Source organism: Streptomyces albus subsp. albus (assembly GCF_000719865.1).
Lineage (GTDB): Bacteria > Actinomycetota > Actinomycetes > Streptomycetales > Streptomycetaceae > Streptomyces > Streptomyces albus_E.
This window is the reverse complement of the sequence record NZ_JOID01000001.1, coordinates 1-115,343: the sequence shown is the minus strand read 5'-3', so window position 1 is coordinate 115,343 and position 115,343 is coordinate 1. Positions and strand designations below refer to the sequence as shown.

Below are 115,343 nucleotides of genomic sequence, written 5' to 3'. Positions count from 1 at the left end.
TCCAGGCGGTCATCAGCTCGCGGTAACGGGCGGCCGTCGGGCCCCAGTCGGTCGAGCCGGAGAGCGCCTCGGCCTCGGCGACCAGCTTCTCCTTGGCCCGGCGGGCCTCCTCGCGCTGGGCGTCCAGGGAGGCGAAGTGCGCCTTCCGCCGCTTGGAGAACGCCGAACGGGCGTGGGAGAAGCGGTGCCACAGCTCGTCGTCCGTCTTGCGGTCGAGCCGGGGCAGCCCCTTCCACGTGTCCACCAGCGCCCGCAGCCGCTCGCCGGCCGACCGCCACTGGTCGCTGCCCGCCAGTTCCTCGGCCTCGGCGACCAGCTTCTCCTTGGCCTCCCGCGCCTCGTCGGACTGCCGGGCCTTGGCCGCCCGGCGCTCCTCGCGGCGCGCCTCGACGGTCTCGGCGAGCTTGTCGAGCCGCTTCCGCAGGGCGTCGAGATCGCCCACCGCGTGGTGCTGGTCGACCTGCTCCCGGATGTGGCCGATGGCCGTCATCGCGTCCTTGGCCGACAGGTCGGTGGTCCGCACCCGGCGTTCGAGGAGGCCGATCTCCACGACCAGCCCTTCGTACTTGCGCTCGAAGTAGGCAAGGGCCTCGTCGGGAGAGCCGGCCTGCCACGATCCGACGACCTTCTCGCCCTCGGCCGTACGCACGTACACGGTCCCCGCCTCGTCGACGCGGCCCCACGGGTCGCTGCTCACAGCGCCTCCTCCACATGATGCCGTCACGAGCGCACGGCTCGCGGGCATCGTCCACAGTTCCGCCCTCCTCACCCCCTGCGGGGAGGAGGGGCCCCGGCCGGCTCAACGCCCTGACCGGTTTACACGCCAAACATAGGCGAACCCCGGCCCGGCTGTCCGCATCCGGACGGCCGGGATTTGGCAATCCGAGCGGCTCAGGACCTGCGCACCGTCGCCTTGTTGATCACGACGGTGGCGTTGGGCGCGGTGTTCTGCGTCGCGTCGGGGGCGGCGGCGCCCGCGTCGGCGATCTTCTTCAGGACCTTCATGCCGTCCTCGTCGACGGTCCCGAACGGCGTGTAGTCGGGCGGCAGCTGACTGTCCTGGTAGACGAGGAAGAACTGGCTGCCGCCGCTGTCCCGGCCCTTCTTCTCCGCGGCGTTGTACTTGTTGGCCATCGCGACGGTGCCCGCCGGATAGACGTTCCCCTTGAGCTTCGGGTCCTTGAGGTTCTCATCGGGGATGGTGTAGCCGGGGCCGCCCTGGCCCGTCCCCTTCGGGTCGCCGCACTGCAGGACGTAGATGCCCGACTCGGTCAGCCGGTGGCACTTGGTGTGGTCGAAGAACCCCTCGCCCGCGAGGAAGTTGAAGGAGTTGACGGTGCGCGGTGCCTTCGCGGCGTCCATCGTGATGCCGATGTCGCCACAGGTGGTCTCCAGCTCCATCACGTAGGAGGCCGAGGTGTCGATCGTCATCTTCGGCTCCTTCTTCCACTGCTCGGTGCCGGGCTTGCCCTCGGCCGGCTCGTCGCAGGGGTCGGGAGCCTTGCTCGTCGCGGACGCCTCCGGGGAAGCCGCGGCGTCGTCCTTCTTCTTGTCGTCACCGCCCAGGCCGGCCGTGGCGGCCGCCGCCGCGCCGGCCACCAGGACGGCGGCCACGGCGGCCGCGATCACCGCGTTGCGGCGGCGGGCCCTGCGCCGCTGGGCGCGGCGCTCCTGCTGCCGTTCGAACTTCTTCCGGGCGAGTTCTCTCCGCCGCTGGTCGCTCGTGGCCACCGGTCCGTCTCCTCGTGACGTGGGGGGTCTGCGGGTTGGGTCTGTCGGGTTTGCGCCGGTAAAAGGGGTTTCGGTACGTCTCGATCCGCCCTGCCGTCGTGGAACCTGGCCGTACCGTATACGGGTTCGCGGCCACGGGACCGCCGCCGGTAGGCTCTGACCTGATCGGAATCCAGTACCGGACCACATGTTGGGGACGATTGTGCTCATTGCCGGGTTCCCCGCCGGGGCCTGGGGGACCAACTGCTACCTGGTCGCCCCCGCCGCGGGCGAGGAGTGCGTGATCATCGACCCGGGCCACGAGGCGGCCCCCGGCGTCGAGGAGACGCTCGCCAAGCACCGTCTCAAGCCCGTCGCCGTCATCCTCACCCACGGGCACCTCGACCATGTCGCCTCGGTCGTGCCCGTCTGCGGCGCCCACGACGTACCGGCCTGGATCCACCCCGAGGACCGCTACATGATGAGCGACCCGGAGAAGGCCCTCGGCCTCTCCATCGGGCAGCAGCTCATGGGCGAGCTGACGATCGGAGAGCCCGATGACGTCAAGGAACTGGCCGACGGGGCGAAGCTGGAGCTGGCCGGCCTGGAGTTCGGCGTCGCGCACGCGCCCGGGCATACCAAGGGGTCGGTGACCTTCCGGATGCCCGAGCAGGCCGACGTGCCGCAGGTCTTCTTCTCGGGCGACCTGTTGTTCGCCGGCTCCGTCGGACGCACCGACCTGCCCGGCGGCGACCACGCCGAGCTGCTCCGGTCGCTGGCCCGGGTGTGCCTGCCGCTGGACGACTCGACCGTGGTGCTGTCCGGCCACGGCCCCCAGACCACCATCGGCCGCGAGCGCGCCGCCAACCCCTTCCTGCGGGAGCTGGCCGCCGGCCCCGGAACGGCCGCACAGGCCTTTCCACGACGAGGAATGTGAAGCTTCCCCCAGTGAGCACCTTCAAGGCCCCCAAGGGCACGTACGACCTGCTCCCGCCCGACTCCGCCGTGTACCTCGCGGTGCGGGAGGCGATCTCCGCCCCGCTGCGGCGGGCCGGCTACGGCTACGCCGAGACCCCGGGCTTCGAGAACGTCGAGCTGTTCTCCCGCGGTGTCGGCGAATCCACCGACATCGTCACCAAGGAGATGTACACCCTCACCACCAAGGGCGGCGACGAACTGGCGCTGCGCCCCGAGGGCACCGCCTCCGTGCTGCGCGCCGCGCTGGAGGCCAACCTGCACAAGGCCGGGAACCTCCCGGTGAAGCTCTGGTACTCCGGCTCGTACTACCGCTACGAGCGCCCGCAGGCCGGCCGCTACCGGCACTTCTCGCAGGTCGGCGCCGAGGCCATCGGGGCCGAGGACCCGGCGCTGGACGCCGAGTTGATCATCCTCGCCGTGGACGCGTACCGCTCGCTGGGGCTGCGGAACTTCCGGCTGCTGCTGAACTCGCTCGGCGACAAGGAATGCCGCCCGGTCTACCGCGCCGCGCTCCAGGACTTCCTGCGCGGACTCGACCTCGACGAGGACACCCGGCGCCGGATCGAGATCAACCCGCTGCGGGTCCTCGACGACAAGCGGGAAGCGGTGCAGAAGCAGCTCACCGGGGCGCCGATGATGCGCGACCACCTGTGCGCGTCCTGCACGGCCTACCACGAACAGGTGCGCGAGCTGCTGACCGCGGCGGGCGTGGTCTTCGAGGACGACGCCAAGCTGGTCCGCGGGCTGGACTACTACACCCGCACCACCTTCGAGTTCGTCCACGACGGCCTGGGCTCGCAGTCCGCGGTCGGCGGCGGCGGGCGGTACGACGGCCTCTCCGAGATGATCGGCGGGCCGGCCCTGCCGTCCGTCGGCTGGGCGCTCGGCGTGGACCGCACGGTGCTCGCCCTGCGCGCCGAGGGCGTCGAGCTCGATCTGCCCGCGGCGACCCAGGTGTACGCGGTGCCGCTCGGCGAGGAGGCGCGGCGCGCGCTCTTCGGCGTCGTCACCGAGCTGCGCCGGGCCGGGGTCGCGGCGGACTTCAGCTACGGCGGCCGCGGCCTCAAGGGCGCCATGAAGTCGGCGAACCGCAGCGGGGCGAGGATCGCCCTGGTCGCCGGGGAACGGGATCTGGCCGAGGGTGTGATCCAGCTCAAGGACCTGGAGAGCGGTGAGCAGCGGGCCGTACCGGCCGGCGAGGTCACCGCGGCGGTCCGGGCCGCGCTGGGCTGAGCCCGGCCGGCCGGCGGGCGCCTGGGGTCCGCCCCGGGGCCGCGCGGACCGTGTGATGCACCGAGCCCGGCCGGCCTTCGCCGACCGGGCTCCCCCCGTTCATGTCACATGGTCCGCGCCCCGCGCGCCGGCCGGCAGCACCTCGTACAGGCCCCGCCGGAACCCGGCACCGGCGTCATCAACCGCAGTTGCCGTCCACCCACCGGTGGGACTTCAGCATGTAGGTGCCCGCGAGGTTGCCGCGCCCGCCCTGCGGAGTGCAGCCCTTGCGCGTGGTGTAGTCCTTCCACTGGTAGTAGGCGACACCGGTGTAGCCGGAGCTCGTTCCGCGGTTCCACACGGACTTCACGTTCTTGGTCTGCGACCAGGAGCACTTACTGGTGCCCTGGGTCCAGTCCGGGTCGGCCCCGCTCCACGCACACACGGAGCCGGTGCCGTTGGAGCCGGTGTAGAAGCAGACACTTCCCTGGACGCATGAGCCCCACGCGGTCGTCGCGGCGGTCGCGCTCGTCCCGGGCAGGGTCACGATGGCTGCTGCCGTCCCGACGGCGACTGCCAGGGCGGTACGGATCTTGCGCATGGGATCTCCCCCTCTTCCTCGCACACTGGTCATGTGCTGGTGTTCCTGGTGGTGAAAGGTCCTTCGGCCCGGCTTGCCGGGGCCCCCACAGCCTGGCGTGTTGTCCGTGTCATGTCATTGGCCAACGGTGCACTACCCTTGCCGCACAGTGCACAGATGTCCCGGGCGGTCTGAGGAAGACTCGCCCATGGACGTCACCGCGGACCGGGGGCCGGGAATCCTGTGGAGATCGTCTTCGACAGCACCGTGCTGCCCGCCGGGGAACGCCTCGAGGCCTGGACGGAGGTCACGGCCCAGGCTCTGATGAGGACCCGCATCAAGGTCACCGAGCCGTCCTCGTTCGAGGCGCGGCTGTGGGCCACGGTGCTGGGAGCCGCCCGGCTGACCGTGACGTCGTACGGGCCGCTGGTCGCCCGGCGCACGCCCGCCCTGATCCGGCAGCTGGACCCCGAGTGGTACCAGGTGGCCGTGGTCCGCAGCGGGCGCCAGGGCATCGAACAGGCGCGGAACCGCTCACGCCTGGAGGCCGGCAGCCTCGTCGTCTACGACAGTTCCCGCCCCTTCGAGGCCGTGGTCGACGGCATCGGCCCGACCGAGACGCTGCTGCTGCAGTTCCCCAAGAGGCTGGTGCCCCTGCCGAGCTCCAAGATCGACCGGCTGCTGGCCGTGCCGCTGCCGGGGACGCAGGGCATCGGCCGCGTCTTCACCCGGTTCGTGAACACGCTGGCCGAGGAGCCGTCCGCGCCGTATCCCGCGCTCGACCGCGTCCGGCTGGGGCAGACCGCGCTGGACCTGGCGGCGGCCGTCCTGGCGCATCATCTGGACGAGGAGGCGGCCGCGCCGTCGCGGTCGCCCGGACACGTCCTCTTCCTGCGCTTCACGTCGTTCATCGAAGAGCATCTGCGCGACCCCGATCTGGGCCCGGCCGCGGTCGCGGCGGCGCACCAGGTCTCGCTGCGCTACCTGCACCGGATCTTCCAGGAGCACGGGACGTCGGTGAGCGCCCACGTCAAGCAGCGGCGCCTGGACCGGTGCCGGCGGGATCTGGCCGACCCGGCCCTGCGCCATCTCACCGTCCACGCCATCGCCACCCGGTGGGGGTTCACCCGGGCCTCCGACTTCAGCCGTTCCTTCCGTGCCGCCGTGGGCATGCCTCCGGGCCGGTACCGCGCCGCGGCCCTCGCACCGGCCGCCGAGGACGACGGCGAGAGCGCCCCGGCCGGCCGAGTCCCCGGGCGCGGCCGCTCCGGCGGTGAGCCGGAGCCCGGCCCGTCTCCGTGACCCGGTCCGGTCCGCCCGGAGCCGTCCGCCGGCCCGCGTGCTTCCGTCCGGCCGGTCACCTCGGCGGACCGGCCGGCGCCGGTTCCGCTCCCCGGTTCGTCCCGGGCCCCTTCCGGCCCGCCCGCGAGGGCCGCTCCGGGCTTATGGCCGCCGTACGGCGGGTGCGGAAGAATGTGCGGCCGCCGTCCCTCATCCGGTTGACCGGCCGGGGAAGGGCGGCGACCGGTGCCACAATGGCGTGAGGCCCGTCCGGACACCGGCCGGGACCGACGGAAGCGACGGGAAACGGCGATATGACGATGACAGAGCGGGACGACGTGACCGCCACCGACGGGGACGGCGGCGGGCACGGGGAGCACGGGGCGGCCGGCGTCCGCGGCGCCCTCGGCAGCGGCCGCGCCTTCGCCCTCATGCTCGTGATCACCGGCGCGGCGGGCCTCCTCGCCGCCTGGGTCATCACCCTCGACAAGTACAAGCTGCTGGAGGCCAAGGCGGAGGGCACCACCTTCACCCCCGGCTGCAGCCTCAACCCCGTCGTCTCCTGCGGCAACATCATGGAGAGCGACCAAGCGTCCGTCTTCGGCTTCCCCAACCCCATGCTGGGCCTGGTGACCTACGGCATGGTGATCGCCATCGGCGTGGCCCTGCTGGGCGGCGCCCGCTTCCCCCGCTGGTACTGGCTCGGCCTGAACGCCGGCACCCTGTTCGGCGCGGGCTTCTGCATGTGGCTCATGTACCAGTCGTTGTACGTGATCGGCTCGCTCTGCCTGTGGTGCAACCTCGCCTGGGTCGCCACCATCGTGATGTTCAGCTACGTCACCGCGCACAACATCCGGCACCGCCTCCTCCCCGCGCCGGACGGCCTGCGCCGCGCGGTGGCGGAGTTCCACTGGGTGCTGCCGGTGGTCTGGATCGGCACCATCGGCATGCTGATCCTGACCCGCTGGTGGGACTTCTGGACGAGCTGAGCCCCGGACCGCCGGCTCCGCAGGCGCCGGCCGCCGCCCCCGCGCCCCGTCACCCCGCCCCGGCGGTGACGGGGCGCCGGTGCGCCGCCGCCCCCCGAACCCGGCCGGGACGGTGTTGTCGGCGCGGTGCCTTAGGGTTTCCGTCGTGGAGCCCGACCTGTTCACCGCCGCCGCCGAGGACCGTCAGAGCAAGGACCCGGCGAGCAGCCCCCTGGCCGTACGGATGCGCCCGCGCACCCTGGACGAGGTGGTGGGCCAGCAGCATCTGCTGCGGCCCGGGGCTCCGCTGCGCCGGCTCGTCGGCGAGGGGGAGGGCGGCCCCGCGGGCCCGTCCTCGGTGATCCTCTGGGGCCCGCCCGGCACCGGCAAGACCACCCTCGCGTACGTCGTCAGCCAGGCCACCAACAAGCGCTTCGTCGAGCTCTCCGCGATCACGGCCGGGGTGAAGGAGGTGCGGGCCGTCATCGACGGCGCCCGCCGCGCCTCCGGCGGCTACGGCAAGGAGACCGTGCTCTTCCTCGACGAGATCCACCGCTTCAGCAAGGCACAGCAGGACTCCCTGCTCCCGGCCGTGGAGAACCGCTGGGTCACGCTCATAGCCGCCACCACCGAGAACCCGTACTTCTCGGTCATCTCCCCGCTGCTCTCGCGCTCGCTGCTGCTCACCCTGGAGCCGCTGACCGACGACGGCCTGCGCGATCTGCTGCACCGCGCCGTCGCGGACGAACGCGGGCTCGGCGGAGCGGTCTCCCTGACGGCGGACGCGGAGAACCATCTGCTGCGGATCGCCGGCGGCGACGCCCGCCGCGCGCTCACCGCCCTGGAGGCCGGTGCCGGATCGGCCATCTCGCAGGGCGAGAAGGAGATCACCCTCCGGGCCCTGGAGGAGGCCGTCGACCGGGCGGCGGTGAAGTACGACCGCGACGGCGACCAGCACTACGACGTCGCCAGCGCCCTCATCAAGTCCATCCGCGGTTCGGACGTGGACGCCGCGCTGCACTACCTGGCCCGGATGGTCGAGGCGGGCGAGGACCCCCGGTTCATCGCCCGGCGGCTGATGATCTCCGCGAGCGAGGACATCGGCATGGCCGACCCGACGGCCCTCCAGACCGCCGTCGCGGCGGCCCAGGCGGTGGCGCTGATCGGCTTCCCGGAGGCGCGGATCGCGCTGGGCCAGGCGGTGATCGCCCTCGCCCTCGCGCCCAAGTCCAACGCCGCCTACCTCGCGATCGACGCGGCCCTCGCGGACGTCCGGGCCGGGCTGGCCGGCCCCGTTCCGCCGTATCTGCGGGACGGCCACTACAAGGGCGCGCAGAAGCTCGGCCACGCGCAGGGCTACGTCTATCCGCACGACGTCCCCGGCGGCATCGCCGCGCAGCAGTACGCCCCGGACGCCGTCCACGGCAAGCGGTACTACGAGCCGACGCGCTACGGAACGGAGGCCCGCTACGCGGACGTCGCCGAGCGGGTCCGGGCCCGCCTCCGCGGCGAGGCCCCGCCGCGCCCGCCGGAGCGTGCTCCGGCCCGGCCCCCGGCGGAGGGGCGCCCGGCGAAGACCGGGGGAGATCCGAAGCGGGCCGGGGAGCCGGAGAAGACCGGGGGAGCACCCGAGAAGCCCGGGGGAGAACCCGAGAAGCGCGGGCAGGAAGCCGAGAAGCGCGGGCAGGAGCCGGAGAGGGCGGCGGATCCGGAGAAGGGGAGCGCCGGATAACCGGCGCATCCCCTCGCGGCGGGCTGCCGGGAAGCGCCCTCGACCGAGGGCCGCCGACCGGGGCAGGATGCTCCCATGACCGCCCCCGCCCCGGCCTCCTTCGGCCCTTCCCGCCCCGCCGACCAGGGCGTCGACGCGTCCGGTGTCCTCGCCTTCCTCGACGCCCTCGAAGCCGCCCCCGGGATCGAGCCGCACAGCCTGATGATCGTGCGGCACGGGCACCCGGTCGCCTCCGGCTGGTGGGCGCCGTACACCGCCGAGCGTCCCCATCTGCTGTATTCGCTCAGCAAGAGCTTCACCGGGACCGCCGCCGCCCTGGCCGAGGCCGAGGGCCTGCTCGACTTCGACGCGCCGGTGGTCTCGTACTTCCCGGAGTTCGAGGCCGGCATCACCGATCCGCGCAGTCGTTCCCTGCTCGTACGGCATGTGGCGTCCATGGCGAGCGGCCACCGGCGGGACACCGTCGACGAGGTCTACCGGCGGGACCCCGCGGAGCCCGTCCGGGGATTCCTGCTGCTGCCGCCGGACGAGGACCCGGGCACGGTCTTCGCCTACAACCAGCCCGCCACCTACACGCTCGCCGCGATCGTCCAGCGCGTGACCGGGCAGTCGCTCACCGGCTATCTGCGGCCCCGGCTGCTGGACCCGCTGGGCGTCGGGGAGGTGTTCTGGCGGCGCGACCGCACGGGCCGCGAGCTCGGCTTCAGCGGACTGCACGCCGCCACCGAGGCCGTGGCCCGGCTCGGGCAGCTGTATCTGAGCGACGGGGTCTGGCAGGGCCGGCGGCTGCTGCCCGAGGGGTGGGTGGCCCGGGCCACGCGCCCCCGCACACCGACCGCCGGAGCCATTGGCGACGCGGACTGGCGGGATTGGGGCCACGGCTACGGCTATCAGTTCTGGATGTCCCGGCACGGCTACCGGGGCGACGGCGCGTACGGCCAGTTCTGCCTGGTACTGCCGGAGCAGGACGCGGTGATCGCGACGACCGCGGCGACGGAGCGCATGCCGGAGTTCCTGAACCTGGTCTGGGAGCACCTGCTGCCCGCCTTCGGCCCCGCGCCGCTGACCGGCCGGGAGGCCGTCGACGCGGAGCTGCGGGACCGGCTCGCCCGGCTCGCGCTGCCGCCGGCCCCGGGCCGGCCCACACCTCCGGAACGGGCCCGGGACTGGGCGGCCGCCGAGTTCACGTCCTCCGGAGAGGCCGGACCGGTCCGGGCGGCCCGGCTCGTCGGGGACACCGGCGGCTGGACGCTCACGCTCACCGGGGCACGGGACCGGCCGGAGCGGCCGGACCGGCTCGACCTGCGCCTCGGCGGGGAGGGCTGGACGGTGGCCGGGAAACCCGTCCCGACCGCGGTGAGCGGCGGCTGGACCGATGCCGGCACGCTGGCCGTGGAGACGGTGTTCCTGGAGACCCCGCACCGCCTGGCGCTGACCTGCTCCCTCGCGGACCGGACGGTCACCGCGCACTGGCGCACCCAGCCGCTGCACGGCGGCCCGCTCACCTCGCTGGGCGCCCCGCGCGACCAGGCCTGAGCCCGGCCTGAGGGTGGTGAGAATGGTGCGGGGCGCCTTCCGGTGCGCGGGCGGCTCCGGCCTCCCGGTCGGCGCCCGGGGCCGTCCGGCACAGCGAGAAGCTTCCGCCCCGACCCGACGGGAAACCCCGGGCGACCGCGCGCCCCGCGTACCGCCGGCGTCCGCGGTCGCCCGGGGTCGCCGGGGCAGCGAGAAGCTCCCGCTCCGACCCGGCGCGGAACCTTCGCCCCGGAGCGAACCCCGGCCGGGGATTCACGCCCGCAGGCCCCAGGCGTCCGCGGTCCACTCCCTTCCGCGAGCGCTTTCCGGAAGCCGCCGCGGCCTCAGCGCAGACCGAAGCGCTGAGACCAGGCGAACACGTCGGCCGTCGTCGCGTTGCCCCCGCACACCACCAGGCCGAGCCGGGCCCCGTCGCCGACCCGCTCCAGGACCCGCCGGGCGGCGGGCAGCAGACAGCCGGCGGCCGGTTCGGCCCACACCTTGCCGTGGTCGGCCAGGTCCAGCGAGCCCCGCACGGCCTCCCGGTCCGGGACCACGAGAACCTCGGTGACGAGGGCGGAGACATGGTCGTACGTGAGCTGCGACACGGACGGGGCGCTGAGCGTGGAGACGATCGACGACAGGGCGACCGGCCGCGGGCCGCCCGCCGCCAGCGCCTCGGACATCGCCTGCGCGCCCTCGGTCTCCACACCCCACAGCCGCACCCCGGGCCGGCTCGCCCGCAGCGCGGCGGCGACACCCGAGATGAGAGCGCCGCCCCCGATGCTGACGAGGACATCGGTCAGCTCACCGGCGTCGGCGGCGAACTCCAGCCCGACCGTGCCCTGTCCGGCGATCACCACCGGGTCGTCGAACGGGTGGACCAGGGTCAGCCCCTCCTGCTGGAGCCGCGTCATGAGCGCGAAGGCCCCGTCCATGTCGTCGGTCAGCCGCACCGACGCGCCGGCCGCCTCGGAGATCTCCACGGCACGGGCGGGCGCCGAGCGCGGCATCACCACCGTGGCCTTCACGTCGAGGGCCGCGGCCATGACCGCGAGGGCGATCCCGTGGTTGCCGCCGCTGACCGCCACCACCCCGGCGGCCCGTTCGGCCTCGCCCAGTGACAGCAGCTTCGCCGCCGCCCCGCGCGCCTTGAACGAGCCGGTGCGCTGCAGCAGTTCGAGTTTCGCGGTGACCGGGGCGCCGAGCAGCGCCGACAGCCCCGGGCTGTCCACGGTCGGGGTGCGCACGACGTGCCCGGCGATCCGCTCGGCGGCGGCTTCGATCTCCGAGATGCCGATCACGGCGGTCATCCTTCCGGCGCGGGGTCGCGGAACGCGCCGTGTCGAACCCTGACGCACGTCAGAGGGCCGGGTCAACGCGCCGCCGGGACGGCACGCGACCGGCGGCGGGCCGCCGCGGCCGTGCGGCCGCCAAAAGGCCTGATGCGAGGTCGTCCCGCCGCACGGCCGCACGGCCACGTGGCCCACGCGGCCGCACGCCCCGGAGCCGCCCGCTCGCCGGGGCCACCGCCGGCGTGCGGCCGTCGCCCCCGGCGCCGAGGGCGCCCGGCCCGTCCGACGGTCCCGGTCGCGCGGGCCGCGTGACCATGAGGGGTGGCGCTCCGGCCGTGTGGAGCGCCCCCGGCCCGTGCGGAGGACCGGGGGCGCTCCACCGGCTCAGACGTCGCGCCGCACCAGATGGCCGAGCAGCGACCGCAGTTCGCCGGCGGCTTCCGGGGCCAGCGGCACTCCGGCGAGCGCCGTCTCCGCGGCGGTGATGTGCCTCCGGGCCTCCGCCAGGGCCCCTGAACGGCCGCCCGCCTCCTCGATCAGCGCCGCCGCCGTGCCGGGTGCGTCGCCGGACTCCAGGAGTGCGGCGATCCGGCCGCCGCCCGGGGAGCCGAGCGCCAGCAGCACCGGGAGGGTCTTCTTCCGCTCGCGCAGATCACCGTGGACCGGCTTGCCGGTGACCTGCGGATCGCCCCAGATGCCCAGTACGTCGTCGATGATCTGGAACGCGACGCCCAGGTGGCGGCCCGCCCGGTCGAGGGTGGCGGCCGTCTCGGGGCCGGCCCCGCCGAGCACGGCGCCCAGCGCGGCCGAGCAGCCCAGCAGGGCGCCCGTCTTGTGCTCCGCCATCGCCCGGTACTCGCCGGGCCGCACCCGGTCCGGTCCCGTCCACGGACGGCGGGCGAACAGCAGGTCGTCCGCCTGCCCGCGCAGCAGGTCGCCCAGCGTCGCGGACAGCGTCCGCACGGCCCCGGCCCCAGCCGGCTGCGTGGCGAGCGTCTCGACGGCCAGTGCGAACAGGGCGTCGCCCGCGAGCACCGCCGGCCCGGTGCCGTAGGCCTTCCACACGGTCGGGCGGCCGCGCCGCTCCGCGTCGCCGTCCATGATGTCGTCGTGCAGCAGGGAGAAGGTGTGCACCAGTTCCACCGCGACGGCCGCGGCCACCCCGGCCCGCCCGGGCGCACCGGCCGCCTCGGCCCCGAGTACCGCGAGCGCCTGCCGTACGCCCTTGCCGCCGGAGGCGGAGGCCGGCGCGCCGCCGGCCTCGCACCAGCCGAAGGAGTAGGCGGCCATCTCACCGACCCAGGGGTGCAGCCGCCCCACGGCTTCGGCGAGGACGGGCCGGACCAGGGAACGGCAGCGCTCAAGGGTCCGGCGGACGTCGCCGGAACGGCCGCCGGCGTCGCAGTGCGGCTCGCCCTCCGCCACCGTGCCCGGACGGTTCGGGTGTGCGGTGGGCCGTGGAGCGGCCGCCGCGCCCCTCGTCACCGCTGGGAGCGCTGGGAGCGCTGGGAGCGCTGGGAGCGCTGTCATCGTGTCGGCTCCGTCGTCCTCGTGTCGGTCGGTATGCCCAGTTCCTCGTGGGCCCGGGCCACCATCCCGCGCACGTGCCGCAGACCGATCCGCTCCAGCAGACCGGCGAGCTCGGCCAGTTCGGCCGCCGTCTCGTCGGGGTCGCGGCCGAGCCGTGCCAGGGCCTTGGCGAGACCCAGCCGCGACAGGGCCTCCCCGCGCGGCTCGCTCATGTCGCGGAACTCCCCGAGCGCCTGTTCGTACAGCGCCCTTGCCTGCGTGTAACGCCCCGCCCGGTACAGAACGTTGCCGCGCATCTTGTGGTTGTAGGCCAGGGCGCTGGACAGCCGCATCGCCCGGCACGTCGTCTCCGCCTCGCTCAGCAGTTCCAGGGCCCGCTCGGTGTCCCCGTCGCGCACCGACACCACATCGGCGAGACCGCGCAGCGCCCAGGCGTGACCGCGCCGGTCGTCGGCGCGGGCGGCGATCTCGGCGGCTTCCTCGAACAGGGAGTAGGCCGAGTCGTAGCGCCCGGTGTTGCGGTGCATCTGCGCGATGCCCTCCAGCGCCCACACCGTGTGCCGCGCCTCCCCGCGGCGCCGGGCCTCGGCGAGCAACTGCTCGTGCAGCCGGCCGACGGCCTCGTAGTCACCCTGGATACGGCCGGTCTCGGCCAGGCCGGCCAGCGAGTAACCGCGGACGACGACGTCCCCGCCGTGTTCGCCCAGGTCGGCTGCGAGCTGGAGCAGCCGCCGGGCCAGTGGGAGCGCGCCGCGCTGCCGGGCCAGCGTGCCGCCGCTCCACAGTGCCCAGGCCATCGCCGCGACGTCCCCGGCCTGCCGCGCCGCGCGGTAACTGGCCTTCCAGGCCCGGTCCGCGTCCTCGACCCGGCCCAGCCGGCGGTGCGCCTCGGCCACCGCGAGTCCCGAACGCGCCGCCTCCCCGTCCCGTCCGGCGCGCTCGGCCGCGTGCAACTGCTCGGTGCCGACGGCCAGGACGTCGGTCAGTGAGGAGTTGACGGACAGGGCGCTGAGCGCGCCCTGGTACTCCGGGGCGAATGCCTTGCCGTACATCGATGCCTCTCGGTTCGTATGCACCTGATGTGCACACGGCATGTATACATGCCATGTATACACACGGTGTATAGAAGGATGGAAAGCGGCCCCGGCCGCAAGGGCCAGGGCGTCACCTGCTGATGTGACTCCGGGCGCGGAAGCCGGCCGCGCAGGAGAGCATGAATCGGTGTGACCGACTGAGCCAACAAGCTCGGTCCGTTCACGGCCGAGAAGTTGACTGCCGGCCGGCCTTGCGCGGTGCCGCTCCGCCCGGCCGGACACCGCTTCTCCCGCCCCCCTCTCCCGCACGGCCGGGATCCACGTCACCGCCGTGTACGGAGGGCCGGGGAGCCCGGGCCGGGTCAGCCCCGGCCGGCGGTGGACGCCACGGTGCGGCGGGAGCCGGTCCGGCCGCGCTGCCGGCCACCGCCGGCTGCCGCGACCGCCGGGGCCCGCGGCCGGACCGCAGCGCCGTGGGCGACGGACCCGCCGGTCGCCGGGCATGCCCTTGGCTTCCCTGCTAGTCCCCGTCCGCGGCGGCGAAGAGGGTCCCCAGCGCGCGGCGGAGTTCTGTGACGTCCCTCACCGGTTCCGGGAAGTCGAAGCGGGCGTCGAAGACGGGTTCGGCGCCCTCCGTGAAGCGGACGCGCAGCCCGAAACGGTCCAGCGAGAGCGGTACGCCCCGGCCGCGCGCGCCGCAGACGCGGTCGGCCCGCTCCCCGAGCAGCCGGCACAGCCCGCGCAGCGCGTCACCGTGCGCGGCCGCCAAGTGCTGCAGGATCTCCGCCTCTTGGGCTGCGAGGGGATCCGCCCGGGCGGCGGCGAACGCGTCCGGTTCGACGGCTTCCGCACCCCAGAGGTCGTCCACCGCGGCCTCTCCGACCTCCAGCCGCAGCACCGTCCGGGTGGCCGGATCACCGCCGGCGGGCCGGATCTCGGGGTGCGGTGCGGCGAGCAGGGCCAGCGCCTCGGCCCGCTCCCGGCCCCGGAGCCGCGTCAGCCAGCCGCCGAGCCACGCCCGGCCCCGGATACGATGGGGTACGGCGACGGGCGCGACGTCCGCGATCTCGATCAGGGCGGTGAGCTCGTCGTCCTGCGCGTGGGCCGCGGCGCGAGCCGCGGGGGAGTCCCCAGGCATCAGCAGCAGCACGTCCCCGTCCGCCGTGACGGCGCGTGCCGTGGGCGCACCGGCGCCCCAACCGCCCGAGTCCGTGCCCGGAATGACCAGCGCGGCGGAGGCGTTCGACTCCGCGAGGGTACGTACGCGTTCGGCGGCCACCGGCTGCCGGGCGTCTTCCCAGGGGCGCGGCTGACCCGTCGTCCCGGCAGGGGCCGGCACGGATTCCGTGGAGCGGCCGGAGCCGGGCATGGGGCTCCCAGGTCGAAACATGCGTTCTCCTCCGATAAGGTAAGCCTCACCTAACTTACATGGAGGGTGTTTCCCCGTGAACCAGTCGCGTCCCAAGGTCAAGAAGTCGCGTGCCCTGGGCATCGCCCTGACGCCGAAGGCCGTCAAGTACTTCGAGGCCCGCCCGTATCCGCCGGGCGAGCACGGCCGTGGCCGCAAGCAGAACAGCGACTACAAGGTCCGGCTGCTGGAGAAGCAGCGTCTGCGCGCCCAGTACGACATCAGCGAGCGCCAGATGGCCCGTGCCTACGACCGCGCTCGGAAGGTCGAAGGCAAGACGGGCGAAGCCCTCATCGTCGAGCTGGAGCGCCGTCTGGACGCGCTCGTCCTGCGGTCGGGTATCGCCCGCACGATCTACCAGGCCCGCCAGATGGTGGTCCACGGCCACATCGAGGTCAACGGCCGCAAGGTCGACAAGCCGTCCTTCCGGGTCCGCCCGGACGACGTCGTGCGGGTGCGCGAGCGCAGCCGCGCCAAGCACCCCTTCCTCGTCGCCCGCGAGGGCGGCTACGACACCGACGGCGAGACCCCGCGCTACCTGGAGGTCAACCTCCAGGCGCTCGCCTTCCGCCTGGACCGGGACCCCAACCGCAAGGAGATCCCGGTCATCTGCGACGAGCAGCTGGTCGTCGAGTACTACGCGCGCTGACGCCCGCTCACGTCGGCCCGCGCCCGCGGAAACGTATCGCCTCACGCGGCCGCGGCCGCCGGGCGGGAACCGCCGCCTCCCCGTGCACACCGGGGGAGGCGGCGGTCCGCGTTGCGGCCCGGACGGGCCTTCCGGCGCCACGGCAAATCGGGTGCGGGGCCGTCGGCGCGAGACGCTAGGCTTCTGCCAGGTCCCGCGCCGCCGAACAGGCCGGACCACCCGGCGGACCGGCCCGCCGCCCCGCGCGCGGGGCCCCGGCCGGGGCCGGTGACCTCCCGGGGCGCAGCCGGGTCGCAGTCGTCTGAGGGAGCGGTGCCAAGGTGTCCGGTGGAGAAGTGGCCGGGATTCTCGTAGCCGTCTTCTGGGCGATTCTGGTGTCCTTCCTCGCCGTGGTGCTGGTGAGGCTGGCCCAGGTGCTCAGAGCGGCGACCCGGCTGGTGGCGGACGTCACCGAGCACGCCGTCCCGCTGCTGAGCGAGGCCTCCGAGACCGTCCGCTCCGCGCAGAGCCAGCTGAGCCGGGTCGACGCCATCGCGTCCGACGTCCAGGAGGTCACCTCCAACGCCTCCGCGCTCTCCTCGACCGTCGCCTCCACCTTCGGCGGCCCGCTGGTGAAGGTCGCCGCGTTCGGCTACGGCGTCCGCCGGGCAATCGGACGCAAGGGCGCGCCGCGGGAGCGGCGCCGCACCGTGATCAGGAGTCGAGCGGTGCCCCCGGCACGCGAGGGCGGCCGGGGCGACCGGCGAGGGAGAGGCTGACCGATGTTCCGCCGTATGTTCTGGTTCACCGCGGGCGCCGCCACGGGCGTGTGGGCCACCACCAAGGTCAACCGCACGCTGAAGCGGCTCACCCCGGAGAGCCTGGTGGCCCAGGCCGCCGACAAGGCCGTCGAGGCGGGCCACCGCCTCAAGGACTTCGCCCTCGACGTCAAGGCCGGCATGGCGCAGCGCGAACTCGAACTCAACGACGCCCTGGGCATCGCCGCCCAGGACGACCCCCGGCAACTGCCCCCGCCGCGCCGCCCGGCCGCGCTGGGCCCGACCAACCCGAACAACCGGAATGAGGACCACTGATGGAGTCGGCTGAAATCCGCCGCCGCTGGCTGAGCTTCTTCGAGGAGCGGGGGCACACCGTCGTCCCGTCGGCGTCGCTGATCGCGGACGACCCGACGCTGCTGCTGGTTCCCGCGGGCATGGTGCCCTTCAAGCCGTACTTCCTCGGTGAGGTCAAGCCGCCGTTCCCGCGCGCCGCCAGCGTCCAGAAGTGCGTCCGCACCCCGGACATCGAAGAGGTCGGCAAGACCACCCGGCACGGCACCTTCTTCCAGATGTGCGGCAACTTCTCCTTCGGCGACTACTTCAAGGAAGGCGCCATCGAGCTCGCCTGGGAGCTGCTCACCGGCTCCGTCGAGCACGGCGGTTACGGCCTCGACCCGGAGAAGCTCTGGATCACGGTCTACGAGGAGGACGACGAGGCCGAGCGCATCTGGCGCGAGGTGGTCGGCGTGCCCGCCGAGCGCATCCAGCGCCTGGGCAAGGAGCACAACTACTGGTCCATGGGCGTCCCCGGCCCCTGCGGCCCCTGCTCGGAGATCAACTACGACCGCGGCCCGGAGTTCGGCGAGGAGGGCGGCCCGGCCGTCAACGACGAGCGCTACGTGGAGATCTGGAACCTGGTCTTCATGCAGTACGAGCGCGGCGCGGGCACGGGCAAGACGGACTTCCCGGTCCTCGGCGAACTGCCCAGCAAGAACATCGACACCGGCCTCGGCATGGAGCGGCTGGCGATGATCCTCCAGGGCGTCCGCAACATGTACGAGACGGACACCCTCCGCGTCGTCATGGACAAGGCCACCGAGCTCACCGGCGTCCGCTACGGCGCCGCCCACGACTCGGACGTCTCGCTGCGCGTGGTCGCCGACCACCTCCGCACCTCCGTGATGCTCATCGGCGACGGCGTCACCCCCGGCAACGAGGGCCGCGGCTACGTGCTGCGCCGCATCATGCGCCGCGCCATCCGCAACATGCGGCTGCTCGGCGCCACGGGGCCGGTCGTCGGCGAACTCGTGGACACCGTCATCGAGACCATGGGCGAGCAGTACCCGGAGCTGGTCACCGACCGCAAGCGCATCGAGACCGTCGCGCTCGCCGAGGAGGCCGCCTTCCTGAAGACCCTCAAGGCCGGCACCAACATCCTCGACACCGCCGTCTCCGAGACCAAGAACGCCGGAAAGGCCGTCCTCCCCGGCGACAAGGCCTTCCTGCTCCACGACACCTGGGGCTTCCCGATCGACCTCACCCTGGAGATGGCCGCCGAGCAGGGCCTCTCCGTGGACGAGGAGGGCTTCCGCCGGCTGATGAAGGAGCAGCGGGAGCGCGCCAAGGCCGACGCCCGCGCCAAGAAGACCGGCCACGCCGACGTCTCCTCCTACCGCGAGGTCGCCGACCGCGCCGGCGCCACCGTCTTCACCGGCTACACCGACACCGAGGGCGAGTCGACCGTCGTCGGTCTGCTCGTGGACGGCGTGCCCGCGCCGGCCGCGCAGGAGGGCGACGAGGTCGAGGTCGTCCTCGACCGCACCCCCTTCTACGCCGAGGGCGGCGGCCAGCAGGCCGACACCGGCCGGATCCGGCTCGACACCGGGGCCGTCGTCGAGGTGCGTGACGTGCAGCAGCCCGTGCCGGGCGTCAGCGTGCACAAGGGCGTCGTCCAGGTCGGTGAGGTCACGCTCGGCGCCGGCGCGCACGCCGTGATCGACGTGGTCCGCCGCCGCTCCATCGCCCGCGCCCACAGCGCCACCCACCTCACCCACCAGGCGCTGCGCGACGCCCTGGGCCCGACCGCCGCCCAGGCCGGATCGGAGAACGCCCCCGGCCGTTTCCGCTTCGACTTCGGCTCGCCGACCGCCGTTCCCGGCACGGTCCTCACCGACGTCGAGCAGAAGATCAACGAGGTGCTGGCGCGCGAACTCGACGTCACCGCCGAGGTGATGTCGATGGAGGACGCCAAACGGCAGGGCGCCATCGCCGAGTTCGGCGAGAAGTACGGCGACCGGGTGCGCGTGGTCACCATCGGCGACTTCTCCAAGGAGCTGTGCGGCGGCACCCACGTGCGCAACACCGCCCAGCTCGGCCTGGTCAAGCTGCTCGGTGAGTCCTCCATCGGCTCCGGCGTGCGCCGGGTCGAGGCCCTGGTCGGCGTGGACGCCTACCAGTTCCTCGCCCGCGAGCACACGGTCGTCTCCCAGCTGACGCAGCTGGTGAAGGGCCGTCCGGAGGAGCTGCCGGAGAAGATCTCCGGGATGCTCGCCAAGCTCAAGGACGCCGAGAAGGAGATCGAGCGCTTCCGCGCCGAGAAGGTCCTCCAGGCCGCCGCGGGCCTGGCCTCCGGCGCCAAGGACGTCCGGGGCGTCGCTTTGGCCGCCGGGCGGGTCCCGGACGGCACCGGCGCCGACGACCTGCGCAAGCTCGTCCTCGACGTGCGCGGCCGGATCCAGGGCGGACGGCCCGCCGTGGTGGCGCTGTTCACCGTCGTCAAGGACCGCCCGCTGGCCGTGATCGCCACCAACGAGGCCGCCCGAGAGCGCGGCATCAAGGCCGGCGAACTGGTGCGTACCGCCGCCAAGACCCTCGGCGGCGGCGGAGGCGGCAAGGACGACGTGGCCCAGGGCGGCGGGCAGAACCCGGCCGCCATCGACGAGGCCGTGGCCGCCGTCGAGCGGCTCGTCGCCGAGAAGGCGGCCTGACGGCATGACGGAGGAGAGCCGGGCGCTCCGGCGCGGGCGGAGAATCGCCGTCGACGTCGGGGACGCCCGGATCGGGGTCGCCTCGTGCGACCCCGACGGGATCCTCGCCACCCCGGTGGAGACCGTGCCGGGGCGCGACGCCCCGGCGGCCCGCCGGCGGCTGGCGGCGATCGTCGCCGAGTACGAACCGATCGAGGTCGTGGTCGGGCTGCCGCGTTCCCTGAAGGGGACGGAGGGCCCGGCCGCGGCCAAGGTCAGGGCGTTCGCCCGGCAGCTCGCCGAGGCCGTCCGGCCGGTCCCGGTGCGCCTGGTCGACGAGCGGATGAGTACGATCACGGCGGCACAGAGCCTGCGGGCCTCCGGTGTGAACTCCCGCAAGGGACGCTCGGTGGTGGACCAGGCGGCGGCCGTGGTCATCCTGCAGAACGCGCTGGAGGCCGAGCGGCTGTCGGGCGCTCCCCCGGGTGAGACCGTCGAACTGCTCACCTGATCGCGATACGGTAACGTTCGCGCGAAAGTGCGATCAGAACACCGTCGCATACAAGCGGAATGAGGCGGACCGGCCCACTGCGCTCCCCACGCGCGCACCGGGAGCCGCCTTGTGTGGGCCAGGAGATCCATGACTGAGTATGGCCGGGGCCGAGGTTCCGAACCGTGGCATCCCGAGGACCCGCTCTACGGGGACCGGGGCTGGGACGGGCAGCAGACGGCGGACGGCCAGTCGTCTTACGGAGAGCAGCCGCAGCAGTACTCCGGGCAGTACCAGCAGCAGCCCCAGTGGGACGCACAGGGCGCGCCGTACCCGGGGCAGCCGTACCCGGACCAGGGCCCTCCCCAGCAGGGCTACCCGCAGCAGGGCGGGCAGCAGCAGGGTTATCCCCAGCAGGGGGGACAGCAGCACGGCTATCCGCAGCAGCAGGGGTACCCCCACCCCCAGCAGGGCGGACAGCAGTACGGCTGGGACGGCGGCCCGCAGGACACCGGTCAGGGCGGCTACCCCGCGGGCGGGCAGGGGCACGGCGGCCCGTACGGGCAGCAGCCCACCGATCCGTACGGCAACCCGTACCCGCAGCAGCCCCCGCGGCCGGGCCCCGGCGGCCCCCAGCCGTACGGCGGCGGCCACCCGCAGGAGCACCCGGAGCAGGGCCGCCGGCACCCGGACACCGGAACCGGCCCGCAGCCGCGGTACCGGCCCGCCCCGCAGGAGCAGCACGCGGGCGACGGCTGGCAGCAGGAAGACGACGGCCCCGGGCACGCCTTCTTCGAGGACGAGCCGGACAGCGCCCCCGGCCGCCGCCGGGGCCGTGCGGCCGGCCGCGATGACCGCTCCGCCCGGCGCGGCGACGGCTACGACGAGCCCGGCGGCCACGACGACGGCCATGACGACGGATACGACGACGAGGACGGTGGCGACGGCCGCCGCGGCGGACGGCCCAAGAAGCGCCGCAGCGGCGTGGCCTGTCTCTTCGTCGCCGTCGTGCTCGGCGGCGGTGTCGCGGCGGGCGGCTGGTTCGCGTACGACTTCTACCAGACCCACTTCGGCCCGGCCCCGGACTTCGCCGGCGAGGGCTCCGGCTCCGTCCAGGTCGAGATCCCGCAGGGCGCCGGCACCGGTGAGATGGGCCGGCTCCTCAAGAGCGCCGGTGTGGTCAAGAGCGCCCAGGCGTTCGTCGACGCCGCGGAGGGGAACCCCAAGGGCCTCTCCATCCAGCCCGGCGTCTACGCCATGAAGAAGGAGATGTCGGGCGACGCGGCCGTCGAGTGGATGCTCTCCCCGGAGAGCCGCAACGCGCTCATCATCCCCGAGGGCATGCGCAACGAGCAGGTCTACGCGACCATCGACAAGCGGCTCGAACTGAAGGCCGGTACCACGGAGAAGGTGGCGGAGAAGCAGGCCGCGAAGCTGGGGCTGCCGGACTGGGCCGACGACAACGAGAAGATAATGGACCCGCTGGAAGGGTTCCTCTATCCGGCGCGCTACGACGTGGGCGACGACGCCAAGCCCGAGGACGTCCTGAAGAAGATGGTCGCCCGTGCCGCGGCCGAGTACGAGAAGCTCGATGTCGAGGCCAACGCCGAGAAGCTGGAACTCGATTCGCCGCTCCAGCTCGTCACCGTCGCCAGTCTCGTCCAGGCCGAGGGCAAGACCAGCGACGACTTCAGCAAGATGGCCCGGGTCGTCTACAACCGCCTCGACCCCGGCAACACCGAGACCTACGGGAAGATCGAATTCGACTCGGCCTTCAACTATCTGAAGGGCCAGAGCGAGATCAACATCGGGATCAAGGAGATCCGCACCACCGATCACCCGTACAACACCTACTTCTACCGCGGCCTCCCGCCCGGCCCCATCGGCAACCCGGGCGCCGAGGCGCTGCGGGCCGCGATCGACCCCGAGCCCGGCGACTGGTACTACTTCGTCGGCGTCGACGGGGAGAACACCAAGTTCGCGGAGACCCACGAGGAGCACGAGAAACTCGTGGAGGAGTTCAACGCGAACCAGAAGAACAAGGGCTGAGGATGAGCGCAGCGACGACCCCGCCGGCGGACACGGCGGAAGGCGCCGCCCCGGGCGCACGCCGCGCCGCCGTCCTGGGCAAGCCCATCGAGCACTCGCTCTCCCCGGTGCTGCACCGCGCCGCCTACGCCGCCCTCGGCCTGGACGGCTGGCGCTACGACCGCTTCGAGGTGGACGAGGCCGCACTGCCGGACTTCCTCGGCGGCGTGGACGCCTCCTGGGCGGGCCTGTCGCTGACCATGCCGCTCAAGCGCGCGGTGATCCCGCTGCTGGACGGGATCAGCGACACGGCCGCCTCGGTGGAGACCGTCAACACCGTGGTGTTCACCGGCGACGGCCGCCGCACCGGCGAGAACACCGACATCCCCGGCATCGTCGCCGCCCTCCGCGAGCGCGGTGTCGAACGGGTCGGGCGGGCCGCGATCCTCGGCGCCGGAGCCACGGCCTCCTCCGCCCTCGCCGCGCTCTCCCGGATCTGCTCCGGCGAGGTCACGGCGTACGTCCGCAGCGAGAGCCGGGCGGCCGAGATGCGTGGCTGGGGCGAGCGGCTGGGGGTGCCCGTGACCACCGCGGACTGGGACGCCGCCGCCGAGGCGTTCGACGCCCCGCTGGTCGTCGCCACCACCCCGGCCGGCGCCACCGACCATCTCGCCGGGGCCGTGCCGGAACACCCCGGCACCCTGTTCGACGTGCTCTACGAGCCGTGGCCGACCCGGCTCGCCGCGGCCTGGTCCGCGCGCGGCGGCGCCGTCGTCGGCGGTCTCGACCTGCTCGTCCACCAGGCGGTGCTCCAGGTGGAGCTGATGACGGGCCGGGCCCCGGCGCCGCTGGCGGCCATGCGCGCCGCCGGAGAGGCCGTCCTCGCCGCCCGGACCAGCGGCTCCGCGCCCGCCGCGGGCTGACCGCGTCACCCGCTCCCCGTACCACGAGCTGATACGGCTGTCCGTTTGGCGGACCGGCGCCCGGTCACCGGCCCCCGGCATGGCAGGATCGACGGCGGCGGGCCGGGGCCGCGCACCCGGCCGTGCCGCCGCACACACCAGGGCGCGAGCATGAGGAGCACCGTTGAGCAGGTTGCGCTGGCTGACCGCGGGGGAGTCGCACGGCCCCGCACTGGTCGCGACGCTGGAAGGGCTGCCCGCGGGCGTGCCCGTCACCACGGACATGGTGGCGGACGCCCTGGCCCGGCGGCGGCTCGGCTACGGCCGGGGCGCCCGGATGAAGTTCGAGCGGGACGAGGTCACCTTCCTCGGAGGCGTCCGGCACGGCCTGACCCTCGGCTCCCCGGTCGCGATCATGGTGGGCAACACCGAGTGGCCCAAGTGGGAGCAGGTCATGGCCGCCGACCCGGTGGACCCGGCCGTCCTCGCCGAACTGGCCCGCAACGCCCCGCTGACCCGCCCCCGCCCCGGCCACGCCGACCTCGCGGGCATGCAGAAGTACGGCTTCGACGAGGCCCGGCCGATCCTGGAGCGCGCCTCCGCCCGGGAGACCGCCGCCCGCGTGGCGCTCGGCGCCGTCGCCCGCTCCTACCTCAAGGAGACGGCCGGCATCGAGATCGTCTCCCACGTGGTCGAACTGGCCGCCGCCAAGGCCCCGTACGGCGTGCTGCCCAAGCCCTCCGACGTGGAGCGGCTGGACGCCGACCCGGTGCGCTGCCTCGACCCGGAGGCGAGCGAGGCGATGGTCGCCGAGATCGACCAGGCGCACAAGGACGGCGACACCCTCGGCGGCGTGGTCGAGGTACTGGCCTACGGCGTCCCGGTCGGCCTGGGCTCGCACGTCCACTGGGACCGCCGGCTGGACGCCCGCCTCGCCGGAGCCCTGATGGGCATTCAGGCCATCAAGGGCGTGGAGGTCGGCGACGGCTTCGACCTGGCCCGGGTGCCCGGCTCGCAGGCCCATGACGAGATCGTCTCCACCGAGGAGGGCATCCGCCGCACCTCCGGCCGCGCAGGCGGCACCGAGGGCGGGCTCTCCACCGGCGAACTGCTGCGCGTGCGGGCCGCGATGAAGCCCATCGCGACCGTGCCGCGCGCTCTGGCCACCGTGGACGTCGCCACCGGCGAGGCCACCAGGGCCCACCACCAGCGCTCCGACGTCTGCGCCGTGCCCGCGGCGGGCATCGTGGCCGAGGCCATGGTCGCGCTCGTCCTCGCGGACGCGGTGGCGGAGAAGTTCGGCGGCGACAGCGTCCCCGAGACCCGGCGCAACGTCCGCGCCTTCCTCGACGCCCTGGCCATCCGGTGACGGGGGCGGACGCGCACGAGGGCGACGGGCCCGCACCCGGCCACGGCTCCGGCCCCGGCGGCCCCGCCGTCGTGCTGATCGGCCCGCCAGGCGCCGGCAAGTCCACCGTCGGCGCGCTCCTCGCCGAGCGGCTCGGCACCGGCTACCGGGACACCGACAGCGACGTCGAGCGGATCGCGGGCAAGCCGATCCCGGAGATCTTCTTCGAGGACGGCGAACCGCGCTTCCGCGCCCTGGAACGGCAGGCCGTCCGGGACGCGGTCGCGGAGCACCCCGGCGTGCTCTCCCTCGGCGGCGGCGCGATCATGGACGAGGAGACCCGGAAGCTGCTGACGGGGCTGCCGGTCGTCTTCCTCGACGTCGGCCTCGCCGACGCCGTCAAGCGCGTCGGCCTCGACGCCCCGCGCCCGCTGCTGGCCGTCAACCCCCGCCAGCAGTGGCGCGCCCTCATGGAGCAGCGCCGCCCGCTGTACACGGAGACCGCCCGCGCCGTCGTGACCACTGACGGCCGCAGCCCGGAGGACGTCGCCGAGGCGGTCCTCGACGCACTCGAACTGAGGCAGGCATGACGGAAACCCCCATCGCCATCGAGGTCGGCGGCACCGCCGGCACCGACCCCTACACCGTGCTCATCGGCCGGCAGCTCCTCGGCGAGCTGCCCGCGCTGATCGGCCCGCGGTCCCAGCGGGTGGCCGTCATCCACCCCGAGGCCCTGGAGGCCACCGGTGAGGCGCTCCGCGCGGACCTCGCGGGCCAGGGCTACGAGGCCATCGCGATCCAGGTGCCCAACGCCGAGGAGGCCAAGACCGCCGAGGTCGCCGCCTACTGCTGGAAGGCGCTCGGCCAGACGGGCTTCACCCGCTCCGACGTGATCGTCGGCGTCGGCGGCGGCGCCACCACCGACCTCGCGGGCTTCGTCGCCGCGAGCTGGCTGCGCGGCGTCCGCTGGGTCGCGGTGCCCACCACCGTCCTCGGCATGGTCGACGCGGCCGTCGGCGGCAAGACCGGCATCAACACCGCCGAGGGCAAGAACCTCGTCGGCGCCTTCCACCCGCCCGCCGGCGTCCTCTGCGACCTCGCCAGCCTGGACTCGCTCCCCGTCCACGACTACGTCAGCGGACTCGCCGAGGTGGTCAAGGCCGGCTTCATCGCCGACCCCGCCATCCTCGACCTCGTCGAGCGCGATCCGGAGGAGGCCCGCCGGCCCGGCGGCCGGCACACCGCCGAGCTCATCGAGCGGTCCATCCGGGTCAAGGCCGAGGTGGTCTCCTCCGACCTCAAGGAGTCGGGCCTGCGCGAGATCCTCAACTACGGCCACACCCTCGGCCACGCCATCGAGAAGAACGAGCGCTACAAGTGGCGCCACGGCGCGGCGGTCTCCATCGGCATGGTCTTCGCCGCCGAACTCGGCCGCCTCGCCGGACGGCTGGACGACGCCACCGCCGACCGGCACCGCTCCGTCCTGGAGTCCCTCGGCCTGCCGGTCTCCTACCGCGGCGACCAGTGGCCGCGGCTGCTGGAGACCATGAAGGTCGACAAGAAGTCCCGCGGCGACCTGCTGCGCTTCATCGTCCTGGACGGCCTCGCCAAGCCGACCGTCCTGGAGGGCCCGGACCCGTCCCTGCTGCTGGCCGCCTACGGGGAGGTCTCCGCATGACCGCCGGACCGCGGCACGTCCTGGTGCTCAACGGCCCCAACCTCGGCCGGCTCGGCTCCCGGGAGCCGGACGTCTACGGCTCGACCAGCTACGCCGGGCTCGTCGAGGAGTGCACCCGTCTCGGCGCCGAACTCGGCTTCACGGTCGACGTGCGGGAAACCAACGACGAGGGCGAGATGATCCGCTGGCTGCACGAGGCGGCCGACGGACGCGTCCCCGTCGTGATCAACCCGGGCGCCTTCACGCACTACTCGTACGGCATGCGGGACGCCGCCGCGCAGCGCACCGCGCCCCTGATCGAGGTGCACATCTCCAACCCGTACGCGCGGGAGGAGTTCCGGCACACCTCGGTCATCGCGGCGGTCGCCTCCGGGACCGTCGCCGGCTTCGGCCTCGGCTCCTACCGGCTCGCGCTGCGCGCCCTGGCCGACGCCGCGACCGGCTGACCGGGCACGTTCCGCCGTCCCCGGCCGTTCTGCGGATACGGCCGGGGACGGTACCGTTCGGTGGCGTTCGTTCGCACGGACGCTTCGAACACCGGCCAGTCCGCCCGCACGAGACGGAGACTCAGCGGATGCAGCACGCGACGGGGGCTCCGCTGCCGCCACCCCACGGCCCCGCCCACCCCTCCTGGGCACAGGGGGGCCCGCAGGGCCATCCGGGGCACCAGCGCGGCCCGGCGCCGCACGGCGGGCCCCCGGTGCCGCCGGGCCCGCCCGGACCGGTGCCGCCGGGCCACCGGCCGCCGCACGCCCCGCCGGGCCCGCACCAGCCGCAGCCGCACCAGCCGCCTCAGCAACCGCACCCGGGCCCGCCGCACCGGCAGCCCGCCCCGCCCGCCCCGCCGTATCCGCGGCCGGCCGGCCCGCCGCCGCACCCGGCCCCGCCCACCGGCCCGCACGGCGCTCCGGGGCAGCAGGGGCACCACGCCCCGCCGCCGTCCGGCGACGCCACCGGGCATCTGCGGCTGCCCGCCGGGGCGCCCGTCCCCGCGCCCGGCGGCGGGCCGGGCACGGCCGCACCCGACGCGGCCCACGCCGCCGTGGCGGTGCTGCTGATAGGACCGGCCGGCGCGGGCAAGACGACGGTCGCGCGGCACTGGGCGGACAACCGGCGGGTGCCGACCGCCCACATCAGCCTGGACGACGTCCGCGAGTGGGTCCGCTCCGGCTTCGCCGACCCGCGCTCCGGCTGGAACGACCACTCCGAGGCGCAGTACCGGCTGGCCCGCCGCACCTGCGGCTTCGCGGCCCGCAACTTCCTGGCCAACGGCATCTCCTGCATCCTCGACGACGCCGTCTTCCCCGACCGGCCCGCGATCGGCCTCGGCGGCTGGAAGCGCCATGTCGGGCCGGGGCTGGTGCCCGTGGTGCTGCTGCCCGGGCTGGAGATCGTCCTGGAGCGGAACGCCGCGCGCAGCGGCACCCGCCGGCTGACCGACGAGGAGGTCGCCCGCATCCACGGCCGGATGGCCGGCTGGTACGGCTCCGGGCTGCCGATCATCGACAACTCGCAGTACGACGTGGCCACCACGGCCCGCGCCCTGGACGACGCCATCAGCCGCAGCCTGGCCAGCCCCCCGCAGTTCTGACGCCCCGCGCCCCGCCCGCGACCCCCCCGTCCGGACGCGTTCGGGGGGCCGGGCCGGGAACGCGCTCATAAGGTCGGAACATGTCAGAGGTGCACGCGGCCCGCCGCTCGCAGCTGCGCGACCGGTGCGCGCCGGCCGGTGAGGCCGGCGTCCTCGTCTCGCGCCCCGCCAACATCCGCTATCTCGCCGGCGCGGCTCCGGCCGGCGCCGCCCTGCTGCTGGGGCCCGGCGGCCCGGGCGGCCCGGTCGGCGACGTCCTCCTCTGCCCGCGCCCGCCGGCCGGGGACCTCGCCGAGGGGCAGGTGGCCGGCGACCTGCGGGTGCGGGTGCTGCCCGCGGGCACCGCGGACTCCGCCGCGGCCGCCGCCGGCCTCGCCGCCTCGGCGGGCGCGGAACTGCTGGCCGTCGAGGAGCACGACCTCTCCGTCACCCGGCACCGTGCCCTCGGCGCGGCCGCCCCGCACGTGCGCCTCACCGACCTCGCCCGCGCCGTCGAGCAGCAGCGGCTGGTGAAGGACGAGGAGGAGATCGCCTGCCTGCGGATCGCGTCGGAGATCGCCGACCAGGCCCTGGGCGAACTGCTGGAGTCGATCCTCGTCGGCCGCACCGAACGCCATCTGGCGCTGGAACTGGAGCGCCGCCTCGTCGACCACGGCGCGGACGGGCCTGCCTTCCCCACCTCGGTCGGCACCGGCCCCAACTCCGGTGTTCCCGGCCATTCCCCGTCGGACCGGCGGGTGGAGGAGGGCGACTTCCTCAGCGTCTGCCTGGGCGCCGAATACCGCGGCTACCACTGCGAGCTGGGGCGCACCTTCGTCATCGGCACCTCGCCGGCCCGCTGGCAGATCGAGCTGTACGAGGTGGTCTTCGCGGCGCAGCGGGCGGGGCGGGAGGCCCTGGCGCCCACCGTGGAGTACCGCGAGGTGGACCGGGCGGCCCGGCAGATCCTGGACGCGGCCGGGTACGGCGGCGGGCAGCCGCGGTGGACGGGGCACGGGGTGGGGCTGGAAATCCACGAGGACCCCGAGCTGTCCCCGGCCGCCATGGGTAAACTGGACGCTTGTGTGCCGGTCACCGTCGGACCGGGGGTCCAGCTCCCGGGCCGGGGCGGTGTCCGGATCGACGACACGCTCGTCGTCCGTCCCGAGGCGGACGGCGGACCTGAGCTACTCACCATCACGACCAAGGAACTGCTCGCCCTGTAGTCGTGCCCGGCGGCCGCGCGTTCGTATTCGCCGTCGGTGCCGTGGCCGCTGTAGCCTGCGCAACGCCCTTGGTTCCATCAGCTTCAGTCCAGGAGACACCTCAACCGTGGCATCCACGAACGACCTCAAGAACGGCATGGTGCTCAAGCTCGACGGCGGCCAGCTCTGGTCCGTCGTCGAGTTCCAGCACGTCAAGCCCGGCAAGGGCCCCGCCTTCGTCCGCACCAAGCTGAAGAACGTGCTCTCCGGCAAGACGGTCGACAAGACCTTCAACGCCGGCGTGAAGGTCGAGACGGCCAGCGTCGACAAGCGCGGGATGCAGTTCTCGTACAAGGACGGCGACGACTTCGTCTTCATGGACTCGGAGACCTTCGACCAGATCTACATCTCCCCGGAGACGGTCGGCGACGCCGCCAACTACCTTCTGGAGGGCTTCGACGCCGTCGTGGCGATGTACGAGGGCAGCCCCCTCTACATCGAGCTGCCCGCCGCCGTCGAGCTGACGATCGAGTACACCGAGCCGGGCGTGCAGGGCGACCGCTCCACCGGCGGCTCCAAGCCCGCCAAGCTGGAGACGGGTTACGAGATCGGCGTCCCGCTCTTCATCACCAGCGGCGAGAAGATCAAGGTCGACACCCGCTCCGGTGAGTACCTCGGCCGGGTGACGGGCTGACCGTGGCTGCCCGCACCAAGGCCCGCAAGCGCGCCTTCCAGATCCTCTTCGAGTCCGACCAGCGCGGGGCGCCCGTGCGCACGGTGCTCGCGGACTGGCTGCGGCTCGCCCGGACCGACGACCGGCAGCCGCCGGTCAACGAGTACACCCTGCAACTGGTCGAGGGGTACGCCGAGCACGCCCGTCACATCGACGAGCTGATCGGCACCTACTCCGTCGGCTGGACCCTCGACCGGATGCCCGTCGTCGACCGCTGCCTGCTGCGGCTGGGCGCGTACGAGCTGATCTGGGAGGACGACACACCGGACGCGGTGGTCATCGACGAGGTGGTGCAGCTCGCCAAGGAGTTCTCCACCGACGACTCGCCGGCCTTCGTGAACGGTCTGCTGGGCCGCTTCAAGGAGCTGAAGCCGGGGCTCCGCCGGGCCTAGCCCCGGACCCGGGCCCGGACCCGGAGACAGGCACCCCGGCCCGCGCGGCGCCGAGCCGCCCGGGGAGCCGCACACACCGCAGGACCGCACCCGGCCCGCGGCGCGAAGGGAAACGGACTTCCGCCGCGGGCCTGGTGCGTTTCCGCGCCGTGCTCTAGGTTCACCGCATGCCCGAGCATGATCACGACAACTCCGGGCCGGTGGCCGCCGGCACGGGTGGCGGCCCCCTGGCCGCCCGGGTCAGGATCGGCTACGGCCTCGGGTCCTTCGCCACCGGCACCTTCGGGACCGTCCCGGGCCTGCTGCTGCTCTACTACCTCACCGACATCCTCGGCGTCACCGCCGGCCTCGCCGGCCTCCTCGTCTTCCTGCCCAAGGCGTGGGACGTCCTGCTCAACCCGTGGATCGGCAGCCTCTCCGACCGCACCGCGCACCGCTGGGGTCCGCGCCGCCCCTGGATGCTGCTGGGCGCGCTCACCATGCCGCTCTGCTTCGCCGCGATGTTCGCCGCCCCGGACCTGGAGCGCGGCTGGGCCGCCGGATACGTCGCCGTGCTCTTCCTGCTGACCGCCACCGGCTACGCCTGCTTCCAGGTCCCGTACGTGGCCCTGCCCGCCGAGCTCACCGCCGACCCGGACGAGCGCGCCCGCGTCATGAGCTGGCGGGTCGCCTTCCTCGGCGCCGCCATCCTGCTCTCCGGCGCGCTGGCGCCGCTCCTGGCCGGCGCCTCCGGCGACGACCACGGCTCGCCCGGCGGCTACCGGCTGATGGGGGCCGTCATCGGCGCCGTGCTCTGCGCCGGGATGCTGGCCGCCTTCGCCGCGACGGCACGCGCCCCCGCCGTGCTGCGGGTGACGAGCGAACCCGGCCTGCGGGCGCAGCTCCGGGCGGCCCGCGGCAACCGGCCCTTCGCCCGGCTGCTCGCCGCCTTCGTCACCCAGGCCGCCGCGACGGGCCTGATGCTGGCCGGCACCCAGTACTTCGCCACGTACATCCTCCACCGGCCCTCCGCCACCAGCGTCCTCTTCGCCTGCCTGATCGTGCCCTCGCTGCTCGCGATGCCGCTCTGGCTGGCCGTGGGCCGCCGCACCGGCAAGCGCTCCGCCGCCCTAGCCGCCTCCGGCTGCTTCCTGGCCGGGGCCGCGACGGTCGCCTTCGCCCGCGAACTGCCCGGCGGGGCGGTCTACGCGGCCGTCGCCCTCGCCGGAATCGGCTACGCGGGCATGCAGATGCTGCCGCTGGCCATGCTGGGCGACGCCATCGCCGCCGACGCCTTCACCAGCGGCCGCCGCCGGGCGGGCCTCTTCACCGGCCTCTGGACGGCGGGGGAGACCCTGGGCCTCGCCGTCGGCCCCGGGCTCTACGGACTCGTCCTGGCGGCGGGCGGCTTCGTCTCCTCCGACGCCGGGCACCGGGTGGCCCAGCCCGATTCGGCGCTCACCGCGATCGTCACCGGCTTCGGCGCCCTCCCCGCTCTGCTCCTGCTGCTCAGCCTCCCGCTGCTGGCCCGCTACGACCTGACGGAGGACAAGCTGAACGCCCTCCGGGACGCGGCGACCCGGGCTGCTCCCGCACCCGCGCCGGTACCCGGAGCGGTGTCCCCCTCGGTGCCGGGGCCGGGAACGGGGCCGCGAACGGGGCCGGGGCCGGCCTCCGCGCCCGCGCCCGCCCCGCCCGGCCCGGCCTCCGGCCCTGCGCGGGACCGTCCGGCCGATGCGGGCCCCGGCCCCGAGCCGCCCCGGGGCAGCGGAGGTTCACCCGGTGAGCCGTGCGGCGGACAGGCCGCAGCGGGCCCCTCGGCGGGACCTTCCGGATGACCGTGACGCCCGCCGCCCCGCCGCCCCGCCGCGCCGGCGCCGGCCGGCCCGCGCCTCCGGGCCGCGACCCCGCCCGCCGCCGCACCCTTCCACGCCACGGCCCCCAGACCCCCGACGTGACGGAGACCCCCATGACCGCCTCCACCCCTCCCGCCGGCCCCGGCCGGTCCGCGAGCCCGGCCGGCCGCGGTCCGCACCCCGGCCCCGTGGCGCGGGGCGCGGACCCGCGCGGCCTCCTCGGCCGGCTCGACGCCTTGCGCGAGACCGATCTGCCCGTGCGCGGCGGCCGCACCATGGCCTACGTCTACGACTCCGGCCTCGACGGCGTCGAGGAGCTCGCCGCCGCCGCGCAGGCGCGGTTCGCCGGGGTCAACGGGCTCGACATGACCGCCTTCCCCAGCGTCGTCACGCTGGAGAACGCCGTCGTGGGCCGCGCCGCCCGGCTGCTCGGCGGCGGCCCGGAGACGGCGGGCACCTTCACCAGCGGGGGCACCGAGAGCTGCCTGCTCGCCGTGCTGACCGCCCGCGAGCACGCCCGGCGCACGCGCGGCGTCACGTCCCCCGAACTCGTCCTGCCCACCACCGTCCACGCGGCCTTCCACAAGGCCGCGGCCCTCTTCGGGCTGCGCACCGTCTCCGTGCCCGTCGACCCGGTGACGTACCGGGCCCGCCCGGAGGACCTCGCGGCGGCGGTCACCCCCGACACCGCCCTGGTCGTCGTCTCGGCGCCGTCCTACGCCCACGGCGTCATCGACCCGGTCGCCGAGGTGGCGGCGGAGGCGGAGCGCCGCGGCGTGCTCTGCCACGTCGACGCCTGCATCGGCGGCTGGTACCTGGGCCATCTGCGCCACGCGGACGGCGTCCCGCACCCGCCGGCCTTCGACCTCTCCGTCCCCGGGGTCACCTCGCTCTCCGTGGACCTGCACAAGTACGGCTATACGGCCAAGGGCGCCTCCGTGCTGCTCTTCCGGGACGCGGAGCTGCGCCGGCACGGCTGGTTCGCGCATGCCTCCTGGCCCGGCTATCCCGTCGTCAACGCCACGCTCCAGGGCACCAAGTCCGCGGGCCCGCTCGCGGCGGCCTGGGCCGTGCTGGAACACATCGGCACCGACGGCTACACCGAGCTCTCCCGCCGCGTGCACGAGGCGACGGCCTCCCTCGCCGCCGGGATCGGCGCCATCGACGGCCTCCGCGTGCTGGCCCGCCCCGAGGCCTCCCTGATCGCGGTGGCCGCCGAGGACCCCGCCCTTCTGGACGTCTTCGTGGTGGCCGACGAGATCCGGGCGGACGGCTGGTACCTCCAGCCGCAGCCCGCCTTCGGCGGCTCCCCGGCCAACCTTCATCTCACCGTCACGGCGGCGGTGGCGGGGGAGGAGACGGTTCACTCGCTGCTGTCCGATCTCGGGAGGGCCGTGGCACGGGCCCGGGCGCTGGGCCCGGCCGCGGTCGATCCGGCTCTGGTGGAGGCGGCGGCCGGGCTCGACCCGGACGCCCTCGGCCCCGAGGAGGTGGAACTGGCCCTCACGCTGGCCGGGATCGGAGCGGACGGCGCCCTTCCGGAGCGGATGGCGCCGGTCCTGGCCGTCCTCCAGGCGCTGCCGCCGCGCCTGACCGAGCGGCTGCTTCCCGAGGTCATCGGACGCCTCTACCACCCGGAACCCGCCGTGCCGCCCGCACGGGAGGCGGAGGGCCCGTCGGGGGAGGGGGGCTGACGGGGGAGGGCCGGCCGACAGGGGGCTGATCGGCGGGGTCAACCGGCGGGAGCTGTCCGGCGGGGGGATCCCGTGGTCAACTCCCGGACACAGTAAGGGTGTTACCGTACGTGATAAGTGTCTCGCCCAGCGCGAGGGCGGGAGCGCGCCGGCTACGGACGGCAGGCCGTGGCGGCGCTCCCGCGGCCCGAGACGGGCCTCGGCGCCGATTCCACAGACCTGCGGCGGCGGCCGACGGGGGCTCCGCGGCGGCCGCCCTCACGACCGCCCTGCTGGTCGTGCGCGACCGCTCGCCCGGGGCGGCGCACAACCGCCGACGCGACCAGCGGACAGCCGGGCGGGCCGCGATGCCGCCGGGAATCCCCGCACCGCGGCGGGGGAGGCCCGCGAAGCGGCCGGGGAACGCCGCAGGGCGGCGAGGTGTGCAAGTACCCCACCGCCCCGGCGGGAGCGTGCTCAAGGACGAACGGTTCCGATCACCGGCGCCGCCCCGTGACCGGGCCCCGGTGACCGGAACCGTCCAAGCGGTCAGGCGTCCTCGTGCTGGACGGCGCGGCGGGCGTCCGCGTCCAGGACGCCCCAGCTGATCAGCTGCTCGGTGAGCACCGAGGGGGACTGGTCGTAGATCACCGCGAGCGTGCGCAGGTCGTCCTGGCGGATCGAGAGGACCTTGCCGTTGTAGTCGCCGCGCTGGCTCTGGATCGTCGCCGCGTACCGCTGGAGCGGGCCGGCCTTCTCCTGGGGCACATGGGCGAGCCGCTCCAGGTCCAGGACCAGTTTCGGCGGCGGCTCGGCGGCGCCTCCGGGCGTGGTGCCCGGCAGGAGCTCCTGCACGGGGACGCCGTAGAAGTCCGCGAGCTCGGCAAGACGCTGCACGGTCACCGCACGGTCGCCCCGCTCGTAGGAGCCGACGACGACGGCCTTCCAGCGGCCCTGGGACTTCTCCTCCACGCCGTGGAGGGAAAGGCCCTGCTGCGTGCGGATGGCGCGAAGCTTGGCTCCGAGCTGTTTGGCGTATTCGCTGGACATATAGCTCCCCGGACGAATTGGTAACTCACTGTGATGTTACGCAGCGTAATTCTGCTTCGTCAAGCGGAGGGGGTCCCACCGGGATCCGGCCCGGACGTGGGGCGCCTCCGCCCGGCCCCGGTACCCCCACCCGTACAGCGTTCCGTACGGTCGGGCGGGCTTCCGCGCTCACCCCCGGCGGCGGGAGCCCGGCCGGGCCCGCGCCGGGGGCCGTTTCCTCCCGCCCCGGGCCGCCGCCCGCCGTGCGCACCCGCCCTGGTATCGTTCACCGGGCACGATCCCCGACGTCCTTTAACATCCGTCCCGTGAGGCGGAGAAGGAGGTCCGTTTCCCATGGACGCATCCTCACCTGCTGAATCCGCCGAGTCCGGCCCGCCGGTCCCGCCCGCCCGCCCCGTGCTGGAGGCCCCGGACATCGCCCGGGTCCTGACCCGCATCGCGCACGAGATCGTCGAACGCGCCAAGGGCGCCGAAGACGTCATACTGCTCGGCATCCCCACCCGCGGAGTCTTCCTCGCCCGCCGCCTCGCGGCCAAGCTGGAGGAGATCACCGGCCGCCCGCAGGCCGCCGGGTCGCTGGACATCACCATGTACCGCGACGACCTGCGGCTCCGCCCGGCCCGCGCGCTCGCCCGCACCGACATCCCCGCCGACGGGATCGACGGGAAGCTGGTCGTCCTCGTCGACGACGTGCTCTTCTCCGGCCGGACGATCCGCGCCGCCCTCGACGCCCTCGGCGACATCGGCCGTCCGCGCGCCGTGCAGCTCGCCGTCCTCGTGGACCGGGGCCACCGCGAGCTGCCGATCCGCGCGGACTACGTCGGCAAGAACCTCCCCACCTCGCTGCGGGAGACGGTCAGGGTCCAGCTCACCGAGGAGGACGGCCGCGACAGCGTGCTCCTCGGCCGGCGCGGGACCGTCCCGCCCGGCGAGCGGTAGCGCCCCGCGCCGCGCCGGGCCCGCGCGCCCGGCACCCCGCACGGCACCGGCCGCACCTGTCCGGGCCCGTCCGCGCCGCCGTACCGGAACCTCCGGGTCCGGTCCCGGCCCGGCCGCGCCGGTACGAGCCGGACGAGCCCGGACGGGCCCCGGCCGCCCTCCCGGCCGTGCCGGGACCGCAGCACCGCGAAGCCCGCACACCGTTCCCGATCCCACTCCCACGGAGCACCGGATGCAGCGCCACCTCACCTCGGCCGCGGATCTCACCCGTGACGACGCCGTCCTCATCCTCGACACCGCCGAGGAGATGGCCCGGGTCGCCGACCGGCCGATCAAGAAGCTCCCCACCCTGCGCGGCCGTACGGTCGTCAACCTCTTCTTCGAGGACTCGACGCGGACCCGGATCTCCTTCGAGGCCGCCGCCAAGCGGCTCTCCGCCGACGTCATCAACTTCTCCGCCAAGGGCTCCTCGGTCTCCAAGGGCGAGTCCCTCAAGGACACCGCGCTCACCCTGGAGGCGATGGGCGCCGACGCCGTCGTCATCCGCCACCACGACTCCGGCGCCCCGCACCGCCTCGCCACCTCCGGCTGGATCGGCGGCTCGGTCGTCAACGCCGGCGACGGCACCCACGAGCACCCCACCCAGGCCCTGCTCGACGCCTTCACCATGCGCCGCCACCTCGCGGGCGCCCCCGACGGCGGCCCGGTGCCCCACGGCGCCCCCGGCGACGGCACGGGCCGCGACCTGGCCGGCCGCCGGATCACCATCGTCGGGGACGTGCTGCACAGCCGCGTCGCCCGTTCCAACGTCCATCTGCTCACCACCCTGGGCGCCGAGGTCACCCTCGTCGCCCCGCCGACGCTGGTGCCGATCGGCGCCGGGAACTGGCCCTGCGAGGTCTCCTACGACCTGGACGCCGTCCTGGCCAAGTCCGACGCCGTGATGATGCTCCGCGTGCAGCGGGAGCGGATGAACGCCGCCTTCTTCCCCACCGAGCGCGAGTACGCCCGCCGCTACGGCCTGAACAGCGACCGGATGGCCCGGATGCCCGGCCACGCCATCGTGATGCACCCCGGCCCGATGAACCGCGGCATGGAGATCACCGCCGAGGTCGCCGACTCCGAGCGGTGCACCGCCGTCGAACAGGTGGCCAACGGCGTCAGCATCCGGATGGCCGTGCTCTACCTGCTGCTCGGCGGTGCCGGACCCGCCGTCACCGGCACCCCCGACACCACCACCCGCACCGAGGAGAACGCCTGACCATGAGCGCCACGAGCGAGCCGAAGAAGACCCTGATCCGCGGTGCGCGCCTCCTCGGCGGCGAGCCGCTGGACGTCCTGATCGACGGCGGCACCGTCGCGGAGACCGGCACCGGCCTGGAGGCCCCCGGCGCCGCCGTCGTGGAGGCCGCGGGGCAGATCCTGCTGCCCGGCCTCGTCGACCTCCACACCCATCTGCGCGAACCCGGCCGCGAGGACTCCGAGACCGTCCTCACCGGCACCCGCGCGGCGGCGGCCGGCGGCTACACCGCCGTGCACGCCATGGCCAACACCTTCCCCGTCGCCGACACCGCCGGTGTCGTCGAGCAGGTCTGGCGGCTCGGCAAGGAGTCCGGCTACTGCGACGTCCAGCCGGTCGGTGCCGTCACCGTCGGCCTGGAGGGCAAGCAGCTCGCCGAACTCGGCGCCATGCACGACTCCGCCGCCGGGGTCCGGATCTTCTCCGACGACGGCAAGTGCGTCGACGACGCCGTGATCATGCGCCGGGCCCTGGAGTACGTGAAGGCGTTCGACGGCGTCATCGCCCAGCACGCCCAGGAGCCCCGGCTCACCGAGGGCGCCCAGATGAACGAGGGCGTCGTCTCCGCCGAACTCGGCCTGGGCGGCTGGCCCGCCGTCGCCGAGGAGTCGGTCATCGCCCGCGACGTGCTGCTCGCCGCGCACGTCGGCTCCCGGCTGCACGTCTGCCACGTCTCCACCGCCGGCTCGGTCGAGATCATCCGCTGGGCCAAGTCCAAGGGCTGGAACGTGACCGCCGAGGTCACCCCGCACCACCTGCTGCTCACCGACGAGCTCGTCCGCTCGTACGACCCCGTCTACAAGGTCAACCCGCCGCTGCGCACCGAGGCCGACGTGATGGCCCTGCGCGCGGCCCTCGCCGACGGCACCATCGACTGCGTCGCCACCGACCACGCCCCGCACCCCCACGAGGACAAGGACTGCGAGTGGGGCGCCGCGGCCATGGGCATGGTCGGCCTGGAGACCGCGCTCTCCGTCGTCCAGCACACGATGGTCGACACCGGCCTGCTCGACTGGGCGGGCGTCGCCGACCGGATGTCCTTCCGCCCGGCCGCCATCGGACGCCTCCGCGGACACGGCCGGCCGGTCGCCCCCGGTGAGCCCGCGAACCTGACCCTGCTCGACCCCGCTTACCGTGGAGTGGTGGACCCCGCGGGCTTCGCCTCCCGCAGCCGCAACACCCCCTACCAGGGCCGTGAGCTGCCGGGACGTGTGACGCACACCTTCCTGCGGGGCCGCGCGACGGTCGTGGACGGAAAGCTGGCGTGACGGTGACAACGGCAACACTCACAACCCTGACGGCGACGGCCCTGGCCGCGCCCCTGACGCCCCTCGCGGACCTCGCCGCGGAGCCGCGGTCCCAGGAGGTCACCGACTGGGCCGACCGGATCGGCTGGGTCGTCGGCCTGCTGCTCTTCGTGGCGCTGCTGTACTGGCTGATGCGCCAGGGCTGGAAGTGGCGCGGAACCCTCCAGTCCGACCTGCCCGAGCCCGCCGCCGTCCCCGAGCAGGGCACGGAGCGGGACACCGGGCAGGGCACGGCGCCGCACGAGCCGCCGCGGCTCACGCTCACCGGCCGCTACCACGGCTCCACGACCGCCGGGCAGTGGCTCGACCGGATCGTCGCCCACGGCCTCGGCACCCGCAGCCGCGCGGAGCTCACCCTCACCGACGCCGGACTCGACGTCGTGCGCCCCGGAGCCCGCGACTTCCGCATCCCGGCCGGGGACCTGCGCGGCGCCCGCCTCGACAAGGGCATCGCCGGCAAGGTCCTCACCGAGAACGGCCTGCTGGTGATCACCTGGGAGCTGGGCGGCAGACTCCTCGACTCCGGCTTCCGCGCCGACCGGGCGGCCGAGCACGCCGCCTGGGTCGAGCGCGTCAACGAACTCTCCGGTGGCCCCATCGACGTAGCCGCCATCCGGCACGACAAGGAAGGCGCAGCATGACGACCTCGTCCCGCGGGGCCAGGACCCCCGCCGTACTCGTCCTGGAGGACGGCCGCAGCTTCCGCGGCCGCGCCTACGGGGCCGTGGGGGAGACCTTCGGCGAGGCGGTGTTCTCCACCGGCATGACCGGCTACCAGGAGACCCTCACCGACCCCTCGTACCACCGCCAGGTCGTCGTGATGACGGCCCCGCACATCGGCAACACCGGCGTCAACGACGAGGACCCGGAGTCGCGGAAGATCTGGGTGGCCGGCTACGTCGTGCGCGACCCCGCCCGCACCCCCTCCAACTGGCGCTCCGTGCGCACCCTCGACGAGGAGCTGTCCGCCCAGGGTGTCGTCGGCATCAGCGGCATCGACACCCGGGCGCTCACCCGCCATCTGCGCGAGCGCGGCGCGATGCGCGTCGGGATCTTCTCCGGCGACGCCATCACCGGCGAGGACGCCATGCTGGAGCGGGTGCGCCAGGCGCCCGCGATGAAGGGCGCCGACCTGAGCGCCGAGGTGGCCACCACCGAGCCGTACGTCGTCCCCGCGATCGGCGAGAAGCGCTTCACCGTTGCCGCCATCGACCTCGGCATCAAGGGCATGACACCGCAGCGCATGGCCGAACGCGGCATAGAGGTACACGTCCTCCCGGCCGACGCCACCCCCGAGGACGTCTACGCCGTCGAACCCGACGGGGTGTTCTTCTCCAACGGCCCCGGCGACCCGGCCGCCGCCGAGGGCCCCGTCACCCTGATGCGGTCCGTCCTGGAGCGGGAGACGCCCCTGTTCGGCATCTGCTTCGGCAACCAGATCCTCGGCCGGGCCCTCGGCTTCGGCACCTTCAAGCTCAAGTACGGCCACCGGGGCATCAACCAGCCCGTCCAGGACCGCACCACCGGCAAGGTCGAGGTGACGGCGCACAACCACGGCTTCGCCGTCGACGCGCCGCTGGACGCCCCGTCCGACACCCCGTACGGCCGCGCCGAGGTCTCCCACGTCTGTCTCAACGACAACGTGGTGGAGGGGCTGCGCCTGCTGGACCGCCCCGCCTTCAGCGTCCAGTACCACCCGGAGGCGGCGGCCGGCCCGCACGACGCCGCCTATCTCTTCGACCGGTTCGTCGAGCTCATGCGCGACAACAAGCACCACACCCCGGAGGGCCAGCGTGCCTAAGCGCACCGACATCCAGTCCGTCCTGGTCATCGGCTCCGGCCCGATCGTCATCGGCCAGGCCGCCGAGTTCGACTACTCCGGCACCCAGGCCTGCCGCGTCCTCAAGTCCGAGGGCCTGCGGGTGATCCTGGTCAACTCCAACCCGGCCACGATCATGACCGACCCGGAGATCGCCGACGCCACGTACGTCGAGCCGATCACCCCCGAGTACGTCGAGAAGATCATCGCCAAGGAGCGCCCGGACGCGCTGCTGCCCACCCTCGGCGGCCAGACCGCGCTCAACACCGCCATCTCCCTGCACGAGTCCGGGGCGCTGGAGAAGCACGGCGTCGAGCTGATCGGCGCCAACGTCGAGGCCATCCACAAGGGCGAGGACCGCGACCAGTTCAAGGACGTGGTCACCGCCGTCAAGGCGAAGATCGGCCATGGCGAGTCCGCCCGCTCGGTGATCTGCCACTCCATGGACGAGATCCTCGCGGGCGTCGAGGAGCTCGGCGGCTACCCGGTGGTCGTCCGCCCCTCCTTCACCATGGGCGGCGCCGGCTCCGGCTTCGCCCACGACGAGGAGGAGCTGCGCCGCATCGCCGGCCAGGGCCTCGCCCTCTCGCCGACCACCGAGGTGCTCCTGGAGGAGTCCATCCTCGGCTGGAAGGAGTACGAGCTGGAGCTGATGCGCGACAAGCACGACAACGTCGTGGTCGTCTGCTCCATCGAGAACTTCGACCCGATGGGCGTCCACACCGGCGACTCCATCACCGTCGCCCCGGCGATGACGCTCACCGACCGCGAGTACCAGATCCTGCGGGACATCGGCATCGCCGTGATCCGCGAGGTCGGCGTCGACACCGGCGGCTGCAACATCCAGTTCGCCGTCAACCCGGAGGACGGCCGGGTCATCGTCATCGAGATGAACCCGCGCGTCTCCCGCTCCTCCGCGCTCGCCTCCAAGGCCACCGGCTTCCCGATCGCCAAGATCGCGGCTCGGCTCGCGGTCGGCTACACCCTGGACGAGATCCCCAACGACATCACCGAGAAGACCCCGGCGTCCTTCGAGCCCACTCTCGACTACGTCGTGGTCAAGGCGCCCCGGTTCGCGTTCGAGAAGTTCCCGGCCGCCGACGCCACCCTCACCACCACCATGAAGTCGGTCGGCGAGGCCATGGCCATCGGCCGCAACTTCACCGAGGCGCTGCAGAAGGCGCTCCGCTCGCTGGAGAAGAAGGGTTCCCAGTTCGACTTCACCGGCGACCCGGCGGCCCTCGGCGACAAGAAGGCGCTGCTGGAGACGGCGGTGAAGCCGACCGACGGCCGGATCAACACCGTCATGGCGGCCATCCGCGCCGGGGCCACCCGCGAGGAGGTCTTCGAGGCGACGAAGATCGACCCCTGGTTCACCGACCAGCTCTTCCTCATCAAGGAGATCGCCGACGACCTCGCCGCCGCGCCGAAGCTGGAGCCGGAACTGCTGGCCGAGGCGAAGCGGCACGGCTTCTCCGACACCCAGATCGCGGGCATCCGGGGGCTGCGCGAGGACGTGGTCCGCGAGGTCCGGCACGCCCTCGGCGTCCGCCCCGTCTACAAGACGGTCGACACCTGCGCCGCCGAATTCGCCGCCCGCACCCCGTACTTCTACTCGTCCTACGACGAGGAGACCGAGGTCGCCCCGCGCGAGAAGCCCGCCGTGATCATCCTCGGCTCCGGGCCCAACCGCATCGGCCAGGGCATCGAGTTCGACTACTCCTGCGTCCACGCCTCCTTCGCGCTGCACGACGCGGGCTACGAGACCGTCATGGTCAACTGCAACCCGGAGACCGTCTCCACCGACTACGACACCTCCGACCGGCTCTACTTCGAGCCGCTCACCCTGGAGGACGTCCTGGAGATCGTCCACGCCGAGCAGCAGGCCGGCCCGGTCGCGGGCGTCGTGGTCCAGCTCGGCGGCCAGACCCCGCTCGGCCTGGCCCAGGCCCTGAAGGACAACGGCGTGCCGATCGTCGGCACCTCGCCCGAGGCGATCAACCTCGCCGAGGAGCGCGGCGCCTTCGGCCGCGTGCTGGAGCAGGCCGGGCTGCCCGCCCCCAAGTACGGCACCGCCTTCTCCTTCGACGAGGCCAAGGCCATCGCGGCGGAGATCGGCTACCCGGTCATGGTCCGCCCCAGCTACGTCCTCGGCGGCCGCGGCATGGAGATCGTCTACGACGAGCCCTCGCTCGCCGGGTACCTGGAGCGGCACGCCGGCCTCATCTCCGAACACCCGGTCCTGGTCGACCGGTTCCTCGACGACGCCATCGAGATCGACGTCGACGCGCTCTACGACGGCGAGGAGCTCTACCTCGGCGGCGTCATGGAGCACATCGAGGAGGCCGGCATCCACTCCGGCGACTCCGCCTGCGCGCTGCCCCCGATCACCCTCGGCGGCTTCGACATCAAGCGGCTGCGGGCCTCGACGGAGGCCATCGCCAAGGGCGTCGGCGTCCGCGGGCTGATCAACATCCAGTTCGCCATGGCCGGGGACATCCTGTACGTCCTCGAGGCCAACCCGCGGGCCTCGCGCACCGTGCCCTTCACCTCGAAGGCCACCGCGGTCCCGCTGGCCAAGGCCGCCGCCCGGATCTCCCTGGGCGCCACCATCGCGGAACTCCGCGCCGAGGGCATGCTCCCGGCGCGCGGCGACGGCGGCACCCTGCCGCTGGACGCGCCGATCTCCGTCAAGGAGGCCGTGCTGCCCTGGAGCCGCTTCCGCGACTCCTCCGGCCGCGGCGTGGACACCGTCCTCGGCCCCGAGATGCGCTCCACCGGCGAGGTCATGGGCATCGACTCGGTCTTCGGCTCGGCCTATGCCAAGTCGCAGGCCGGCGCGTACGGGGCGCTGCCCACCAAGGGCCGCGCCTTCGTCTCCGTCGCCAACCGCGACAAGCGGGCCATGATCTTCCCGGCCCGGGAACTGGTCGGCCTCGGCTTCGAACTGCTCGCCACGTCCGGCACCGCCGAGGTGCTGCGGCGCAACGGCATCAACGCCACCGTCGTCCGCAAGCAGTACCAGGGCGAGGGGCCGCACGGCGAGAAGACCATCGTCCAGCTCATCCACGACGGCGAGGTCGACCTCATCGTCAACACCCCCTACGGCACCGGGGGCCGGCTCGACGGCTACGAGATCCGCACCGCCGCCGTGGCCCGCGGCGTCCCCTGCCTGACCACTGTGCAGGCCCTCGCCGCCGCCGTGCAGGGCATCGAGGCACTGACCCGCGGCGACATCGGGGTCCGCTCGCTGCAGGAACACGCCGAACACCTCATCGCCGCCCGCGAGGAGTGACGCGGCGGAGGGGGACACCGGCGCGGTGTCCCCCTCCGCACGCTCCGGGCGCGCGCTCCCGGCCCACCCGTGCGCGGGCGGGCCACGGCGCCGCCCGCCGGGCGCGAGGGGCTCCCGCGGCCGCGCGCGAGCCCCCGCCCCGCGCGGCCGCGCTTCCGGGCCCCCGCACCGTGCCCGTTCCGCCCCGCGCTGCTCCCCTCCCGCGCCCCCGCTCCGCCCTGCCCGGCGCCGCTTCCGGGCCCGGCCCCCGCCCGCCGCCGCCACCGAGCCCCGCCCGCCGCTCCCACCGGGCCCGCCGCCCGCCGTCCCGTACCGCTCAACTCCCGCAGAAACGGCCCGAGATGTACGCCCTCCTCTTCAACCTCCTCTTCCGGCGCCTGGATCCGGAGCGCGCCCACCACCTGGCCTTCGGCTGGATCCGGCGCGCCGCCCGCGTCCCCGTGCTCCGTACGCTCGTGGCGGGCGTCCTCGCCGCCCGCCGCCCGGAGCTGCGCACCACCGCCTTCGGCCGCGAGATGCCCGGCCCGTTCGGGCTCGCGGCCGGCTTCGACAAGAACGCCACCGGCATCGACGGCCTGGCGATGCTCGGCTTCGACCATGTGGAGATCGGCACCGTCACCGGCGAGCCGCAGCCCGGCAACCCCGCGCCCCGCCTGTTCCGCCTGATGGTGGACCGTGCCCTGATCAACCGGATGGGCTTCAACAACGACGGCTCGGCCGCCGTCGCCGCGCGCCTCGCGGCCCGCGCCGCCGCCCGCCGCGGCCGGCCCGGGGTGACCCTCGGCGTCAACATCGGCAAGACCAAGGTCGTCCCGGAGGATGAGGCGGTCGCCGACTACGTCACGTCCACCGAGCGGCTCGCCGCCCACGCCGACTACCTCGTCGTCAACGTCTCCTCCCCGAACACCCCCGGTCTGCGGAACCTCCAGGCCACCGAGCAGCTCCGCCCCCTGCTCACCGCCGTCCGCGGGGCCGCCGACCGCACGGTCACCGGCCGCCGCGTCCCCCTGCTCGTCAAGATCGCCCCCGATCTGGCGGACGAGGACGTGGACGCCGTCGCCGACCTCGCCGTCGAACTGGGCCTGGACGGCATCATCGCCACCAACACCACCATCGCCCGCGACGGCCTCGGCCTGCGCACCCGCCGGGACCTCGTCGAGGGGATCGGCGCGGGCGGCCTCTCCGGCGCCCCGCTGAAGACCCGCTCCCTGCAGGTGCTGCGCCGGCTGTACGCGCGCGTGGGCGACCGCGTCACGCTCGTCGGCGTCGGCGGTGTGGAGACCGCCGACGACGTCTGGGAGCGCATCCTCGCCGGCGCCACCCTCGTCCAGGGCTACAGCGCCTTCGTGTACCAGGGACCGCTCTGGTGCCGGCGCGTCCACCGCGGCCTCGCCGCCCGCCTGGCCGCCAGCCCGTACGCCACCCTCGCCGATGCCGTCGGCGCCGACACCAGGAAGGCCGCCGCATGAGTTCCCCGGACCAGCCGGACCCCCGCCCGCTCCCGGACCACCACCCGCACCCGGACGACCGCCCCGAGCCCTTCGGCGCCCGGCTGCGCCGCGCCATGGACACCCGCGGGCCGCTCTGCGTCGGCATCGACCCGCACGCCTCGCTCCTCGCCGATTGGGGGCTGGACGACGACGTCGCCGGCCTGGAGCGCTTCACCCGCACCGTGGTCGACGCCCTGGCCGACCGGGTGGCCGTCCTCAAACCGCAGTCCGCCTTCTTCGAGCGGTTCGGCTCCCGCGGCCTCGCCGTGCTGGAGCGGGCCGTCGCCGACGCCCGCTCCGCCGGAGCCCTGGTGCTGATGGACGCCAAGCGCGGCGACATCGGCTCGACCATGGCCGCGTACGCCGACACCTATCTGGCCAAGGGCGGCCCGCTGTTCTCGGACGCGGTGACCGTGAGCCCGTATCTCGGTTTCGGCTCGCTCCGCCCCGCGCTCGACCTGGCGCGGGAGTCCGGCTGCGGCGTGTTCGTCCTGGCGCTGACCTCCAACCCGGAGGGGGCCGAGGTGCAGCGGGCCACCACCGCCGACGGCCGCTCCCTGGCGCAGGTGATGCTCGACCACATGGCCCGCGAGAACGCCGGTGCCGGCGCCCTCGGTTCGGTCGGCGCCGTGGTGGGGGCGACGCTGGGGGAGACCGGGGCCGATCTGGCCATCAACGGGCCCCTCCTCGCGCCCGGCATCGGGGCCCAGGGCGCGACCCCGGCCGACCTCCCCGGCGTCTTCGGGCCATCCGTCTCCAACGTGGTGCCCAGCGTCAGCCGCGGGGTGCTGCGGCACGGTCCGGATCCGGCCGGACTGCGCACGGCGGCGGCGCGGCTGGCCGACGAGGTGCGCGCGGCCGTAAGCCCTGCGTAAGCCCGGTTCGGGGCCCGGCGGGGCCGGGTGCCCCGCTTCGTTGAACAATCCTGGCCGAAAGTGGGGGTTTTATGTCTGGATTGTCCACATCAACAGAGTCTGACCAGGACTTTTCGCCTGTTCTCGCTGACTCCGACGGCCGGGAGCGCTAGTCTCCGTCGGGAGCGCTCGCATCAACGCGTCGCTCATCGCCCCGTGTCAAGCGGGGTGGCCAGTGTGAGATCCATCCGTATCCGACAGTTCGACATCCGAGGTGACGCAGGCGTGGCTCTTCCGCCCCTTACCCCTGAACAGCGCGCAGCCGCGCTCGAAAAGGCCGCCGCGGCTCGCCGGGAGCGCGCCGAGGTCAAGAATCGGCTCAAGCACTCCGGTGCCTCCCTGCACGACGTCATCAAGCAGGGCCAGGAGAACGACGTCATCGGCAAGATGAAGGTCTCCGCGCTTCTGGAATCCCTGCCCGGCGTCGGCAAGGTCCGGGCCAAGCAGATCATGGAGCGGCTCGGCATCTCCGAGAGCCGCCGGGTCCGCGGTCTCGGCTCCAACCAGATCGCCTCCCTGGAGAGGGAGTTCGGCGGCACGCACGCCTGAGGCCCTCCGGGGCTGACGCCCGGGGTTCTCCGGCACTCCCGGGAAGCTGGATAATCACCGCATGAGTGAAGCAGTCTCCCGGGGGGCGACCCGCCGCCCGCGACTGACCGTGCTCTCCGGCCCCTCCGGGGTCGGCAAGAGCACGGTCGTCGCCCATATGCGCACCGTTCACCCCGAGGTCTGGCTCTCGGTCTCCGCCACCACCCGCTCCCCGCGCCCCGGTGAGCGGGACGGAGTGCAGTACCACTTCGTGCGGGACGACGAGTTCGACAAGCTGGTGGCCAACGGCGAGCTGCTGGAGTGGGCCGAGTTCGCGGGCAACCGCTACGGCACCCCCCGGCGCGCCGTCCTCGACCGCCTGGAGGCGGGCGAGCCGGTCCTCCTGGAGATCGACCTCCAGGGCGCCCGTCAGGTGCGCGAGGCCATGCCCGAGGCCCAGTTGGTCTTCCTGGCGCCGCCGAGCTGGGACGAGCTCGTCCGCCGCCTGACGGGCCGCGGCACCGAGCCGCCCGAGGTCATCGAGCGCCGGCTGGACGCGGCCAGGGTCGAACTCGCCGCCGAGGAGGAGTTCGACACCACCCTCGTCAACACCTCCGTCGAGGACGTCGCGCGTGAGCTGCTAGCCTTGATGCAGGTAGATTGATCCATTCCATCCTTTTCACCGTTACCGGCGGCTCCTCCCCGGTAATCACCGGCACTTCGGAAGGCAGAGCGTGTCCTCTTCCATCACCGCGCCCGAGGGCATCATCAACCCGCCGATCGACGAGCTCCTCGAGGCCACGGACTCCAAGTACAGCCTCGTGATCTACGCCGCCAAGCGCGCGCGCCAGATCAACGCGTACTACTCCCAGCTCGGTGAGGGGCTCCTCGAGTACGTCGGCCCGCTGGTGGACACCCACGTCCACGAGAAGCCGCTGTCGATCGCGCTGCGGGAGATCAACGCCGGGCTGCTGACCTCCGAGGCCGTCGACGGCCCGGTCACCAAGCAGTGAGCGGCAGGCGGTAAGGCGCCGAACGGCGTTGCCCGACCGGGCCCGGCAGAGCGTCTGCCGGGCCCGTGGTGTGTCATGGACCCGTGCGGGCGGGCCCGCGCCCGGTTGAACGGCGCACGGGCACGGGAGCGCGCGGCAGGACGAGCGCGAGAGGCGAGGTGGACGGTGGAGCCGGTGGAGCCGAAGGCACCGAACGGGACGGCGGCGGGAGCGGGGGCCGGGCGGCCGAGGGTCGTCCTCGGGGTGAGCGGCGGCATCGCCGCGTACAAGGCGTGCGAGCTGCTGCGCCGCCTCACCGAGTCGGGCCACGACGTGCGCGTCGTACCGACCGCCTCCGCCCTGAACTTCGTGGGCGAGGCCACCTGGTCCGCGCTGTCCGGCCATCCGGTCTCCGCCGAGGTGTGGGAGAGCGTCCACGAGGTGCCGCACGTCCGCATCGGCCAGGCGGCCGACCTCGTGGTCGTCGCGCCCGCCACCGCCGACACCCTCGCCCGCGCGGCCCACGGCCTCGCCGACGACCTGCTGACCAACACCCTGCTCACGGCCCGCTGCCCGGTGGTCTTCGCCCCCGCCATGCACACCGAGATGTGGGAGCACCCCGCCACGCGGGAGAACGTGGCGACGCTGCGCCGCCGCGGCGCCGTCGTCATCGAGCCCGCCGTCGGCCGGCTCACCGGCGCGGACACCGGCAAGGGACGGCTCCCCGACCCCGGCGAGATCTTCGAGGTCTGCCGCCGGGTGCTGGCGCGCGGCGCGGACGCCGCCGTCCGCGACCTCGCCGGCCGCCATGTCGTCGTCAGCGCCGGCGGCACCCGGGAACCGCTGGACCCGGTCCGCTTCCTCGGCAACCGCTCCTCCGGCAAGCAGGGGTACGCCCTGGCCCGTACCGCCGTGGCGCGCGGCGCGCGGGTCACCCTCGTCGCCGCCCATACGCACCTGCCCGACCCGGCGGGCGCCGATGTCGTCCCGGTCGGCACGGCCGTACAGCTGCGCGAGGCGGTCCTGAAGGCGGCCGCCGGCGCGGACGCCGTCGTCATGGCCGCCGCCGTCGCCGACTTCCGGCCCGGCCGGTACGCCGAGGGAAAGATCAAGAAGAAGGACGGGGAGGAGCCGGAGCCCGTCACCCTGGTCCGCAACCCCGACGTCCTCGCCGAGATCTCGGCGGACCGGGCCCGGCCGGGCCAGATCGTGGTCGGCTTCGCCGCCGAGACCGACGACGTGCTGGCCAACGGCCGCGCCAAGCTCGCCCGCAAGGGCTGCGACCTGCTCGTCGTCAACGAGGTGGGGGAGGGCAGGACCTTCGGCTCGGAGGAGAACGAGGCCGTCATCCTGGGGGCCGACGGCACGGAGACCCCGGTGCCGTACGGGCCCAAGGAGGCCCTCGCCGACACCGTGTGGGACCTGGTGGCGCGGCGGCTGGCCTGAGGCCGGCCGCCGGCGGCCGCGCGCCGCGCCGGCCGGTGCGCCGGGATGTCCCCGGCGGCGAAACGCCGTGACCCGCGGAACCGTTCCGGCCTGCCGGAATGCTCGACTCCCGCTGGTGCGGCGCCGGTGCCGCAGGTCACAAGGCTCCCAAGGATCGAGACGCCGTGTCCGCGACCGGGCCGCTCCGGATAAACTGCCTGCGGAACCGTGCGGCCGCAGCCTCGAAACGGTTCCGCCAAGATTCAGCCAGCAGCCGCTGCAACCCCAGGGAGCGATGTGTCCCGCCGCCTGTTCACCTCCGAGTCCGTCACCGAGGGCCACCCAGACAAGATCGCTGACCAGATCAGCGACTCCATCCTCGACGCCCTCCTCACGGAGGACCCGGCCTCCCGCGTCGCCGTCGAGACCCTGATCACCACCGGTCTGGTCCATGTGGCCGGCGAGGTGACCACGAAGGCGTACGCGGACATCGCGACGCTCGTGCGCAGCAAGATCCTCGAGATCGGCTACGACTCCTCGAAGAAGGGCTTCGACGGCGCCTCCTGCGGCGTGTCGGTCTCCATCGGCTCGCAGTCCCCCGACATCGCCCAGGGCGTGGACACCGCGTACGAGCAGCGCGTCGGGGGCGCCTCCCAGCGGGACGCGGACGACGAGCTGGACCGGCAGGGCGCGGGCGACCAGGGCCTGATGTTCGGCTACGCCTGCGACGAGACCCCCGAGCTGATGCCGCTGCCGATCAACCTGGCGCACCGGCTCTCCCGCCGGCTGTCCGAGGTGCGCAAGAACGGGACCATCCCCTACCTCCGCCCCGACGGCAAGACCCAGGTCACCATCGAGTACGACGGCGACAAGGCCGTCCGCCTCGACACGGTCGTGGTCTCCTCCCAGCACGCCTCGGACATCGACCTGGACAGCCTGCTGGCCCCCGACATCCGCGAGTTCGTGGTGGAGCACGTCCTCTCCGAGCTGATCGAGGACGGCATCAAGCTCGACACCGCCAACTACCGGCTGCTGGTGAACCCCACCGGCCGGTTCGAGATCGGCGGGCCGATGGGCGACGCCGGCCTCACCGGACGCAAGATCATCATCGACACCTACGGCGGCATGGCCCGGCACGGCGGCGGCGCCTTCTCCGGCAAGGACCCGTCGAAGGTGGACCGCTCGGCGGCGTACGCCATGCGCTGGGTCGCCAAGAACGTCGTCGCGGCCGGGCTCGCCACCCGCTGCGAGGTCCAGGTCGCCTACGCCATCGGCAAGGCCGAGCCGGTCGGCCTCTTCGTGGAGACCTTCGGCACCGCCACCGTCGACGTGGAGAAGATCGAGCAGGCCATCGGCGAGGTCTTCGACCTCCGCCCGGCCGCGATCATCCGCGACCTCGACCTGCTCCGCCCGATCTACGCCCGGACCGCCGCCTACGGCCACTTCGGCCGTGAGCTCCCGGAGTTCACCTGGGAGCGCACCGACCGCGTCGAGGCGCTCCGCAAGGCCGCCGGGGTCTGACGCGACGGACCCCCGCGTTTCCCGGCCGTGGCCCGGACCCCTGCCGAGGGGTACCGGGCCACGGCCGTGTCCGGCCGCTCCGCGCTCCGCCCGCCGGCGTCCGGGGCGGAGCGGGGCATGTCGGTGCTCTCTGGTAGGACTGGGGTGGTGAGCAGCGAGAACCGGCGGCCGGGCGGGGAACCGGCGCACCAGCCCCCGGTGGCGCACCGCCCCCCGGCGGCCGAGGCGTCCGGGGGCGAACAGCTCGCGCTGATCCGGGAGACGGTGCGGACGGCCAAGGTCCCCCGGGCCAAGCCGCGCACCTGGCGCGGTGCCGCGCTCGCGGAGACGGACCCGGTGGCCCGGGTCCTCGTGGACAAGGGCCTCGTCCACCTCGACCGCTACTTCGACTACGCCGTCCCGGCGGCCATGGACGCCGAGGCCCGCCCCGGCGTCCGGGTGCGCGTCCGGTTCGGGGCGGGGGAGCGGGACGGCCGCCGCGAGGGCGGCGGGCTGATCAACGGCTTCATCGTGGAGCGCCGCCCCGACAGCGACTACCAGGGCACGCTGGCCCCGATCGCGCAGGTCCTCTCACCCGAGCCCGTCCTCTCCCCGGAACTGCTGGCGTTCTGCCGCGCGGTGGCCGACCGGTACGCCGGCGCCCTGGCCGACGTCGTCCAGCTCGCGGTGCCGCGCCGGATGGCCCGCGCCGAGAAGAAGGAGTCGCCGCCGGCCCCACCCCCGCCGCCCGGGCCGGAGCCCGGCGGCTGGGCACGGTACGCCGGTGGCCCCGGCTATCTGAGCGCCCTGTCCTCCGGCGGCACGCCCCGCGCCGTGTGGACCGCGCTGCCCGGCCCCGAGTGGCCCGGGGAGCTGGCCCGGGCCGTGGCGGCCACACTCGCCGGCGGCCGCGGCGCGCTCGCCGTCCTGCCCGACGGGCGCAGCGCCGCCCGCGTGGACGCCGCGCTGACCGCGCTGCTCGGCCCGGGTCACCATGTGCTGCTCACCGCCGACGCCGGCCCCGAGGCGCGCTACCGCCGCTGGCTCGCCGTCTCCCGGGGCGCCGTCCGGGCCGTGATCGGCACCCGCGCCGCGATGTTCGCCCCCGTACGGCAGCTGGGCCTGGCCGCGATCTGGGACGACGGCGACTCCAGCCACAGCGACGAGCACGCCCCGTACCCGCACGCCCGCGAGGTCCTGATGCTGCGGGCGGCGCACGAGGGAGCCGGCTTCCTGCTGGGCGCCCACGGCCGCACGGTCGAGGCCGCGCAGCTCGTCGAGACCGGCTGGGCGCACCCGCTGGCCGCCGACCGCGAGACGGTCCGCGTCACCGCTCCCCGGGTGCGCACCATCGGCGACGGCGAGGAGGCACGGGACCTGGCGGCGCGGGCCGCGCGGCTGCCGAGCCTGGCCTGGCGCACGGTCCGCGACGCGCTCCAGCGGGGGCCGGTGCTGATCCAGGTGCCCCGCCGCGGCTATGTGCCCCGGCTGGCCTGCGAACGCTGCCGCACGCCCGCGCGCTGCGCGCACTGCTCGGGGCCGCTGGAGGCGGTGGGTCCGGCCGAGGCGCTGTGCTGCGGCTGGTGCGGACGGGAGGCGCCGGGGTGGCACTGCCCGGAGTGCGGCGGGGCCCGGCTGCGCGGCCAGGTGTTCGGCGCCCGCCGCACGGCCGAGGAGCTGGGCCGGGCCTTCCCCGCGGTGCCGGTGCGCACCTCCGGCCGCGACCACGTGCTGGACACCGTGCCGGACGCGCCCGCGCTTGTCGTCAGCACCCCCGGCGCGGAACCGGTCGCCGAGGGCGGCTACGCGGCGGCGCTGCTTCTCGACGGCTGGGCGATGCTCGGCCGGCCCGATCTGCGCGCGGGCGAGGAGACGCTGCGCCGCTGGCTGGGCGCGGCCGCGCTGGTGCGCCCGGAGCCCGCCGGGGGGACGGTCGTGGTGGTCGCGGAGCCGGCGCTGCGTCCGGTGCAGGCGCTGGTGCGCTGGGATCCCGCCGGGCACGCCGCCCGGGAGTTGGCGGAGCGGGCGGAGTTGGGTTTTCCGCCGGTCTCCCGGATGGCGGCCGTGGCGGGCCCGCCGGAGGCGGTCGCCGGCTTCCTGGAGACGGTCCGGCTGCCCGCCGGGGCCGAGGTGCTCGGCCCCGTGCCGATGCATGTTCCCGGACCCGGCGGCGCCCGGCCCGGAGGGCCGCCGCCGGGCGAGCAGTGGGACCGGGCGCTGATCCGGGTGCGGCCCGGCAGCGGTGCCGCGCTGGCGGCGGCGCTGAAGGCCGCCCAGGCGGCCCGCCTCACCCGCCGCGAGGGGCCGCCGGTACGGATCCGCATCGACCCGCCGGACCTCGGCTGAGGCGCCGAAGGGCGCGGGGTGCCGTTCGCGGGGCGGGAGTTGACGCCCGCGAGGGACGTGGCGGAGCGGCCGGCCGCGGGCCCCGGGAGAGGCCGGGGCCCGGAGAGCCGGCCGTTCAGCCGTTGCGGGGAGCCGGCAGGCCGTGCGGGCGGGAAGCGTCGGACAGGCCTGGGCGGGGGGAGTCGGGCAGGCCGTGCGGGCGGGAGGCCTCCGGCAGCGGGGGAACGGATGGCCGGCCGGTGAGGGAACGGGCGGCGGGGACCACCGGCTGCGCGGACGGTGACTGCCGCTCCGAGGTGGCCGGCTCCGGGCCCGGCCCGGCCGTCGCCGTGGCGGTCGCCGTCGTGGCCGTCATCGCACCGGCGGCGGTGGCGGTCGCCTCGGCCTCGGCGGCGCTGCGCGCCGCGGCCCGCCGGGAGCCGCCGTAACGCCGGTGCACGGCCTGTTTGGTGACCCCGAGGGCCGAGCCCACCGCGTCCCAGGAGAAGCCCAGTGAGCGGTCGAAGTCGACGGCGGCCGTGACCAGGGTCTCGACGCTGTCCCGCAGCTCCTGTGCCAGCCGGACCGTCGGCGCCGGCGCCCGCCCGTACACGATGAAGCCCGCCGCGGACGGGCCGCTGCGGCGGGGGCGGTAGACGGTGCCGAGCTGAGCCGTGAGCGTGCGCAGGGCATCCGCCTGTCTGCGCACCCGCTCGATGTCCCGCACCAGCAGGTGCAGGCTGGCCCGGGCCTGGGTGTCGTGCGTGGAGTGGTCGGCCATCAACAAGCCTCTCGAAACCGGCGTTGCGGGGGATGGGCCCCCGCGGGGGCCCCATGGCTGGTCAATCTCCCGTGACCAACGCCCGACGGGCCCCGCTGGTCACGGTGTCGGGGGCACGGGCCGGTGCGGAGGGGCGCGGGCCCGCGCGTACGCCCCCGGGTCCGGCCCTCACGGGCTGCCCCGCCTCGGCGGCGGAGCGGTGGAGCGGCGCGCGGCGCCGGATGCCGGGACGCCTCCCACGTCCTTCGGGCAGTGGGGGAACGTCGCGGGGCGGAGGGGCGTCCGCACACCGGATGCCCGCGGAGGTTCCGGCAACGCCGCGTGGGCGTCCCGGGCCGGAGGCCCGGGGGAGTGCCGTGGCCGGCGCCGGGCGCCCGCCGGGTGTGCCGGGACAGCCCTTAGACTGGTGCGCCCCGTCCCCGGCCCCGACCGCGCGGGGCGCCGTCCCGGTCCCGTACCCGGTGTCCGGGGCGCTCGGGCCCGGGAACCGACCGACCCGAGAGGCAGTGCACCCCCCGATGAAGCTGGTCTTCGCCGGCACCCCCGAGGTCGCCGTCCCCGCTCTGGACGCCCTGATCGCCTCGGAACGGCATGAGGTCGCCGCCGTCGTCACGCGGCCCGACGCACCCGCCGGCCGCGGCCGGAAGCTCGTCGCCTGCCCGGTGGCGCAGCGGGCGGAGGAGGCCGGCATCGAGGTGCTGAAGCCGGCCCGTCCCCGGGACGAGGACTTCCTCGCCCGGCTGCGGGAGATCGCCCCCGACTGCTGCCCCGTCGTCGCGTACGGCGCGCTGCTGCCCAAGGCCGCCCTCGGCATCCCGGCGCACGGCTGGGTGAATCTGCACTTCTCGCTGCTGCCGGCCTGGCGGGGCGCCGCCCCGGTGCAGCACGCGGTGCTCGCCGGCGACGAGATGACGGGCGCCTCCACCTTCCGGATCGAGGAAGGGCTGGACACCGGCCCCGTGTACGGGGTGATCACCGAGGAGATCAAGCCCACCGACACCAGCGGGGATCTGCTGACCCGTCTCGCCCTCGCGGGCGCCGGCCTGCTGGCCGCGACGATGGACGGCATCGAGGACGGCTCGCTCCGGCCCGTGCCGCAGCCGGCCGAGGGCATCAGCATCGCGCCCAAGCTCACCGTCGAGGACGCGAAGATCGACTGGTCGGCGCCCGCCCTCCGGGTGGACCGCGTCGTGCGGGGCTGCTCGCCCGCGCCCGGGGCGTGGACGCTCTTCCGCGGCGAGCGGCTGAAGGTCATGTCGGTGGGCCTGCTCCTGGAGCGGACGGACCTGGCGCCCGGCGCCCTGTCCGCGGCGAAGAACGCGGTGTACGCCGGAACGGGTTCGCACGCCGTCGAACTGCTGTGGGTGCAGGCGCAGGGCAAGAAGCCGATGCGGGGCGCCGACTGGGCCCGCGGCGTCCGCATCGGCCCGGAGGACCGGCTCGGCGCCTGACGCGGCTCTGTGCCGGACGGGGCCCGGCGCCTGAACGAGCCCCGTGCTCCGCGCTCGACCGGGCCCGGGCCCGATGCGGCCCGGTGGCGAGCCCGGCCGGTGCCCGGCGGGTCGGGCGCCGCGCCGGGCACCTCCCAGTCATCAAGTTTGACTAAGCGCGATCGGGGGCAGTACAGTCCCTGCGATTAGTCAAGCTTGACTAATCGCTGGAGCAAGCGACCAGAGGAGCAGGATGACGGAGCAGCAGCAGGCAGTCCCCGAGTCCGGAGCCGCGTTCACCCCCGGTGAGGAGGACCGCCGGGCGCTGGACGAGTGGTTCGCGCGGTACGAAGCCCACAGTGCCCGGGGGGAGGTCGAGGCGATGGCCGACATGGCGGTCTTCCCGCTCAACGTCGTCACCGATGACGCGGCCGGCAACGGCTCGGCCGAGCAGTGGGACCGCGAGCGCTTCACTGCCACGATGAGCGGGGTCCTGGGGGATGCGGGCGGCGGCGAGGAGATGAGCTTCCAGTCGGTGCGCACCCCGCACTTCCTGACCCCCTCGCTCGTCGTCGTCCACAGCGAGTCCGTGATCACGGCGGGCGGGTACACCCGGAACCTGCGGTACGCCGACATCCTGGTGAAGCGGAACGGGGAATGGGCGTTCCAGACCATGATCCAGGGCGGTTGGGGCGACACGGGCGCGGACGGCGGGGCGTCGTAGTCTGGAGGGATCGTCCTCGTAACCCGCGGAGCACCTTTCCCTGTGAGCACCGACCAGTCCCGTCGCCGCCGTCCCGGCAAGCCGTACCGCCGTCCCCGCAAGGACCCCGTCCGCATCCTCGCCTACGAGGCACTGCGGGCGGTCGACGAGCGGGACGCCTACGCCAACCTCGTCCTGCCGCCCCTGCTCCGCAAGGCACGCGAGGAGGACGGCTTCGACGGCCGCGACGCCGCGCTCGCCACCGAGCTGGTCTACGGGACCCTGCGCCGGCAGGGCACGTATGACGCGGTCATCGCGGCCTGTGTGGACCGGCCGCTGCGCGAGGTGGACCCGCCCGTCCTGGATGTGCTCTCCCTCGGGGCGCACCAGTTGCTCGGGACCCGGATCCCCAGCCACGCGGCGGTGAGCGCCACCGTGGAGCTGGCCCGGGTGGTGCTCGGCGACGGGCGGGCGAAGTTCGTCAACGCCGTGCTGCGGAAGATCGCGGCCGACGATCTCGACGGCTGGCTGGAGCGGGTGGCGCCGGACTACGACGAGGACCCGGAGGAGCACCTCGCCGTCGTCCACTCCCATCCGCGGTGGATCGTCTCCGCGCTGTGGGACTCGCTCGGCGGCGGCCGGGCCGGCATCGAGGATCTGCTGGAGGCCGACAACGAGCGGCCCGAGGTGACCCTCGTCGCCCGCCCCGGCCGGTCGACCGCCGGTGAACTGCTGGACGCGGCGGGGGAGGAGTCGGCGCTGCCCGGCCGCTGGTCCCCGTACGCGGTGCGGTTGTCCGAGGGCGGCGAGCCCGGGGCGCTGGAGCCGGTCCGCGAGGGCCGGGCCGGCGTCCAGGATGAGGGCAGCCAGCTCGTCGCCCTCGCCGTGGCGGGCGCCCCGCTGGAGGGGGAGGACAGCCGCTGGCTCGACGGCTGCGCCGGCCCCGGCGGCAAGGCCGCGCTGCTCGCCGCCCTGGCGGCGCAGCGGGGGGCGTCCCTCCTCGCCTCGGAGAAGCAGCCGCACCGGGCCCGGCTCGTGGCGCGGGCGCTGGCCGGCAACCCCGGCCCGTACCAGGTGATCGCCGCGGACGGTACCCGGCCGCCGTGGCGGCCCGGCAGCTTCGACCGGGTGCTCGTCGACGTGCCCTGCACCGGGCTCGGCGCGCTGCGCCGCCGTCCCGAGGCCCGCTGGCGGCGCCGCCCCTCCGACCTGGACGGTTTCGCTCCGCTGCAGCGCGGACTGCTGCGGGAGGCGCTGCACGCGGTCCGGGTCGGCGGGGTCGTCGGCTACGCCACCTGCTCACCGCACCTCGCCGAGACCCGCGCCGTCGTCGACGACGTGCTGAAGGGCCGCGGCGGGCCGGCGCCGGAGGCCGAACTCCTCGACGCGCGGCCGCTGATGCCCGGCGTCCCGGCCCTGGGCGACGGCCCCGACGTCCAGCTCTGGCCCCATCTGCACGGCACCGACGCGATGTACCTGGCCCTGCTGCGCCGTACGTCCTGAACGGCCCGGAGGTCCCAGTGGCGTCCAGGAATGTATGCCCCGTCCTCCTTCCGCTCGGCCGCCCAACGTATGCGCGTATCGCGATGTTTCCCGGTTGATTGACACGTACATGCGATAGAGTGCGGCGGCTCCTGGCTGTCTAGGCGGAAGAGAGTTTCGTGAAGAAGGCGCCCTTATGTCTCATGGTGGTGGCGTGCACTCTCATGGCCGTCTCGTGCGGGGGAAGCGACACGCCCGTTGACACGTCCCGCCTGACGGACCGGGAAAAGGAATGGGTCGAGTTCTCCTACACCCACGAGAAGAACAACGAGATCAAACGGACGTGGGAACAGCTGAACGCCGAGGACGTCAAGTCCTACCTTGCCGACCAGCGTCCCCGCCTGTGCGGCGACACGGCAACCCTGATGGACGGCCTGAAGGAAGCGGGCTACACGGCGGACGAGATGCAGGAGTACAAGGACAAGAGCGAAGAACTCATCTGCTCGCCGCTGTAGAGCAGGCGGACCAGTAAGGCGTTCCGCGGGCATGCGGGCGGAACACGCGGACGGAGCGAGGGCCCCTGCCGGTGACGGCAGGGGCCCTCGCTTCCGGAAGCGGCTTCCGGCGGCCGGCTCTCGGGTCTATGCCACCGCGCCTCCGAGGATCCGCAGCGAGTACTTGTCGTAAGCCCGGTGCAGAACCATGGTCACCGGCCCGGAGGTGAAAACCCCGCTGACGACGAACTCCTTCTTGTTTCCCGTCTCGGTGACCTTCTTCTCATACAGGGAATCGGTCTCCTTCTTCGCCCGCTGGAGCCAAGAAGACGCCTTGCCGTGGTCCACTCCCGCCACGTCCAGTCCTGTACAGGCAGCGAGGAAGCCGAAACCACGGGATTGGTCCGCGCTGGTTCTGCAGAGAAGGGAGGAAAGGTTCTCGTGATCGGCGTATCCGGCCGACACCGTCACCCCGTTCCCGCCTCGCCCGTGGACATAGGTTCTCTTCTTCCCGTCGGGCATCTCCTGCTCAACGGGCTTGTCCAGCTTCAGCTTCCAGTCCTTCGCGAGCCGGGTGAGGAAGTCCTTCCCCGTGTATCCGGTGGCCATCGTGTCCGCCGCGCCGAAGCTGGGCCGCTTGTCGCCGCCCACCGCGTGCTCCGGCAGATCGGCGGCACGCGGAGCCGTCCGCGTCCCGGACGGCTCCGGACCGGGCGCTGTGGCCTTCGGGCGGTCCGGCTCCGCGGCTTCGGGGCTGTTCCGGCTGCACGAGGCGGCTCCCCCCACACCGATGACGACAGCCATCAGCACGGTGGGAACGCGGATGGCGGCGCGCATCACAGACCACCGTCATTGAGGTTGCACGGGCCGGGATCGGCGGAGTTGAACGGAACGAAGGCGATCGCGTCGAACACCACGTTGTCGTCCCCGGTGCCGGCGTCGTGGAGGTTGTCCGCCTCGATCCGGCCGCCCTTCCAGAAGGTGAAGGTGCCCATCTCGAACCAGGTGTCCTTGCCCGCGCTGCGGGTGCCCTGGTTGACCCGGCAGTAGTCGGGCTCGGCGCCGCTCGTGTTGTCGCCCGGGATGAAGTTGTACCGGACGACCGCTTCCGCGCCGTGGCTGGGCAGGTGGACGAAGACCTTGTAGCGCTGGCCGGGCTGGTCCCCGGAGGGGAGTTTGGCCTGGTTGACCTGCCACCGGCCGGTGATCTTGTGGAAGTAGTCGGTGTCTCCGTAGCTGTGCGTGAAGTAGACGTGGTGGTCGTATCCGGCGCCGAGCTGGTGAAGGTCGATGGGGGCGAGGTAGGGGGTCGCGCGGAACGTGCCGTCGTCCCTCAGCGTGGTGATGTTGTCCCCGGTCTGGAGGGTGAACTTGCCGTCGTCGGCCGCCTCGAAGTCGCCGCATCCGTAGGTGTCCTCGTGCCGGCCGAGGTCGTCAACGATGATGGCGTTGGTGTAGACGCTCGGGTGGTCGATGCACGGGCCGTGTCCGTACTTGCTCTGGAGTTCGGGCTCTCCGGAGCCGAGCGAGTAGCTGAGCTTCTCGGTGCTGGAGTTGCCGGTGTTCTGCGCGCCCATCCAGTTCACGCTGCCGTCCCAGTAGCAGCTCGAGTTCCAGCTCGGGCACGGGTCGGCCGCGTCCGGGTCGCACGCGTTGATGGACGGGTCGCAGAACAGGTCGCGCGGGGCGGCCTTGACGACACCGAACGGCATGTTCGGCTCGGAGTACGACTCCTCCCCGTTCCAGGTCATCTGCGGGACTTCCGCCCAGCCGAAGATCTTTTCCGAGTAGTTCCAGTCGCCGGGGTGGGATGCGTCGTCGTAGCTGTAGCGCAGGAACGGCTGCCGGTCGGCCGGGTAGCGCGGGTTGATCGGGTTGTTGAAGAAGCCCACGCCGACGGCGCCGGAGGTGTAGACGCCGGAGTTGTAGCCCCACAGCGCCATGTACCAGTTCTCGATGTAGGCCGGGCTGCCGTCGTTGGCGTTCATGCCCAGTGCCTTCAGCTGATTCCACTTCTCGGCCAGGATGCCCAGACCGGCGGCGATATTCGCCGCGTAGTCGGTGGTGACGGCACCGGCGCGCAAAGTGTCGAACTGCTGGGCGTGCTCCTCGGACATGCCGGTCGTCACCTGGGCGATGCCGTAGCCGCAGTCGGCCTTGGCACGGTTGGGGTAGTAGTGGATGCCGTTCTCGTTGCCGAACCAGTCGGACTTGGTGACGTTGCCCGAGTCACCGTTCATGGAGTGCCAGGAGGCCTGCTTGAAGTTGGACTCCTGGGCGAGGATGCCCAGCATGACCTGCGCGGGAATCTCACCGCCGCCGGTCAGCGACGGCTTGGGGAACAGGCCCTGCGGGGTGTAGGCGTCGAGGCCGGTGTCGTGCCAGTTCTTCGGACGGGTGACCGTCAGTCTGCCGTGAACAGCCTGGTCGACCGCCCACTCGACCATGTTCGCGCTGGCCTGGAGCGCCTGGCGCCTGGGGTTGTTGCGCTTGACGATGCAGGGGGTCTCCATCTCGTGGACCTTGCCGTAAACGGCCGCACCGGAGCCGGACAGGCACTGCGATTCCGGCATGCCCTCACCGCAGTTGAGAGGATCCTCGTCATCGCGCCCGGCCATGGCGAACGCAGTCGGGTCCATCGGCAGCGGGGAATCCCGCTCCGGCCGCCTGCGGTCGGTGTCCACGAGCGTGGTGGCCTCGGCACCGGTCCTCAGCGCGGTCGCCCTGACGGTCACGGTCCCGGCGCCCTTGCGCGAGGGTGAGCCGATGCGGGCGGTGATGCCCTTCATCTGCTCGGAGAACACCGAGTGGGTCACCAGATGACCGTGGCGGGAGATTCCGGCCACCCGGCCTTCCACCGCGTACTTGGAGAGCCCCGGGGCGTCGTCGGTGTCGATTCCCTCCACGTCGCCGACGACAGCGGCGCCGCCGGCCACGGGGAGGAGTTTGACCTTCCCCTTCGGGGCGCGGCCCAGTTCGGTGAAGTCCTCACCGTTGAAGCGGGAGATGACGCTGTTCCTGCCGTCGACCGTGCCGATGTCCACGGTGCCGTTCTCCGAAGCGGTCAGCGCGAACATCGGGCCGGGCACCGCGGCGAGTTTGCGCGCGGAGAGCTTCTTGCCGCTGCCCTTCAGGTCGACGAGGTCGCCGCCGAGCACGCCGACGGTGCGCTTCCGCGTGGGCGTGACGTGTGTCAGATAGCCGTCGACCGTGCGGCGGGAGTCCACCGATCCAGTGGCAGCGTCGACGGATATCACCGTCGTCGAACCGGCGGACCTGTCGGTGGCCGAACTGGAGGTGAACGCGACCTCGTCGCCCGATCCGCAGCCCGGCGTGAAATACGCCAGCTGTACCCGGTCGGGCACCTCGGTCACCTTGCCGTCGGAGAGGCGGATCACCGCGGCGAACGCGCCGTTCTCGTACGCGCCGGGCTCGTTGGACCAGACCGACGGGGCGTAGACCGCTGCCGCGTAGTTTCCCGATCCCGTGGTGCAGACGTAGCCGGTCCAGGGGCCGGTGCCGGACAGTTCCTTGCGGCTGAGGCGGGCGATCTCATATAAGGAGAACCCGTCGCTTTCCCTCGCCGCGAGGATGTGCAGTCCTTCGGCGTCGCCGGTGGCCTGCACGATCGCGTCCCGGGACGAGGTGTAGCCGGGGCCCAGGTCCTTGCCGGGTGTGGAGAACAGCCGGGCCGCCGTGCTGTCCGCGGTGGTGGAGGCCGTCCGCACCCCTGTGTCCGGGGAGGCCAGCGGGACCAGGGCGGCGGATGCCGCCACCACGCTCATGGCCAGCAGCGGGTTCGCGGAGAGGTATCTCCTGAGACGTCTTGTGCGCATCATCTTCCTTACAGCCAGTCGGTGCACAAGCCGTGCACGATCGGGAGACTCGCGTCGTTGTTGTCCCTGATGTACTTCAGCGGCACGGGGTCGTACTGGGCATGAACGTCGTTCCAGCACGCCTTCGCGCTGGTGGTCTTCCAGTTCCGCATCGTGGTGTAGGCGCCTGCCACGCCGTCCGTGAGAAGGCCTGTCGTGTCGTACTTCTCGATGCCGCCGTCGGGATCACGCGTCGTCCACAGCGTCCCGTACACGTAGTCGGGGGACGTGTCGAGATCGCGTGAGATCTTCGCCCACACGCCCTGGCACTTCGGTGACCACATCAGCCGCACCACGACCGATTTATCCGGTTCGGTGGCCTGCTGCAGTACCTCGGCGTCGTCGTCACATCCCATCTGGATAGGGTCCTTGCCCGAACACGTGGCTCGCCAGCAGTCGGCCGCGGCCGCGGGGGACGCCTGCATTCCCTGAAAGGCTCCGGCCAGCAGCGCCAGGGCAGCCGCTGCCGACCCCCATCTCCGTATGCTGCGCACACACATCACCTCAGAGCTTTCTTCTCCGTGCCGCGTCAAGTCGGCATGTATGACCGTGTTCCGTCAGAAGAGCGTCCGCAGCCTACGCGAACACATGCGCGACTCGCGGGAGTTGTACTGCCCTTTACCTGCGCCGATTCGGCAGCCGGACGACATGGCCGCGCACCTCGGGAGAGGTGCGCGGCCACGGGGTGGGGTGGTGCGCCGGGTCGGGTGCGACGGGGGCGCGGTGCGTTGTGCGGAGACCGGAGCGGGCCGGGTCAGCCCCGCGGGCCGGCCGCGTCGGTGCGGTCCGGGGCCGCGGTGTCCAGGTCCGCGGCCTCGGTGCGCTCGCCGGTCTTCATGGCGCCGTCCTCCGAAGCGCCGCGGAGAGCCTGGGCCTGCGTGCCGCCCTCCTCCGAATCCTCCACGGACGGGCAGAACGGCACCGTGCCCGTGTTCACGACGTACCGGGCGGCGACCCATCCGGACCCGTCGCGCAGCAGGTACCAGATGTTGTTGCCGTCGACGGTCTGGCCCGTGACCTTGCACTTGAGCCCGACCTGCGCCTGGTAGGCGAGGGCTCCCAGGTTCGCGGAGTTCGTGGTCGGCTGGGCCCGCTTCACGACGCCGCTCGGGCTGATGACCGTGCCGTACGGCTGGGCCGGCGTCCCGACCTCGTCGCCCTCGCCGGCCCCGACGCCGGTGGAGTCGCTGTGGCCGGAGCTGGAGACGCCGTCGCGTCCGGCGACGTTCTCGTCCCCTACCACGAGGTGGTTCTTGTCGCCGTTCACCACGACGACCGGGCCGCCGTGGCGGCCCTTTCCGTGCCCGTCGTCGGCCTGGGCGGCCGACACGCCCCCGCCCGCCAGGGCCAGTGCCGCCAGGACCGTCAGGCCGAGCCGCATCCCGTTGTGCTTCACAGGTGTTCCTTTCCGTTCGGTTCGGTGAGAGATGGAGCAGGCTCGCACGCTATATGCAGATAATCTGCTTAATGTCGTATTGGTGCGTTGGTGCGTTGGTGGGCGGGTGGCGCTGCGAGCGCTGGCGGCGGCCCGGCGTTTCCCGCCCCGCTCCCGCGCCTTCCCGGGTCGCGTGGTGGGCGGCGGGCGGCCACTGTCACGAAATCGTTCTCGGGCGGTTGGGGAGGGAGGGTCACGGAATGCCGGAAACGGGCGTCGGCGGGCCCCTCCCGCGCATGGCAGGCTGTCCCCATGGCCGTGCAGATCAGTCCCAGTATTCTCTCCGCCGACTTCTCCCGCCTCGCGGAGGAGGCGAAGGCCGTCCAGGGCGCCGACTGGCTCCATGTCGACGTCATGGACAACCACTTCGTCCCGAACCTCACCCTCGGCGTGCCGGTCGTCGAGTCGCTGAGCAGGGCGACGGACACCCCGCTGGACTGCCATCTCATGATCGAGCAGCCCGACCGCTGGGCCCCGGCCTTCGTCGAGGCCGGCGCCGGCTCCGTCACCTTCCACGCCGAGGCCGCCACCGCGCCGGTCCGGCTGGCCCGCGAGATCCGGGCCAAGGGGGCCAGGGCCTCGATGGCGCTCAAGCCCGCCACTCCCATCGAGCCCTACGAGGACCTGCTCCCCGAGCTCGACATGATCCTGGTCATGACCGTGGAGCCGGGCTTCGGCGGACAGGCCTTCCTCGACATCATGCTGCCCAAGATCCGCCGCACCCGTGAGCTCATCGCCAAGCACGGCCTGCAGATGTGGCTCCAGGTCGACGGGGGCGTCTCGGCGGACACCATCGAGCGCTGCGCCGAGGCCGGAGCCGACGTCTTCGTCGCCGGCTCCGCGGTCTACGGCGCCGACGACCCGGCCGCCGCGGTGCGCGCCCTGCGCCGTCAGGCCGAGGAGGCCACCGCCACGGCCGGATGGGCCTGCGGGCACTGACACCGGGCCCCGAGGACACGGAGCGATGAACTCCGGTGAACTCTCCGGGGTGGTGGGGCACGAGGACCGGCCGGCGACCGCCGCTTCTGACAGGATGGCGGCGGGTTCGCGAAGGGGACAGTGAACAGTGAAGGAGAACGCGGTGTCGACGGGCCGATCAGCCATGCGGATGGGACCCGCGGAGCTGGTGCAGGCGGCGGCCATGGCCCGCCGCTTCTACCTTGAGGGAAAATCCAAGATCCAGATCGCCGAGGAGTTCGGCGTCAGCCGCTTCAAGGTCGCCCGCGTCCTGGAGACGGCGCTCGAACGCGACCTCGTCCGGATCGAGATCCGGGTGCCGGCCGAGCTGGATGCCGAGCGTTCCGACGCGCTGCGCGCCCGCTACGGCCTGCGGAACGCCGTCGTCGTCGAATCGCCCTCCGACGCCGAGGACGACGGCGTGGACCCGGAGAACCTCGGCGAGGTCGCCGCCGACCTGCTCGGCGAACTCGTCAACGAGGGCGATGTGCTCGGCCTCGCCTGGGGCCGCTCCACCATCCACATGGCCGCCGCCCTCAACCGGCTGCCGCCCTGCACCGTCGTCCAGCTCACCGGGGTCTACGACGCCGGCACCGCCGAACGCGGCTCCGTCGAGGCCGTCCGCCGCGCGGCGACCGTCTCCGGTGGCGAGGCCCACCCCATCTACGCGCCGATGCTGCTGCCGGACGCCACCACCGCCGCGGCCCTCCGCGCCCAGCCCGGGATCGCCCGCGCCTTCGAGTACTTCGACAAGGTGACCGTCGCCGCCGTCTCCATCGGTTCCTGGGAGCCGGGCATCTCCACCGTCCACGACATGCTGTCGGACGAGGAGCGCGCCCACTACGCCTCGCTGGGCGCCGTCGCCGAGATGTCCGCGCACCTGTTCGCCGTGGACGGCCGCCGGATCGGGCGCGACCTCGGCGAGCGCTGCATCACCGTCGAGGCCGACCGGCTGCGCCGCATTCCCGAGGTGGTCGCCATCGCCGGCGGGCGGCGGAAGGCCGCCGCGATCGACGCCGTGCTGCGCTCCGGCCTGGTCACCAGCCTCGTCACGGACACGGCCGCCGCGGACCACCTCCTCCAGGAAACGGGCCCCAAGCCGCGTCCGGCGCTCGACCGCGCCGACCCCGACGGAGCGGAGACCGCGCCCGCGTGACCGCACCGCGGGGCCGGGTGCCCGGGCCGCCCCGGACGTGGACGCCCGCCCGGTGCGTGTGCCCGGCGCCGGGGTCCACGTGCTTGACCGGGCCCATGGTCCGATGATCCGGTAAAATTCCGGAGTAAGGCAGGTCTCACTGCCTGGCACGCGAACCCCCGCCGTACCCGCCACGCCCGCCCGCCCTCGCGGAGGAGCGGCAAGGGAAGCCGGGGGTCCTTTGCCGTGTCCACGTGGGAGCCACCTGCGCCGTTCCACGCGAAATGTGAGACCTATGCGTTTCCTCGAGCCCGGCACGGGGCGCCACGTCGAGACAGCTCCGGTTCCCCACGACCTGACGTACGACGACGTCTTCATGGTGCCGAACCGTTCCGCCGTGGGTTCCCGGCACGGCGTGGACCTCTCCACCCCCGACGGCACCGGCACCACCATCCCCATCGTGGTCGCCAACATGACGGCGATCGCGGGCCGCCGGATGGCGGAGACCGTCGCCCGGCGCGGTGGTCTCGTCGTCATCCCGCAGGACATCCCGCTGGACGTCGTCGGCGAGGTCGTCTCCTGGGTGAAACAGCGGCACCGGGTCTTCGACACCCCGATCACCCTCGCCCCCACCGGGACCGTCGCCGACGCGCTCTCCCTGCTCCCCAAGCGGGCGCACGGCGCCGGCATCGTCGTCGAGGACGGCCGGCCCGTCGGCGTCGTCACCGAGACCGATCTGAACGGCGTGGACCGCTTCACCCAGCTCTCCGAGGTGATGTCCCGGGAACTGCTGCTCCTGGACGCCGGCGTCGATCCGCGCGACGCCTTCAACCGCCTCGACGCCGCCCACCGCAAGCTCGCCCCGGTGGTCGGCAAGGACGGGCGCCTCGCCGGCATCCTCACCCGCAAGAGCGCCCTGCGGGCCACGCTCTACACCCCGAACACCGACGCGGACGGCCGGCTCCGCATCGCCGTCGCCGTCGGCATCAACGGGGAATCCGTGCGCCGCGCCGAGGGGCTGCTGGCCGCGGGCGTGGACACCCTGGTCGTGGACACCGCGCACGGCCACCAGGACAGCATGATGAGCACCCTGAGGGCGATCCGCGCCCTCGATCCGCCGGTGCCGGTCGTCGCGGGCAACGTGGTCTCCGCCGAGGGCGTGCGCGATCTGATCGACGCGGGCGCCGACATCGTCAAGGTGGGGGTCGGGCCGGGCGCCATGTGCACCACGCGCATGATGACCGGGGTGGGCCGCCCGCAGTTCTCCGCCGTCCTCGAATGCGCGGCCGAGGCCCGCAGGCACGGCAAGCACGTCTGGGCCGACGGCGGCGTGCGGCATCCGCGCGACGTCGCCATGGCGCTGGCCGCGGGCGCGTCCAACGTCATGATCGGCTCCTGGTTCGCCGGTACCCACGAGTCGCCCGGCGATCTGCAGCAGGACCCCGACGGGCGGTTCTACAAGGAGAGTTACGGCATGGCGTCCGCGCGGGCCGTGCAGAAGCGCACCAGCGAGGAGTCGGCCTACGACCGCGCCCGCAAGGGCCTGTTCGAGGAGGGGATCTCGACCTCCCGGATGTACCTCGACCCGGCCCGGCCGGGCGTGGAGGACCTGATCGACGCGATCGTCGCCGGCGTGCGCAGCTCCTGCACCTACGCGGGCGCGGGCTCCCTGGAGGAGTTCCACGAGCGGTCCGTCGTCGGTGTGCAGAGCGCCGCCGGCTACGCGGAGGGCCAGCCGCTCCACGCCAGCTGGCTCTGACGGCGGCCCGGGGCGGCGCGGCCCGAGGGCCTCGGGCGGGCCTGCCGTACGCGAGCCGTGCTGCCGGGGCCGAGACCCGGCGGGAACGGCCGGGCGCCCGGCGGCCGGGCCGGAGCGGACTGTGCTGTACTGCGGCTGCGGCGGCCGCCGCCCTGCGCCCGCCCCGCCGGCGTGCCGTGCGCAGTCCCGTCCCACAGAGAAGTGATCCATCCGCAGTGCGACTGAACGATCTCGACGAACGCATCGTCCACGCCCTCGCCGGGGACGCCCGCCGCTCCTACGCCGACATCGGCGCCGAGGTCGGCCTCTCCGCCCCGGCCGTCAAGCGCCGGGTGGACCGGCTGCGGGCCGAGGGGGCGATCACCGGCTTCACCGTGCGGGTGGACCCGGCGGCGCTCGGCTGGGAGACCGAGGGGTACATCGAGATCTACTGCCGGCGCCACACCACCCCCGAGGCGATCCGGCGCGGTCTCTCGCGCTACCCGGAGGTGGTGTCCGCGTCCACCGTGACCGGTGACGCGGACGCCATCGCACAGATCTTCGCCTCCGACATGCGGCACTTCGAACGGGTGCTGGAGCAGATCGCGGGCGAGCCGTACGTGGAGCGCACCAAGTCCGTGCTGGTCCTCTCCCCGCTGCTGCGGCGCTTCGGCTCGGGGGCGCCCCGGTAGGTGCTCCCGGCGGAGGACGACGGGACGGGACCGGGCCCGCGCAATGAATCGCCGGGACGGGGCCGGCAGGCGCAATGAATCGCCTGTCGGCGGCAACGGTCGCGGCTTGTCCGGCCGCGGCGGGCGACCGTACCGTCTTTCCGTCCCCTCATCGCCCGTTTCGTACCTCCCGAGGACCCCTATGCCGCCGCTGCGCACCGCCCTGCTCCAGAGCTCCGGACGCCCCGGCGATGTGGCCCACAACCTGCGGCTTCTCGAGGAGGCGGCGGGCCGGGCCGCCGCCTCGGGGGCCCGGCTGCTGCTGACCTCCGAGCTGTTCCTGACCGGGTACGCCGTGGGCGACCGGCTGCCCGGGCTTGCCGAGCCGGCCGACGGGCCGTCCGCCGCCCGGGTCGCCCGGATCGCCGCCGGCCACGGGCTCGCCGTCGGCCTCGGCTACCCGGAGCGCGACGGCGAGACCCTGTACAACGCCCTCCGGCTGACCGGCCCCGACGGCACCCCGCTCGCCCACTACCGCAAGACCCACCTCTACGGGGAGTACGAGATCACCCGCTTCACCCCGGGCGACGAGCCGGTCGTCCAGGCCGAACTGGACGGCACCCGGCTCGGGTTGCTGATCTGCTACGACGTCGAATTCCCGGAGGCCGTGCGCGCGCACGCCCTGGCCGGCACCGAACTGCTGCTCGTGCCGACCGCGCTCATGCGGCCGTACGAGGTGGTCCCGCGGACGCTGGTCCCGGCGCGCGCCTACGAGAGCCAGCTCCACATCGCCTACGTCAACCGCTGCGGCCCGGAGGACGGGTTCGACTTCGCCGGGCTCAGCTGCCTCGCCGCCCCGGACGGAACCGTCCCGGCCCGCGCCGGGTCCGGCGAGGAACTGCTCATCGCCGACGCCGACCGGGACCTGCTCGGCCGGGCCCGGGCGGCCAACCCCTATCTGCGCGACCGGCGTCCCGAGCTCTACGGCTCGCTCACCGCGCGCTGACGGCCCGGCGCCGGCGGCACCCGCCGGCGCCGGGCACCCGCGGCCCCGCCCGCGCGGGGCGCACCCGTGACCCGGCCCGCACCGGGGCGCCGCGCGCCCGCGCCCGCCCGGACCCGACCGCCCGATCCCGTACACCCGCACCACCGCACCACCGCACCAGCCAACCGGACCCGCACCCGCACCCGCCGTACCGCTTCCCAGGAGACCCCAGCCGATGACGTCCGTGCCCACCGCCGTCCACGACGAGCAGCACGCCGAGGCCCAGGCCGAGCCGCCCATCACCATGTTCGGCCCGGACTTCCCCTATCCGTACGACGATTTCCTGGCGCACCCGGCCGGACTGGGCTCCGTGCCCGCCACCGAGCACGGCACCGAGGTCGCCGTCATCGGCGGTGGCCTCTCCGGCATCGTCACCGCGTACGAGCTGATGAAGATGGGCCTCAGGCCGGTCGTCTACGAGGCCGACCGGATCGGCGGCCGGCTGCGCACCGTCGGCTTCGAGGGCTGCGACCCGTCCCTGACCGCCGAGATGGGCGCCATGCGCTTCCCGCCGTCCTCCACGGCCTTCCAGCACTACGTGGACCTCGTCGGCCTGGAGACCCGTCCCTTCCCCAACCCGCTCTCGCCCGCCACCCCCTCCACGGTCGTCGACCTCAAGGGCGAGTCGCACTACGCCCGCACCCTGGACGACCTCCCCGAGGTCTACACCCAGGTCATGAACGCCTGGAACGCCTGCCTGGAGGAGGGCGCCGACTTCTCCGCGATGCAGCGCGCCCTGCGCGAGCGCGACGTCCCGGTGATCCGGGAGATCTGGTCCCGGCTGGTGGAGAAGCTCGACAACCAGACCTTCTACGGCTTCCTCTGCGAATCGGAGGCGTTCAAGTCCTTCCGGCACCGGGAGATCTTCGGGCAGGTCGGCTTCGGCACCGGCGGCTGGGACACCGACTTCCCCAACTCCATCCTGGAGATCCTGCGCGTGGTCTACACCGGCGCGGACGACGACCACCGCGGCATCGTCGGCGGCAGCCAGCAGCTCCCGCTGCGGCTCTGGGAGCACCGGCCCGGGAAGCTCGTCCACTGGCCGCACGGCACCTCCCTCGCCGCGCTGCACCCGGACGGACAGCCCCGACCGGCCGTCACCCGGCTGCACCGCACGGCGGGCGGGCGCGTCACCGTCACCGACGCCCGCGGTGACATCCGCACCTACCGGGCGGCGGTGTTCACGGCGCAGAGCTGGATGCTGCTGTCCAAGATCGAGTGCGATGACGCGCTCTTCCCGATCGACCACTGGACGGCGATCGAGCGGACCCACTACATGGAGTCCTCCAAGCTGTTCGTCCCCGTCGACCGGCCGTTCTGGCGGGACGAGGCGCTCGACGACCGGGGCGAGCCGACGGGGCGGGACGTGATGAGCATGACGCTCACCGACCGGATGACCCGGGGGACGTATCTGCTCGACGACGGCCCGGACCGGCCCGCCGTCATCTGCCTCTCCTACACCTGGTGCGACGACAGCCTGAAGTGGCTGCCGCTGGACGCGAACGAGCGGATGGAGGTCATGCTCAAGTCGCTCGGCGAGATCTACCCGAAGGTCGACATCCGGCGGCACGTCATCGGCAACCCGGTCACCGTCTCCTGGGAGAACGAGCCCTACTTCATGGGCGCGTTCAAGGCGAACCTGCCCGGCCACTACCGCTACCAGCGCCGCCTGTTCACCCACTTCATGCAAAACCGGCTGCCGGAGGACCGGCGGGGCCTGTTCCTCGCGGGCGACGACATCTCCTGGACGGCCGGCTGGGCGGAGGGCGCCGTGCAGACCGCGCTGAACGCCGTCTGGGGCGTCATGCGCCACCTGGGCGGGACGACGGATCCGGCCAACCCGGGCCCGGGTGACGTCTACGACGAGATCGCGCCGGTCGAACTGCCGGAGGACTGAGGGGAGTACGGGAGCGGGTACGGGGCGCGGGGGCGCGGGCCTCAGCCCAGCGGTGTGAGGAGGAAGCGGCCGACCATGCCGGTCCCCGTGTCGAGCCGTTCCCGGAACTCCTCGCACAGCCCGTCCGCCCCGCGCAGCTCCCACAGCACCCGGGACGCGGCCCAGGCGGCGTCCCGGGCCCGCGTCAGGCACCAGGAGCCGGTGAGATGGGTGAGCGGGTCGGCCACGTCCAGCAGATCCGGGCCGGGCATCAGCTCCTCCCGGACCCGCTCCTCCAGCTCGACGAGGACGCGGTCCACCTGTTCGTAGTCGTCCCGCAGCGCCGCCGGTTCGCAGCCGCGCGCCGTGCAGGTGTCCACGACGGCCAGCGCCAGATCGTGCCCCACATGGGCGTTGACTCCGGCGAGGGCGAACTGCACGGGCAGCACGCCCGGGTGGCGGCGGTGCTGGAACAGCGGCCGCCAGCAGGCCGGCGGGCGCCGCCCGGCCCGGTCGGCGTCCACCGCCGTCAGATAGCGCCGAGCGAAGCGCGCGGTGAACTCGGCGGTCAGGGCCGGGTCCCGGAAGTGGCCCGCTGCGATGCGCCGCTCCAGTTCCCCGGTGACCGACAGATAGACCCGGTTGAAGACGGCGACCCCGTCCTGCCGGGGGAGCGCGGCCTCCAGGGCCCGCATCCGCTCCAGCACGTCCCGCACATCGGCCGCCGCCCGTGGTTCGGTTGTGGTCATGCACGCACGGTGACATCGCGCCGCGCGTCTGTCCCGTGATGTCACTGATGGTGACCGGAACGGCCTAACGGCGGCGGCTCACACCGGTCAACTCCGGATTGACTGCGGCCCTTTGACTGCGGCCCTTTGACTCCCCCGGGGACCGGGACCACCGCCCCCGGGGTGCGACGGCGCGACCGGGGGCGCGAAGGCGCCCCCGCGCGGGCGGCACCGGGGCCCGTCCCGGTGCCGCCCGCGCGGCCCGGGTCACTTCCCGGCGGTGCCCGTGCCGGGGCCCGTGCCCGTGCCGGTGCCGGCCGGCTTCTCCGGGGCCGCGTCGTCGTAGGAGGTGGTGCCCTCGTCCAGCAGGGGCTCCTCCGCCTTCATGTGCGCCGGTGCCAAGGCGCGCAGCACGTGGTAGCCGCTGAGCACCACGATGGTGCCGAGAGCGATGCCGTTCAGCTCGAAGTTGTCGGTGATCTTCAGGCTGACCCCGCCGACGCCGATGACGACGCCCGCCGCCACCGGCACCAGGTTCAGCGGATTGCGCAGGTCCACCTTGTTGTGCACCCAGATCTGCGCGCCGAGCAGGCCGATCATGCCGTAGAGGATGACGGTGATGCCGCCGAGCACGCCCCCGGGGATCGCGGCCACGACCGCGCCGAACTTGGGGCAGAGGCCGAAGAGCAGGGCGAAGAGGGCGGCGGCCCAGTAGGCGGCCGTGGAGTAGACGCGGGTGGCGGCCATCACGCCGATGTTCTCGGCGTAGGTGGTGGTGGCCGGGCCGCCGACGGCGGTGGAGAGGACGCTGCCCGCGCCGTCCGCCGCGATGGCGGTGCCCAGTTCGTCGTCGAGCGGGTCGCCGGTCATCTCGCCGACGGCCTTCACATGGCCGGCGTTCTCGGCGATCAGCGCGATCACCACGGGCAGGGCGACCAGGATCGCCGACAGCTCGAACTGCGGGGCGTGGAAGGAGGGCAGTCCGAACCAGGCCGCGTCGGCGACCCCGGACAGATCCAGCCGCCAGTGGTCCACCGCCTCGGTGCCGCCCTGCACCGAGTGGATCTTCCCCAGACCGAGGTCGAAGAGCCAGGAGACGCCATAGCCGAAGACGAGACCGAGGAAGATCGCGATCCGCGACCAGAAGCCGCGCAGCACGACCACGGCGAGGCCGGTGAACAGCATCGTCAGCAGCGCCGTCCACTGGTCCTGCGGCCAGTACACGGAGGCGGTCACCGGAGCCAGATTGAACCCGATCAGCATCACGACGGCGCCGGTGACGACGGGCGGCATCGTCGCGTGGATGACACGGGCCCCGAACTTGCGCACGACCAGACCGCTGAGGAACAGCACGACGCCGACCACCAGGATCGCCCCGGTGATCGTCGCGATCCCGCCGCCCTGCGCCTTGATCGCCGCCGCCACCCCGACGAAGGAGAGGCTGCAGCCGAGATAGCTGGGCACCCGGCCGCGGGTCGCCAGCAGGAAGATCATGGTGGCGAAGCCGGACATCATGATGGCCAGATTCGGATCCAGCCCCATGAGCACCGGGGCCACGAAGCTCGCCCCGAACATGGCCACCACATGCTGCGCGCCCAGCCCCGCCGTACGCGGCCACGACAGCCGTTCGTCCGGCCCGACGACCGCACCGGGTGCGGGCACGCGCCCGTCGCCGTGCAGTTTCCAGCCCACGCCGAGGCCCATGAGTACTCCACTTCCTCTGCTCTGCCGCCGGTGCCGGCGGCGATGAAATCCCGCCAATGCTAAAGGGGGTGCTCCGGGGCCGTTACGGCCGTGCGCGGAGTGACGGCGGTCACCGATGTGCGCGGTGCCGGGGACGGGGGCAGGCTGGAACACATGAACGACAAGCCGCCTGTGCTCGTGCACCCGCCGGCCGGCACCGGCCGGCGGGTCGAGATCCGCGGCCAACGGGCCGGCACCGCGACCGGTCCCCGCGATCTCCTCGAATTCCTGCGCCGCGCCGGACTCGACCCGGACGAGGTGCGCCTCGACGACCCCGCCCTGATCGAGTGGCGGGGCGGCGGCCCGGACAACTGGCCGGGGCAGCTCTGACGCGGCTCCGCACACCGCGCCGCGGCACGCGGGCGCGGCGGGGCAGCGGTGCCGCGGGGCAGCGGTGCCGCGGGGCAGCGGTGCCGCGGGGCAGCGGTGCCGCGGGCACGACCCGGTGAAGCCCGCGCGGCTCCGGCCGCAACCCCGGATCCGGCCATTCCGGGCTCCGGCACCCCCGTCCGGTCCCGCCCGTCCGCGACGGGAGCCGTGAGGGCGCCGCCGCCCCGTCGCCCGCCGCCGGTCTCCGCCTCGTTTCCGCACGTCACCGCCGGTCACCGGCCCAGCGCCGCTCCCGGGCCCGCGGCGGCCCGCCCCGGCGGAGCGTGACGCCCGGGGAGCGCGCTGTGAGCGAGGACACAAGACCCGCCCCGGTCGCCGCCGTCGTCCCGTGGCAGACTGGGGGTGTACCAGTGACGTCAGCGCACTCCGGGGTCGGTGAAAGTCCGAACCGGCGGTTACAGTCCGCGACCCGGCCACTGCCAGTGGCCGGTTGACCAGGTGAGATTCCTGGACCGACGGTTAAAGTCCGGATGGGAGGCAGTGCGCGGCGGCCGAGCACCGGTGCGCCGCCGTACAGCGGCGCGGTCCGCCCCGACCCGGGGTGAGCCGTGCGGCCGTATCCGCGCCGCCCCGCGTGTGACGTCCGCATCTGTCCTCGTCGACAGCCCCGGAGTCCGTGCCCGCAGAGGCAGGAGGACCCGGTGGCCCCCGAAGCACCCGGCACGGCCGAGACCCGTGCCATGCGGCGAGCCGTGGAGCTCGCCGCCCGCGGCACCGGCTCCACCAGCCCCAATCCCGTCGTCGGCTGCGTGATCCTCGACGCCGCGGGAGACGTGGCCGGCGAGGGATACCACCAGCGGGCCGGCGGCCCGCACGCCGAGATCCACGCCCTGCGCGCCGCCGGCGAACGCGCCCGCGGCGGCACCGCCCTCGTCACCCTGGAGCCCTGCGACCACACCGGCCGCACCGGCCCCTGCAGCGGCGCGCTGATCGACGCCGGGATCGCCCGCGTCGTCTACGCCGTGGCCGACCCGCACGACGAGGCCGCCGGCGGGGCCGCCACCCTCGCCGCCGCCGGCATCGAGGTCGAGCACGGCCTGCTGGCGGCCGAGGCCGAAGAGGTCAACCTCCCCTGGCTGACCTCCGTGCGCCGCCGCAGACCGTTCGTCCGCTGGAAGTACGCGGCGACGCTCGACGGCCGCACCGCCGCCGCCGACGGCACCAGCCGCTGGATCTCCTCGCCCGAGTCCCGCGCGGACGTCCACCGGCTGCGCGCCGAGGCGGACGCCGTCATTGTCGGCTCCGGCACCGCCCGCGCCGACGACCCGCAGCTCGCCGTCCGCCACCCCGCGCTGCTCGACACCCTCGGCGCCGGCCTCCGCCAGCCGCTGCGCGTCGTCGTCGACAGCAACGCCACCGCCGTGAAACCCGGCGCCCGGGTCCTGGACGGCAGCGCGCCCACCCTCGTCGCCGTCGCCGAGGACGCCGACGCCGCGCACCTGGAGGGCCTCGCCCCCGTGGTGCGGCTGCCGCGCGCGCCCGGCGGACGCGGCCTGTCCATCCCGACGCTGCTCCGCACCCTCCACGACCGCGAGGTGCGCTCCGTGCTGCTGGAGGGCGGGGCGACCCTCGCCGGTGCCTTCGTCGCCGCCCGTGCCGTCGACCAGGTCGTCGGCTATCTGGCCCCCGCGCTGCTCGGCGCCGGACCGGCCGTTCTCGCCGACGCCGGAATCGGCACGATCGCCGAGGCGTTGCGCCTGGAGATGACCGGTGTCGACCGGCTGGGTCCGGATCTGCGGATCACCGCCGTCCCCGGGGGGTCCGCTCCGGCGGGCGCCGCCCCCGCCCCTTCCCCCCTTTCCGCCTCCGAGGAGAGCTGACGTGTTCACAGGAATCGTCGAAGAACTGGGCGAGGTCGCCGCCGTCGAGGACATGGGGGACTCCTCCCGCTTCCGGCTGCGCGGCCCGCTGGTCACCGAGGACGCCAAGCACGGCGACTCGATCGCCGTCAACGGCGTCTGCCTCACCGTCGTCGGCACCGCCGACGGCGAGTTCACCGCCGATGTGATGGCCGAGACCCTGAAGCGCTCCAGCCTCGGCGCCCTCGTTCCCGGCAGCCGCGTCAACCTCGAACGCCCCATGGCGCTCGGCGGGCGCCTCGGCGGCCACCTCGTCCAGGGGCATGTCGACGGGACCGGCGTCATCACCGGACGCGAGGCCGGTGAGCACTGGGAGATCGTCACGGTCTCGCTGCCGCCCCGGCTGGCCCGCTATGTCGTCGAGAAGGGCTCGATCACGGTCGACGGCGTCAGCCTCACCGTCGTCGACGCGGCGGACGACCACTTCACCATCAGCCTGATCCCGACCACTCTCGGCCTCACCACCCTGGGGATCAAGAAGGCGGGCGACCCGGTCAACCTGGAGGTCGACGTCCTCGCCAAGTACGTCGAACGGCTGCTCGGCGCGGGCGCCGTCCCGGCCGGCGCCACCCCCGGGGCCGTCGCCCGGACCGCGGCCGGGGCCGTCACCGGCGAGGCCGCCGTATGAGCGCCTTCGACTGGCTGAACGGCCACGCCTTCACCGTCCTCGGGCAGGACGTCATCTGGTCCGACATGGTGGGCAACACCCTGGGCCTGATCGCCCTCGCCCTCGGCTGGCGCCGCTCCCTGTGGACCTGGCCCGCCCAACTCCTCTCCGGCGTCGTCCTCGTCGCCGCCTACGCCTCCGCGCAGCTCAGCGGCGGAGTCGGCAAGCAGCTGCTCGTCATCGGCGTCGCCGTGTGGGGCTGGCGGCAGTGGCAGCACGGGAAGCGGCGGACCGGGGACGGCACCCTCGCGGTGCGCTTCGCCACGGGGCGGGAGCGCGGCCTGCTGGCGGCCGGCACGGTCCTCGGGACCCTGGCCGTCGGCGGGCTGTTCACCGCCGTGCCGTCGCTCTCCTGGAGCCCCTGGCCCGACGCGTACATCTTCGTCGGCACCCTCGCCGCGATGATCGCCCAGGCCCGCGGACTGGTCGAGTTCTGGTTCGCCTGGATGCTGGTCGACGTGGTCGGCGTCCCGCTGGCGTTCAGCAGCGGACTCCCGTTCTCCGGACTCGTCTACGTCATCTACTTCGTGCTCGTCCTGTGGGGCCTGCGCGACTGGTGGCTGCACACCCGACGGCAGCCGGCGCCCGCCGCGGCCGGAGAAGCCCCGGCGCCCGCCGTGCCGGCCGGGGCCGCGGCCACGGAGACCCCCGCATGACCGCCCCCGCGCGGCCCGCCGCACCGGCCGTCCCCCGCGCCGCCGCCCCGCCGCTCGAAGGAGCCAGCATGACCACCGCACTCCAGGACACCCACGACCGGTACGCGGACGACGGCATCGTCCTCGACCCCGTCGAGCGCGCCGTCGCCGACATCGCGGCCGGCCGGCCCGTCGTGGTCGTGGACGACGAGGACCGGGAGAACGAGGGCGACCTGATCATCGCCGCCGAGAAGGCCACCCCCGAGATCGTCGCCTTCATGATGACCGAGTGCCGCGGCCTCATCTGCGCCCCGATGGAGGGCGACACCCTTGACCGGCTCGAACTCCCGCAGATGGTGCGGCAGAACACCGAGTCGATGGGCACCGCCTTCACCGTCTCCGTCGACGCCTCCGCCGAGCACGGCGTGACCACCGGCATCTCCGCCGCCGACCGCGCCACCACCCTGCGCCTGCTCGCCTCCGGGGACAGCACGCCCGGCGACTTCGTCCGCCCCGGCCACGTCTTCCCGCTGCGGGCCAGGCCCGGCGGCGTCCTCGCCCGCAACGGCCACACCGAGGCCGGAGTCGACCTCGCCCGGCTCGCCGGGCTGCGCCCCGCCGCGGCGATCGTGGAGATCGCCGCCGAGGACGGCACCATGATGCGCCTGCCCGAACTCGTCGCCTTCGCTCGCAAGCACGGACTGGCGATCATCTCCATCGAGGACCTGATCGCCTACCGCCGCTCGGCGGCCGAGCCCACCGTCCGCCGGGTGGCGGCCGAGCCCACCGTCCGCCGCGAGGCCGAGACCCGGCTGCCCACCGCCTTCGGCGACTTCCGCGCCCACGGCTACCGCTCCACGGTGGACGGGGTCGAGCACATCGCCCTCGTGCGGGGTGACATCGGCGACGGAACGGACGTCCTCGTTCGAGTGCATTCCGAGTGCCTCACCGGTGACATCTTCGGCTCACTGCGCTGCGACTGCGGCCCCCAGCTCCAGGAGTCCCTGGCCCGGGTCACCGAGGAGGGCCGCGGCGTCGTCCTCTACCTCCGCGGCCACGAGGGCCGGGGCATCGGGCTGCTGTCCAAGCTCCGAGCGTACGAACTCCAGGAGCACGGCCGGGACACCCTCGACGCCAACCTGGAGCTCGGCCTGCCCGCCGACGCCCGGGACTACGCCGCCGCCGCGCAGATGCTCACCGACCTCGGCGTGCGCAGCCTGCGGCTGATGACCAACAACCCGGAGAAGACCGCGGCCCTGCTCGCGCACGGCCTGCGGGTCGTCCGGGAGCCCGCGCCGGTCGCGGCGGGGGAGCACAATCTCCGCTATCTGCGCACCAAGCGCGACCGGATGGGCCACGATCTGCCCTGGCTGGACGACGGCCGCCCGCCGGCCGGCCACGTCCAGTAGGCCCGCCGCCGGCCGACGCCCCGGCGGAGACGCACGACACCGACAACAGGCAACACGTAACAGGCAGCACGCCCGCCCCGGCGGGCACGACGCGAGGGAAGACAACAGACGTGAGCGGTAAGGGTGCCCCCGAACTGTCCGTGCAGGACTCCGGCGATCTGCGCGTGGCCGTGATCGCCGCCCATTGGCACGAGCAGGTGATGGACGGCCTGATGAACGGCGCCCTGCGCGCCCTCGGCGAGCTGGGCATCGAGGAGCCCACCGTGCTCCGCGTCCCCGGCAGCTTCGAACTGCCGGTCGTCGCCAAGGTGCTGGCGGGCCGCGGCTACGACGCCATCGTGGCCCTCGGCGTCGTCATCCGGGGCGGCACCCCGCACTTCGAATACGTCTGCCAGGGCGTGGCCCAGGGCCTCACCCAGGTCTCCGTCGACACGGGCGTGCCGGTCGGCTTCGGCGTGCTCACCTGCGACACCGAGGAGCAGGCCCTGGACCGGGCCGGCCTGGAGGGCAGCCGCGAGGACAAGGGCCACGAGGCCGTGATGGCCGCTGTCGCCACCGCCACCACGCTGCGCTCCGTCGCCGAACCGTGGCGCCGCACCGCGACGCCGCACCGAGGCGCCGGGCAGGCGGGGGACGCGAACCGGTAAGTTGTAGGCACCATGGCGAACAAGACATTCGAGGAGCTCTTCACCGAGCTCCGCCACAAGGCCGCCACCGGCGACCCCGCTACCTCCCGCACCGCCGAACTGGTCGCGCAGGGCGTGCACAGCATCGGCAAGAAGGTCGTCGAGGAGGCGGCCGAGGTGTGGATGGCCGCCGAGCACGAGGGCAGCGACCGCACCGCCGAGGAGATCTCGCAGCTCCTCTACCATCTGCAGGTCATGATGGTCGCCCGGGGCATCTCCCTGGACGACGTATACGCTCACCTCTGAGCGGCGCCGCGCCGGGGGCCCGCCCTCCCCGGCGCCGCGGCCGCCGCCCGCGGCGGCAGCTCGAAATACCCGTTCGACGCGACCGGTTGGACACCTCCGCCGGACACCCGCCGGACATCCGCGTCCAGTGGGTGAACGCCCCGAAGAACGCCGCCCCGCCCCGAAGACCCGCCGCCCCGAAGAAGCGAAGGAACGCCTCATGCTGCGCATCGCCGTCCCCAACAAGGGTGCTCTCAGCGAGCCTGCGTCGGAGATGCTCCAGGAGGCCGGTTACAAGCAGCGCAAGGACCGCCGCGAGCTGGTCCTGGTGGACTCCGACAACGACGTCGAGTTCTTCTTCCTCCGCCCCCGCGACATCGCCGTCTACGTCGGCTCCGGCCGGCTCGACATCGGCATCACCGGCCGCGACCTGCTGCTCGACTCGGGCGCGGACGCGGAGGAGATCATGCAGCTCGGCTTCGCCGGCTCCACCTTCCGTTACGCCACCCGCCCCGGCACCGCCAAGGAGGTCGGCGAGTTCGGCGGCATGACCGTCGCCACCTCGTTCGCCGGGCTCGTCACGAAGCACCTCGCCGACCACGGCGTGGACGCCTCCGTCGTCCGCCTCGACGGCGCCGTCGAGACCGCCATCCAGCTCGGCGTCGCCGAGATCATCGCCGATGTCGTGGAGACGGGCACCACCCTCCGCAACGCCGGTCTGGAGATCATCGGCGAGCCGATCCTCCGCTCCGAGGCCGTCGTGATCCGCCGCACCGGCGAGGACGGCGAGGAGCCGAAGGTGCGGCAGTTCCTCCGCCGCATGCACGGCGTCCTCGTCGCCCGCCGCTACGTGATGATGGACTACGACATCCGCGTCGAGCAGGTGGAGCGCGCCGTCGCCCTCACCCCCGGCCTGGAGTCGCCGACCGTCTCCCCGCTGCACCACGAGGGCTGGGTCGCCGTCCGTTCGATGGTCCCCTCCCAGGACGCCCAGCGGATCATGGACGAGCTGTACGACCTCGGTGCCCGGGCCATCCTCACCACCGGCATCCACGCCTGCCGCCTGTAGAACCACCGCCCGCGCCCGCCCGGGCGGCCCCGCCCCGCCGCGCACATCGGCCGGCCGGGGCGGCCCCGGGCGGCGGGCCCGAACCCCCGGAGACCCCGTGTCCCCCTCCACCCCCGGCGGGGAGCCCGCCGGCCGGCCCGGCCCGGACGGCCTGCCCGCGCTGCCCGTCACCTTCCGGCCGACGCGCACCCGGGTGATCCTGCTCGGCGCGGGGGCGGCGGTGCTCGCCACCCTGACGGTCCTCGCCCTGGTGCTGCCGAGCCTGAGCCTCACCGAGCGCTCCACCTTCATCCTCACCGGACTGCTCGGCCTCGGCGTCATGGTGCTGCTCAGCCGTCCGCACATCGACGCGGACGAGGAGGGCATCACCGTGGTCAACCTGACTGCCCGGCGCCGCCTCTCCTGGGCGGAGGTGCTCCGCGTCAACCTGCGTCCCGGAGACCCGTGGGTCCATCTGGATCTCGCCGACGGCACCCATCTGCCCGCGATGGGCATCCAGCCCGGCATCGCCCGGGACAAGGCGATAGCCGACGCCCGGGCGCTGCGGGCCCTCGCCGACCACCACGGCACCGGCCGCCGGGCGGCCCCGACGGACTGAGCGGACCGGGCGGTACGGGACGGACGGGACGGGCCCGGACCGGAGGGACGGGTCCGACCAGGCAGGGGCACGGGGCCGGGCGGACCGGCCGGGACCGTGTGGACCGGGCGGACGGAACGGCACCGGGCGGGCCGAACGGAACACCGCCCACCCCCGGGGCCCCCGCGTCCGGCACCAGGGCACACCCCCGGGGAAACCCCGGATCGCCCGTCCGTGCGTCTTCGCAGGCCCCGGAGCAGTGATTACCCTGTGCCGTGGCGGCGCGACACGCGCCCCGCCCCGCACCGGACGGGCACCGCGGCAGCGTGCGTGCCCCGCGGGGCACCTGCGAGCCGAGGAGTGAATTCCTTAGCCGATGGACGGTTCGTCCTGTAGTACCCGCGCCGCCCTCTCGCCGGAGGCGGCGGCATGATCGTTCCCCTTCTCCTGCTCGCCGCGGCCCTGCTGCTGATTCTCGCCAACGGCTTCTTCGTGGCGGCCGAGTTCAGTCTTGTCACCGTCGAACGCGCGGACGCCGAACGGGCCGCCGCCGAGGGCGACCCGCGCGCCCGCACCGTCGTCAAGGCCCTGCGCGAGCTCTCCTTCCAGCTCTCCGGCACGCAACTCGGCATCACCCTCACCTCCCTGGTGGTGGGCATGCTCGCGGAGCCCGCGCTGGCCCGGCTGCTGACCGGCCCGCTCACCGCCGCCGGACTGCCCCCGGGCGCCGTGCCGGGCGTGGCCGTGGTCACCGGCGTCCTCGCCGCCTCGGCCCTGCAGATGGTCGTCGGCGAACTCGTCCCGAAGAACTGGGCGGTGTCGCGGCCCTTCGCGGTCGCCCGGTTCGTCGCCGGACCGCAGTACGCCTTCGCGTCCCTCTTCCGGCCAGTCATCGCCCTGCTCAATGGGGTGGCCAACCGGCTCGTCCGCGGTATGGGCGTGGAGCCGACCGACGTCCTGGAATCCGCCCGCACGCCCGGTGAACTGGTCTCCCTCGCCCGGCACTCGGCCCGCGCCGGGGCGTTGGAGCAGGACACCGCGGACCTGTTCGTCCGCACCCTGTCGCTGGCCGGGCTCTCCGCGCAGCACGTCATGACCCCGCGGGTGCGGGTCGCCGCGCTGCAGGACTCGGCCACCGCGGCGGACGTCGTCAACCTCACCCGGGCCACCGGGCTCTCCCGCTTCCCCGTCTACCGGGAGCGGCTGGACGAGGTCGTCGGCATGGTCCACCTGAAGGACGCCCTCGCCATACCGGCGCACGAGCGGTTGCGCACGCCGGTCGTGCGCGTCAGTGTGCCGCCGCTGATGGTGCCGGAGACCCTGCCCGTGCAGCGGCTGCTGGAGCGGCTGCGCCGGGAGCAGCCGATCGCCGTCGTCGTCGACGAGTACGGCGGCACGGCCGGGGTCGTCACCCTGGAGGACATCGTCGAGGAACTGGTCGGCGAGGTGCGCGACGAGCACGACGCCGCCGGACGGCCCGAACTGGCCCCCGCCCCGGCCGAGGAGGGCCGGCCCGCGTGGGACGCCGACGGCGGCTGCCGGATCGACGCGCTGCGGACCGTCGGGCTGGCGGCGCCCGACGGGCCGTACGAGACCGTGGCCGGACTCGTCGCCGACCTCCTCGGCCGGATCCCGGCCGTCGGGGACACCGCCGAACTCCCCGGCTGGCGGCTGCGGGTGCACCGGGTCCGCCACCACCGGGCCGAGACGGTGCGGCTGGTACGGACGGCCGGCGCGCGTGGCCGGGACGGCACGGCAGGCGCGTGCGGCCGGGGCACGCCGGACTCCGCCGCGGCCGCTCCGCCACCGCACCGCGGCACGGCCGCGGAGGCGGCCGCGGCACGCGGCGTGCCGGCGCATGCCGGGCCGGCCGCGGCACCCGCCGCCCGGGGCCGCCGCGCCGGCGCGGCCACCGCGGGCCCGGCGGCCACGGGCACGCTGGTCCGCGGCACGGACCGGGCGGCCCCGCCGGCCCCGTCGGCCACGGAACGGACCGGGACCGGCCGGCGCGCCCCGGAGACCGCGCGGCCGGCCGGCACGGCCCGTGCCGCCGGACCGGTACGGGCGGGAGGCCCGCGATGAGCCTGCTCCAACTCCTCTTCGCCGCCGTGCTCGTGCTCGGCAACGGCTTCTTCGTGGGCGCCGAGTTCGCCCTGGTGTCCGTACGCCGCAGCCAGATCGAGCCGCTCGCCGCCGCCGGCTCGGCCCGCGCACGCACCGTGCTGACGGGGCTGGAGAACCTGCCGCAGATGATGGCCGCCGCCCAGTTCGGCATCACGGTCTGTTCGCTGACCCTCGGCGCCGTCGCCGAGCCGACCGTGGCCCGGCTGCTGGAGCCCGTCTTCCACGCCGTCCGGCTGCCCGAGCCGCTGGTGCACCCGCTCGGCTACGCCATCGCCCTGGCCCTGGTCGTCTTCCTCCACCTCGTCGTGGGGGAGATGGTGCCGAAGAACCTCGCCATGGCCGCCCCCGAGCGGACCGCGCTGCGGCTGGCCCCGGCCCTGGTCGCCTTCGCCCGGCTGTGCCGTCCGGTGACGGCCCTCTTCGGCGCCTGCGCGCACCTGGTGCTCCGGCTCTTCCGGGTGGAGCCCAAGGACGAGGTCGAGGCCGTTTTCACCAGCGAACAGCTGAGCCGCCTCGTCGCGGACTCCCACGAGGCGGGTCTGCTCGCCCCGGAGGAGCAGGAACGGCTGGCCGACGCGCTGGACATGGGCAGCAGACCGGTGACCGAGGTGCTGCTCGATCCGGCGGCCCTCGTCACGGTCGGCCCCGGCGCGACCGCCCGGGAGATCGAGCGGCTGACCGTGCGCACCGGCTTCTCCCGCTTCCCCGTACGCGACGGAGCCGGGACCGGGACCGGAACGGGCGCCGGCTTCCTGGGCTACGTCCACGTCAAGGACGTCCTGGACTCGGACGAACCCGAGGCCCGTGAGGCCCGCGGGGTCCCGGCCCCCGTCCCCGGACGCCCGCCGGGCCGGGACGGCACCGGGCCCTCGGTGGGCACGCCGGCGGGGGAGGCGCCGGCCGGTCAAAGCCCGGCCGGTGACGGTCCGGCGGGGGAGAGAGCGGCCGGGGACGGCCCGGCGGCGGAGAGTCCGGCCGGGGACGGCGACGGCACGCTCCGGACCGGCGAGGCGCTGCCCCGCCACGCGCTGCGCCCCATGCCGGTGCTCCGCGCGGAGACCCCGCTCGACGACGCGCTGACCGCGATGCGCCGGTCCGCGGCCCATCTCGCCCAGGTCGCGGACGCCTCCGGTCGGGTCCTGGGCCTGGTCGCGCTGGAGGACGTCCTGGAGACCCTGGTCGGCGAGGTGCACGACCCCGCGCACCGCTCCCGCCGTCTCACGGCCCAGCGGGGAGCCCGCGTCGTCACCCGGCGCCCGGAGCGGGCCCCCGCCCGGGAGGCGTCCGTCCGGGGATGACAGCGCCACGGGGCGCCAACTCGCGTGCCCCGTACAGGCGGTGCGGGTGCAAGGCAGTGCGGGTCCGCGCGGACGCGCCGGCGCGTCCGCGGTGGTTTCAGAGGGGGGACTGCGGGCCGGGGCCGAGGGGGCCCCGGCCCGACAGGACCTCGCCGTAGGCCTGCATCAGGTCCGGCAGCCGCAGCGTGGCCAGGTCCTCGCGGGTCGGGGTGCCGGTGTAGCCCGCGAGCCGCAGGTCGCGGTAGGCGCAGCTCTTCTCGTACAGGGTGCGCAGGAAGCGGCCGTTGCCGAGCTCGTCGATCCAGCCCTGGTCGACCACGTGGCCGCAGATACTGCGCAGTTCCTCGACGGATTCCTCGTCCCAGCAGTCGCCGTTCTCGGCGGCCAGCACCTCGCCGATCCGCGTCAGCTCCAGGGGCCGGTAGCTGGGGAAGTCGACGCGGGTGGTGAAGCGGGAACCGAGGCCGGGGTTGGCGGCGAGCAGCCGGTCCATGCCCTCGGGGTAGCCGGCGAGGATGACGACGAGGCGGTCGCGGTTGTCCTCGGCGCGCTTGAGGAGTACCTGCAGGGCCTCGTCGCCGTAGGCGTCGCCCTTGCTGTAGCCGGAGTTGGAGAGGCTGTACGCCTCGTCGACGAAGAGCACCCCGCCGAGCGCGGAGTCGATCAGCTCATTGGCCTTGACGGCCGTCTGGCCCAGGAACTCGCCGACCATGTCGGCGCGTTGGGCTTCCACCAGATGGTCGCCGCCGAGCAGGCCGAGGGCGTAGAAGACGCGGCCGAGGATGCGGGCGACCGTGGTCTTGCCGGTGCCGGAGGGGCCGGAGAAGACGAAGTGCCGCTTGGGCGGCTGGACCGGCAGCCCCTCACCGGCGCGCAGCCGCGCCATGTGCAGCTGCGCGGAGAGCGCCCGCACCTGCCGTTTCACCGGCTCCAGCCCGACCATCCGTTCGAGTTCGTCCAGGGCTTGGGCCAGCAGGACGGGGTCGGGCGGCCCGTCCGGCAGCGGGGAGGCGGGGCGGGGCTGGACCGGCAGGACCGCCTTCTCGCGGATGCCGTCGGCGTCGAGGGGGGCCGGGCCGGACAGGGGCCCGTCGAGGTCGCCCGCCGGGTCCTGGCCGGGAGCCGTGGGAGCGGACGGGGTGGACGGTGCGGACGGTGCGGATGAGGCGGCGGGCGGGAAGTCGCGTCCGGGGTCGGCGGGCGGGTCGGAGCCGTAGCCGTCGGGGTCCGCCATGGCGTCCAGGAGGTCCTGGCCGCCGGTCCCGGCGAGGGAGACGGCCGCCAGGTCGCCCGCCTCCAGGCCGTCGCCGTCGGATATCGCGGCCAGCCGGGCGGCGGTGTCCATGAAGGCCGGGTCCACCCGGTGCACGGCCCGGTAGAGGGGGAGGGCGGCGGCGCTGCGGCCGGTGCCCTCGCGGGCGCGGGCCAGCCAGTAGCGCAGTTCCTTGCGCTGCGGCTGCTCGCTGCGGCAGCGCATCAGGGCCGCCGAGAGCAGCGGTTCGGCCTGCCCGTACATCTCCAGGCGGACCCGGGCCATGCCGCCGAAGAGGCCGGCCTCGATGCCGAGCAGCGGGTCGTCGAGGAGCGGGCCGGTGTGCCGGATGAGCAGCTCCCAGTCCTTGACGAGATAGGCGCGGCAGGCATGCAGGAAGCGCACCTGCGGGTCCGCGTCGACCGGGGGGCAGCCCGCCAGGGCGCGGTCCAGCTCGGCGACGTGGCGGCCGTCGAGCCAGTGCGAGGCGTGCGCCAGCAGCAGATCGCGGGGACTTTCCAGCACGGGCTGGACCCACCAGCCCAGCCAGTACCAGGAGTTGAGTTTGCGCCGGTGACGGGCGCGCTGTTCGCCGAAACGGTCGCGGTGGCGGTACATCCGCAGCAGGGCCGTCGCCGGCTCCACGCGCAGGGCGTGCAGCCCGAGCCAGGCGTCGGCCATCCCCGGGTCCCTGCGCACCGCGGCCCGGAACTCGTCCTCCGCCTGCGCGTAGGCCCCCATGGTGTACGCGTCGACAGCGCGCAGCCAGGCGAGATCGGCCGGCGAGTCGTCCCGGCCCCGGATGCCGAAGTCCATCGCGTCCCCCACAAACTGCCCCCGTGGTGGCGGCCGGCGGACGCCGGGCCGCAGCCTTTCAACCACCGCGCCGTGGGAGGGACTTGCGATTCCTCCCGTCTGGCATCGTACCCGTGGCGGGAGGGCACGCCGAAGGGCGCCGCCCAGGTGAGGGGCGGTATCGGCCCTTCACGGGGGGCGCCGAGGGGGAGGGGGCGCACGATCACCGAGTGTGATCGTCGGTGGCGGATTTCTGTCCGTCTTGCGGCTTTTGTGAGGTGTCAGGGCAGAACGAAGCCCCCGATCACGGGGGAACAACCGGGGGCTTCGCGTCTGGGTGCGGCCCCGGAGGGGCGCACACTCAGAACGTAAGACCTGTCCGGCCGCCAGGTCAAGCCGAGTTCGCGGACTTCCGGCCACCTCACGGGGGCTCCACCGGGGCCGGACTGCGCAGCGAGTGGATTTGGTCACGCTCCGTGAAACCGGGAGGGAGTCATTCCGTCCCCGGGGGCCTCCTGAACCACAGGTATCCCTCGGGTCGCTGCCGTACCAGAAGATCGGCATGGGGGCGCGTGGGGTCGTATCCGAAGTGTTCCCGCTCCGACCGGGTCCAGCCGTCCCAGAACGCGGACAGCTCCGGGCCGTCGCGCCGCCGCCCCCGCTCCCACGCCGTGTCGCGCGGGGTCTCCATCCAGATCAGCAGCGCCAGATACGGCCGCAGGGCCCGCCGCCCGGCGCCGACGCCCTCCAGCAGAACCACCGGCGCGGGCGGCAGCTCCCGCTCTCCGGCGAAGCGCCTCCGGTGCCAGTCGTAGACGCGGTGGCGGGCGGCCCGGCCGCGGCCGAACGGGACGAGGACCTCGCGGACGAGCCGGTCCGTCCAGCCGAACGGCTCGTCGTGCGTGGCGAGATCGTCCAGCCGCAGCACCGGCGCCCCGCCGAGGGCGGCGGCGAGCCGCCCGGCGAAGGTGCTCTTGCCCGACCCGGCATGGCCGTCGACGGCCACCAGCCGCACGGGACCGCAGGACGGCGGCAGCGCGCGCAGCCGCCGGGCCAGGGCGGCGAGGTCCGAGTGCTCGGCGGAGTCCACCCCGTCACGGTACGGCCCGCCCGGAGCGGGTCGCGGGCCGGCTGCTCCTCCAGTGGTATCAACCATTAATCATGCCGACATGCGCGCATGAGTGCTGGTCGGCGGGTATCACGACGGGGATAGTGGAACACCCCCGCGGAGGCGCCGGCCCGCGTCCGCGGACCGCGCAGCCCCTGACCGTGCTTCAGCTCCGAGGCCGGAACGGCCCATGACTGGGGGAATCCGCATGACCTCACCCACACCACGGCGCACCATCCTGGCCGCCGCCCTCGCCACGGCGGCGGGTGCCGCCGCGGCCCCCGCCGCCTTCGCCGCCCCCGGCGGAGGGCGGGGCTCCGCGATCCCGGCGGGCCCGGGCGCCGATACCGCCGCCACGGACCTGTCCGACACCACCGCCGGGAGGGGCGTGCCCCGCGTGGACTACCACGGCTGGACCACCGCTCCGGACTGGCGGAGCGGCGCCGCCAAGGGCACCGCCGTCCGCCCCGGCCGCAGACCCGGCCTGGCCATCGCCCGCCCCGCCGGCCGCACCGACTACACCGACCCGCACACGCGGAAGACCGCCACCTGGGAGTACGCCACCTGGACCGGCCCGGTCCGCCGGCTCTCCGTCCCGGCGAACGAGGTGGTCCCCTCCTGGAACGCCCACACCCCGGCCGGCACCTGGCTCCAGGTCGAGCTGCGCGGCACGTACACCGACCGCACCGACACTCCCTGGTACGTGATGGGCCGCTGGGCCGCGGGCGACGGCGACATCCGCCGCACCTCCGTCGACGACCAGTCGGACGGCCGGAGCAGCGTCTGGACCGACACCTTCTCCGTCAACGGCTCCGCCGGGGACCTGCGCCTCGCCTCGTACCGGCTGCGGCTCACCCTCTACCGCAAGCCGGGCAGCGACCGCACCCCGGTGGTCTGGCGGCTCGGTGCGATGGCCTCCGACATCCCGGACCGCTTCACCGTCCCGGCCTCGGAGGCCGGCGCGGCGGCCGCCCGCGAACTGGAGGTGCCGCGCTACTCCCAGAACATCCACATCGGCGAGTACCCGGAATACGACAACGGCGGCGAGGCCTGGTGCAGCCCCACCTCCTCCCAGATGGTCGTCGAGTACTGGGGCCGCAAGCCGACAAAGAAGCAACTCGCCTGGGTCAATCCGGAGTTCGCTGACCCTCAGGTCTGCCACGCCGCCCGCTACACCTTCGACTACCAGTACGACGGCTGCGGCAACTGGCCCTTCAACGCCGCCTACGCCGCGACGTACCGCGACATGCAAGGCATCGTCACCCGGCTCGGCTCCCTGAACGACGCCGAGAAGCTGATCGGCGCGGGCATCCCGGTCATTACGTCCCAGTCCTTCCTGGAGCCGGAGCTCGACGGCGCCGGCTACGGCACCGCGGGACACCTGATGTGCCTCATCGGCTTCACGGAGGACGGCGACGTCATCGCCAACGACCCGGCGAGCGACAGCAACGACGCGGTCCGCCGTGTCTACAAGCGCCGCCAGTTCGAGAACATCTGGCTGAGGACCAAGCGCTACAACGCCTCCGGCAAGGAGGCGAGCGGCACGGGCGGCATCTGCTACCTCTACTGGCCCGCCCGGCCCACGGCCGTCCAGTGCCGGACCTTGGCCGCACTCGGCATCCGCTGAGCCGCGGTCGAGCGACTGTTCCGCCGCCGCCACGCCGCCACGCCGCCGCGCCGCCACGCCGCCGCGCCGCCACGCCGCCGCGCCGCCACGCCGCCGCGCCGCCACCGGACCGCTGTGTCCCGGCGGCGGCGCGCGTCGCCGGGCGTCCGCGCCGTGGCCGGCGGTCCGGGGTCAGCGTCCGCTGGAGCCGTCGATGCGCTCGCGGAGGATGTCGGCGTGGCCGGCGTGCCGGGCGGTCTCCTCGATCATGTGCACCAGGACCCACCGCATCGACGGGGCGTGCCTCCGGTGTGGGGGCCGGGGCGCGGGCCGGGTCAGGTCCGTACAGGTCTCGATGACCTGGTTCGCCCGGCCGATGGCCTCCCGGTAGTCGGCGAGGACGCCGTCGGCCGTCTCCTCGGGGACCGGCCGCCAGGTCCGGCTCCAGTCGTCGGGCTCTTCGCCCAGGAACGCGAACCGCTCGACGGCGGCCAGATGCTTGACCAGGCCCAGGAGGCTCGTCCCCGAGGGCACTCCGGCGGTCCGGACCTGCGGCTCCGGCACCCCTGCGGCCTTGTCCGCGACCGCGCCGCGCACGTAGTCGAGGAATCCCAGGAGGGTGGCTTTCTCGTCGGCGCCGGTGCGCGGGGGTTTCTCGTCCCGCGCCGATGCCGGAGCTTCCTGCGGGCGGTGACGGGGCATCGTGTCTCCTCCGGTGCGGTATGTGCCGTGCGGCCGGGTGCTCATCCGGCGGTCCGCCGCAGAACGAGGACGGTGTCGGTGACGGTGGCGGTCTCGCCGCCGGGTCCGGTGGCCCGGCGCCGCGGCATGTCCGCGCGCAGGACCGGCCACTCCCCGGGGTCGAGATCCAGCTCGGCGGCGATCCCGGCGGGGGCGGGGTGGCGGACGCCGGGGTCCTGGTTCCAGGACCAGGGCGCGGTGGAGCCGTGGCCGACGATCAGCAGCAGGCCGCCGGGCCGCAGGGCGTGTGCCGCGGTCCGGAGGATCTGCTCACGGGGCAGCGGGAACGGGGTGTGCAGGTACTGGGCGGAGACGAGGTCGAACTCCCCGTCCGGGAAACTCCGGGCCAGGTCGTGCTGTTCGGCGTTGACCCGGTCCCCGGCGCCGAGTTCACGGGCACGCTCCCGCACCCGTTCGACGGCCGTGGGGGAGAGATCCACGGCGGTGACCCGCCAGCCGCGCCGGGCGAGCCAGAGGGTGTCGCCGCCCGCGCCGCAGCCCAGGTCCAGAGCGGCGCCGGGCCGCAGCGGTCCGGCGGTCTCGGCGAGCAGGGGGTTCACGCGCTCGCCTGCGGCGCGCCGGGTGGCGTAGTGCTGCTCCCAGAACAGCTCGGCCCCGTCGTCGGGCGGGCCGGCCCGCGGGCCGCGGTTTCGGGTGGTGTCCATCCGGCGTGTCTCCTTCGGGATCGGCGTGCGCCAGGGGGGTACATGGGCGGGCGTGCGCTGGGGTTTCGGGGGTCGGTATGCGCCTGGGACGTGGGCCGGGTGCGCGCTGGGGTTCGGGAGTCCGCGTGTGCCCGGGACGTGGGCAGGTGCGCGCCGGGGTTCGTGGATCGGTGTGTGCCGGGGTCCGGGCCCGCCGCGCCGACAGGTTGCCGTTGCCCGGCGGGGGCCCTGGCGGCGGTTCCATCACCGGTCACCGGTCACCCGTCACCGGGCCGCTCAGTCGTCGAAGAAGGCGAGCAGTTCGGCGGTGACGAACGCCGGGTTCTCCTCCGGCAGCCAGTGGCCCGCCTTGGGCACCTCGACGGCCCGCGTGATGCGGGACATGCGGGGTTCGGCCGTGGACCGGGTGAACGGGAGCATGCCTTTGGCGGTCATGAGCATCGCGGGCACGGTGACCGGCTCGGCGGCGGTGTTGTCGCGCTCGTCCCGGTCCAGCGTCCGGTACAGCTCGAATCCGCCGGTGAGGACCTGCTTCCGGCGGTAGGTGCGGGCGAATTCGTCGATCTGCTCGTCGGTGTACGGGGACTTCGCGCCGGGGCCGCCGAAGCTCGTCCCGCCGTGGGCCACGTACGGGAAGAACAGCGCGAGGTATTCCCGCACGTCGTCGGCCACGAGCGTCTCGGGGAACCCGTCCTGGTCGTGGAAGGCCATGTGCCAGCTCAGCGACCGGTACCGCTCGGCGCTGAGCCCGGGGCCCGGGAGGGGGTAGTCGAGGTGGGCGTACCGGGCGACCTCGTCCGGGTACCGCGCGGCGTACTGGAAGCCGACGCCGGCGCCGAGGTCGTGCCCGACGAGGTTGATGCCGCGCAGGCCCAGCTTCCCGGCGAGCAGGCCGTGCACGTAGCGGGCGAGGGTGGCCTTGTCGTAGCCCGACGGCGCTCCCCTGCTGTCACCGAGCCCCGGCAGGTCCAGCGCGTACACCGTGTACCGCTCGGCGAGTTCCGGCATGATCCCGCGCCATGCGTACCAGGACTGCGGCCAGCCGTGCAGCAGGACGAGCGGCTCGCCGGTCCCGCCGGTGACGTAGTGCATGCGCACGCCGTCGACCTCGGCGAACTCATGACGGAACCGGCGGTTGAACGCGGCGTCGTCGCGGGTGGCGGAGTCGAAGGCCGGGGCGACGGCTTCGGCGGCCGCCCGGCGGGGGGCCTCGTCCAGCGCCCGGCCGGGGCTCGTCGCGCACGCGGACGTCAGGACGAGCGCGGCCACGGCCAGTACCGCGCTCCGTGTCCACCGTGCGCCGGGCCTGCGGACGGCGGCTGTCCGGCCACGGGGTGTTCCGCTCTCCTGAGCCGTTGTGACGTTGGTTGTCATGGGGCGTCACCTCCGTCGGCAGCATCGCCGTCCTCATTCCGGGCTTGCAAGGAAAGTTGCGGATCCGCACGATGGGGGGATGAGCGGAACCGGAGAGGACGTCCTGGCGGGAGTCGGGCCGCGGCTGCGCGCGCTGCGCCGGGCGCGGGGTGCGACGCTGAAGGACCTGGCCACCGAGACCGGCCTGACGCCGAGCACGCTGTCCCGGCTCGAGAACGGCAGACTCCGGCCCACGCTGGAGCAGTTGCTGCCCCTGGCCCGGGCGCACGGCGTCCCGCTCGACGATCTCGTCGCGGCGCCGCCGACCGGCGACCCGCGCATCCATCTGCGGCCGGTGCGGCGTTCCGGGCTGATCGTGGTGCCGCTGACCCGGCGGGCCGGGGGTATCCAGGCGTACAAGGTGATCCATCCGCCCGCGGGCCGGGCACCGACCATGAAGCCGCAGACCCACGAGGGCTACGAGTGGTTCTACGTCCTGGCCGGGCAGGTCCGGTTCGTACTCGGCGAGCAGGATCTCCGGCTCGGCCCGGGGGAGGCCGCGGAGTTCGACACCCGCCTGCCGCACTGGGTCGGCAGCGCCGGCAGCGAACCCGCGGAACTGCTCACCCTCTTCGGCCCGCAGGGGGAGCGCGCCCACGTCGCCCCGTCCGGCGCGTGACCGCCCGCACTCGGCGCGATCCGCGCGCCCTGCTCCGGACGACGGAGTGCCGGGCGGCGCGGGGGGAGGGCGGCGGAGGAGACCGCTGTCCGGCGCCCGGGGCGTGGCAGGGTGGCCGTCATGGACGGCTATGGATGGGAACTGGCGCTGGTCGCGGCGCTGATCGTGCTGAACGCCCTCTTCGCGGGCAGTGAGATCGCCCTCATCTCGCTGCGGGAGAGCCGGCTCCGGCGTCTGCGGCGCGGTGACGGTGCGAACGCGGCGCGGCTGGTGCGGCTGGCCGAGGACCCGAACCGGTATCTGGCCACGATCCAGGTCGGCATCACCCTGGCCGGGTTCCTCGCGTCGGCGACGGCGGCGGTGTCCCTGGCCGAACCGGTCGCGCCCCGGCTCGCGTTCCTCGGATCCGCGGCCGAACCGGTGGCGATCGCCCTGGTGACGCTGGTGCTGACGTTCGTGACGCTGGTGGCGGGAGAGCTGGCGCCGAAGCGGCTGGCCATGCAGTTCGCCGAGCGGTGGGCGCTGCTGGCCGCCACCCCTCTGACGGTGCTCTCCACCGCGTCACGGCCCGTGATCTGGGCCCTGGGCCGGTCCACCAACGCCCTCGTCCGGCTGCTCGGCGGGGATCCGCGGGCGGGGCAGGAACCCCCGACTCCGGAGGAGCTCAAGGACATGGTGGTCGGCCAGCGCGGGCTGACGGCCCAGCAGCGCAGGATCCTCGCCAACGCGCTGGAACTCCACGAGCGCATCCTGCGGGACGTGCTGGTGCCGCGCCGTTCGGTGTTCACGATCGCCGCGTCGCTGCCCGCGGGAGAGGCGCGCGCCGAGCTGGCGGGCGCCGGACACTCCCGGGCGCCGGTGGTCCGTGCCGGGCACTTCGAGGACGTGGTCGGTGTGGTGCGGCTGCGGGACCTGACGACGAGTGATGACGCCGTCCCCGTGACCGAGGTGGCACGGCCGGCCGTGGTGTTCTCCGACTTCACGAAGGTGTCCGAGGCGCTGCGGCGTTTCCGGGCGGACCGCCAGCAGTTCGCCCTGGTCGTCGACGAGTACGGGTCGGTCGAGGGCATCGTCACCATCGAGGACCTGCTGGAGGAGATCGTCGGGGAGATCTACGACGAGACGGACCGCGACGTGCTGTCCGTGCGGCCGCAGCGGGACGGCTCCCTGCTCCTGCCGGGGTCCTTCCCCGTCCACGACCTGCCCGACATCGGGGTCGAGGTGGGCGGCACGGCGGCACGCGGGCGGTTCACCACGATCGCCGGTCTCGTCCTGGACCGGCTCGGCCGCATCCCGGAGACGCCGGGGGAGCGGATTGCCCTGGGCGCCTGGGAGGTCGAGGTCACCGAGGTGGACCACCACGCCGTCACCGGCGTCCGGCTCCGCCCCCGGACCGCCGGCGGCGGGGAGGGCGGCGGCGGGGAGGGCGGCGGCCGGACCGGCGGGGGCGAGGCCGGGAGCGGGGCGTGAGGGGAGCCGCCGCCACCGGACCCGCTTGCCCGCGGCCGGCGCCCGGCTGACCCCGCGTCCCGGCATCGTCCGTCCCGGCATCGTCCGCCCCGGTGTCGCCGGCCCCGCCAGGCTGCGGCCGGACGGCGGGGCGGACGCGGATCAGCCCCGGGCGGCGCCGTCCTGCTGGTGCGGGATGCCGTCCGGCGCACCGCTGCCGGACGGCGGCTGCTCCCGCAGAAACGCGGCGGCCTGCAGTTCGTACAGCTCGCGGAAGTGGCCGCCGGGCCGGGTCAGCAGTTCGGCCGGGGCCCCGGATTCGACCAGACGGCCCTCGTGGAGGACGTGGACGAGGTCGGCATGGCGGACCGAGGCCATGCGGTGGGTGATGAGCACGATGGTCTGCCCCGCGTCGGCGAGTTGGCGGATCTGCCGGAAGACCCGCTCCTCGGCCTTGGCGTCCAGGGCGGCCGTGGGTTCGTCCACGACGAGGATCTCGCCGTCCCGGTAGCGGGCGCGGGCGATGCCCAGCCGCTGCCACTGGCCGCCGGAGAGCTGGTGGCCGCCCTTGAAGGTGCGGGAGAGCAGGGTGTTCCAGCCGCGGGGGAGTTCGCCGACGAAGTCGACCCCGGCGTGCTCGGCCGCCTCGGCCAGCCGCCGTTCGCAGAGCGGCACCGAGGTGTCGGAGATGGCCACGTTGACGCGGGCGGTCATCGGCCAGCGGTAGTGGTCCTGGGCGACCACGGCGAACCGCTCGAAGACCGCCTGCCGGTCGGCCTCGGCCGCGTCCACGCCGTCCCACAGGATGCGCCCCCGCTGCGGCGCGTACAGCCCGCAGAGCAGCTTCACCAGGGTGGACTTGCCGGAGCCGTTCTCGCCGACCAGGGCGACCACGCCGCCCAGCGGGACGGCCAGACTCACCTCGCGCAGCACGGGGGTGTCCTCACAGCCCGGATAGGCGAAGGAGACGTCCTCCAGCCGGATCTCCTTCACCCCGGCGGGCAGTTGCCGGCCGCCGGCGGGGATCTGCCGGTCGGCGGACTCCTTCAGCAGCCGGTTCAGATCGGCGACGTGCATCGACTCCTCGTGCAGGTAGTTGACGCGCCGGATCAGCCCGTCGAGGGCGCCGGTACCGGTGCGGATCGCCATGACGGCGGCCCCGGCGCCGGCCAGGGCCATGGCGCCGGTCCACAGCAGCGCGCCGAGCAGCAGATACGTGGCGAGGGTGACCAGCCCGGTGAGGGCCGAGGCCAGCAGACCCGTGCGGGCGGCCAGCCGGGCCAGCCGGGTCTGCTCCTCCTCCGCCGCCCGCGACATGCCCCGGAAGTGCTCCAGGATGAACGGGCCCGCGCCGTGCACCCGGATCTCCGCCGCCGCGTCCGTGTCCGTCAGCAGCTGGGAGAGCATCGACGAGGCCCGGACGTGCTGGAGCCAGCGGTGGAACGACCGGTACCGGCGGCGCGCCACCGTCAGCGACGCCCAGGCGCTCGGCACCACCATCACCACCAGCATCGGCAGCAGCACCGGATGCAGGACGGTCAGCACCCCGGCCGCCGCGACGAGCGACAGCAGACCGGAGATGACGGCCACGCAGTGACCGACCATCCGCCGCGCCGAGTCCGCGCCGAACTGGGCGGACTGCAGCAGCCGGTGGAACTCCTCGTCCTCCATGGCCGCCATCTCGACCCGGTAGGCCCGCTCCAGGTACATCTCCCGAGCCAGCCGCTCCACCCGGGGCTCCAGCGGCCCGGTGAACCGGATCGACGCGGCCGAGCACAGCGCCCCCACCGCGGCGGCGCCCGCGACGAAGAGGACGACGGGCAGGGACTCCCGGAGCCGGCCGTCGAGAGAGCCCGGCCCGAGCAGCACCGCGAGCAGCGCGTTCACCCCGAGCAGGCCCACGGCCTGCGCCACCCCCCGCCCGATCTCGGCGAGCGCGACCGCCGCCGTGGCGCCCCGCCCGGCCTGCCAGGAGAGCCGCACGGCCATCCCCATCAGCCGGGGGAGCGTGGCCGCCATCGTGCGGAGCGTGAGGGCGTAGCGGGTCTCCTCGTACGAGGCCCAGCTCGTGTCGTACACCAGCCGCCCGCCGAACAGCAGCTGCTCGCTCTCCGACACGGGTCCGCCGCCCGCGGCCCCGGCGGCGCCGTCCGGGCTGCTCGGGTCCGGGCTGCTCCCGTCCGGCGCGCCGTCGTCCCCGCTGTCCGGCGCGCCGTCGTGTCGATCCTTTCGGGCCCCGTCCCGATCGCCGTCCCGGGCCCCGTCCCGCCGGCCGTGGTGCTCCGGCGAACCGGCCGTCGCCGAACCCTTCATCGCTTCCCCCTCGCATGGTCGGTCCCGCCCCGTCCGCTGCGGCGGCGCTCGACCCGGGCGCCGCACCGCCGAACCGTCCGCGAGCGGTGGAAAGACGGAGGTGACGGCCCCGGGCGCGCCGGCCGGCGGCGGACGGGCAATCAAACGGATGCTCGGTTCAACGGCGGGAAGCACTGCCGCGTAACGGGCCGGACAGGGTGGATTCCGGCGGATCGCGGCGGTCACCGGCGGACGGGCGCGCGGCGCGCACACCGCGCGCTCCCCGGACCGCGCGCTCCCCGGCGCCGCCAGGAGCCGTGCCCCCGGTCACTGGCCGGCGTTCTCGTCCCCCGGCCCGCCCGGCGGTGGTCCGCCGGTGTCCGCGAAGAACTCCCGGACGGCGATGACACCGGGCGAGCCCGCCGCACCGGGCGCGGGGCACGAGCCCCGCCGGCGTGACGGAGACCTCTTGTGCAACTAGTTGCACAACGCCCCTGGGCTCCTCTACAAAGGACATACGACCCGCCCGCGAGGAGACGACGGATGACCGCGTACCCCCACCTGCTGAGCCCGCTCGACCTGGGCTTCACCACCCTGCCCAACCGTGTGCTGATGGGCTCGATGCACGTCGGGCTCGAAGAGGCCGAGCGCGGCTTCGAGCGCATGGCCGCCTTCTACGCGGCGCGGGCGCGCGGCGGTGTCGGGCTCATCGTCACCGGCGGCATCTCCCCGGACGACCGCGGCCGGCCGTACGAGGGCGGCGCCAAGCTCACCACGGAGGCGGAGGCCGAGCAGCACCGGGTCGTGACCGAGGCCGTGCACCGCGAGGGCGGCCGGATCGCGATGCAGATCCTCCACTTCGGCCGGTACGCCTACCACCAGGACCTGGTCGCGCCCAGCGCCATCCGCGCCCCCATCAACGCCAATGTCCCGCGCGCCCTCACCGAGGACGAGATCGAGGAGACCATCGAGTCCTTCGTCCGCGCCGCCGCGCTGGCGCAGTCGGCCGGCTACGACGGCGTCGAGATCATGGGCTCCGAGGGCTACCTGATCAACGAGTTCATCGTCTCGGCGACCAACCACCGCACCGACCGCTGGGGCGGCTCGTACGAGAACCGGATGCGGTTCCCCGTCGAGATCGTCCGCCGGGTCCGCGAGCGCGTCGGGCCCGAGTTCATCCTGATCTACCGGCTCTCCATGCTCGACCTCGTCCCCGGCGGCTCCACACTGGACGAGGTGATCACCCTCGCCCGGGAGGTCGAGGCGGCGGGCGCGACGATCATCAACACCGGCATCGGCTGGCACGAGGCCCGCGTCCCCACCATCGCCACCTCCGTGCCGCGCGGCGCGTTCAGCTGGGTCACGCGGAAGGTGATGGGCGCGGTCTCCGTACCGCTCGTCACGAGCAACCGCATCAACACCCCCGAGGTCGGCGAGCGCATCCTGGCCGAGGGCCGCGCCGACATGGTGTCGCTGGCCCGGCCGTTCCTCGCCGACCCGGACTTCGTGGCCAAGGCCCGCGCGGGCCGCCCCGAGACGATCAACACCTGCATCGGCTGCAACCAGGCCTGCCTCGACCACACCTTCAGCCTCAAGATCACCTCCTGCCTGGTGAACCCGCGCGCCTGCCACGAGACCGAACTCGTGCTCGGCCCCACCCGGGTGAGCAAGCGCGTGGCGGTGATCGGCGCGGGACCGGCGGGCCTCGCGCTGGCCGTGACGGCCGCCGAGCGCGGCCACGCCGTCACCCTCTACGACGCGGCCGGCGAGATCGGCGGCCAGCTCAACCTGGCCCGCCGGATCCCCGGCAAGGAGGAGTTCGACGAGACCCTGCGCTACTTCCGCGTCCAGCTGGAGGAGCACGGCGTGGACGTCCGGCTCGGCGCCCGGATCGAGGCCGGGGATCCGGCCCTCGCGGAGTACGACGAGATCGTCGTCGCCACCGGCGTCACCCCCCGCACCCCGGACATCCCGGGCATCGGCCACCCCAAGGTCGTCAGCTACCTCGACGTGCTCCGCGACAACGCGCCCGTCGGCGACCGGGTGGCGGTCATCGGCGCCGGTGGCATCGGCTTCGACGTCGCCGAGTACCTCACCGACGGCGGCGAGAAGACGAGCCTCGACCCGGACGCCTACTTCCGCCAGTGGGGCGTCGACACCGACTACCGCGAGCCGGGCGGCCTCGGCACCCCCGAGCGCCCGCAGCCGCCGCGGACCGTGCATCTGCTCCAGCGCAAGACCGGCAAGGTCGGCGCCACCCTCGGCACCACGACCGGCTGGATCCACCGCGCCGAGCTCAAGCACCGCGGCGTGACGACGGTGGCGGGCGCCACGTACGACCGCATCGACGACGAGGGCCTGCACATCACCGTCGACGGCACCGCGAGCGTCGTCCCCGTCGACACGGTGGTGCTGTGCGCGGGACAGGAGCCGAACCGCGAGCTGTACGAGGCGCTGCGCGCCGCGGGCCGCCCGGTGCACCTCATCGGCGGCGCGGACGTCGCCGCCGAACTCGACGCCAAGCGGGCGATCCTCCAGGGCACGGAACTCGCGGCCGAGCTGTGAACCGGCGGCGGGCCGGGGGCCGGGGTCCGCGCCCCCGGCCCGGGGGCGAGGCCCGGCTCCGGGCCCGTGCCGCCGGGGCGGCGGTCTGTGCTGCCAGGGCTGCGGCCGGTGCCACCGGTCCCTCGGCCGGTTCCGCCAGGTTCGCGTTCGGTGCCGCCGGTCCCTCGGCCGGTGTCGTTGGGTCCCCGACCTGTGCCGCCGGGAGCCCGGGAGCCCTGTACCGGCCGGTGAGCCGCCGACGGGGCCGCGGGCCGGCCGGGGCCCCGCCCGGGAGGCCGTCCCTAGGATGCCCGTATGTCCCTGCCGCACGCGATCCTCACCGCCCTGCTGGAGAAGCCGTCCTCGGGCCTGGAGCTGGCCCGCCGCTTCGACAAGTCCATCGGCTACTTCTGGTCGGCGACGCACCAGCAGATCTACCGCGAGCTGGGACGCCTGGAGGAGAAGGCCCTGATCCGGGCCCTGCCCTCCGACCGCCCCGCGCAGGGCAAGCGCAAGGAGTACGAGGTGCTGCCCGCCGGCCGCGCCGAGCTCACCGGCTGGGTGGCCCGCCGGGAGGAACCCAAGCAGGCACGCGACCCGCTGCTGCTGCGCCTGCGTGCGGCCGCCGTGGTGGGCACGACCGGCCTGGAAGCCGAACTGGAACGCCATCTGGAGCTGCACCGGGGGCAGTTGGCGGAGTACGAGGAGATCGAGCGCCGCGACTTCGGCGAGACACCGGGGAACGAACCGGACCGGCTGCGGCACCTCGTCCTCCAAGCGGGCATCGACCAGGAGACCTTCTGGATCGGCTGGCTGACCAAGGCCCTGACGGGCCTCCGCGCGAGCTGAGCACCACCGGCGGAGCGACGAGGACGCGACGCTCGCACCGCACGCACCTCGCGCTCGCGCCGGAGATGCCGCCGGGGGACACCACCCACACGCTCCCCGGAGGCGTCACACGCGTGCCGCCGCCCGGGACGACGCCGGCCGCCAACGGGGCGGCGGCGCGCATCGCGAGAGGAATGAGGAGCAGCCATGTCCACCCGGACCCAGACCCAGAAGCGTTTCCGTGCGGCCGCGGAGCAGCGGGACCTCGCCACCCTGGAGGAACTCTTCACGCCTGACGCCCGCCTCTACAGCCCGGTGAAGTTCCGCCCGTTCGAGGGCCGGCCCATGATCATGGGCGTGCTGGGCGTGCTGATGCGCGTCTTCGAGGACTTCCGCTACGTCGGCGAGTTCACCGGCACCGCCGAGCGCGGCGCCACCGGCGAGGACGCCGACTCCGCCGTGCTGATCTTCCGCGCGACCGTGGACGGCAAGGAGATCCACGGCATGGACCTCTTCTCCTTCGACGAGAACGGCCTGATCACGGAGCTCACGGTCATGGTCCGCCCGCACTCGGCCGTCGTCACCCTCGGCCAGGCGGTCCTGACCGGCCTGGTGGAGGACGGCCTCGTCCCGGCGCCCGCACCGGGCACCTGACCCCGCCCACGCCGGCGGTTGTGCCGGCGGCTCGGGCGCGCGTGCCAGGCCCCCGCGGTCGTGAGCAGCCGACAGGCAGCGAGCACGCGCTGCCCGTGCGGGCGGCGCGCTGTTCAATGGTCCTCCGCCGCGAGGACGTTGAGACGGACCGGGTCCGGCACCACACGCCGCACCACCCCGCGTCAGTCGTCCGAGCCTCCGCCCCGCCCCGCGCTCGACCCTCGGCCGGAACGCGCCAGCATGCTCACCACCTCAGCCACCGCCAAGGTCACTCCGGCGATCACGCGCACCCAGCGCGGGCCGCCCCGCGCCGCCCACACCACGCAGGCGCACGCTCCGGCGACGAGCGCGATGATCCCGGACAGGGCGAGTACGGCCATGTCCGTCCCCCTTCTGTTGGCGGCCGACGCCGCGGCATCCCGGCGTGGTCGTCACCGGGACGGTTCCCCGCTAGGTGTCCGGCGCAGCGCCGGAGGCCGTGAGGGATGGCAATGCCGTTGAACCGTACAGCAGTTGACGGGGCCGTCCCCGCCGCCCCGGCCCGCGTCGTCTCCTGGCAGCGGATCGACGAGGACGAGCGCGGCGACGTGGCCCTGCTGCGGCTGGAGCGGCCCGTGCCCGGTACCCGTCCCGTCCCGCTCGTGGACGGCACCCAGGTCTGGGGCCACGGCTTCCGGGTGCTCGGCCACCCCCAGGACGCGGAGCACGGCGTCTGGGACGCCGGCACCCTGCACGCTCAACAGGGCACCTGCTTGCTCCAGATGGAGACCGACGCCGCCGGTCCGCCCGCCGGTCGGGCGAGGTGGCCCGGCTGCGCGCGGCGGAGGAACCGGCGGCGCTTCTCGCCCCGGCCACGGGCCCGGCGGCCTCCCAGTCACCCTGGTGAGCGGGGCCGACCTGCGGCTCCGGGACCTGAAGAACGGCGGGGCCGTCGTCGCCGAGGTCCCCCTCGCCAAGCCTCTGGACACCCGGCTGACCGGGCACCGGGTGATCAGCGCGGGCGACTTCTGGTACCGGGAACTGGACCTGCGCGGAGACCGGGTGGCCGGGCGGCTGTGTGCGGTGGTGGGAAGGGACTTCACCACGGCCGAGCGGGCGTTGCTGCCCACCGGCGCCCCGCGGACGATGCCCGCGGACTGCCGACAGCAGCGGGACGGCTGACCGGAACGGGAGGAGCGGGGAAGGCCGGGAGCCGGCTCACCGGCTGCGGCGAGCTGAGATCCTGCGGTTCGCCGTCACGCGGTCACGCCACACCGGCGCGCGGACCCACCGGTGCGCGGACGCACCGGTGCGCGGCTCCTCCGGGCGCCGGGCGGCGGCAGGACCGGGCTGTGGTGGGTGCGGGACCGGCGTGCGGACCCGCCGGCGCGAAGCCACCGCGGACACACGCCGGACCGCCGGGGCCGCGGCGCGCCGGGCCGCCTCGCCCGGGTGCACCGGTGCCCGGACGCACCGACGCGCGGGCGCACCGGCCCGCGGGTGTCCCCGGAGGCAGGGCGGCGCGGCCGCGGGGGAGCGGACGCACCGGCGCACGGGCCGGGGCACGGGTGCGCGCGTGCGCCGCTCCCTCGCCCACCGGTCCTCCGTACGGCGCGTACCGGAGGGTGCCGCGCCCGTACAGTCCTCGGGTGGCGGTGCGTGACCTCTGGTCAACACGAGGCCGGAGCGGCAGGGTTCGGGGACGTGACCAACGACCTCCGCCTCCCCCCGTGTCCCGCCCGACTCCCGCCCCCCGTACGGCACTTGGGGGTGCGTCCGCCCGCCGCCCCGGCGGACGGGAAGCGGCCGGGGGCGCCCGCGCGGCGCCGCGCGCTGACCGTCGCGCCGCACGGGGTGGCAGTGGACGGCGGGCCCCGGCCGGGCGCGTCGGCGGCCTGCGTCTACTGGTCGGAGGCCGCCGCCGAGGGCCCGGTGAACGGCCGCACCGTCGCCGTCCGGCTCGGCGGCTACGCGGCGCCCACCCGCCGCCTCGCCCTCCGCTGGCTGCGCGCCCAGGCGCACCGGATCGCCGACGGTCTCGACCCGGACCCGGCGGAGCCCTGGGCCGGGGAGGGCGTCCTGTGCCCCGTCCCCGAGCGCTACGCCGACGCGCCCGCGGAACTGCGCCGCTGGGCCGCCGACGAGCTGGAGCAGCAGGCCGCCGCCCAACGGCTCGCCGAGGGCCTGCCGTTCCGCCTCACCGCCGCCGACCACACGGGGTCCTACTCGCTCCTGGCCCGCCCCGTGGCCGTCACGGCCCTGCCGCGCGTCGCCGCCGCCCCGGCCCTCGGGAACGTGGCGTAGCCGGGCGCGTTCCCGGGCCCGTCGACGTCGCACACGCCGCTCGGGCAGCCCGGGCGGACGGGGCGGAGGTGGGCGGTGGGGCTGATCGAGGACGGGGTGAGGGTCTTGCCCGAAAGGCTGCCCTCAGTGGCCTTGCCGGGCACGGTGGTGTGGGCGAGGTTCGACCAAACGATGTTCGCAGAAAGGCGTTGCGGTGGTGTACGAGCGTGCCTCTGACCGGGCCACCGACGCCGGCAGGAGACAAGCGCCCGTCCCCAGGACGCCCGCCCCGACGGGCCGGGCCGGGCTGGACGCACTCCAGGGGACCGCCGGGAACGCCGCCGTCGCGCACATGCTGCAACGCGCCGGCCATCCTCATGCCCAACCACCGGGCCGGGAACGGCATCAGCACGACGCGGGCTGTGGTCACCGGGCGGGACAGGCCGGGGAAACCCCCGTGCAACGCTCCGCCGCCCACGGGGCCCTGGCCAACAGACTGCCGGCGGGGCCCGTCTCCGTCCCCGTGGTCCAGCGCGCCGGCGACGAGGAGACTCCGGAGAACGCGAGAGCCGGCAAGAGGAAGCGGGTACTGCCGCACAACGAGCTGGTCACCGCGTGGGAGGCCACGCCGGAACACGCGGACCGGTTCACCGGCTCCGGCGCCGATCAGCTCGGCGCGCTCTCGGCGGAGGGAAAGGTCCGGCGCGAGGCCCGCAGCTTCGCGGAGGAACGGGCGGTGCAGACGATGCGGCACATCGCGATCCGTCTGCTCGCCTGTGTCCAGCACCTCAAGGCGGTCGCACCGGCCGACCGGAAGCCCCCTGCCGAATCGGAGATCCAGGGGATGCTCATCAACGACCGCATCGTCCTGAGTTCGAACATCAATGAATCCATAGACCTCCTGGAGGCGCTGCACCAGCAGAACTCCGCGTCGTTCACGGACATGCTCGGCATGGAGACCCCCCTCGTCGGCCGCGCGGCCAGCGGCCACAAGGAAGCCGCGCTGATCAACAACCGGCGCCGGGCGGCCAGAGCGGGAATCGGCCGCGTCCTCAAGCCCTCCCCCGACGACGAGGGGTACCAGGCGGACGACGAACGGGCGAGCGCGAGCGGGGCGGCCCGACCCACGCGCAACGCCACGGGTGACGCCCTGGTGGGCGCCACGCGTCCGCCGGCGGGCGAGGAGGCCACGGAGCGGTTGACCACCGTGGTGGTGGATCTCGCGAGCACCGAGGTGAACGAAGGGCTGCGGCACCTCCTCACCAGCGACGAGTACAAGAACGTCATCATCCTCATCAAGACCGCCAACGAGGTCGCGGCCGGCGAGAGCGTGACGATTCACGCCGAACAGAAGCTGATCGCCGCGCTCAAAGCGGCCCGCATCTCGCCGGAGGACATCACGTCGGACAACTTCCTGATCCGCGGCACCAAGCGTCCCTGTCTGGCCTGTGGCGCCCTGTTGCGGCACGTGAGCGACAACATGTTCGCGGGCGGTCTCGCCGTCAACCGGAACCCGGGCGCTTACTTCAAGAACGCGCTGCGCGCCATCGAGGCGTACTCCCTGGGCCGGCCGTGGGAGCACCCCGACGCGATGGAGATGGACCACGAACCGACGGACAGGTCCGATGACGCCTGGCACGCGCAGATCCTCGACAAGCTGAAGAGCAGCGAGGGCCACGTATCGGTTGTCGGCGGGGCGGAAACGCGCACGTTCGAGACCGAGTCGAGCGGATACGAGTCCGAAGACCTGAACCACCTGCCGCTGCGGAGCGCCGACGGCAGCGCCATCCCGGACACCTGGAAAAAACCGGCGGACACCGCGAAGAAACAGAAGACAGAGGGAAAGAGCAAGCGTTACGCAGCCGGAGAGACCAGCGCCGAATTCACCGAAGCGCACAAAACCAGGATCAAGGACATCGTCGGGGAAGCGGTCTGGGAGGCTCTCCAGAGCCAGGCCCGGGGCACCGCCTCGAAAATCCCCGGGGAACAATGGCGGAGGATCTTCGCCCTCAAGGAAGAGTTGGGCTACACGAACGAATCACTCAGAAGAGCGCTGAATCTCTCGAACAGCACCTTCAACAGATCCTGGGCGCAGTACAAGCCGGCCTCCCAGAGTTGAGTGCCTGCGGAACCGTGGGTGCGTGTGCGCAGCTCGCTTGACAGATCCCCTCCTCTGCCAAAGGCTGAACCGACCAGTCGGTATGAAGGGGTGGCGGCGCATGGCCGGTCAGGTGAGGATCCAGACCTCCCGCGGAGTCTTCGACGCGATCACCGCGGGGCCCGAGGACGGCCGTCCCGTCCTGCTGCTGCACGGCTTTCCGCAGGCCGGGCTCGTCTGGGAGCGGCAGATCGACGCGCTGGCGGCCCAGGGGTTCCGGGTGGTGGCGCCCGACCAGCGCGGGTACTCGCCGGGGGCCCGCCCGGAGGACCCGGCCGAGTACGGCATGGACGCCCTCGTCGCCGACGTGATCGCGATCACCGGTGAACTCGGCTGGCCCGTCTTCGACCTCGTCGGCCACGACTGGGGCGGCGCGGTGGCCTGGTGGACCGCCGACACCCACCCGGACCGGCTGCGCACCCTGGCGGTCGTGTCCACCCCGCACCCCGGCGCCCTGGCGAGCACCCTCCGCACCGACCCGGACCAGCGGGAGCGCTCGCGGTACATGCTCGAGTGGCGGGACCCGGCGACCGAGCGGCGCATGCTCGCGGACGGCGCCCGCGAACTGCGTGCCCTCTACGGCGACGCGGTCCCGGCGGACAGGGTCGAGGACTACGTGCGGCACCTGTCGCGGCCGGGCGCCCTGACCGGGGCGCTGAACTGGTACCGGGGCGGCCGCCCCGGCCGCACGATCGGCGCCACCGGCGTGCCCGTGCTGTACGTCTGGGGCACGGAGGACACGGCCTTCGGCCCGGCCGCCGCCGAGGAGACCGGGAGCCGCGTCAAGGGGCCCTACCGCTTCGAGCGTCTCCCGGGCGTCGGCCACTGGGTGCCGGAGGAGGTCCCCGGCGTGCTCAACCGTCTGCTGCTGGAGCACCTGCGGGCGCACCCCGGTGACTGACCTCCCCCGGACACCGCCGGCACCGGCACCGGCCCGGCCGCCCGCCGGGTCACCAGGTGCGGGACTCGCTCAGCAGGTGGTCGCGGACCAGCCCCACGTGCGGGTTGTCCGCGGTGCCGGGGCGCTGCACGAGATAGGCCGTATTGATGGGCGGGTCCTCCGGGCTGAGCAGCGGGACCAGGGCGCCCGAGGCGAGTTCGGCCCGGCAGAGGTAGCTCGGCAGGACGGTGACGCCGGCCCCGGCGGCGACCGCCGTCAGGACACCCCGCAGATCCGGCATGGTCAGCGCGGCCTGCCCGGTCAGGCGCCGGCCGAAGACATGGCGCCAGTAGCGGCGGGCTATGGGCAGATCCTCCGCGTACGTCACCAGCGGCACCCCGCACAGGGCGGACGGGCCCTCGGCGGCGACCCGGTCCGGGCCGATCCGCTCGGCCCACGCGGGCGAGGCGACCAGGACGAACTCCTCGTCCGCCAGCGGTACGGACTCCAGGGTGCGGCCGCGCGGCCGGCGGGCGGAGACCACCAGGTCGTGGCGGCCGGTGCGGAGTCCCTCCAGCAGGTCGTCGGAGAGCCCCGTGGTGACCCGGAGCCGCACCCCGCGCGCGACCAGCGGCGCGAGGACGCGCAGGGCGCAGGAGCTGAGGAAGTCGGCCGGCCCGGCGAGGTGCACCGGCGCGGCGGCGTCGTCGCCGTCGAGCCGTCCGCGGTCGGTGACGGCGGACAGGGCGTCGATCGGGCCGGCGACCCGGTCCGCCAGCTCGTCGGCGAAGGGCGTGGACGCCACCCCGCGCGACTGCCGCTCGAAGAGCTGGCGCCCGAGGTGCCGCTCCAGCGCGCGGATCTGTGTGGTCACGGTCGGCTGGGACAGGCCGAGCAGGGGCGCGGCAGCCGTGTACGAGCCGGTCCGGTGGACGGCCAGGAAGGTGCGGAGAAGGGAGAGGTTGAGGGGCGCGGGTGGTGCCTGACGGGGGCCGGACGGTCCCGGCGGCGGCGCCGGCGGGACCCGCGAGGCCGCCGGGGAGTCCCGCGAGGGCTCGGACCGCGTTCCCCGCGACCCGTCCCGTGACCCATTGGATTCCCTATTTCTCATCTTGCCCATTCTATTGGCCCGCCGAAGCGGAGGCACCCTACGGTCGGGGGTGCCGGTGAGCTGACGCTCTGAGTCCAGAACGTCAGACCGTCACCCGAGAACACCGGAACGACCCCAACCCGGAAACGGAACCGCGGTAGACCCCGGACCGGAACCGGAACCCGGAAAGAGAGCACCACCATGGCAAAGATCCTGTTCGTGATGACCGGCGTCGACTACTGGACGCTGGCCGACGGCACCCGGCACCCGACCGGCTTCTGGGCCGAGGAGGCCGTGGCCCCCTACGAGGTGTTCACCGCCGCGGGCCACGAGATCGTGGTCGCCACCCCCGGCGGCGTCGTGCCGGTGGTCGACAAGGCGAGCCTCGCGCCGGAGGTCAACGGCGGCCCGGAAGGCGCCGACACGATGGCGAAGAGGCTGTCCTCGATCGACGAACTGCGGCGGCCCGTCGAGCTGGAGGACGTGGACCCGGCCGGCTACGACGCCGTCTTCTACCCCGGCGGCCACGGCCCCATGGAGGACCTGGCCGTCAACGCCGACTCCGCCGCCGTGCTGACCCGGACCCTGGAGTCGGGCCGCCCCCTGGGCGTGGTCTGCCACGCCCCCGCCGCGCTGCTGGCCACCGTCGGCGCGGACGGCGGCTCGCCGTTCGCGGGCTACCGGCTCACCGGCTTCAGCAACGCCGAGGAGCAGCAGGCGGGCCTGGCGGACCGGGCGAAGTGGCTGCTCCAGGACCGTCTCGTCGCGATGGGCACGGAGTACGCCGAGGCCGAGCCCTGGTCCGCGAACGTCGTCGTCGACCGCAACCTGTACACCGGCCAGAACCCGGCTTCCTCCGGCCCGCTCGCGGCCGAGCTGGTCAAGGCCCTGGACTGACCATGGGCGGCGACCGGCTCACGGAGGTCCTGGACGCCACGTACGACTGCCTCACCCGGTACGGCGTACGGCGCACCACGGTGGACGACATCGCCGGCGCGATGGGCGTGTCCCGGTCGGCGGTCTACCAGTACGTCCGCGGCAAGGACGACGCGGTCCGCCGGCTCGCCGAGCGTCTGCACACGCGGGCGCTGGAGCGGGCCCGGCGGGCCGCGTCGGCCGACGCCCCGCCCGCGACCCGGGTCCGGGGCGTCCTGGAGGCCAAGCTCGGGCTGGTCCTGGAACTGGCCGGGGACTCGCCGCACACCGCCGAACTCCTCGACGAGAAGGCCCGGTTGTTCGGCGACATCTGCCACGGGTTCACCGCCGGCCTGCGCACGCTGCTGATCGGCGTCTTCACCGGGGCGGGCCTCGTGGACGCGTGCCTCGGGGACGCGAACCCGGCGGAGCGGGACGCGGCCGGGCCGGCCCGCCCGGCGGCGGACACCCGCCGGGCAGGCGCCGGAGAGCCGGACCCCCGGTGGCCGGGCGGCGCCGGGGCGGCCGGTTCCGTCGGGGCGGTCGGTCCCGCCGAGGCGGCCGACATCTGCATCGCCCTCGTGCTCGGCCTGGAGTCCGTACCCGGCGGCGAACAGCTCCTCCGCCCGGCGGTGGACGCGCTCCTCGCGGGACTGCTCGGCGAAGCGCGCGCCGCCCCTTGATCCGCGTGCCCCGGCGGTGAACCAGCCCCGTCCGCCCGGCTGTTCCCCGCCCGGTTTCCCTGTTCCGCCTCCCCGTCCCACCCTCCTGCCTCCGCCCTCGTCCGGCACAGCCGGACCCCTCATCCGGCCCTCCGCGCCCCGCCGGACAGCCGCCGGCCGCGGGCGGGCCCCGCAGCCCTCCCGACCACCCCTCGAACAGAACGGGACACGACCGTGACAGCGACCCCGACCACCCGCCAGGGCACCGGCACCGGATTCACCACCGAGCACGCGGCGGCCCTCACCGGCCGCTTGCGCGCCACCTTCCGCAGCGGGCGCACCAAGCCGCTCGCCTGGCGCAAGGAACAGCTCTCCCGGCTGCGCGCGCTGCTGACCGAGAACGGCGACGCCATCGCCGCCGCCCTCCACACGGACCTCCGCAAGAGCCGCGCCGAATCCGACTCCATGGAGATCGCGGCCACCGTCACCGAGATCGACCACTACCTGGAGCACCTGGAGGAGTGGCTGCGCCCGCGGCCCGCGGGCGTCCCCGAGGCCGCCTTCCCCGAGGGCACCACGGCCCGCACCCAGTACGACCCCCTGGGCGTGGCCCTGGTCATATCCGCCTGGAACTACCCCGTCAACCTGCTGCTGGTACCGGTCGCGGGCGCACTGGCCGCGGGCAACGCGGTGGTGGCCAAGCCGAGCGAGCTGTCCCCGGCCACCTCGGCACTGATGGCCCGGCTGCTGCCGGAATATCTGGACGAAGACGCCGTCGCCGTGGTGGAGGGCGCTGTCCCGGAGACCACCGCCCTGCTGGCCCAGCCCTTCGACCACGTCTTCTACACCGGCAACGGCACGGTCGGCCGCATCGTCATGAAGGCGGCCGCCGAGCACCTCACCCCGGTGACCCTCGAACTCGGCGGCAAATCACCCGCGTTCGTCGACCGCGACGCCGACCTGGCCACGACGGCCGCCCGTCTCGCGGCGACCAAGTTCGCCAACGCCGGGCAGACCTGCGTCGCCCCGGACTACGTCCTCACCGACCCGGACACCGCCCGCGCCCTCGAAACGGCCCTCACGGCCGTCATCGAGCAGCTCTTCGGCCCCGACCCGCAGTCCTCCGACGCGTACGGGCGCATCGTCAACGAGCGCCACTTCGACCGCGTGGCGGCGCTCCTGGACTCGGGGCGGACGGTGACCGGCGGCAGCCACGACCGCGGCGACCGGTACATCGCCCCCACGGTGCTGGCCGACGTGGAGCCGGACGCGCCGGTGATGCGCGAGGAGATCTTCGGCCCCGTGCTGCCCATCGTCACCGTGGACGGACTCGACGAGGCGATCGCGTTCATCAACGAGCGCGACAAGCCGCTCGCCCTGTACGCCTTCACGGACAACGACGCCACGCGGGAGCGGCTGGCCGCCGAGACCTCCTCCGGGGCACTCAACTTCGGCCTGCCCATCTACCACCTCGCCGTCCCCGAGCTGCCGTTCGGCGGCGTCGGCCCCAGCGGCACGGGCAGCTACCACGGCCGCTACTCGCTCGCCACGTTCAGCCACCACAAGGCTGTCCTGGACGTGCCGCTCTCCTGAGTCCCCCGACCGGTCCGGCCGGCGCCCTCCCGCCGTGCCGCCCGGTACGGGCGGATCCGGCCCGGCCCCGGCCGGGGCCCGAACGCCCAGAAAGCACCGACACCGACATGCCACCAGCCCACCGCACGCGACGGCCCCGGGGCGTCCTGTCCCCGTCCCGGAGCCGCGGCTCCGACCCCGGCCGCGTCCGCGTCGCCGGCCGTGTCGCCGGGCCCGCCCCCGGCTCCGTCCCCGGTCCCGTTCTCGTCCTGGCGCTCGGGTCGGCCGCCATGGTCGTCTCCATGATGCAGACCCTGGTCGTGCCGATCCTGCCCGTCATCCGGGAGGAGCTGTCCCTCACCTCCTCCGGAGCGAGCTGGCTGATCACCGCGACCCTGCTCTCCGCCGCCGTGTTCACCCCGCTGCTGGGACGGCTCGGCGACCAGCGCGGCAAACGGCCCGTGCTGCTCGGTGTCCTGGCGCTGACCGTCGCCGGTTCCGTCCTCGCGGCCACGGCCAGCTCGCTCCCCCTGCTCATCACCGCCCGCGTGATGCAGGGAGCCTCCACCGCGATCTTTCCCCTCGCGCTCTCCGTCCTGCGCGACGAGCTGCCGGCCGACCGGTTGCCCGGCGCCATGGGGCTCGTCAGCGGAACCCTGGCGTTCGGCAGCGGGTTCGCGCTGGTCGGCGCGGGACTGCTCACGCGGGGCCCGGAGGCCGGCTACGACCGCGTCTTCTGGCTCGCCGCGGTGCTGTCGGCCGTCGCGCTGGCGGCCGTGGCCCTGGCCGTGCCGCCGTCCCCGGAGCCCGCGGGCGGCCGCACGGACTGGGCGGGCGCGGCCCTCCTCGCCACGGCCCTGGTGCTCTTCCTGCTGCCGGTGTCCCAGGGCAACGGCTGGGGCTGGGGCTCGCCCCCGGTGCTCGGCTGCCTCGCGGGCGCGGCGGTGGCGACGGCCGCGTGGGTGCTGGTGGAGCGCCGGGTGCGCGAACCGATGGTGGACATGCGGATGTTCGTGCTGCGGCCCGTGCTCTTCACCAACATCGCCGGAGTGCTGCTCGGCTTCGGCATGTTCACCCAGTTCATCGGCATCTCCTACCTGGTGCAGACGCCCCGGGAGCTCGCCGGGTACGGCTTCGGCGCCTCCGTGCTGCGGGCCTCCGTCCTCTACCTGCTGCCGGGGGCCATGGCCTCACTCGTGGCGGCCCAGCTCGGCGGGGCGCTGGTCCGCAGGATCGGCGCCCGGATCACCCTGGCCGCCGGAGCCTGCGCGGGAGTCACCGGCTTCGCCCTGCTCGCCCTCGCCCACAGCGCGCCCGCGGCGGTCGTCACCGGGGGTGTCCTGACCGGCGTCGCCGTGGCGTTCGGATTCGCCACCCTGCCCGCCTTCATCGTCGCCGGCGTACCGGCGCACCAGAGCGGTATCGCCAATGGCATCAACTCCATCTCCCGGTCGGTGGGCAGCTCCGTGGCGAGCGCCGTCATCACCACGCTCCTCGCCGCCAATACGCTGCCCGACCTGCCGCCGGGGGCCCCCGCCCTGCCCGCCGAGATCCAGTACACGCTGAGCTTCGGTTTGGGTGGTGCCGCCTTCGCCCTCGTCGTGCTCGTCGCCCTGGCCGGCCTGAACCTCGACCGGCCGCCGGCCCGAGTCGTCCTGGAGGCGGGACCGGCCGCGGACCGGCAGGCCGCGGACCGGCAGGCGTCGGACCGGCGGGCCGCGGACGACGCCGGCGACGTGGTCCTCCCCGGGCTCCTGGGAAGATTGTGATGCACGAGACGGGTTACGTTCTGGGCATGGCACCGCGCGACGCGTCCCCCAGCGACTTCGAGGCTGTCTTCCACGCCACGACCGCGCCCCTGCTCGTCCTCACCACCGATCTGGTGATCAGCGACGTCAACCGCGCCTACGCGTCGGCGACCTTCAGGGAGCGGGAGGAACTGCTCGGGCAGCACATGTTCGACGCGTTCCCCGACGACCCCCACGACCCCGAGGCGGACGGGGTGGCGAAGCTCAGCGCCTCGCTGGGGCGCGTCCTGCGAACCGGGGGCGTGGACACCATGAAGGTCCAGAAGTACCCCATCCCCTTCCGGGACAGCCCGCGCGGCTTCCGTGACATGTACTGGAGCCCCGTCAACAGCCCGGTCACCGGCCCCGGCGGCGAGATCACCGCGATCCTGCACCACGTCGAGGACGTCACCGCCTTCCACGAGGACCTGCGGCGGGTCGAATCGGCCTATGAACAGGCCGACACCCCCACCCCCCGCACCCACTCCGTGGTCGCCCAGCGTCGCTACGCGGAGCACGTCGAGCAGGCAGCCGACGACACCAGACGCCGGCGGGAACTGGAGGAGGAGATCGCCCAGCTCCAGCGGGCGCTGCGCTCGCGCGCCGTGATCGACCAGGCCATCGGCATCGTCCAGGCCGAGCGCCGCTGCGGTCCCGAGGACGCCTTCCAGCTGCTGGTCAACCTCTCCCAGCGCACCAACATGAAGCTCCGCGACATCGCCGGCGCCCTCGTGCGCCTCGCGGCGACCGCCCCGCCGGGGCCGCTGCTGCCGGATCCCCGGTAACGGGACGGCCCGCCCGCCCGGGCCGGGTCCCCGTGCCTGCCGGACCCGGTCCCCGTGCCCGCCCGTCCGCGGCCCCGTGCCCGCGCGGGGAGCCGCCGCCGGCCGCGCCGCGCGCGTCGGAGGAACCCGCCCTGTGCGAGACTCGGCCCGTGATCGTCGAACGCGCGTACGCACATGTGGAGTCGCACGACGAGGGGGAGTGGCCCTGGTCCGTGCCCTGTGTGCGCGGCCTCCTGGCGGACGGGCTGCGTTTCACGGCGCCGGTGACCTTCCTCGTCGGCGAGAACGGCTCGGGCAAGTCCACCCTGGTCGAGGCCCTCGCCGAAGCCTTCGGGCTGGACCCCTACGGCGGCTCGCACGACTGGCGCTACGCCAGCCACCGCGGCAAGTCCGTCCTCGGCGAGCGGATCCGCTTCGAGGCGGCGCCGCGCGGACGCCGCATGCTCGGCAACTGGGCCGCCCGCAAGGGCTTCTTCCTGCGCGCCGAGACGGCCCTCGACGCGCTGGACCGGGAAGGGTTCGCCCCCGACTCGGTCAGCCACGGCGAGGGCTTCCTCGCGGCGTTCCGCGGGAAGTTCCTCCAGCCCGGCCTGTATGTGATGGACGAGCCGGAGGCTGCGCTCTCCTTCTCCTCCTGCCTCGAACTCCTCGGTCATCTCGACCAGTTGGTGAAGAACGGCGGCCAGGTCGTCTGCGCCACCCACTCCCCGCTGCTGACCGCGCTGCCCGGCGCCGACATCATCGAGGTCGGCGACCACGGCATGCGCCGCACGTCCTGGAACGATCTGGCCCTGGTCGACCACTGGCGCCGCTACCTCGACGACCCGCGCGCGTATCTGCGGCACATCCTCGACTGAGGGGCGGGCCACGGCCCCGGGCTCACGGCCCGCTACCCCCTGCCCACGGCCGTCCGCCGGATGCGCGGGGCCCGCCCCGCCGCTCCTTCACTCCGTCACATCGTTGATCTCCAGCGTCTGGATCTGGCCCGCCGCGAACGGCACGCTCACCGACGTGCCCGTCAGACGGGTGTCGGTGTGCCGGGCGTAGAGGTCGCCGCCACCGGAGGTGTGCGTGGACCAGCGCGTGACCCGGCCGTCCGGCCCGCCCGCCGCCCGCCCGAAGCCGGAGAGGTCGAAGGTCAGCGTCTGGGCCTCGCCCGGGTTGACCGCCACTACGACCAGCCGCCGGGCGTCCGGGTCGTACGCGGCGATGCTGTTGCCCGCGCTCGTGCCGAGAACGCGCATCCCGGGCCGGATGTGCCGGGTGAACTGCGCGAACACGTAGTACTTGGTCTGCACGGCACCGGGCCGCAGGGTGTCCGGGTCGTACGCGATCATCGCCCAGCCGGGGCTGGGGTCCATCACCTGCCAGTAGACCCACGCGCTGGGGTGCAGCCAGCGGAAGTCCAGGAAGAGGTTGGTGGCCAACGACAGGCCCGTCGCGTCGTTCTGGCCGGTCTCGGAGTTCCACAGGGTCTTGCCTGCGCCGGTGACCTCCTGGTGCAGCAGGTCCCGGCGGCCGCCCGACCCCTGGTAGCCGTGCACGTTGACCCGGTCGACCAGCGCCCGGGTCCCCGCGTCGAAGGACGCCCAGGTGGTGCGGGCCAGGTCGTAGCTCGTCTCGTCGGACGCGGCGATCGGCGTGCCGGACAGTCCCAGACGGTCGAGTTCCGCCCGGAGATGGCCGAGCACGGTGGCCTGCACCCCGGCGTCGATGTGGCAGCCCTCCTGCCGGCCGTCCGCCCGCCACCAGTCAGAGGACGGCTCGTTGAACGGCTCCACGGAGACGAACGGCACGCCCCAGGCGTCGCGGGACCGCCGCGCCGTGACCGCGAGATAGGTGGCGAACTGCCGGTAATTCCACGGCTGGAGGTTGTTGCCGCCGTCGGCCGCGCCGGACGGGTTGTGGTTGAGGCACATCCACCACATCGGGGAGTTGGAGAACAACTCGGCCCGGGCGCCGCGCCGGTGGGCGCGGAGCAGGGCGCCCCGCTGCCGGGCGTCGGCGTTCCAGTTCCAGGCGGAGGAGTCCGGGTCCTCGTCGCGCCAGTCTTGCCAGAAACCCTCGATCTGCTTGAAGCGGGGGATGTTGGGCGAGACGGCCATCGACGCGCCGTCCACGCTGGTCCAGCTGCACGCGCCGAGGTTGTAGCGGGCGATGTTCAGACCCAGCCCGGGGAGCGTACGGCCGTTGTACGGGACATCGTTCAGGGTGAAGAAGGCGTCGGCGAAGTCGTCCCGGTCGCCGAAGACGTTCGCCCACCAGGCGAGCGAGGTGCCCCAGCCCTCCCAGGCCCCGTAGTCCGTGCCCGGCTCCACCCGCACCGTCGCGTCGGCGCGCGCCGTGCCCGGGGCCACGGCGGTGCCCAGCAGCACCCCGCCGGCCGCCGTCAGTAACGTCCTGCGCCTCACGGGCGTCTCCTCTCGTCCGTCGCCCCGGCCGGGTAGCAGCCTGGTGGGGCGGGAAGGGGTTGTCGAGAGGGCGGGAAGCGCTTTCTGCCAACGGAGAGCGGGGAGGGGGCGGTCCGGCGCGGCCGCGTGGTCGGCACGGGCGCGCCGGGAGCCCGCACGGACGGCGACGGCGTGCGGGCCCCCGCGCCCGCACGTCACCGCCGCCCGTCGTGCGCCGCCGCCGCGGCGCCCGCCGGGGCCGGACCCGGTGGGGTCGGGTCCGGCCCCTCCCGGGGGGCGGGTCATCCGGGGCAGCTGTCAGCCGCAGCTACTGGTGATCCACTTGTGGGAGCGGACCTTGTAGGTGCCGGCCAGATTGCCGCCGTGCTGGTTGCGGGTGCAGCCGACCCGGTCGGTGTAGTTGGCGCCCTTGTAGTAGGCCACGCCCGAGTAGCTGCCGGTGCCGGCGTTCCACACCGACTCGACGTTGGTGGTGGCGGCCCAGGAGCACTTGATGGCCCCGTTCTGCCAGTCGGGGTCGGCGATGTCCCAGGCGCACTTCTTGCCGGTGAAGTCGTAACCGGTCCAGAAGCACACGTCGCCCGTCGCGCAGTCCACGGCCGCGGGCGCGGCCTGCACCGCTACTGCCGGGGGACCTCCGTCCCGCAGGACTACGGAAGCCTCCACCGGCTCGCCGTCGCCTGCGGAGCGGCTCCGGACGAGCTGCGCACGCTGCACCGCCTCTGGGCCCTGGCGGACGCGGCCCGGGAACGGGACGCGGCGGGGGAGCGGGAGCGGGAGACGGCGGGGGAGCCGGTCCGACTGAGGGCGGCGGGGCAGACCAGCACACGTCAACCGGCGGAGCGGGGACGCCAGTCGACGGATTGGGCGGGGGCGGCCGGTTCCGCTGAAGACGCCAGATCTGCCGGAGCCGCCGCCGAGGCAGGCACACGCACCGCACCGGTGAGCGACACCGGACCCGTTGGCGACACCGGACCCGTCGGCGACACCGGACCGGCCGACGGCACCGAGGCGGACGGCGGAACAACGCCCTCCCCGAAGAGCGGGACGGAGGGGGGCGCCCGGCCCGAAGGCGCCCCCCGGGCCGGCACAGTCCCCCGGACCGAAGAAGCCCCGGACAACGCCGCCGAGCACACCGGGACTTCCGCCACTGGCCGCACTGCGACCGGGTTTTCACCCCGTCTCCCGAGTCCTCCGGCACCGCGAACCGCTGATCTCCCGGGCCCCGGACGCCCGGACGGCGGGCTCCGTTCCGCCTCCGGGGTCCCACGGATGTGCTCCGTCCCACCCGCGAAGAACAGAACCCGCCGCACCGAGTCGCTCGTCCTGACGGGCAGGAACGAAGGCACAGGCCAAGCGGACGGGAATTCGTGACTCCACCCACGACTGAAGTCGCGGGCTTCCTGTGGCGGTGGCTATGCACCGTCACAGAGGACCAGCCCGGCCCTGTGTGCGACGTTGAGCGCGCC

99 protein-coding genes, 1 pseudogene and 1 riboswitch (1 of these 101 running past the window's edge) are annotated in these 115,343 nt (G+C 73.9%); of the genes and pseudogenes, 74 read left to right on the top strand and 26 right to left on the bottom strand.

The genetic code is table 11. From position 1 onward, the window contains the following. Positions 1-697: the 5' portion of a DUF349 domain-containing protein gene (locus tag IF83_RS0100500; RefSeq protein ID WP_030541969.1), read on the bottom strand. The gene continues 533 nt to the left of window position 1, outside the view; the window shows 697 of its 1,230 coding nt (coding positions 1-697); its start codon is at positions 695-697; its stop codon lies beyond the left edge, outside the window. A 194-nt stretch (positions 698-891) separates the two neighbouring features. Next, complete coding sequence (locus IF83_RS0100495) at positions 892-1,731, bottom strand: peptidylprolyl isomerase (protein ID WP_030541968.1); 840 nt, start codon at positions 1,729-1,731, stop codon at positions 892-894. Positions 1,732-1,933: 202 nt separating this feature from the next. On the opposite strand from IF83_RS0100495, the gene IF83_RS0100490 reads away from it, so the two are divergent. Beyond that, on the top strand, positions 1,934-2,647 hold the full coding sequence (locus IF83_RS0100490; RefSeq protein ID WP_030541967.1) for an MBL fold metallo-hydrolase: 714 nt from the start codon (positions 1,934-1,936) through the stop codon (positions 2,645-2,647). 11 nt (positions 2,648-2,658) lie between these two features. Next, positions 2,659-3,921 (top strand): histidine--tRNA ligase, encoded by a 1,263-nt coding sequence (gene hisS, locus IF83_RS0100485; protein WP_030541966.1) that lies wholly within the window; start codon positions 2,659-2,661, stop codon positions 3,919-3,921. A 178-nt stretch (positions 3,922-4,099) separates the two neighbouring features. Here hisS and IF83_RS0100480 read toward each other — a convergent pair whose 3' ends face one another. After that, on the bottom strand, positions 4,100-4,501 hold the full coding sequence (locus tag IF83_RS0100480; RefSeq protein ID WP_037678100.1) for a peptidase inhibitor family I36 protein: 402 nt from the start codon (positions 4,499-4,501) through the stop codon (positions 4,100-4,102). Positions 4,502-4,723: 222 nt separating this feature from the next. Between IF83_RS0100480 and IF83_RS0100475 the strand changes: the two genes are divergently transcribed. From IF83_RS0100475 to IF83_RS0100460, 4 genes are all read left to right on the top strand, one after another. Then, positions 4,724-5,782, top strand: a complete 1,059-nt coding sequence (locus tag IF83_RS0100475; RefSeq protein WP_244176731.1) for an AraC-like ligand-binding domain-containing protein — start codon at positions 4,724-4,726, stop codon at positions 5,780-5,782. A 293-nt stretch (positions 5,783-6,075) separates the two neighbouring features. After that, a complete protein-coding gene (locus IF83_RS0100470) occupies positions 6,076-6,750 on the top strand; it encodes a vitamin K epoxide reductase family protein (RefSeq protein WP_030541963.1) in 675 nt (224 codons plus the stop codon). A 145-nt stretch (positions 6,751-6,895) separates the two neighbouring features. Continuing rightward, a complete protein-coding gene (locus IF83_RS0100465; protein ID WP_244176730.1) occupies positions 6,896-8,461 on the top strand; it encodes a replication-associated recombination protein A in 1,566 nt (521 codons plus the stop codon). 75 nt (positions 8,462-8,536) lie between these two features. Continuing rightward, the gene (locus IF83_RS0100460; RefSeq protein ID WP_030541961.1) at positions 8,537-9,997 is read left to right on the top strand and encodes a serine hydrolase domain-containing protein; all 1,461 of its coding nucleotides are present in this window, start codon (positions 8,537-8,539) and stop codon (positions 9,995-9,997) included. A 323-nt stretch (positions 9,998-10,320) separates the two neighbouring features. Here IF83_RS0100460 and IF83_RS0100455 read toward each other — a convergent pair whose 3' ends face one another. From IF83_RS0100455 to IF83_RS0100440, 4 genes are all read right to left on the bottom strand, one after another. After that, positions 10,321-11,280 carry a threonine/serine dehydratase gene (locus IF83_RS0100455; RefSeq protein ID WP_030541960.1) on the bottom strand — a complete coding sequence of 320 codons (960 nt, stop codon included), beginning with the start codon at positions 11,278-11,280 and terminating at the stop codon, positions 10,321-10,323. A gap of 375 nt (positions 11,281-11,655) precedes the next feature. Continuing rightward, positions 11,656-12,756, bottom strand: coding sequence for a polyprenyl synthetase family protein (locus IF83_RS0100450; RefSeq protein ID WP_394297291.1), 1,101 nt, complete (start codon positions 12,754-12,756; stop codon positions 11,656-11,658). 41 nt (positions 12,757-12,797) lie between these two features. Beyond that, positions 12,798-13,853 carry a tetratricopeptide repeat protein gene (locus IF83_RS0100445; RefSeq protein ID WP_037678097.1) on the bottom strand — a complete coding sequence of 352 codons (1,056 nt, stop codon included), beginning with the start codon at positions 13,851-13,853 and terminating at the stop codon, positions 12,798-12,800. 502 nt (positions 13,854-14,355) lie between these two features. After that, positions 14,356-15,225 (bottom strand): DUF2470 domain-containing protein, encoded by an 870-nt coding sequence (locus tag IF83_RS0100440; RefSeq protein WP_030541957.1) that lies wholly within the window; start codon positions 15,223-15,225, stop codon positions 14,356-14,358. 55 nt (positions 15,226-15,280) lie between these two features. Here IF83_RS0100440 and rpsD point away from each other — a divergent pair, with 55 nt between their 5' ends. From rpsD to IF83_RS0100350, 17 genes are all read left to right on the top strand, one after another. Next, positions 15,281-15,892, top strand: coding sequence for a 30S ribosomal protein S4 (gene rpsD / locus IF83_RS0100435; RefSeq protein ID WP_030541956.1), 612 nt, complete (start codon positions 15,281-15,283; stop codon positions 15,890-15,892). Positions 15,893-16,212: 320 nt separating this feature from the next. Next, on the top strand, positions 16,213-16,650 hold the full coding sequence (locus IF83_RS0100430) for a DUF948 domain-containing protein (RefSeq protein ID WP_030541955.1): 438 nt from the start codon (positions 16,213-16,215) through the stop codon (positions 16,648-16,650). Between the two features lie 3 nt (positions 16,651-16,653). Next, positions 16,654-16,965: a DUF6167 family protein gene (locus tag IF83_RS0100425; protein ID WP_030541954.1), complete on the top strand. Its 312-nt coding sequence runs from the start codon at positions 16,654-16,656 to the stop codon at positions 16,963-16,965. After that, a complete protein-coding gene (alaS, locus tag IF83_RS0100420) occupies positions 16,965-19,637 on the top strand; it encodes an alanine--tRNA ligase (RefSeq protein ID WP_030541953.1) in 2,673 nt (890 codons plus the stop codon). The genes IF83_RS0100425 and alaS overlap by 1 nt, the downstream gene beginning before the upstream one ends. A gap of 4 nt (positions 19,638-19,641) precedes the next feature. Further along, entirely contained in the window at positions 19,642-20,127 is a 486-nt protein-coding gene (ruvX, locus tag IF83_RS0100415) for a Holliday junction resolvase RuvX (RefSeq protein WP_030541952.1), read from the top strand. 129 nt (positions 20,128-20,256) lie between these two features. Further along, a complete protein-coding gene (mltG, locus tag IF83_RS0100410; protein ID WP_030541951.1) occupies positions 20,257-22,155 on the top strand; it encodes an endolytic transglycosylase MltG in 1,899 nt (632 codons plus the stop codon). A 2-nt stretch (positions 22,156-22,157) separates the two neighbouring features. Next, positions 22,158-23,057 carry a shikimate dehydrogenase gene (locus IF83_RS0100405; protein WP_037678093.1) on the top strand — a complete coding sequence of 300 codons (900 nt, stop codon included), beginning with the start codon at positions 22,158-22,160 and terminating at the stop codon, positions 23,055-23,057. A gap of 163 nt (positions 23,058-23,220) precedes the next feature. After that, complete coding sequence (gene aroC / locus IF83_RS0100400) at positions 23,221-24,405, top strand: chorismate synthase (RefSeq protein ID WP_030541949.1); 1,185 nt, start codon at positions 23,221-23,223, stop codon at positions 24,403-24,405. Between the two features lie 71 nt (positions 24,406-24,476). After that, positions 24,477-24,974 carry a shikimate kinase gene (locus IF83_RS0100395; RefSeq protein WP_030541948.1) on the top strand — a complete coding sequence of 166 codons (498 nt, stop codon included), beginning with the start codon at positions 24,477-24,479 and terminating at the stop codon, positions 24,972-24,974. Further along, positions 24,971-26,062: a 3-dehydroquinate synthase gene (gene aroB, locus IF83_RS0100390; RefSeq protein ID WP_030541947.1), complete on the top strand. Its 1,092-nt coding sequence runs from the start codon at positions 24,971-24,973 to the stop codon at positions 26,060-26,062. The genes IF83_RS0100395 and aroB overlap by 4 nt, the downstream gene beginning before the upstream one ends. Beyond that, positions 26,059-26,508, top strand: coding sequence for a type II 3-dehydroquinate dehydratase (aroQ, locus tag IF83_RS0100385; RefSeq protein ID WP_030541946.1), 450 nt, complete (start codon positions 26,059-26,061; stop codon positions 26,506-26,508). Before aroB ends, aroQ begins: the two co-directional genes overlap by 4 nt. A 128-nt stretch (positions 26,509-26,636) precedes the next feature. Beyond that, complete coding sequence (locus IF83_RS0100375; protein ID WP_030541944.1) at positions 26,637-27,653, top strand: AAA family ATPase; 1,017 nt, start codon at positions 26,637-26,639, stop codon at positions 27,651-27,653. A gap of 80 nt (positions 27,654-27,733) precedes the next feature. Further along, positions 27,734-28,858, top strand: a complete 1,125-nt coding sequence (locus tag IF83_RS0100370) for a M24 family metallopeptidase (protein WP_030541943.1) — start codon at positions 27,734-27,736, stop codon at positions 28,856-28,858. Positions 28,859-28,964: 106 nt separating this feature from the next. After that, positions 28,965-29,531: an elongation factor P gene (gene efp / locus IF83_RS0100365; RefSeq protein ID WP_030541942.1), complete on the top strand. Its 567-nt coding sequence runs from the start codon at positions 28,965-28,967 to the stop codon at positions 29,529-29,531. Between the two features lie 2 nt (positions 29,532-29,533). Further along, a complete protein-coding gene (gene nusB, locus IF83_RS0100360) occupies positions 29,534-29,962 on the top strand; it encodes a transcription antitermination factor NusB (protein ID WP_030541941.1) in 429 nt (142 codons plus the stop codon). Positions 29,963-30,129: 167 nt separating this feature from the next. Further along, positions 30,130-31,779: an MFS transporter gene (locus tag IF83_RS0100355; RefSeq protein ID WP_347877087.1), complete on the top strand. Its 1,650-nt coding sequence runs from the start codon at positions 30,130-30,132 to the stop codon at positions 31,777-31,779. A 131-nt stretch (positions 31,780-31,910) separates the two neighbouring features. Then, a complete protein-coding gene (locus IF83_RS0100350; RefSeq protein WP_078843078.1) occupies positions 31,911-33,491 on the top strand; it encodes a pyridoxal phosphate-dependent decarboxylase family protein in 1,581 nt (526 codons plus the stop codon). Between the two features lie 528 nt (positions 33,492-34,019). On the opposite strand, the gene bldD is transcribed toward IF83_RS0100350, so the two are convergent. Continuing rightward, positions 34,020-34,520: a transcriptional regulator BldD gene (gene bldD, locus IF83_RS0100345; RefSeq protein WP_019708725.1), complete on the bottom strand. Its 501-nt coding sequence runs from the start codon at positions 34,518-34,520 to the stop codon at positions 34,020-34,022. A gap of 333 nt (positions 34,521-34,853) precedes the next feature. Here bldD and pyrR point away from each other — a divergent pair, with 333 nt between their 5' ends. The 14 genes from pyrR (at position 34,854) to IF83_RS0100275 (ending at position 52,375) form a co-directional block, all read left to right on the top strand. Beyond that, a complete protein-coding gene (gene pyrR, locus IF83_RS0100340; RefSeq protein WP_030541938.1) occupies positions 34,854-35,459 on the top strand; it encodes a bifunctional pyr operon transcriptional regulator/uracil phosphoribosyltransferase PyrR in 606 nt (201 codons plus the stop codon). Positions 35,460-35,691: 232 nt separating this feature from the next. Then, the gene (locus tag IF83_RS0100335) at positions 35,692-36,720 is read left to right on the top strand and encodes an aspartate carbamoyltransferase catalytic subunit (RefSeq protein WP_030541937.1); all 1,029 of its coding nucleotides are present in this window, start codon (positions 35,692-35,694) and stop codon (positions 36,718-36,720) included. Positions 36,721-36,722: 2 nt separating this feature from the next. Continuing rightward, positions 36,723-38,027, top strand: coding sequence for a dihydroorotase (locus IF83_RS0100330; protein WP_030541936.1), 1,305 nt, complete (start codon positions 36,723-36,725; stop codon positions 38,025-38,027). A 53-nt stretch (positions 38,028-38,080) separates the two neighbouring features. After that, a complete protein-coding gene (locus tag IF83_RS0100325) occupies positions 38,081-38,707 on the top strand; it encodes a PH-like domain-containing protein (RefSeq protein ID WP_037678205.1) in 627 nt (208 codons plus the stop codon). Then, positions 38,704-39,867 (top strand): glutamine-hydrolyzing carbamoyl-phosphate synthase small subunit, encoded by a 1,164-nt coding sequence (gene carA, locus IF83_RS0100320; protein WP_030541934.1) that lies wholly within the window; start codon positions 38,704-38,706, stop codon positions 39,865-39,867. The genes IF83_RS0100325 and carA overlap by 4 nt, the downstream gene beginning before the upstream one ends. Then, complete coding sequence (carB, locus tag IF83_RS0100315) at positions 39,860-43,180, top strand: carbamoyl-phosphate synthase large subunit (RefSeq protein ID WP_030541933.1); 3,321 nt, start codon at positions 39,860-39,862, stop codon at positions 43,178-43,180. Before carA ends, carB begins: the two co-directional genes overlap by 8 nt. A gap of 341 nt (positions 43,181-43,521) precedes the next feature. Further along, entirely contained in the window at positions 43,522-44,649 is a 1,128-nt protein-coding gene (locus tag IF83_RS0100310; protein ID WP_030541932.1) for a quinone-dependent dihydroorotate dehydrogenase, read from the top strand. A gap of 95 nt (positions 44,650-44,744) precedes the next feature. After that, positions 44,745-45,545, top strand: a complete 801-nt coding sequence (gene pyrF / locus IF83_RS0100305) for an orotidine-5'-phosphate decarboxylase (RefSeq protein ID WP_051722360.1) — start codon at positions 44,745-44,747, stop codon at positions 45,543-45,545. Positions 45,546-45,809: 264 nt separating this feature from the next. Next, positions 45,810-46,133 (top strand): integration host factor, encoded by a 324-nt coding sequence (locus tag IF83_RS0100300; RefSeq protein ID WP_030541930.1) that lies wholly within the window; start codon positions 45,810-45,812, stop codon positions 46,131-46,133. Positions 46,134-46,194: 61 nt separating this feature from the next. Next, complete coding sequence (gmk, locus tag IF83_RS0100295; RefSeq protein ID WP_030541929.1) at positions 46,195-46,776, top strand: guanylate kinase; 582 nt, start codon at positions 46,195-46,197, stop codon at positions 46,774-46,776. Between the two features lie 70 nt (positions 46,777-46,846). Then, a complete protein-coding gene (rpoZ, locus tag IF83_RS0100290; RefSeq protein ID WP_030541928.1) occupies positions 46,847-47,125 on the top strand; it encodes a DNA-directed RNA polymerase subunit omega in 279 nt (92 codons plus the stop codon). 174 nt (positions 47,126-47,299) lie between these two features. Further along, on the top strand, positions 47,300-48,550 hold the full coding sequence (gene coaBC, locus IF83_RS0100285; protein WP_051722359.1) for a bifunctional phosphopantothenoylcysteine decarboxylase/phosphopantothenate--cysteine ligase CoaBC: 1,251 nt from the start codon (positions 47,300-47,302) through the stop codon (positions 48,548-48,550). Between the two features lie 276 nt (positions 48,551-48,826). Next, the gene (gene metK / locus IF83_RS0100280) at positions 48,827-50,050 is read left to right on the top strand and encodes a methionine adenosyltransferase (protein ID WP_030541926.1); all 1,224 of its coding nucleotides are present in this window, start codon (positions 48,827-48,829) and stop codon (positions 50,048-50,050) included. A 147-nt stretch (positions 50,051-50,197) separates the two neighbouring features. After that, complete coding sequence (locus IF83_RS0100275) at positions 50,198-52,375, top strand: primosomal protein N' (RefSeq protein WP_244176727.1); 2,178 nt, start codon at positions 50,198-50,200, stop codon at positions 52,373-52,375. 115 nt (positions 52,376-52,490) lie between these two features. Here the strand turns inward: IF83_RS0100275 and IF83_RS31460 are convergent, their stop codons facing one another. Continuing rightward, entirely contained in the window at positions 52,491-53,135 is a 645-nt protein-coding gene (locus IF83_RS31460) for a hypothetical protein (RefSeq protein ID WP_078843034.1), read from the bottom strand. 518 nt (positions 53,136-53,653) lie between these two features. Between IF83_RS31460 and fmt the strand changes: the two genes are divergently transcribed. The 4 genes from fmt to IF83_RS0100250 all read left to right on the top strand — a co-directional run bounded on the left by fmt (position 53,654) and on the right by IF83_RS0100250 (position 57,265). Further along, complete coding sequence (gene fmt, locus IF83_RS0100265) at positions 53,654-54,586, top strand: methionyl-tRNA formyltransferase (RefSeq protein ID WP_030541923.1); 933 nt, start codon at positions 53,654-53,656, stop codon at positions 54,584-54,586. A 232-nt stretch (positions 54,587-54,818) separates the two neighbouring features. Then, positions 54,819-55,289 carry a hypothetical protein gene (locus IF83_RS0100260; protein ID WP_030541922.1) on the top strand — a complete coding sequence of 157 codons (471 nt, stop codon included), beginning with the start codon at positions 54,819-54,821 and terminating at the stop codon, positions 55,287-55,289. A gap of 42 nt (positions 55,290-55,331) precedes the next feature. Further along, positions 55,332-56,771: an RsmB/NOP family class I SAM-dependent RNA methyltransferase gene (locus tag IF83_RS0100255; protein ID WP_030541921.1), complete on the top strand. Its 1,440-nt coding sequence runs from the start codon at positions 55,332-55,334 to the stop codon at positions 56,769-56,771. 203 nt (positions 56,772-56,974) lie between these two features. Continuing rightward, a complete protein-coding gene (locus IF83_RS0100250) occupies positions 56,975-57,265 on the top strand; it encodes a hypothetical protein (RefSeq protein WP_158710958.1) in 291 nt (96 codons plus the stop codon). 126 nt (positions 57,266-57,391) lie between these two features. On the opposite strand, the gene IF83_RS0100245 is transcribed toward IF83_RS0100250, so the two are convergent. From IF83_RS0100245 to IF83_RS34220, 4 genes are all read right to left on the bottom strand, one after another. Then, positions 57,392-58,081, bottom strand: coding sequence for a hypothetical protein (locus IF83_RS0100245; RefSeq protein WP_030541919.1), 690 nt, complete (start codon positions 58,079-58,081; stop codon positions 57,392-57,394). Beyond that, positions 58,081-61,080 carry a hypothetical protein gene (locus tag IF83_RS0100240; RefSeq protein WP_158710957.1) on the bottom strand — a complete coding sequence of 1,000 codons (3,000 nt, stop codon included), beginning with the start codon at positions 61,078-61,080 and terminating at the stop codon, positions 58,081-58,083. Before IF83_RS0100240 ends, IF83_RS0100245 begins: the two co-directional genes overlap by 1 nt. Positions 61,081-61,088: 8 nt before the next feature. Then, positions 61,089-61,544 (bottom strand): DUF2690 domain-containing protein, encoded by a 456-nt coding sequence (locus IF83_RS0100235; RefSeq protein WP_279617205.1) that lies wholly within the window; start codon positions 61,542-61,544, stop codon positions 61,089-61,091. A 329-nt stretch (positions 61,545-61,873) separates the two neighbouring features. Further along, the gene (locus IF83_RS34220; RefSeq protein WP_208605829.1) at positions 61,874-62,515 is read right to left on the bottom strand and encodes a hypothetical protein; all 642 of its coding nucleotides are present in this window, start codon (positions 62,513-62,515) and stop codon (positions 61,874-61,876) included. Positions 62,516-62,806: 291 nt separating this feature from the next. Between IF83_RS34220 and rpe the strand changes: the two genes are divergently transcribed. The 6 genes from rpe to IF83_RS0100200 all read left to right on the top strand — a co-directional run bounded on the left by rpe (position 62,807) and on the right by IF83_RS0100200 (position 69,997). Next, the gene (rpe, locus tag IF83_RS0100225; RefSeq protein WP_030541915.1) at positions 62,807-63,493 is read left to right on the top strand and encodes a ribulose-phosphate 3-epimerase; all 687 of its coding nucleotides are present in this window, start codon (positions 62,807-62,809) and stop codon (positions 63,491-63,493) included. 169 nt (positions 63,494-63,662) lie between these two features. Then, positions 63,663-64,667 (top strand): sugar-binding transcriptional regulator, encoded by a 1,005-nt coding sequence (locus IF83_RS0100220; protein ID WP_078843076.1) that lies wholly within the window; start codon positions 63,663-63,665, stop codon positions 64,665-64,667. 274 nt (positions 64,668-64,941) lie between these two features. Beyond that, positions 64,942-66,405 (top strand): GuaB1 family IMP dehydrogenase-related protein, encoded by a 1,464-nt coding sequence (locus IF83_RS0100215; protein ID WP_030541913.1) that lies wholly within the window; start codon positions 64,942-64,944, stop codon positions 66,403-66,405. A 215-nt stretch (positions 66,406-66,620) separates the two neighbouring features. Next, a complete protein-coding gene (locus IF83_RS0100210; RefSeq protein ID WP_030541912.1) occupies positions 66,621-67,076 on the top strand; it encodes an Lrp/AsnC family transcriptional regulator in 456 nt (151 codons plus the stop codon). Positions 67,077-67,257: 181 nt separating this feature from the next. Then, positions 67,258-68,061, top strand: coding sequence for a carbon-nitrogen hydrolase family protein (locus IF83_RS0100205; protein WP_030541911.1), 804 nt, complete (start codon positions 67,258-67,260; stop codon positions 68,059-68,061). 214 nt (positions 68,062-68,275) lie between these two features. Then, positions 68,276-69,997, top strand: a complete 1,722-nt coding sequence (locus IF83_RS0100200; protein ID WP_030541910.1) for a flavin monoamine oxidase family protein — start codon at positions 68,276-68,278, stop codon at positions 69,995-69,997. Between the two features lie 41 nt (positions 69,998-70,038). On the opposite strand, the gene IF83_RS0100195 is transcribed toward IF83_RS0100200, so the two are convergent. Continuing rightward, positions 70,039-70,725 (bottom strand): DUF5995 family protein, encoded by a 687-nt coding sequence (locus tag IF83_RS0100195; RefSeq protein ID WP_030541909.1) that lies wholly within the window; start codon positions 70,723-70,725, stop codon positions 70,039-70,041. Between the two features lie 246 nt (positions 70,726-70,971). Next, a complete protein-coding gene (locus IF83_RS0100190; protein ID WP_037678084.1) occupies positions 70,972-72,408 on the bottom strand; it encodes a uracil-xanthine permease family protein in 1,437 nt (478 codons plus the stop codon). Between the two features lie 153 nt (positions 72,409-72,561). On the opposite strand from IF83_RS0100190, the gene IF83_RS0100185 reads away from it, so the two are divergent. The 11 genes and pseudogenes from IF83_RS0100185 (at position 72,562) to IF83_RS34430 (ending at position 83,386) form a co-directional block, all read left to right on the top strand. After that, the gene (locus IF83_RS0100185; protein WP_030541907.1) at positions 72,562-72,777 is read left to right on the top strand and encodes a hypothetical protein; all 216 of its coding nucleotides are present in this window, start codon (positions 72,562-72,564) and stop codon (positions 72,775-72,777) included. Positions 72,778-73,194: 417 nt separating this feature from the next. Then, positions 73,195-73,325: riboswitch (FMN riboswitch) on the top strand. Between the two features lie 192 nt (positions 73,326-73,517). Further along, positions 73,518-74,657, top strand: a complete 1,140-nt coding sequence (ribD, locus tag IF83_RS0100180) for a bifunctional diaminohydroxyphosphoribosylaminopyrimidine deaminase/5-amino-6-(5-phosphoribosylamino)uracil reductase RibD (protein ID WP_051722358.1) — start codon at positions 73,518-73,520, stop codon at positions 74,655-74,657. Between the two features lies 1 nt (position 74,658). Then, positions 74,659-75,324, top strand: coding sequence for a riboflavin synthase (locus IF83_RS0100175; protein ID WP_051722318.1), 666 nt, complete (start codon positions 74,659-74,661; stop codon positions 75,322-75,324). Then, positions 75,321-76,019, top strand: coding sequence for a nicotinamide mononucleotide transporter family protein (locus IF83_RS0100170; RefSeq protein ID WP_030541904.1), 699 nt, complete (start codon positions 75,321-75,323; stop codon positions 76,017-76,019). Before IF83_RS0100175 ends, IF83_RS0100170 begins: the two co-directional genes overlap by 4 nt. 68 nt (positions 76,020-76,087) lie before the next feature. Then, positions 76,088-77,407: a bifunctional 3,4-dihydroxy-2-butanone-4-phosphate synthase/GTP cyclohydrolase II gene (locus IF83_RS0100165; protein WP_030541903.1), complete on the top strand. Its 1,320-nt coding sequence runs from the start codon at positions 76,088-76,090 to the stop codon at positions 77,405-77,407. Positions 77,408-77,517: 110 nt separating this feature from the next. Further along, positions 77,518-78,054 (top strand): 6,7-dimethyl-8-ribityllumazine synthase, encoded by a 537-nt coding sequence (gene ribH / locus IF83_RS0100160; protein WP_051722317.1) that lies wholly within the window; start codon positions 77,518-77,520, stop codon positions 78,052-78,054. 12 nt (positions 78,055-78,066) lie between these two features. Further along, a complete protein-coding gene (locus IF83_RS0100155; RefSeq protein WP_030541901.1) occupies positions 78,067-78,339 on the top strand; it encodes a phosphoribosyl-ATP diphosphatase in 273 nt (90 codons plus the stop codon). A 199-nt stretch (positions 78,340-78,538) separates the two neighbouring features. Beyond that, positions 78,539-79,387 (top strand): ATP phosphoribosyltransferase, encoded by an 849-nt coding sequence (hisG, locus tag IF83_RS0100150; RefSeq protein ID WP_030541900.1) that lies wholly within the window; start codon positions 78,539-78,541, stop codon positions 79,385-79,387. A gap of 97 nt (positions 79,388-79,484) precedes the next feature. Continuing rightward, the gene (locus tag IF83_RS0100145) at positions 79,485-79,985 is read left to right on the top strand and encodes a PH domain-containing protein (protein WP_051722316.1); all 501 of its coding nucleotides are present in this window, start codon (positions 79,485-79,487) and stop codon (positions 79,983-79,985) included. 408 nt (positions 79,986-80,393) lie between these two features. Beyond that, positions 80,394-81,696 (top strand): annotated as a pseudogene (locus tag IF83_RS0100140) (hemolysin family protein); the annotation flags it as partial. A gap of 346 nt (positions 81,697-82,042) precedes the next feature. Continuing rightward, positions 82,043-83,386: a hemolysin family protein gene (locus IF83_RS34430; RefSeq protein ID WP_078843031.1), complete on the top strand. Its 1,344-nt coding sequence runs from the start codon at positions 82,043-82,045 to the stop codon at positions 83,384-83,386. Positions 83,387-83,483: 97 nt separating this feature from the next. Here the strand turns inward: IF83_RS34430 and IF83_RS0100130 are convergent, their stop codons facing one another. Both IF83_RS0100130 and IF83_RS0100125 read right to left on the bottom strand, forming a co-directional pair. Beyond that, positions 83,484-85,454, bottom strand: a complete 1,971-nt coding sequence (locus IF83_RS0100130) for an AAA family ATPase (RefSeq protein WP_030541896.1) — start codon at positions 85,452-85,454, stop codon at positions 83,484-83,486. 472 nt (positions 85,455-85,926) lie between these two features. After that, entirely contained in the window at positions 85,927-86,589 is a 663-nt protein-coding gene (locus IF83_RS0100125) for a uridine kinase family protein (RefSeq protein ID WP_394297290.1), read from the bottom strand. A gap of 160 nt (positions 86,590-86,749) precedes the next feature. On the opposite strand from IF83_RS0100125, the gene IF83_RS0100120 reads away from it, so the two are divergent. Next, positions 86,750-88,168, top strand: coding sequence for a peptidase C39 family protein (locus tag IF83_RS0100120; RefSeq protein ID WP_030541894.1), 1,419 nt, complete (start codon positions 86,750-86,752; stop codon positions 88,166-88,168). 171 nt (positions 88,169-88,339) lie between these two features. On the opposite strand, the gene IF83_RS0100115 is transcribed toward IF83_RS0100120, so the two are convergent. The 3 genes from IF83_RS0100115 to IF83_RS0100105 all read right to left on the bottom strand — a co-directional run bounded on the left by IF83_RS0100115 (position 88,340) and on the right by IF83_RS0100105 (position 90,927). Next, positions 88,340-88,849 carry a DinB family protein gene (locus IF83_RS0100115; RefSeq protein ID WP_030541893.1) on the bottom strand — a complete coding sequence of 170 codons (510 nt, stop codon included), beginning with the start codon at positions 88,847-88,849 and terminating at the stop codon, positions 88,340-88,342. A 41-nt stretch (positions 88,850-88,890) separates the two neighbouring features. Beyond that, positions 88,891-89,553: an SAM-dependent methyltransferase gene (locus IF83_RS0100110; protein ID WP_051722315.1), complete on the bottom strand. Its 663-nt coding sequence runs from the start codon at positions 89,551-89,553 to the stop codon at positions 88,891-88,893. A 276-nt stretch (positions 89,554-89,829) separates the two neighbouring features. Further along, on the bottom strand, positions 89,830-90,927 hold the full coding sequence (locus tag IF83_RS0100105; protein ID WP_030541891.1) for an alpha/beta fold hydrolase: 1,098 nt from the start codon (positions 90,925-90,927) through the stop codon (positions 89,830-89,832). A gap of 79 nt (positions 90,928-91,006) precedes the next feature. Here IF83_RS0100105 and IF83_RS0100100 point away from each other — a divergent pair, with 79 nt between their 5' ends. Beyond that, complete coding sequence (locus IF83_RS0100100) at positions 91,007-91,585, top strand: helix-turn-helix domain-containing protein (protein ID WP_030541890.1); 579 nt, start codon at positions 91,007-91,009, stop codon at positions 91,583-91,585. A 120-nt stretch (positions 91,586-91,705) separates the two neighbouring features. Then, on the top strand, positions 91,706-93,055 hold the full coding sequence (locus IF83_RS0100095; protein ID WP_078843075.1) for a hemolysin family protein: 1,350 nt from the start codon (positions 91,706-91,708) through the stop codon (positions 93,053-93,055). 141 nt (positions 93,056-93,196) lie between these two features. Here IF83_RS0100095 and IF83_RS0100090 read toward each other — a convergent pair whose 3' ends face one another. Continuing rightward, positions 93,197-95,347, bottom strand: a complete 2,151-nt coding sequence (locus IF83_RS0100090) for an ABC transporter ATP-binding protein (RefSeq protein ID WP_078843029.1) — start codon at positions 95,345-95,347, stop codon at positions 93,197-93,199. Between the two features lie 522 nt (positions 95,348-95,869). Between IF83_RS0100090 and IF83_RS0100085 the strand changes: the two genes are divergently transcribed. From IF83_RS0100085 to IF83_RS0100075, 3 genes are all read left to right on the top strand, one after another. After that, a complete protein-coding gene (locus tag IF83_RS0100085) occupies positions 95,870-97,891 on the top strand; it encodes an NADPH-dependent 2,4-dienoyl-CoA reductase (RefSeq protein ID WP_030541887.1) in 2,022 nt (673 codons plus the stop codon). 294 nt (positions 97,892-98,185) lie between these two features. After that, on the top strand, positions 98,186-98,719 hold the full coding sequence (locus tag IF83_RS0100080; RefSeq protein WP_030541886.1) for a PadR family transcriptional regulator: 534 nt from the start codon (positions 98,186-98,188) through the stop codon (positions 98,717-98,719). 186 nt (positions 98,720-98,905) lie between these two features. Then, the gene (locus IF83_RS0100075; RefSeq protein ID WP_030541885.1) at positions 98,906-99,352 is read left to right on the top strand and encodes a nuclear transport factor 2 family protein; all 447 of its coding nucleotides are present in this window, start codon (positions 98,906-98,908) and stop codon (positions 99,350-99,352) included. A gap of 182 nt (positions 99,353-99,534) precedes the next feature. Here IF83_RS0100075 and IF83_RS0100070 read toward each other — a convergent pair whose 3' ends face one another. Further along, positions 99,535-99,732, bottom strand: a complete 198-nt coding sequence (locus tag IF83_RS0100070) for a hypothetical protein (protein ID WP_030541884.1) — start codon at positions 99,730-99,732, stop codon at positions 99,535-99,537. 51 nt (positions 99,733-99,783) lie between these two features. Beyond that, positions 99,784-100,092 (bottom strand): hypothetical protein, encoded by a 309-nt coding sequence (locus IF83_RS33535; protein ID WP_158710956.1) that lies wholly within the window; start codon positions 100,090-100,092, stop codon positions 99,784-99,786. A gap of 142 nt (positions 100,093-100,234) precedes the next feature. Between IF83_RS33535 and IF83_RS0100065 the strand changes: the two genes are divergently transcribed. The 4 genes from IF83_RS0100065 (at position 100,235) to IF83_RS0100050 (ending at position 104,673) form a co-directional block, all read left to right on the top strand. Further along, complete coding sequence (locus IF83_RS0100065) at positions 100,235-100,513, top strand: hypothetical protein (RefSeq protein ID WP_030541883.1); 279 nt, start codon at positions 100,235-100,237, stop codon at positions 100,511-100,513. Between the two features lie 672 nt (positions 100,514-101,185). Next, positions 101,186-101,635 carry a hypothetical protein gene (locus IF83_RS0100060; RefSeq protein ID WP_347877086.1) on the top strand — a complete coding sequence of 150 codons (450 nt, stop codon included), beginning with the start codon at positions 101,186-101,188 and terminating at the stop codon, positions 101,633-101,635. Positions 101,636-102,071: 436 nt separating this feature from the next. After that, a complete protein-coding gene (locus tag IF83_RS0100055; protein WP_030541881.1) occupies positions 102,072-103,733 on the top strand; it encodes a hypothetical protein in 1,662 nt (553 codons plus the stop codon). A 100-nt stretch (positions 103,734-103,833) separates the two neighbouring features. Beyond that, complete coding sequence (locus IF83_RS0100050; protein ID WP_030541880.1) at positions 103,834-104,673, top strand: alpha/beta fold hydrolase; 840 nt, start codon at positions 103,834-103,836, stop codon at positions 104,671-104,673. A 49-nt stretch (positions 104,674-104,722) separates the two neighbouring features. Here the strand turns inward: IF83_RS0100050 and IF83_RS0100045 are convergent, their stop codons facing one another. Beyond that, positions 104,723-105,763 carry a LysR family transcriptional regulator gene (locus IF83_RS0100045; protein WP_078843074.1) on the bottom strand — a complete coding sequence of 347 codons (1,041 nt, stop codon included), beginning with the start codon at positions 105,761-105,763 and terminating at the stop codon, positions 104,723-104,725. A 180-nt stretch (positions 105,764-105,943) separates the two neighbouring features. Here IF83_RS0100045 and IF83_RS0100040 point away from each other — a divergent pair, with 180 nt between their 5' ends. The 6 genes from IF83_RS0100040 (at position 105,944) to IF83_RS0100015 (ending at position 112,320) form a co-directional block, all read left to right on the top strand. After that, a complete protein-coding gene (locus IF83_RS0100040) occupies positions 105,944-106,639 on the top strand; it encodes a type 1 glutamine amidotransferase domain-containing protein (protein ID WP_030541878.1) in 696 nt (231 codons plus the stop codon). A gap of 2 nt (positions 106,640-106,641) precedes the next feature. Then, positions 106,642-107,340 (top strand): TetR/AcrR family transcriptional regulator, encoded by a 699-nt coding sequence (locus IF83_RS34420; RefSeq protein ID WP_037678081.1) that lies wholly within the window; start codon positions 106,642-106,644, stop codon positions 107,338-107,340. Between the two features lie 213 nt (positions 107,341-107,553). Further along, the gene (locus IF83_RS0100030; protein WP_037678079.1) at positions 107,554-108,912 is read left to right on the top strand and encodes an aldehyde dehydrogenase family protein; all 1,359 of its coding nucleotides are present in this window, start codon (positions 107,554-107,556) and stop codon (positions 108,910-108,912) included. 107 nt (positions 108,913-109,019) lie between these two features. Next, the gene (locus tag IF83_RS0100025; protein WP_078843028.1) at positions 109,020-110,660 is read left to right on the top strand and encodes an MFS transporter; all 1,641 of its coding nucleotides are present in this window, start codon (positions 109,020-109,022) and stop codon (positions 110,658-110,660) included. A 26-nt stretch (positions 110,661-110,686) separates the two neighbouring features. Then, complete coding sequence (locus IF83_RS30955) at positions 110,687-111,463, top strand: ANTAR domain-containing protein (protein WP_158710955.1); 777 nt, start codon at positions 110,687-110,689, stop codon at positions 111,461-111,463. 149 nt (positions 111,464-111,612) lie between these two features. Further along, positions 111,613-112,320: an AAA family ATPase gene (locus IF83_RS0100015; protein ID WP_030541873.1), complete on the top strand. Its 708-nt coding sequence runs from the start codon at positions 111,613-111,615 to the stop codon at positions 112,318-112,320. Positions 112,321-112,407: 87 nt separating this feature from the next. Here IF83_RS0100015 and IF83_RS0100010 read toward each other — a convergent pair whose 3' ends face one another. Beyond that, positions 112,408-113,874 (bottom strand): glycoside hydrolase, encoded by a 1,467-nt coding sequence (locus tag IF83_RS0100010; RefSeq protein ID WP_030541872.1) that lies wholly within the window; start codon positions 113,872-113,874, stop codon positions 112,408-112,410. 297 nt (positions 113,875-114,171) lie between these two features. Continuing rightward, entirely contained in the window at positions 114,172-114,540 is a 369-nt protein-coding gene (locus IF83_RS0100005; RefSeq protein WP_107046671.1) for a peptidase inhibitor family I36 protein, read from the bottom strand. Positions 114,541-115,343: the final 803 nt, after the last annotated feature.

Excerpts from the sequence above, each read along its gene's own strand:
- IF83_RS0100245 (WP_030541919.1), bottom strand. The coding sequence starts at position 58,081 with ATGCGCGCCGCCATCCGCGTTCCCACCGTGCTGATGGCTGTCGTCATC.
- IF83_RS0100355 (WP_347877087.1), top strand. The coding sequence starts at position 30,130 with ATGCCCGAGCATGATCACGACAACTCCGGGCCGGTGGCCGCCGGCACG.
- IF83_RS0100370 (WP_030541943.1), top strand. The coding sequence starts at position 27,734 with ATGTCAGAGGTGCACGCGGCCCGCCGCTCGCAGCTGCGCGACCGGTGC.
- IF83_RS0100335 (WP_030541937.1), top strand. The coding sequence starts at position 35,692 with ATGCAGCGCCACCTCACCTCGGCCGCGGATCTCACCCGTGACGACGCC.
- IF83_RS0100260 (WP_030541922.1), top strand. The coding sequence starts at position 54,819 with ATGACGGAGCAGCAGCAGGCAGTCCCCGAGTCCGGAGCCGCGTTCACC.
- IF83_RS0100120 (WP_030541894.1), top strand. The coding sequence starts at position 86,750 with ATGACCTCACCCACACCACGGCGCACCATCCTGGCCGCCGCCCTCGCC.
- IF83_RS0100165 (WP_030541903.1), top strand. The coding sequence starts at position 76,088 with ATGACCACCGCACTCCAGGACACCCACGACCGGTACGCGGACGACGGC.
- IF83_RS0100200 (WP_030541910.1), top strand. The coding sequence starts at position 68,276 with ATGACGTCCGTGCCCACCGCCGTCCACGACGAGCAGCACGCCGAGGCC.
- IF83_RS0100095 (WP_078843075.1), top strand. The coding sequence starts at position 91,706 with ATGGACGGCTATGGATGGGAACTGGCGCTGGTCGCGGCGCTGATCGTG.
- IF83_RS0100470 (WP_030541963.1), top strand. The coding sequence starts at position 6,076 with ATGACGATGACAGAGCGGGACGACGTGACCGCCACCGACGGGGACGGC.
- IF83_RS0100025 (WP_078843028.1), top strand. The coding sequence starts at position 109,020 with ATGCCACCAGCCCACCGCACGCGACGGCCCCGGGGCGTCCTGTCCCCG.
- IF83_RS0100080 (WP_030541886.1), top strand. The coding sequence starts at position 98,186 with ATGTCCCTGCCGCACGCGATCCTCACCGCCCTGCTGGAGAAGCCGTCC.
- IF83_RS0100085 (WP_030541887.1), top strand. The coding sequence starts at position 95,870 with ATGACCGCGTACCCCCACCTGCTGAGCCCGCTCGACCTGGGCTTCACC.
- aroB (WP_030541947.1), top strand. The coding sequence starts at position 24,971 with ATGACGGAAACCCCCATCGCCATCGAGGTCGGCGGCACCGCCGGCACC.
- carA (WP_030541934.1), top strand. The coding sequence starts at position 38,704 with ATGACGACCTCGTCCCGCGGGGCCAGGACCCCCGCCGTACTCGTCCTG.
- rpe (WP_030541915.1), top strand. The coding sequence starts at position 62,807 with ATGGCCGTGCAGATCAGTCCCAGTATTCTCTCCGCCGACTTCTCCCGC.
- IF83_RS0100235 (WP_279617205.1), bottom strand. The coding sequence starts at position 61,544 with ATGCAGGCGTCCCCCGCGGCCGCGGCCGACTGCTGGCGAGCCACGTGT.
- IF83_RS0100170 (WP_030541904.1), top strand. The coding sequence starts at position 75,321 with ATGAGCGCCTTCGACTGGCTGAACGGCCACGCCTTCACCGTCCTCGGG.
- IF83_RS0100100 (WP_030541890.1), top strand. The coding sequence starts at position 91,007 with ATGAGCGGAACCGGAGAGGACGTCCTGGCGGGAGTCGGGCCGCGGCTG.
- IF83_RS0100195 (WP_030541909.1), bottom strand. The coding sequence starts at position 70,725 with ATGACCACAACCGAACCACGGGCGGCGGCCGATGTGCGGGACGTGCTG.
- aroQ (WP_030541946.1), top strand. The coding sequence starts at position 26,059 with ATGACCGCCGGACCGCGGCACGTCCTGGTGCTCAACGGCCCCAACCTC.
- IF83_RS0100440 (WP_030541957.1), bottom strand. The coding sequence starts at position 15,225 with ATGTTTCGACCTGGGAGCCCCATGCCCGGCTCCGGCCGCTCCACGGAA.
- IF83_RS0100070 (WP_030541884.1), bottom strand. The coding sequence starts at position 99,732 with ATGGCCGTACTCGCCCTGTCCGGGATCATCGCGCTCGTCGCCGGAGCG.
- IF83_RS0100220 (WP_078843076.1), top strand. The coding sequence starts at position 63,663 with ATGGGACCCGCGGAGCTGGTGCAGGCGGCGGCCATGGCCCGCCGCTTC.
- bldD (WP_019708725.1), bottom strand. The coding sequence starts at position 34,520 with ATGTCCAGCGAATACGCCAAACAGCTCGGAGCCAAGCTTCGCGCCATC.
- IF83_RS0100110 (WP_051722315.1), bottom strand. The coding sequence starts at position 89,553 with ATGGACACCACCCGAAACCGCGGCCCGCGGGCCGGCCCGCCCGACGAC.
- IF83_RS34420 (WP_037678081.1), top strand. The coding sequence starts at position 106,642 with ATGGGCGGCGACCGGCTCACGGAGGTCCTGGACGCCACGTACGACTGC.
- IF83_RS0100445 (WP_037678097.1), bottom strand. The coding sequence starts at position 13,853 with ATGTACGGCAAGGCATTCGCCCCGGAGTACCAGGGCGCGCTCAGCGCC.
- IF83_RS34430 (WP_078843031.1), top strand. The coding sequence starts at position 82,043 with ATGAGCCTGCTCCAACTCCTCTTCGCCGCCGTGCTCGTGCTCGGCAAC.
- IF83_RS0100480 (WP_037678100.1), bottom strand. The coding sequence starts at position 4,501 with ATGCGCAAGATCCGTACCGCCCTGGCAGTCGCCGTCGGGACGGCAGCA.
- IF83_RS0100130 (WP_030541896.1), bottom strand. The coding sequence starts at position 85,454 with ATGGACTTCGGCATCCGGGGCCGGGACGACTCGCCGGCCGATCTCGCC.
- pyrF (WP_051722360.1), top strand. The coding sequence starts at position 44,745 with ATGGACACCCGCGGGCCGCTCTGCGTCGGCATCGACCCGCACGCCTCG.
- IF83_RS0100350 (WP_078843078.1), top strand. The coding sequence starts at position 31,911 with ATGACCGCCTCCACCCCTCCCGCCGGCCCCGGCCGGTCCGCGAGCCCG.
- IF83_RS0100205 (WP_030541911.1), top strand. The coding sequence starts at position 67,258 with ATGCCGCCGCTGCGCACCGCCCTGCTCCAGAGCTCCGGACGCCCCGGC.
- IF83_RS31460 (WP_078843034.1), bottom strand. The coding sequence starts at position 53,135 with ATGGCCGACCACTCCACGCACGACACCCAGGCCCGGGCCAGCCTGCAC.
- IF83_RS0100050 (WP_030541880.1), top strand. The coding sequence starts at position 103,834 with ATGGCCGGTCAGGTGAGGATCCAGACCTCCCGCGGAGTCTTCGACGCG.
- IF83_RS0100330 (WP_030541936.1), top strand. The coding sequence starts at position 36,723 with ATGAGCGCCACGAGCGAGCCGAAGAAGACCCTGATCCGCGGTGCGCGC.
- IF83_RS0100040 (WP_030541878.1), top strand. The coding sequence starts at position 105,944 with ATGGCAAAGATCCTGTTCGTGATGACCGGCGTCGACTACTGGACGCTG.
- alaS (WP_030541953.1), top strand. The coding sequence starts at position 16,965 with ATGGAGTCGGCTGAAATCCGCCGCCGCTGGCTGAGCTTCTTCGAGGAG.
- IF83_RS0100105 (WP_030541891.1), bottom strand. The coding sequence starts at position 90,927 with ATGACAACCAACGTCACAACGGCTCAGGAGAGCGGAACACCCCGTGGC.
- IF83_RS0100240 (WP_158710957.1), bottom strand. The coding sequence starts at position 61,080 with ATGCGCACAAGACGTCTCAGGAGATACCTCTCCGCGAACCCGCTGCTG.
- hisG (WP_030541900.1), top strand. The coding sequence starts at position 78,539 with ATGCTGCGCATCGCCGTCCCCAACAAGGGTGCTCTCAGCGAGCCTGCG.
- IF83_RS0100115 (WP_030541893.1), bottom strand. The coding sequence starts at position 88,849 with ATGCCCCGTCACCGCCCGCAGGAAGCTCCGGCATCGGCGCGGGACGAG.
- IF83_RS30955 (WP_158710955.1), top strand. The coding sequence starts at position 110,687 with ATGGCACCGCGCGACGCGTCCCCCAGCGACTTCGAGGCTGTCTTCCAC.
- IF83_RS0100215 (WP_030541913.1), top strand. The coding sequence starts at position 64,942 with ATGCGTTTCCTCGAGCCCGGCACGGGGCGCCACGTCGAGACAGCTCCG.
- IF83_RS0100155 (WP_030541901.1), top strand. The coding sequence starts at position 78,067 with ATGGCGAACAAGACATTCGAGGAGCTCTTCACCGAGCTCCGCCACAAG.
- IF83_RS0100125 (WP_394297290.1), bottom strand. The coding sequence starts at position 86,589 with ATGGTTGATACCACTGGAGGAGCAGCCGGCCCGCGACCCGCTCCGGGC.
- IF83_RS0100425 (WP_030541954.1), top strand. The coding sequence starts at position 16,654 with ATGTTCCGCCGTATGTTCTGGTTCACCGCGGGCGCCGCCACGGGCGTG.
- IF83_RS0100090 (WP_078843029.1), bottom strand. The coding sequence starts at position 95,347 with ATGAAGGGTTCGGCGACGGCCGGTTCGCCGGAGCACCACGGCCGGCGG.
- IF83_RS0100405 (WP_037678093.1), top strand. The coding sequence starts at position 22,158 with ATGAGCGCAGCGACGACCCCGCCGGCGGACACGGCGGAAGGCGCCGCC.
- IF83_RS0100190 (WP_037678084.1), bottom strand. The coding sequence starts at position 72,408 with ATGGGCCTCGGCGTGGGCTGGAAACTGCACGGCGACGGGCGCGTGCCC.
- IF83_RS0100075 (WP_030541885.1), top strand. The coding sequence starts at position 98,906 with ATGTCCACCCGGACCCAGACCCAGAAGCGTTTCCGTGCGGCCGCGGAG.
- IF83_RS0100460 (WP_030541961.1), top strand. The coding sequence starts at position 8,537 with ATGACCGCCCCCGCCCCGGCCTCCTTCGGCCCTTCCCGCCCCGCCGAC.
- pyrR (WP_030541938.1), top strand. The coding sequence starts at position 34,854 with ATGGACGCATCCTCACCTGCTGAATCCGCCGAGTCCGGCCCGCCGGTC.
- ruvX (WP_030541952.1), top strand. The coding sequence starts at position 19,642 with ATGACGGAGGAGAGCCGGGCGCTCCGGCGCGGGCGGAGAATCGCCGTC.
- ribD (WP_051722358.1), top strand. The coding sequence starts at position 73,518 with ATGCGGCGAGCCGTGGAGCTCGCCGCCCGCGGCACCGGCTCCACCAGC.
- mltG (WP_030541951.1), top strand. The coding sequence starts at position 20,257 with ATGACTGAGTATGGCCGGGGCCGAGGTTCCGAACCGTGGCATCCCGAG.
- IF83_RS0100310 (WP_030541932.1), top strand. The coding sequence starts at position 43,522 with ATGTACGCCCTCCTCTTCAACCTCCTCTTCCGGCGCCTGGATCCGGAG.
- IF83_RS0100375 (WP_030541944.1), top strand. The coding sequence starts at position 26,637 with ATGCAGCACGCGACGGGGGCTCCGCTGCCGCCACCCCACGGCCCCGCC.
- fmt (WP_030541923.1), top strand. The coding sequence starts at position 53,654 with ATGAAGCTGGTCTTCGCCGGCACCCCCGAGGTCGCCGTCCCCGCTCTG.
- IF83_RS0100045 (WP_078843074.1), bottom strand. The coding sequence starts at position 105,763 with ATGAGAAATAGGGAATCCAATGGGTCACGGGACGGGTCGCGGGGAACG.
- IF83_RS0100185 (WP_030541907.1), top strand. The coding sequence starts at position 72,562 with ATGAACGACAAGCCGCCTGTGCTCGTGCACCCGCCGGCCGGCACCGGC.
- IF83_RS0100250 (WP_158710958.1), top strand. The coding sequence starts at position 56,975 with ATGGCCGTCTCGTGCGGGGGAAGCGACACGCCCGTTGACACGTCCCGC.
- gmk (WP_030541929.1), top strand. The coding sequence starts at position 46,195 with ATGAGTGAAGCAGTCTCCCGGGGGGCGACCCGCCGCCCGCGACTGACC.